Source organism: Xanthomonas sp. PPL134 (genome assembly GCF_040595915.1).
In the GTDB taxonomy this organism is placed as follows: Bacteria; Pseudomonadota; Gammaproteobacteria; order Xanthomonadales; family Xanthomonadaceae; genus Xanthomonas_A; species Xanthomonas_A indica.
Map to the genome: position 1 here is coordinate 56566 of NZ_JAMDLL010000005.1, position 111639 is coordinate 168204.

The window sequence follows — 111639 nt, forward strand, 5'->3', positions numbered from 1 at the left end:
CAGGTCGTCCGCGGGCACGTACACGGCCTGGATCGAGGTGATCGAGCCGGACTTGGTCGAGGTGATGCGCTCCTGCAGCACGCCCATTTCCTCGGCCAGGGTCGGCTGGTAGCCCACCGCCGACGGCATGCGGCCCAGCAGCGCCGATACTTCGGTGCCGGCCAGGGTGTAGCGGTAGATGTTGTCGACGAACAGCAGCACGTCCTTGCCCTTGCCCGAGGCGTCCTTCTCGTCGCGGAAGTACTCGGCCATGGTCAGGCCGGTCAGCGCGACGCGCAGGCGGTTGCCCGGCGGCTCGTTCATCTGGCCGTACACCATCGCCACCTTGTCCAGGACGTTGGAGTCCTTCATCTCGTGGTAGAAGTCGTTGCCCTCGCGGGTACGCTCGCCCACGCCGGCGAACACGGACAGACCCGAGTGCGCCTTGGCGATGTTGTTGATCAGTTCCATCATGTTGACGGTCTTGCCGACGCCAGCGCCGCCGAACAGGCCGACCTTGCCGCCCTTGGCGAACGGGCACATCAGGTCGATGACCTTGATGCCGGTCTCCAGCAGCTCGGTGGCCGAGGACTGGTCTTCGTAGGTCGGCGCCGCGCGGTGGATTTCCCAATGGTCGGTGGCCTGCACGTCGCCGGCCTCGTCGATCGGGCGGCCCAGCACGTCCATGATGCGGCCCAGCGTGCCGGCGCCGACCGGCACCGAGATCGCACGGCCGGTGTTGGTGGCGACCAGGTTGCGCTTGAGGCCGTCGGTGGAGCCGAGGGCGATCGTGCGCACGACGCCGTCGCCCAACTGCTGCTGCACTTCCAGCGTGATGGCGGTGCCGTCGACCTTCAGTGCGTCGTACACCTTCGGCACATCGGCACGCGCGAATTCGACGTCGACGACCGCGCCGATGATCTGAACGATCTTGCCCTGACTCATTTGGATAACTCCACTAATGTCTGTTCGAAACTGGTGTCGGGAATGGGGAACGGGGAATCGGGAATGGGAAGATCGAGCGATGTTGCGACCATTCCCGTTTCTCCATTCCCTATTCCCGGCTACACAGCGGCCGCGCCGCCGACGATTTCGGAAATTTCCTGGGTGATCGCGGCCTGGCGCGCCTTGTTGTAGACCAACTGCAAGGTGCTGATCAGCTTGCTGGCGTTGTCGCTGGCCGCCTTCATCGCAACCATGCGCGCCGCATGCTCGGAGGCCACATTCTCCAGTACCGCCTGGTACACCAGCGACTCGATGTAGCGCGTCATCACGTGCTCGAGCACGCTCGCGGCATCGGGTTCGTACAGGTAGTCCCAGTCGTGGTGCGCGACCTGGCCCTCGGCCGCCGGCAGCGGCAGCAGCTGGTCGAAGCTGGCCTTCTGCGTCATCGTGTTGACGAAGCGGTTGTAGACCAGGTACACGCGGTCCAGCTTGCCTTCGGTGAACGCATCCAGCATCACCTTGATCACGCCGATCAACTGCTCCACGCGCGGCTGGTCGCCCAGGTGGCTGACGCTGCCGACCATGTCCACCTTGAGCCGGCGGAAGAACACCGAGGCCTTCTGGCCGATGGTGACCACGTCCACGCCCGCGCCCTGGTCCTGCCACTGGCGCACTTCGCCCAGCATCTTGCGGAACAGGTTGTTGTTCAGGCCACCGGCCAGGCCGCGATCGGAGGAGATCACGATGTAGCCGACGCGCTTGACCGACTCGCGCTGCACCAGGAACGGATGGGTGTAGTCGGTGCTGGCCTGCGCCAGATGCCCGATCACCTGCTTCATCGCCTGCGCGTACGGACGCGAGGTCTTCATCCGATCCTGCGCCTTGCGGATCTTGGAGGCCGAGACCATCTCGAGCGCGCGCGTCACCTTGCGGGTGTTCTGCACGCTCTTGATCTTGGATTTGATTTCGCGTCCGCCTGCCATGCTCTCGCTCGCTTTGCTCGCTTCGTGGGAATGGGGAATGGAGAATCGGAAATGGGCAAGCCCGGATCCCGCTCCTACGATTCCCTATTCTCTATTCCCGATTCCCTGCAACTGATTTACCAGCTACCCGTGGTCTTGAACTCGCCGATGCCCTTCTTGAACGCGGCCTCGATGTCGCCGTTCCAGTCACCGGTGTCGTTGACCTTGGCGATCAGCTCGCCCTGGGTGTTGGCGAAGTGGGCGTGCAGGCCCTCTTCGAACGCCAGCAGCTTGTTGACCGGCACGTCGTCGAGGTAGCCCTCGTTGACCGCATAGATCGACAGCGCCTGGTTGGCGATGGACATCGGCATGTACTGCTTCTGCTTCATCAGCTCGGTGACGCGCTGACCGCGCTCGAGCTGCTTGCGGGTGGCTTCGTCCAGGTCCGAGGCGAACTGCGCGAACGCCGCCAGCTCGCGGTACTGCGCCAGCGAGATGCGGATGCCGCCGGAGAGCTTCTTGATGATCTTGGTCTGCGCGGCGCCGCCGACGCGCGACACCGAGATACCGGCGTTCACCGCCGGGCGGATGCCGGCGTTGAACAGGTCGGTTTCCAGGAAGATCTGGCCGTCGGTGATCGAGATCACGTTGGTCGGCACGAACGCGGAGACGTCGCCGGCCTGGGTCTCGATGATCGGCAGCGCGGTCAGCGAACCGGTCTTGCCCTTGACCTCGCCCTTGGTGAACTGCTCCACGTACTCCTCGGACACGCGCGCAGCGCGCTCCAGCAGGCGGCTGTGCAGGTAGAACACGTCGCCCGGGTAGGCTTCGCGGCCCGGCGGGCGCTTCAGCAGCAGCGAGATCTGGCGGTAGGCCACGGCCTGCTTGGACAGATCGTCGTACACGATCAGCGCGTCTTCGCCGCGGTCCATGAAGTACTCGCCCATGGTGCAGCCGGCGTAGGCGCTGATGTACTGCATCGCCGCCGATTCGGAGGCGGTCGCGGCGACCACGATGGTGTGCGCCAGCGCGCCGTTCTCTTCCAGCTTGCGCACGATGTTGGCGACGGTCGAGGCCTTCTGCCCGATCGCCACGTACACGCACTTGATGCCGGTGTTCTTCTGGTTGATCACCGCGTCGATGGCCAGCGCGGTCTTACCGGTCTGGCGGTCGCCGATGACCAGCTCGCGCTGGCCGCGGCCGATCGGGATCATCGCGTCGACCGACTTGTAGCCGGTCTGCACCGGCTGGTCGACCGACTTGCGCCAGATCACGCCCGGCGCCACGCGCTCCACCGGCGCGGTCTGGCTGGTGCCCAGCGGGCCCTTGCCGTCGATCGGCTCGCCCAGCGCGTTGACCACGCGGCCCAGCAGTTCCTTGCCGACCGGCACTTCGAGGATGCGGCCGGTGGTCTTGGCCACGTCGCCTTCGCGCAGGTTCTCGTAGTCGCCGAGCACCACGGCGCCGACCGAGTCGCGCTCCAGGTTCAGCGCCAGGGCGTAGGTGTCGTTCGGCAGTTCGATCATTTCGCCCTGCATCACGTCGGCCAGGCCGAAGATGCGCACGATGCCGTCGGACACGCTGGTGACCGTACCTTCGTTGCGCGACTCCGCGGCCAGCTTGACCTGCTCGATGCGGTTCTTGATCAGTTCGCTGATTTCGGAGGGGTTGAGCGTGGTTGCCATCTTGGTTTCCTTCGGATCGTCCATCGCGCAAGGGCGGATGGCGACGTGTGGTTAGCTTCTTTGAGAATCGGGAATGGGGAATCGGGAATCGCGGGTGGCGTCGCCGCCGGGCCGGGTTCTCTCCTCTCTATTCGCCATTCCCGTTTCTTAGTGGGCCAGTGCGGACTGCAGACGCGAGAGCTTGCCTTTCAACGAACCGTCGATGACCACGTCGCCGGCGTCGATCACCGCGCCGCCGATCAGCGAAGCGTCCACCGCCGTGGTGATCTCGACCTCGCGGCCGAAGCGCTGCTTCAGCGCCACCTTCAGCGAGGCCACCTCGGCATCGCTCAGCGCCGTCGCGGAGGTCACGTTGGCCTGCACCACGCGCTCGGCCTCGGCCCGCAGCTGGTCGTACAGACCGGCGATCTCCGGCAGCAGCGGCAGCCGCTGGCCTTCGGCCAGCAGGCTCAGGAAGCGCTGGTACTGCTCGTCGGCCGCTTCCGGCGCCAGCAGCGACACTGCCTGCTCCCGCTGCAGCAGCGGGTTGTGCAGCAACGCGGCCACGCGCGGGTCGGCCGCGACCTGGGCGGAGAACGCCAGCGCCTGCGACCAGGGCGCGAGCTTGCCGGCGTCGCTGGCCGCGGCGAACGCGGCGCGAGCGTAGGGGCGCGCCAGTGTGAGGGCCTGGCTCATCTCAGATCTCCGCCGCCAGCTCGTCGAGCAGCGCCTTGTGGGCGTTGGCGTCGATTTCGCGCTTGAGCAGCTTCTCGGCGCCGCTCACCGCCAGCAGCGACACCTGGCGACGCAGGTCCTCACGCGCGCGGTTGGCCGCGGCGTCGATCTCGGCCTGGGCCAGTTCCTTCTGCCGGTTGGCTTCGACGATCGCCTCGTGCTTGGCCGCCTCGACGATCTGGTTGGCGCGCGCATGCGCTTGGTCGATGATCTCGTTGGCCTTGATGCGGGCGTCCTTCAACGCTTCGTTGACCTTTTCCTGCGCCTGCGCCAGATCCTTCTGGCTGCGATCGGCAGCGGCCAGGCCTTCGGCGATCTTCTGTTGGCGCTCTTCGATGGCCTGCATCAGCGGCGGCCAGATCTTGGTCGCGACGATCCAGATCAGACCGGCGAACGCCAGCGCCTGGGCAAAGAGGGTGAGACCGATATTCATGGGGTACGCTCAGCCAATGGTGACGGGGTGGACGCGCCGCCAGCACGGCGACGCGTCCGAACCTTCATCCGTAGCGGCGGCCGCCTGCGGCGACCGCACGCCGGTACGACGGGATCAACCGCCCTGCGGCAGACGCGCGACGAACTCGCCGATCATCGGGTTGGCGAACGCGAACAGCAGGCCGACCGCGACGCTGATGATGAACGCGGCGTCGATCAGGCCGGCGGTGATGAACATGCGGACCTGCAGCACCGGGATCAGTTCCGGCTGGCGCGCGGCCGATTCCAGGAACTTGCCGGCCATGATGGCCAGACCGAGGCCGGCGCCCAGCGCGGCCAGGCCGATCATGATGCCGACGGCGAGGACGGTGGAGCTCTGGACTTGGGCGAGGTTGGTCAGGACGGCGAAGTACATGGTTTTCTCCAGGAACAAAGTTGCTTGAGGATGGTGAATCGAACGAAGGGTTGCTTAGAACGCGTGAAACAGAAACGTCAGTGGCTGTCTTCCGCCAGGCTCAGGTACACGATGGACAGCATCATGAAAATGAACGCCTGCAGCGGAATCACCAGCAGGTGGAACAGCATCCAGCCGAAGCCGAACGCGCCGCCGGCCAGCGCACCGAGGATGCCGGCACCGCCCAGCACCCAGATCAGCAGGAACACGATCTCGCCGCCGAACATGTTGCCGAACAGTCGCATCGCCAGCGACACCGGCTTGCTCAGCCATTCGACGATATTGAGGATCAGGTTGAACGGCAGCATCCACTTGCCGAACGGCGCGGTGAGGAATTCCTTGGTCATCCCGCCCACGCCCTTGGAGCGCAGCGAGAAGAACAGCATCAGGAAGAACACGCTGATCGACATGCCGAGGGTGGCATTGACGTCGGCGGTGGGCACCGGCTTCCAGTAGTGCACGCCGGCCCAGCTCAGCGGGATCGCGAGGAAGTCCGCCGGGATCATCTTGATGAGGTTCATCAACAGGATCCAGAAGAACAGGGTGATCGCGATCGGGGTCACCAGCTTGCTGGTGCCGTGGTAGGTGTCCTTGGCCTGGCGGTCGACGAACTCCAGCATGATTTCCACGAACGCCTGCCACTTGCCGGGCACGCCGGCGGTGGCCTTGCGCGTGGCCAGCCAGAAGCCGAACACCATCAGCAGGCCCATCAGCAGCGACATCACCAGCGTGTCGACGTGCAATTGCCAGAACCCGCCTTCCTGCACCTGGAAGGTGAGGTTGTGCAGATGGTGCTGGATGTAGGAGGTAGGGGTTTCTGCCTCGCCCGCCATGAGTCCTGAGCCTTTTCTTGATTCGATCAACGCCTGGCCAGAGCCAGAACCTGGAACATCAGCCCGACGGCGATACCCGCCAACAGGGCCAGAGGAGGCAACCGCCACCAGGCAAAGCCCAGCGCCAGCACCGCGAACACCAACACCCACTTCAGCACCATGGCCACGATCAACCGCGCCAGCGCCGAGCCTGCCGCCTGCACGCCGCCATTGAGCGCGGTGCGTGCGGCCAGCCATCCCCCTGCCACGGTCGCCAGCCCGGTTGCGGCGGCGCCCATCGCGTACTTCGGTCCCAGCAGCAGGAACAGCAGGGACACCACGGCCACCGCCACCAGCGGGTAAATCGCTGCGCGCAGCATCAGCCGCCGACCCGCATCAACGGAGTTCAGCACAGAAAATCCTGCAATTGGTGGTGGATTGAGGACGTCTTCGCGTCCGTCGAGCCGCGGAATTATAGCAATGGGACAATTTGCGAGACAACCGCCAAGGGTCCTGACGGCGTCCGCAGGCCCGTCCGCTCGTAGACGATAGCACGGCGGCCGTCCGCCACCGGCACCGAATGCGGCGTCGCAGCACGTCTTTGCGGGGGAACTTTCTGTCCACTGCCCTGTCTGATCGGACAGGGACTGCGCCCATCCTCGTCGGCCCACAGCGCAGACCCGCCGAGCCCCGGTCCTTGCCGGGGCTCTTTTGTTGCGCGTTCTGGGACGCGTGTGCCGGGTCGGGCCACCATACTTTCACGAATGGTGGACGCAGATTTAAGGATAGTGACGCCACGCGCTGGCATTGCCATCGACGCCCTATCCAAAAAATCCCAAGACGACGGAGCTTGTCCCCCATGAAACACCTGCTTGCCCTGGCGCTGCCGTGCGCGCTCGCCGCCGCTTATGCCCTGCCCGCCCACGCCGAAGACGGCGATGACCGTTTCACCCTGCGTGTGGGCGCGATGAACGTCGACAACGAGAACACCCTGCGCGGCAATGCCGTGATCAACGGCAATGCCATTTCCGGCTCGCAGGACTTCAACTTCGGCGGCAAGGAATGGGAGCCGCGCGTGGACGGCGTGTTCCGCCTCAGCACCCGCCAGCGCCTGATCTTCGACTACTTCAAGTTCGACAAGGACCGCCGCGAGGAACTGGGCGAGGACGTCAGCCTGGGCGGCGTGACCGTGCCGTCGGGCAGCTTCGTCAAGGGCGAACTGAAGTACCAGGTTGCGAGCCTAGTGTACGACTACTCGGTGATCGACAACCCGCAGTTCAGCATGGGCCTGCAGATCGGTGCCGAGTGGGCCAAGGTGGAGTCCAATGCCTACGCCGACCTGGGTCCGGTCTACACCGGCACCTTCCTGGACGAGAGCGAAGACGGCGCCGCGCCGGTGGTCGGCCTGCGCTTCACCGCACACCCGAGCGAGCACTGGCTGTTCAACATCCAGGGCCAGTACCTCAACACCAAGTGGGGCGATTTCGGCGACTACGACGGCGACCTGAGCCGCGCCAACGCCATCGTCGAGTACCGCTTCACCCGCAACTTCGGCATCTTCGCCGGCTACGACTGGTTCAAGCTGGACGTGGACCGCAAGCGCGACAACGCCAGCGTCGGCCTGAAGCAGGAGTTCAAGGGCCCGGTCGCGGGCGTGACCTTCGCGTTCTGATCGACGATCCACGCGCGTTACAAGCGAAAGGCCCGCCATGTGCGGGCCTTTTGCGTTTCTGCTGGCGTGCCATGTTGCCGACGCAGCGGACTCAGGGCGGCTTGGTCGCACCGGCCACCAGCAGGTGCCGGTGCGTCGTGCAGTAGCACTCGTCGTGCCAGCCGTAGTGCGGGTCGGTGCAGATCGCATGCTGCACCGACGCCGGCAGCGACGCCACGTCGCTGCGCAAGTCGCGCTTCAGCGACACGAAGACCGAGCCGGGATGCGGCCAGTCGGTCCGCCGCGGCGGCTCGGCGATGCGGTTGCCGCCGGCGAGTTCGCGCTGCAGCAGCGCCTGCAGTTCCGGACATAGCGTGCCCTGCCCCACCTCGACCTCCCCCTGCGTCGGTCCACCATGGCCGCGACCGCACCGCGCGCGGCGGCGCGGTCGCTCAGGACATCACTTCTTCTTGGGGATGTAGAGATCGGTGATGGTGCCGTCGTAGACCTCGGCGCTCATGCCCACCGACTCGCTCAGGGTCGGATGCGCGTGGATGGTGTGGCCGATGTCCTCGGCCTCGGCACCCATCTCGATCGCCAGGCCGATCTCGGCCAGCAGGTCGCCGGCGTGCACGCCGACGATCGCGCCGCCGATGATGCGGTGCGTCTCCTCGTCGAAGATCAGCTTGGTGAAGCCCTCGGTGCGGCCGATGCCGATGGCGCGGCCACTGGCCGCCCACGGGAACTTGGCCACGCCGACCTTCAGCCCCTTGGCCTTGGCCTCGGTTTCGGTGACGCCGACCCAGGCGATCTCCGGGTTGGTGTAGGCCACCGACGGGATCACTCGCGCCACCCACTCCTTCTTCTCGCCGGCAGCCACTTCCGCGGCCAGCTTGCCCTCGTGGGTGGCCTTGTGCGCCAGCATCGGGTTACCGACGATGTCGCCGATGGCGAAGATATGCGGCACGTTGGTGCGCATCTGCCGGTCGACCGGAATGAAGCCGCGCTCGGTGACGTTGATGCCGGCCTTGTCGGCGCCGATCTTCTTGCCGTTGGGCGCGCGGCCCACCGCGACCAGCACGCGGTCGTAGGTGGTGGCGGCCAGCGCCGGGGTCTCGCCCGCGGTGGCGGCCTCGAAGGTCACGGTGATGCCCTTCTTGTCGGCCTTGACCTCGGCCGCCTTGGTCTTGAGATGGACCTCCACGCCCTGCTTCTTCAAGCGGTCGGCCAGCGGCTTGACCAGGTCCTTGTCGGCGCCCGGCATCAACTGGTCCATGAACTCGACCACGGTGACCTTGCTGCCCAGCGCGCTGTACACGGTGGCCATTTCCAGGCCGATGATGCCGCCGCCGACCACCAGCAGGGTCTTGGGGATCTCCTGCAGTTCCAGCGCGTCGGTGGAGTCCATCACCCGCTTGTCGTCCCACGGGAAGTTCGGCAGCTTCACCGCCTGCGACCCGGCGGCGACGATGCAGTGCTCGAAGCGCAGCAGCTGGGTCTTGCCGTCGGCACCGACGATTTCCAACTCGTTCGGCGACACGAACGACGCCACACCGGTGACGGTGCGCACCTTGCGCTGCTTGGCCATGCTGGCCAGGCCGCCGGTGAGCTTGCCGACCACCTTCTCCTTGTACTCGCGCAGCTTGTCCAGGGTGATCTTGGGCTTGCCGAAGTCCACGCCGAAGTCGCCGGCATGGGCGACCTCGTCGATCACCGCGGCCGCGTGCAGCAGCGCCTTGGACGGAATGCAGCCGACGTTGAGGCAGACGCCGCCGAGGCTGGCGTAGCGCTCGATCAGCACCGTATCCAGGCCCAGGTCGGCGGCGCGGAACGCGGCGGTGTAGCCGCCGGGACCCGCACCGAGCACCACCATCTTGCATTCGATGTCGGCGGGCTTGCCGCTGGCCAGCGCCGGCTTGGGCGCCGGCGGCTCGGCCGGGGCGCGGTGCGACGGCGCCACCGGCGGCTTGCTGGCGGGCACCTCGGCCGGGGCCGCGGCGGGCGCGCCTGCGGCGGCGCCATCGGCGGTCTCCAGCAGCGCGATCACCGCACCCTCGGACAGGGTGTCGCCGAGCTTGACCTTCAGTTCCTTGATCACGCCGGCGGCCGCGGACGGCACTTCCAGCGTGGCCTTGTCCGACTCCAGCGTCACCAGGCCCTGATCCTTCTTCACCGTGTCGCCGACGGCGACCAGCACCTCGATGACCGGAACGTCGCTGTAGTCGCCGATATCCGGGACCTTGACCTCAATGACCGCCATGCAGCTTCTCCTGTGACCCCTCGCCGCGGCGAGAGGCATTTGCAGTTCGTCGGCGCGACCGCGCAAACAGGCGGCGCGCGCAGGTGGGGGAAAACCGGCGCCGCGACGGACGCGGCGCCGTGACGACAGGGCTTACAGCAGCACGCGACGCATGTCCGCCAGCACCTGGCTCAGGTAGGTGGTGAAACGCGCCGCGGCAGCGCCGTCGATGACCCGGTGGTCGTAGCTCAGCGACAGCGGCAGCATCAGCTTCGGGGCGAATTCCTTGCCGTTCCAGACCGGCTGGATCGAGGACTTGGACACGCCCAGGATCGCCACTTCCGGCGCATTGACGATCGGGGTGAAGGCGGTGCCGCCGATGCCGCCGAGCGAGCTGATCGAGAAGCAGCCGCCGCTCATGTCGGCCGGGCCGAGCTTGCCGTCGCGCGCCTTCTTGGCCAGTTCGCCGCTCTCGCGCGCCAGTTCGACCACGCCCTTCTTGTCCACGTCGCGGATCACTGGCACGACCAGCCCGTTCGGGGTGTCGGCGGCGAAGCCGATGTGGAAGTACTTCTTCAGGGTCAGGTTCTCGCCGCTGGCGTCGAGCGAGGCGTTGAACTCGGGGAACTGCTTCAGTGCCGCGGCGCTGGCCTTGAGCAGGAAGGCGAGCATGGTCAGCTTGATGCCGGCCTTCTCGTTCTCCTTGTTCAGCGCCACGCGCAGGGCTTCCAGGTCGGTGATGTCGGCCTGCTCGAACTGGGTGACGTGCGGGATCATCGCCCAGTTGCGCGCCAGGTTGGCGCCGGAGATCTTCTTGATCCGCGACAGCGGCTTGACCTCGACCTCGCCGAACTTGGCGAAGTCCACCTTCGGCCACGGCAGCAGGTTCAGGCCGTTGCCGCCCGCGGCAGGCGCGGCCCCGGTAGCGGCCGGCGCGGCGCCGGACAGCGCCGCCTTGACGTAGCGCTGCACGTCGTCCTTGGTGATGCGGCCGCCCTGCTCCGAGCCGCTGACCTGGAACAGGTCCACGCCGAGTTCGCGGGCGAACACGCGCACCGCCGGGCTGGCGTAGGGCACCTTCTGCGGCAGCACGCTGTCGGCGTCGAACGCCACCGGCGGGCTGCTCTGGGTGGCGGACGGCGCGGCCGCCTTGGCCGGCGCCGTGGCCTGGACCTGGGCGATCTCGCGCTGGGCCAGCTTGTCCGGCGCGGACGAGGCCGGCACCGGCTCCACGCCGCCGCCGGTCTCGGCGCTGGGCTGGACCGCGGACGCGGACGGCGCGTCGGCATCGCTGCCGGCCACTTCGATCAGCGCCACCACCTTGCCCTCGGACAGGCTGTCGCCGACCTTGACCTTGAGTTCCTTGACCACGCCGGCCACCGACGAGGGCACTTCCATCGTCGCCTTGTCCGACTCCAGGGTGACCAGGCCCTGGTCCTTCTTGACCGTGTCGCCGACCGCGACCAGCACCTCGATCACCGGCACGTCGCTGTAGTCGCCGATGTCCGGCACCCGCGCCTCGACCACGCCGGCGGGCGCGGCAGCGGCCGGGGCCGGCTTGACCGCATTCTGCGCGGGCGCGGCGGCCGGGGCGGCGGCCTGCTGGGCCGGCGCGGGCGTGGCCTTGGCGGCCGCAGGCGCGGCGGGTGCGGCACCGGCACCGCCCTCGGCCACTTCGATCAGCGCCACCACCTTGCCCTCGGACAGGCTGTCGCCGACCTTGACCTTGATCTCCTTGACCACGCCGGCGAACGGCGACGGCACTTCCATCGTCGCCTTGTCCGATTCCAGGGTGACCAGGCTCTGGTCCTTCTTCACCGTGTCGCCGACGGCCACCAGCACTTCGATTACCGGGACGTCGCTGTAGTCACCGATATCGGGGACAAGTGCTTCCTTGATTTCGGCCATGCGGGCAACTCCGGCAACTAATGAGGGGGAAACCCCTATTGTGGCGGCCCGCAGCCGCAGCGCCAACCTTTGCCGGGCAAAAAAGCCCGATCGCCTGCACCCGGCACCGCTGCCGGCGGACAGTACGCCTGCGCATGTTGCGCACCAGCGCCGGTGCGCCGCCTTCACGGCACCGCAGCTAGGCTCGCCGCAGATTTCCGGAGGGCAGGCATGCGGATCCTGGTGTTGTTGATGGCGTTGGCGATGCCGCTGGTCGCCTGGTTCGGGCAACGTGGCGCATTCGGCCCCACCAATGGCGCCATTTCCGACCGCTACCCGACCCTGATCGTCGCCGCCGGCTACGCCTTCGCAATCTGGGGCGTGATCTTCCTGCTCGACCTGGCCTTCGGCCTGTGGCAGTGCAGCGCGCGGCGCCGCCGCGGCAGCGCGCTGGCGCAGGTGCGGGCACCGGCGGCGCTGGGCTTCGCGCTGACCGCGGCGTGGATGCCGGTGTTCTCCCAGCAGCACTTCCTGCTGGCGCTGGCGGTGATCTGGACCGCGCTGGCGGCGATGCTGCTGGCCGCGCTGCGGCTGTCGCGCGATCCGGCGGCCGAACCCGGCCAGACCCTGTGGGCCTGGCTGCCACTGTCGCTGCACGCCGGCTGGCTGTCGCTGGCCGCATTCTTGAACACCGCGCAGGTGATCGTGGCCTACCGCTGGCTGCCGACCGAGCGGATGCTGCCATGGAGCCTGGTGCTGTTCGGGCTGGCGGCGGCGCTGCTGCTGGCCATGAACCGGGCGATGCGCGGCAATCTCGCCTATGCGGCGGCGGCGCTGTGGGCGCTGGCGGCGGTCTACGTCAAACAGGCCGAGAGCACGCTGGCCGGTGCGCAGACCGCGGCGTGGGTGGCCTTGCTGCTCGCCGCCGTGCTGGCGCTGCAGACGCTGTGGCTGCGCCTGCGCGCGCGGCGCTGATCCATCGGCGCGACGTCAGCGCAGTGCCAATCATCTGTTGTTGCCACACAGCGCGCCGTCTCGCGTAGGAGCGGCTTCAGCCGCGACAGCGCGTTGTCGAGACAGCGCCTCGTCGCGGCTGAAGCCGCCCCTACACAGGTGCCGCCTGTGGGGGCGCCCTTCAATCACCGACCATCGGCGCGCGCAGCCATTGCTGCAGCGGTGACCACGCCTGCAGCAGGCGCGGCCAGGCGAAGGCGGCATTGGCCGGGCTGCTGGATGGCAGCGACAACAGCACCAGCGGCGGATCGCGCAGCGGCAACTGCGGCTGCACGAAGCGCGCGAACGCCTGCGCCGCCGCCGCGCCGTTGCAGGCGATGGCGCGCAGCTGCGGCAACTGCGCGATGCGTTCGGGCAAGGCGTTGGGCACTTCGCTGCCGCGCACGATCGCCGCGTCCAGGCTGCCGCGGCGCCGGCACTGGCCGATCACGTCCCACAGGCCCACGCCGGCCGCATGCAGCGCCTGCACCCGCGCTGCAGCGTCCAGCGCCGGATCGAAGTCGCACAACGCCGCCATCAGTGGCCAGAACCGGTTGCGCGGATGCGCGTAGTAGCGCGCCTGCTGCAACGACGCCACGCCGGGCATGGAGCCGAGCACCAGCACCCGACAATCGTCGCGTATCTGCGCGGGCAGGCCCTGCAACAGCGGCTGCGTCGTCACATCGCGCGCATCAGGATGAACGGCCAAAAGTCTTAAAACCTCGTTATTTCAAGCCTCAGGCGCGGGTGCCTGAACGTCGCCTGCATTCGTCCGGCGAGGGTCGGCGACGATTCATCTTCTCATCGATACGGTGTGCGCGCCCACTCCCGTGGCCCCACAAGAAAAAGATGAGGAGATACCCCATGCGGTCCATTCAGATCCTGAGCCTGGCTGTCGTGTCCGCCCTTGCGTTTGCGCCCGCCGCATTCGCACAGGATGCCGATACCGCTTCCGGCAAGCACTTCTCCGTCGTCGGCAGCGCGACCCTGCTCGACCCGCATTCCAAGCCGGCCGCCGGCCTCGACGTCGATGGCGGCCCGGCGCCGACCATCAGCGCCAGCTGGCTGATCGACGACAACTGGGCGGTCGAACTGTGGGGCGCTGCCGACAAGTTCAACCACCGCGTCAAGGCCGATGGCATCGGCAAGGTCGGCACCGTCGAGCAGCAGCCGATCGCGCTGAGCGGCCAGTACCACTTCGGCCAGGCGGACAACGTGTTCCGTCCGTTCGTCGGCGTCGGTTACTACGAGTCCAACTTCAGCAACGAGAAGCTCGCCGGCCTCAACGCCGACCAGCACGTCAGCCTGGACACCGCCAAGGGCGCCATCGGCACCGTCGGCGTGGACATGAACATCAACTCCACCTGGTTTGCCCGTGCCGATGCGCGTTACATGCACTCGCGTCCGGAGCTGAAGGTGGCCGGCGAAGGCACCGGCGAAGACCTGAAGCTGGATCCGTGGCTGTTCAGCTTCGGCGTCGGCGCGCGCTTCTAAGCGTTCCGTCTCCAGTCGTAATGCAAACGGGCCCGCAAGGGCCCGTTTGTTTTTGTGCATGCGCTGGATCAAACGCGCGCCAGCGGAAACGGCATGGCGTGTGCCCGCAGGCGCGGCCGCTTTCAGCGCGGCGAGCGATCGAAACCGCGGTAGCGGGTGTAGCGGCGCAGGCGACGCCGCAACAGCCAGGCGTAGGCGCAGGCATAGCCGAGCAACAAGGCTGCGGCCGCCAGCAGGCTCGCATGACTCATCCAGCCCTCGGTCGGCCACGCGGCGCCATCGACCAGGCTACGCCAGCCCTGCCACACCCCGGCACCGATGCGGATCGCCACCAACGCGGTCATGCCCAGCACCAACCACAGGTTCGGCGTGTAATGCAGGCCGTGGGGCAGCGGTTCGAAGCGGGTGGCGACGCTGCCGAGCGCCCCCAGCAGCACGCCGATGCCCCAGCCCGCCAACGCGTACGTGGCAGCGTCCGGCCACCAGTGCCCGGCGATCGCCGCGAACACCAGTAACATCACGCTGGACAGCAGCGCCGACCACAGTTGCACCGCGACCAGCCAGCCGCGCGCCTGGCGTCGCGCCGTGCCCATGCGGAATCGCTGCAGCAGCGACAGCGGCAACAGCACCGCGGTCACCGCCAGGGCAATCACGATCGCCAGCGGAATGGCCAGCAGCAACGGCATGCGCGTGGGCCGATCAGAACGCCGGCAGTACCGCGCCCTGGTACTTGCGCTGGATGAAGGCCTTCACTTCCGGGCTGGTCAGCGCCTTGGCCAGCTTCTGCACGCGCGGATCGTCCTTGTTGTCGGGACGCGCGACCAGGAAGTTCACGTAGGGCGAATCCTTGCTCTCGATCGCCAGCGCGTCGCGGGTCGGATTGAGCCCGGCATCGAGCGCGTAGTTGGTGTTGATCAGCGCCAGGTCGACCTGGTCCAGCACCCGCGGCAGCATCGCCGAATCCAGCTCGCGGAACTTCAGCTGCTTGGGATTGGCGACGATGTCGCGCTGCGTGGACAGCGCGTTGCTCGGATCCTTGAGCTTGATGACCCCGGCCTTGTCCAGCAGGATCAGCGCGCGGCTGTTGTTGCTGGGATCGTTGGGGATCACCACGTCGGCGCCCTGCGGCAGCGCGTCCAGCGACGTGTAGCGGCGCGAATAGGCGCCGAACGGCTCGATGTGCACGCCGACCACGGTGACCAGGTTGCTCTTGCGGTCGCGGTTGTAGGCCTGCAGGTAGGGCTCGGTCTGGAAGTAGTTCACGTCGATCTGCTTCTGCACCACCTGGTCGTTGGGCTGCACGTAGTCGTTGAACACGCGCACGTCCAGGGTCACGCCCTGCTGCTCCAGCATCGGCTTGACCACCTCCAGGATCTCGGCGTGCGGCACCGCGGTGGCGGCGACGCTGAGGTGGTCGCTGGCGGCACCGGCATCGGGCTTGCCGCAGCCGCCGAGGACGAGCACGGCGCTGGCGAGCAGGAGGCGGAACGGGAATCGGGTCATGGCAGGTATCCGGGAAACGTGGGGAAGGAGAAGGGCAGCGGCCAGGTCTGTCAGCACGCTAGCAGACCTGGCCTCGCACTGCGGCGAAAGGCCGGGGAGTGCGTCCTGGCGCAGGCGCGGCGCTCGTCCCGGCGTGTGCGATCCGGCACCGCGCCCGCTCTGGCGCCAACGGTCGCGGCTGATCCCGCCGCGGGGACACGCGCCGCTCCTACGCCGGCGCGCGGGACATCAGCGCCGGCTGTAATGCGCGACCAGGCGATCGCCGAGCATCTGCAGCGCCTGCACCAGCAGCAGCAGGATCACCACCGTCACCAGGGCCACGTCGGCATGCGAGCGCTGGTAGCCGTCGCGGTAGGCCAGGTCGCCGAGGCCGCCGGAGCCGATCGCGCCGCCCATGGCGGTGAAGCCGATCAGGGCGATGGTGGTCACCGTGGCGCCGGCGATCAGCCCAGGCCGCGCTTCCGGCAGCAGTACCCGCGTCACCAGTTGCCAGGTGGTCGCACCCATCGCCAGGCTGGCCTCGACCACGCCGCGGTCCACTTCGCGCAGCGCGGTCTCCACCAGCCGGGCATAGAACGGCGCCGCGCCCACCACCAGCGGCAGGATCGCGCCGCGCACGCCCAGCGAGGTGCCCATCGCCCACAGGGTCAGCGGGATCATCGCGATCATCAAAATGATGAAGGGCACCGAGCGCAGCACGTTGATCACCAGCGCCAGGCTGCCGTACAGCAGCGGCTTCTGGTGGGTCTGGCGCGGGCCGGTGAGGAACAGCAGCACGCCCAGCGGCAGGCCGATCAGCAGGGTCAGCGGCAGCGAGCCGCCGAGCATCAGCAGCGTATCGACGGTGGCGCGGCCGATCTCGCTCCACTTGCCGGCATCGAGATTGCGGAAGAAGCCGGTGGCGGCGGTGGCGAACGGCATCATCGGCGCAACTCCTGCACGTGCACGCCGGCGGCGACGAACTCGGCCTGCGCCGCATCCATGTCGCCCCCGACCAAGGCCACGGTGAGCTGGCCGTAGGGGGTGTCCTTGATCCGGTCGATGCGCCCGGACAGGATGTTGTAGTCCACCGCGGTGGCGCGGGCGACGCGCCCGAGCAGCGGTGCGTAGGTGTCGGTGCCGAGGAAGGTCAGCCGCAGGATGCGCCCGTCCACCGCGGTGAAATCGCGGTACAGCTCGGCCTCGTCGACGTGTTCGGCCTCGGAGACGAAGCGCTTGGTGGTCGCATGCTGCGGATGCAGGAACACCTCGGTGACCGGCCCGCTCTCGACCAGGTGCCCGGCATCGAGCACCGCCACGCGGTCGCAGACCCGGCGGATCACTTCCATCTCGTGGGTGATCAGCACGATGGTCAGGCCCAGCTCGCGGTTGATCTGCGCCAGCAGCGCCAGCACCGAGGCGGTGGTCTGCGGATCCAGCGCGCTGGTGGCCTCGTCGCACAGCAGGATCCGCGGCCGCGTGGCCAGGGCGCGGGCGATGCCGACGCGCTGCTTCTGCCCGCCCGACAGCTGCGCCGGGTACTTGCCGGCATGCGCGGCCAGCCCGACCCGCTCCAGCAGCTCGGCCACCCGCGCGTCGATCTCGGCGCGCGGCGTACCGGCCAGTTCCAGCGGGAAGGCGACGTTGCCGGCGACCGTGCGCGAGGACAGCAGGTTGAAGTGCTGGAAGATCATGCCCACCCGCTGGCGCAGGGTCCGCAGCCCGGCGCGGTCCAGCGCGGTGACGTCCTCGCCGTCGATGAGCAGGCGCCCGCCGCTGGGCTCCTCGAGCCGGTTGATCAGCCGGATCAGGGTCGACTTGCCGGCGCCGGAATGGCCGATGATGCCGAACACCTCGCCGGCCTCGATGCGCAGGTCGAGCGGATGCAGCGCCACGACCGGATGGCCGGCGACGGAATAGGACTTGTGCAGGCGCTCGAACTGGATCAACGCGCGGGACCGGCAGCGACGGGGGGCGCAAAGCCTAGCAGGCCAAGGTGGCGTGCGTTATTCCATTCGATTCTAACGTAGGCGCGCATTGCGGTTGGCTAGGGTCGCGCCTGCGGCGGCGGATGCGCCGCCGCGCGGATCCGCTCCCGGTGCAGCAGGTACAGGCCGCTGGCGACGATGATCGCCCCGCCCACCCAGGTCCAGGCATCGGGCAGCTTGCGCCACAGCAGCCAGTCCCAGGGAATCACCCACAGCAGGCCGCTGTACTCCAGCGGCGCGACCAACGAGGCGTCGCCACGGCGGAACGCCTGGGTCAGCGCCACCTGGCCCAGCGCCCCGGCCAGGCCCATGCCGGCGATCCAGCCGGTATCGGCCGCGCGCAGCGGGGTCCAGTCCGGCAGCGCCAGGGCGCCGGCACCCAGCGCCATCAGCAGCAGGAACCACACCACCAGCGACTGCGGCGTGTCGGTGCGCGCCAGCAGGCTGACCAGCACCGAGGCCACTGCGTACGCGACGGCCGCCAGCAGCACCATCAGCCCCGGCAGCGAGACGAACCCGTCCATGCCGGGGCGCAGCACCACCAGCACGCCGACCAGGCCGACCCCGATCGCCGCCCAGCGCCGCGGCCCCACGTATTCGCCGAGCAGCGGCACCGACAGCGCGGCCACCAGCAGCGGCGCGACGAAGTAGATGGTGTAGGCGGTGGACAGCGGCAGGCTGCGCAAGGCCCAGGCGAAGCAGCCGATCATGGCGATGCCGAGCACGCCGCGCAGCAGATGCAAGCCCCAGCGCACCGGCCAGATCGCGCGCGGCCCGGCGCTGGCCAGCACCCACACCAGCACGAACGGCAGCGAGGCGCCGCCGCGCAGCGCCGCGACCTGCAGCGCCGGATAGTGCGCGCTGAGCTGCTTCATCGACGCATCCATCAGCGAAAAGAACGCGACCGCGGCGATCATCCACGCAGCGGCGACGGCATTGGAACGGGAATTGGGCATCGGCGCATTATCGCCGCGATCGGCGATGTGCGTGGTACCGGGGCTCATCGCGTCGGGACGGAAGTCCCTCCCACATGGCTCCAGCCGGCGCACCGGCCGATGCCGCTTCTTGTGGGAGCGACTTCAGTCGCGACGCGCGGCGCCCACCAACGCATGACATTGCGCAACGCCCCGGAACCGACATCCACCCCACCCTGCACGTGCCAGCCCCTGCGACACCTGCGCTGCCACTTCCCACCTGCCGCGCCCCACTCCTCGCCCGCACGTCTTACGATAGGCATCTTTGCCGAGGACCCACCCATGCCTTCCTTCGATATCGTGTCCGAAGTCGACAAGCACGAACTGACCAATGCCGTCGACCAGGCCAACCGCGAGCTGTCGACGCGCTTCGACTTCAAGGGCGTGGAAGCCAAGTTCGAACTGGACGACCAGGTCATCACGCAGTCGGCGCCCAGCGACTTCCAGGTCAAGCAGATGACCGACATCCTGCGCGCGCGCCTGCTGGCCCGCGGCATCGACGTGCGCTGCCTGGAGTTCGGCGACGTGGAGACCAACCTGGCCGGCGCGCGGCAGAAGATCACCGTCAAGCAAGGCATCGAGCAGAAGCTGGGCAAAAAGATCGTGGCCACGCTCAAGGAGGCCAAGCTCAAGGTGGAAGCGCAGATCAACGGCGACAAGCTGCGGGTCAGCGGCAAGAAGCGCGACGACCTGCAGGACGCGATCGCGCTGCTGAAGAAGAGCGATTTCGAGCTGCCGCTGCAGTTCGACAACTTCCGCGACTGAAGCCGGCCGAGCAGACGCTTCGCGCGCCACGCCTTTGCCAGGGTGCAAGACGACCACCGCATGCCGACGGGTCGTCTTGCGCGCGACCGCACGATGTCGTGGCCGGGGATGCGTGGATGCACGCAATTGCGCCTCGCCCAGCGACCTGATGCAGTACCTGCTCGCCTCGCCTTCGACAGCGTTGCAGAAGAACGGCCTGCACTCCATGCAGCGACCTGCGCATGCCATCCGGCCAGCGCAGGTGCGGGCGTCCCGGCATGGCGACCGGAACGCTTCCTGACCGTTGCGCCGCTTGCGAGATGGACGTCCGGGGCGTCGCAACAGGACGGCACAAGCCAGCCGCATCACCGTCTCCGCGCCGCGTGCGGCCGATGCCACCCGCCGCAGTCCCTGTCTAACCGCCCGCGGTGACGCCCGCGACCAGCATCCGCCGCCCCTGCGCGACCTCGGCCTCCAGGTCATGCGCCCAGATCCAGTCGAAGCGCTGCGCCAGGGTCTGTGCCAGCCGCGCGTCGTCGGCACCGGCCTGCGGATCGCGCAGTTCGTACAGTTCGCCAGCCTCGCGCGAGGTGCGCTGCACGCGGCAGGCGCGCGGCAGGCGCAGGCGCTCGTAGACCTGCAGCAGGCCCGGCAGATCGCCGCGCGTCAGGCCGGGCGTGGCCAGCAGTTGCGCCAGGAAATAGGCATCTTCCAGCCCCTGCCCGGCGCCAGCGCCCTGATGCGGCAGCATGGCGTGCGCGGCATCGCCGATCAGCGCCAGCCGCCCGTGCACGTAGCCGGGCAGCTCGGCCAGATCGTGCAGCGCCCAGTGGGTGGGCGTGTCGATGCACTCCAGCAGGGTGCGCGCCGCTTCGCCCCAGTGCGCGAACGCCTCCAGCATCTCGCGGCGGCTGGCTTCGCGTACCCAGGCCTGGCCGGCACGCCATTGCGGCGCCGGGTCGCTGCGGTCGGAGACGAAGGCCACCACGTTGATCAGCCGGCCCTGCTTCACCGGGAAGGTGAGGATGTGCGCGTCCAGGCCCAGCAGCATCTGCGGCACGTCGACCAGGTGCGCATCCACGCCACGCGCGGCGAAAGCGGCACGCAAGCGCGCGGCGTCGATCAGGCCGCGATAGGCGCAGGTGCCGGTGAAGCGCGGCGCCGCCGGCGCGTGGCCGAGCGCGTGCAGCACCTCGCCGCGCAAGGCCGACTTGATGCCGTCGGCGGCGATCAGCACGTCGCCTTCGTACTGGCTGCCGTCGGCGAAACGCACGCGCGCCGCATCGGCGTCCTGCTCCACGGCAACCGCGCGCTTGCCGAAGCGGGCCAGCCCGAACGGCAGACGCGTGGCCAGCGCATCGAGGAAATCGGCGCGATGCACCGACGACTGGCCAACCCCGGGCGCCAGGGTCTGCCCGAGCAGCCGCGCGTCCTCGCCGCGGCGCCATTCGAACCACACGTCCTGCCACGGCGCGGGGGTGCGGTCGGCGAGCTCGGCATAGGGCTCGCCCATGCCCAGCCCGGCCAGCGCGCGCACCGCGTTGGGGCCGAACGAGACGCCGGCACCGATCTCGCCGAAGGCCGGCGCCGATTCGAACAACTGCACGTCGAGATGGCGGTGGCGGCACAGGCCCAGGGCCAGGCCGACGCCGGCGATGCCACCGCCGACGATGCCGATGCGCAGGGGGGATGCAGGAGTCATCTGGCGTTCTCCGATGGGGATCGTCAATCGCGGCCGGCCAGCAGGATCTTGTCGGCCAGCAGCGCGGGCGCGCTGAAACACACTTCGTGGCTGCCCGGCAGGCTGACCAGCCGGTAGGCGCCCAGGCGCGCACTCAGCCGCGGATGCCAGCCGTACTCGCCTGGCGGCAGGGCCACGTCATCGGTGGCGTAGAGCCAACTGCGCGGGATCTGCAATTCGTGGAAGCGCTTGAGCGGCACCGCGTCGAAATGGCTGCGCGCCGGCGTCGGGCTCAATTGCGCGTAGGCCTGCTGCGCCTGCGCCAGATCGGCGTCGCCGATGAAGCCGTCGCGCCAGATCGGGAACGGCAGCATGATGCCGCCGTCGGCATCGACCGCGTTCTTCCACAGCGCCTGGTAGTGCGGCGGCAGCAGGTCGAACAGCGCCTCGCCGTCGCGCAGCACGAAGGCGTTGTGGAAGATCAGCCGCTTGCAGCGCTCCGGCTCCTCTTCGGCCAGGCGCTGCACGATGCTGCCGCCCCAGCTGTGGCCGAGCACGACCAGGTCGTGCAGATCGTGGCGGCGCACGTAGTCCACCACCGAGGCCACGCAGTCGGCATGGGAGACGCGCTTGTCGGCGCCGGCGCCATGCCCGGCGATGGTCGGCGCATGGACCTGCACGCCGTGCGCGCGCAGATGGGCGGCGACGCCGTCCCAGGCGTGGCCGTCGTGCCAGGAACCGTGCAGCAACAGATAGGTTTGCATGGGATCGTCTCCGTATGGCTCAGCGGAAGGTCCAGCCGAGGCCGAAGGTGAGATAGGTCAGATCGCGGGTGCCGGCTTGCACGCCGCCGCTGGCGACCGCGCCGCCCGGCGCGTGGGTGACGCTGCCGCTCAGCGACAGCTGCGGCGACAGCCGCCAGGTCGCACCCAGCGCGTAGTGGCGGTACTGCGCCAGCGGCGCCAGCACCGCGAGCTGCGCCTGGCTGTCGGAAATCAGCTGGCTGGCGCGCGAGTAGCCTAGCCGCAGCGACCAGGCATCGTTGAGGCGGTAGTCGGCGCCGAATCGGACGATGCGTTGGTTGCGCCAGCCGAAGCCGGGGCCGTCCGCATCGCCGAGCGCCCCGCCCTGGTCGATGCGGTTGCCATAGGCGCGCTCGCCGGACCAGTCGATCCACAGCCAGTCGGCGGCCAGGGTCAGCGCGTCGCTGGCCTGCCAGGCCAGGCCGGCACCGGCCTGCTGCGGCAGGTCCAGATGGCCTTCCGGCAACAGCCCGCGGTAGCGCTGCAGGCGGCCGAAGCGGATGCGGCTTGACCAAGTGACGCCTGCGTTCAACCCCGGCGCCAACTGGCCATACCAACCCAGCGCCACGCCATAGCCGTACGCGGCGTCGGCACCGGCCGACTGGAAGCCGATGCCTTCCAGGCCGGCGATGTGCAGGCGCTGGTAGGCCAGCCGCGGCGAGACGCCCAGGTACTGGTGCTCGCCTACGCGCCAGGCCAGGGTCGGCGCCAGCACCACCTGCTGCAGCTTGGACAGGGTGTCGTGGCTGCCGTAGACCGGGGTGCCATAGTCGAGCGCCACGCCATGGCCGAACACCGACACGCCCAGGCTCAGGTCGTCGTTGAGCTGGCGGTTGTAGCCGGCGGTTAGCACCGGGATCAGCGCATCGTCCTTGTAGCGCGCCGTGCCGACCTGGCTGCGCACCGGCGCCGAGATCAGGGTGAGGTCGGCATCGATGCGGTCGCCGACCGCGCCCATGCCGGCCGGGTTGTTGGCCGAGGCCGCCGCGTCCAGCGGCAAGGCGATCGAGGTGCCGGCCAAGCCCTGGGTCTGTGCGCCGTAGCCGGGCAAGGCCACACCGTTGTTGGCGGCGGCAACGCCGGACACCGCGGCCACGGTCCACAGCAGCGTGCTCCATCGCTGCTTGCCGTACCGCTGCGCCCCACGGCGCGATGCATCTTGGAACTGTTGCATGATCGGGCCCTCCCTCCGAGCCGATACGTGGATGCGGCCGCCGTGCGGCGGCACGCAGGGGTCCGTACCGCCACCGGAGATGTCGGCGGCAGCGGGTGCCAGAAACCGAAGACGGCGTTGGATGCTGCGCCGCGGCCGCGATGTGGCCGCGGTGCGCGGTCGGCTAGGCGGCCGCGCGGCGGCGCGCCGGATTGGCCTGGTTGTCGACGCCGTCGACCAGCGGGGTCAGGTGGAAATCGAAGGCGATCTCGGCGAACGGACCGTCCACGCTGTTGGCGGCGATGCTGGCCGGATCGCGGTGCTCCACGATCGCCGGCACCAGGCCGTCGCGGGTGGCATAGGCGAAGTCGTCGTCGACCAGCGGGTCGCCGGCGATGTTGATCTGCGTAGTCAGCTTACGGTGGCCGTCGGCGCCGACGAAGAAGTGGATGTGCGCCGGGCGCTGGCCATGCCGGCCGAGCGCGAACAGCAACCGTTCGGTCGGGCTGCCCGGCGGCACGCCGTAGCCCTTGGGCACGATGCTGCGGAAGCGGTACTGGCCGTTGTCGTCGGCAATGATGGTGCGGCGCATGTTGAACGGCGCCTGCTTGCCGGTGGGATCGAAGTGCGAATAGAAGCCGCGCGTGTCGCAGTGCCAGACCTCGACCGTCGCGCCGGGCAGCGGGCGGCCGTCGGCGCCGTACACGGTGCCGTGCATGATCAGGGTGTGGCCGTTCGCGTCGCTGCCGTCGTCGAGCCGGGCGAAGCCGTGCGCCACCGGCGCGCCGGCCACGTACAGCGGTCCTTCGATGGTGCGTGGGGTCGGATTGTCGATGCCCAGTGCCGCGTCGATGGCATCCAGGCGCAGGTCCAGGAAGTGGTCCAGGCCCAGCCCGGGCGAGATCAGGCCGGCCTGCCCGGCCGCGCCCAGGTCGTTGAGCCAGGCGATCGCCGCCCAGTACTCGTCCGGCGTGATCTCCAACTCGTCGATGCTGCGGAACAGATCCGACAGCACGCGGTGCACGATCTGCTTCACCCGTGGCGTGCCGCCCGGCATGTCCAGCCCGCTGACCTGGCGCAGGAACGCCTGCACATCGGGGGTGGCGAAGATCTTGACGCTCATGGTGATGCCCTTCCTTTCTCGTGGTGGCGATGGCGGCCGAGACACGTCCCCTCCCGAGGGAGCGTCCGCAGCGGAACTAGCGATCGTCCTCGTACAGCGACGAGGGGTGGCGGCACAGCGGGGTGACCGCGATGCGCATGTAGGGGAACAACGGCAGCGACAGCAGCAGCGCGTGCAGTTCGGCGTTGTCGGCCACGTCGAAGATGCTGACGTTGGCGTACTGCCCGACCACCCGCCAGATGTGCCGCCAACGGCCGTCGCGCTGCAGGTCCTGGAAGCGCGCCTTTTCGTCGCGCTTGAGCTGCTCGGCACGCTCGGGCGGCATGTCGGCGGGCAGTTGTACGTCCATGGTCACGTGGAACAGCATGGTCAGTCCTCCACGGTGGCACCGACCGCCACCACGCTGCGGCCGCGATCGCGGCGGAAGGCCTGCACTTGCGCCTCGTCCAGCGCGATGCCCAGGCCGGGGCCGGTGGGCAGCTGCAGGTGGAAGTCGGCGTAGCGCAGGGGCTCGGTCAGCAGGTGCTCGGTCAGCAGCAGTGGCCCGAACAGTTCGGTGCCCCACTGCAGCTGCGGGAAGGTGGCGAACACCTGCGCCGAGGCGATGGTGCCGATCGGCCCTTCCAGCATGGTGCCGCCGTACAGGCCGATGCCGGCCGCCTCGGCGATGGCGGCGACCTTCTGCGCGGCGATCGGCCCGCCGGACGGCTCGATCTTCACCGCGAACACGTCGGCCGCCGGCGCCCGCGCGGCCAGGAACGCGCTCTCCGGCCCGGCCAGGATCTCGTCGGCCATCAACGCCAGCGGGAAACGCTGCATCAACCGCTGCATCGCCTCGCGCGAGGCCACCGGCTGCTCGACCAGCTCGCAGCCGGCATCGGCCAGCGCCGGCAGCGCGCGCACCGCCTCGGCCTCGCTCCAGGCCATGTTGACGTCGACCCGCACCGCCGCGCGCGCGCCCAGCGCACGCTTGATCGCGGCCACGTGGGCGATGTCCTCGGCGGGTGGCCGCGCGCCGATCTTCAGCTTGAACACCTGATGCCGGCGCAGGTCCAGCAGGTGCTCGGCCTCGGCGATGTCGCGCGCGGTGTCGCCCGAGGCCAGGGTCCAGGCCACCGGCAGGCGCTCGCGCAGGCGCCCGCCCAGCAACTCGGACAGCGGCAGGCCGACGCGCTTGCCCTGGGCGTCCAGCAGCGCCGTCTCCACCGCACACTTGGCGAAATGATTGCCCCTGACCTGCTTGCCGATGCGCTGCATCAGCGCCTGCACGGCGGTCGCGTCCGCGTCGGCCAGCAGCGGCGCCAGGTAGCGGTCGATCGCCAGCTTCATGCCTTCCGGACTTTCCGCGCCGTAGGCCAGGCCGCCGATGGTGGTGCCTTCGCCCAGGCCGACCACGCCGTCGGAGCAGTGCAGGCGCACCAGCATCAGGGTCTGCCCCTGCATGGTCGCCACCGACAGGCGGTGCGGACGGATGGTCGGCAGGTCGAGCAGCAGGGTCTCGACGCGCTCGACGGTGGGGGCGGTGCGGCGGTTGGGGATCGGCGACGGGTCCATGCGGACCACACTGCGCCGGCCGCGCGACCACGTCCAAGACTCTGTTGGTCTCGCTCCATACCTTTTTGGTATTTTGTCCGTGCGAACCGCTTCATTCCTGCGTTTATTGCGGCGCAACATACCCGAACGAGCACCAACCTCCGATGGACCTGCGCCAACTCCGCTACTTCGTCGCCGTCGCCCGCGAGCGCAACTTCACCCGCGCCGCCGAGTTGCTGCACATCGCGCAGCCGCCATTGAGCCGGCAGATCCAGCAGTTGGAGGAGCAACTGGGTACGCGCCTGATCGTGCGCAGCAGCCGCCCGCTGCGGCTGACCGACGCCGGCAAGTTGTTCTACGAGGAAGCGCTGCAGGTGCTGGGCCGGGTCGAGCAGATGCAGGACGCCGCGCGCCGGATCGGCCGCAGCGAGCAGCGTGTGTTTGCGATCGGCTTCGTCGCCTCCGCGCTCTACGGCGGCCTGCCGATGCTGGTGCGGCGCCTGCGCCAACAGCGCCCGGAACTGGACATCCGTCTGCTGGAACTGATGTCCGGCGAGCAGATCGAGGCGCTGAAGACCGGCCGCATCGACCTGGGCATCGGCCGTATCCGCCACGACGACGACATGGTGGAGCGCTTCGTGCTGCGCGAGGAACGCCTGGTGGTCGCGCTGCCGATGGAGCATCCGCTGGCCGCGTCCGACGCCCCGCTGGCGCCGGACGCGCTCACCGCGCAGCGCCTGATCGTGTACCCCAGCCAGCCGCGGCCGAGCTTTGCCGACCAGGTGCTGTCGCTGCTGCGCGACCGCGGCATTCGCCCATTGGCAGTGCAGGAGGTGCGCGAACTGCAGACCGCACTGGGCCTGGTCGCCGCGGAGATGGGCCTGTGCGTCATCCCGGCCTCGGTGCGGGTGCTGCGCCGCGACCTGCACTACCGCCTGCTCGACGACGAACACGCCACCTCACCGATCATCCTCAGCCACCGCCGCAACGACAGTTCCGAACTGCTGCCGCTGATCAAGCAGCTGATCCGCGCGATGTACGCGGAAACGCCGGCGTGGCTGGACACCGCCTACAATCGCCTGCACCTCCCCTAGGCCACTGCAGCGACCGATGCACGACGAAATCCCCGGCGACGCGCCCGACTACCTGGGCGACACCCGCCGCTGGCTGGAACGCGCGGTGATCGGCCTGAACCTGTGCCCGTTCGCCAAGGCCGTGCACGTCAAGCAGCAGATCCGCTACGTGCTCAGCGATGCGAGCACGCCCGAGGCGCTGCTCGAACAGTTGGCCGAGGAACTGGTGCTGCTGCGCGACACGCCGGCCGAGCAGATCGACACCACCCTGATCGTGCACCCGGACGTGCTGCAGGACTTCCTGGACTACAACGACTTCCTCGACAACGCCGACGCCGCGGTCGAGGCGCTGGACCTGCAGGGCATCCTGCAGGTGGCCAGTTTCCATCCGCAGTACCAGTTCGCCGGCACCGCGCCGGACGACATCGGCAACTACACCAACCGCGCGCCCTACCCCACCCTGCACCTGCTGCGCGAGGACAGCGTGGAACGCGCCGTGGCCGCCTTCCCGGACGCGGACGTGATCGTCGAGCGCAATCTCCAGACCCTGGAGAAGCTGGGGCTGGAGGGCTGGAAGCGGGCGCTTGACGGCCGGGATTAGGCATTCGGGATTCGGGATTGGCAAAACCGCCATGCTCAAGCACGGCGGCGGATCCCGCTTTTACGAATCCCAAATCCCCAATCCCTAATCCCCGCCCTCGACCCCAATCCCTAATCCCGGCCCTCGAACAGCACCGCCACGTCCGCCGCCTCCAGCACCCGCCACTGCCCCGACGGCAGATCGCCCAGGCCGAAACCGCCGATGCGGCTGCGGTGCAGCGCCGCCACGTGGTTGCCGACGGCGGCGAACATGCGCCGCACCTGGTGGTAGCGGCCTTCGTGCAGGGCGACGCGCACCTGACGCGTCCCCAGCGTCTCCAGTTCCACCGGCAGCAACGGCGTGGTCTCGCCGTCGAGCATCAGCGTGCCGCTGGCGAATTGCGCCGCTTCGTCGCCGCGCAGGTCCTCGGCCAGGGTGGCCTCGTAGACCTTGGCCAGCCGCGCCTTCGGCGAGACGATGCGATGCAGCAGCGCGCCGTCGTCGGTCATCAGCAGCAGGCCACTGGTGTCGCGGTCCAGCCGCCCCACCGTGGACAGCAGCGGCGAGCGCAGGCGGAAGCGCGGCGGCAGCAGGTCGTAGACGATGCGTCCCGGATCCTTGGTCGAGCAGGTGTAGCCGACCGGCTTGTGCAGCGCCAGGATCAGCCCGGGCGGCGGATCCAGCGGTTCGCCGTCGACCCGGATCGCCGCGTGCGGCACCTGGTCGTCGGCGTACAGCACCTCGCCGTCGGCATCGGTGATGCGGCCTTCGCGGAACATCAGCGCCACCTGCTTGCGGCTGCCGTAGCCCAGGTTGGCCAGGTGCTTGACCAGTTTCATCGGCGCGCTCCGGCGCGGCTGCGCACCGCGTGGATCAGCTTGAAGCCGTCGCGGGTGGCGAGCACCTCGGTTTCGCCGAAACTGGCGTCGAGCACCGCCTCGTAGGGCAAATGCCGGTTGGCGACCAGGAACAGCCGCCCGCCCGGCACCAGCGCCTGCGCCGCCACCGCGATGAAGCGCCGGCCGATGTCCGGCCGTTCCATCCGCCCCGGCGCATGGAACGGCGGGTTGCTGACGATGACGTCGTACTGCCCGGGCAATCCGGTAGTCACATCGTGCCAGTGGAATCCCAGCGCCACCCCGGCCGGCGCCTGCGCCAGGTTGGCACGCGACAATGCCAGCGCGCGCGCGTCGGCCTCGAACAGGTCCAGCGCGGTCAGCTGCGGACAGCGCGCCAGCAACTCCGCGGATAGATAGCCGTAGCCGGCGCCGAGGTCGGCGGCACGGCCGCGCAGGTCGGCGGGCAGGTGCTCGGCCAGCAGCGCCGAGGCCGGGTCGATGCGGTCCCAGGCGAACACGCCGGGGCGACTGCGGAAGCGCCCGTCCAAAATCGGCCGCACCGCATCCAGCCGCGCCCAGCGCTGCTGCAGCGCGGCGTCGTGGCGGCCCTGCAACGGCGCGGTCCAGTACACCCGGCAGTGGTGCTTGGTCAGCTTGCCGCCGAGGCCGGCCAGGTGCTGCAGGTCGTCCTCGCCGGAACGTGCGCCCTCGTTGTTGGCCTGGCAGGCCACCACCACGCCGCCCGGCGCGGCCAGCGCCACGGCACGCGCCAGCAACGCCCGCGCCTCCTCGCGCTGGCGCGGCGGCAGCACCAGCACCAGCGCGTAGCCGCCGGCATCGGCATCCCCCTCTTGTTCGGCGCGCACCGTCCAGCCGCCCTGCTGCAGCGCGCTGGCGAACGGGCGGTAGTCCTGCTCGCAGACCAGGTGCGGCGGCTGCGCGTGCTGGCGCAGCGCCCAGCCGTCGCGGGCGCGCAGGAACAGCACCTTGCCGGCCGGCCAGCGCAGCACGCCTTGGGCGAACGGCAGGAACAGGGTCTCGAGAGGGGCGTCTTGCGCGGCCGGCATCGGGCGTTGTCTTCGGAACAGGGACGCGCATTCTACCGGCAGCGGGCGGCGAGCCCGGTTTTGCGCGAATCCAACGCATCATTGATGTTTCGGCAACATCGCCGCGCCTAGGCTGCAAGGCACCCAATGACCGGAGAGGCAGCATGCGCGCAGTGTTCATCGGCGGCGTCGTCGACAACAGCGAAGTGGACCTGGATGGCAGCCAGCCGCCGTTGCACTACCCGGAGAACACCGGCACCGGACGTCCGCGCTACCGGCTGCACCAGCGCGGCGCACGCGACGACGGCAGCGTGGTCTACGCCGTCTACGCGGCCCCGGAACTGGGCGATACCGAAGTGGAGCGCGTGTTCAACGAACGCGGCTACGCCCGCCGTTTCGGCGTGGAGCCGGCACCGGTGGAGCACTGATACCGGGCAGTAACCCAGTACACCCACACGCGATACGCAGGAGCGGCTTCAGCCGCGACCGGGCCTCCCCAGGAATGCCCAGGTCGCGGCTGAAGCCGTTCCTGCGACGGCCATGACAGGCTGTGTGATCGCGCGCCGGCATCGGCGCGATTCCGACGGCAGAAACGCCGAACAAGTCCAGTGCGGTAGCGGCGTCGGCCGCGACGGCATTTGCGTGCAACCGTCGCGGCTGAAGCCGCTCCTACGCCGGTGCATCCCGCAGGACACCGCTGCGCCTGCAGCCAGAGACGCGACGCGGGATCATGGACCCTGGGACGCGCCACCTCGACCCGGTCTTCTGTAGGAGCGGCTTCAGCCGCGAGCGCTCTTCATCAGCTAGCCCCGGTCGCAACCAAGACGCCGCTACGATCGGTGCGGATTGGCGCAGCGGACGTCACGCCCGCTGCCGCTCATTTGCCCGGCTTCGGCGTCACCCGCCACACCACGTTGCCGACGTCGTCGGCGACCAGCAGCGCGCCGGGCTTGTCCACCGCCACGCCGACCGGGCGGCCCTGCGCGCGGCCCTCGGCGTCGAGGAAGCCGGTCAGCACGTCCTGCGGCTTGCCGCTGGGCTTGCCGTTGGCGAAGGGCACATAGATCACCTTGTAGCCGGACGGCGGATCGCGGTTCCAGGAGCCGTGCTGGCCGATGAAGGCACCGCCGCGGTAGGTCGGCGGCAACAGCGCGCCCTCGTAGAAGGCCAGGCCCAGCGAGGCGGTGTGCGCGCCCAGCGCATAGTCGGGCTTGATCGCGCTGGCCACCATCTCCGCATTCTGCGGCTGCACGCGCTCGTCCACGTGTTGGCCGTAATAGCTGTACGGCCAGCCGTAGAAGCCGCCCTCGCGCACCGAGGTCAGGTAATCGGGCACCAGGTCGCTGCCGAGTTCGTCGCGTTCGTTGACCACGGTCCACAGCGTGTCGGTGCCCGGCAGCCAGGCCAGGCCGACCGGATTGCGCAGGCCGCTGGCGAACACGCGGGTGGCGCCGCTGGCCGCGTCCACCTCGAGGATCGCGGCGCGGTTGAGCTCCTGCTCCATGCCGTTCTCGGCGACGTTGCTGTTGGAGCCGACGCCCACATACAGCTTCTTGCCGTCGCGGCTGGCCAGCAGGCTCTTGGTCCAGTGGTGGTTGATGCCGCCGGGCAGGTTGGCGACGAAGCTGGGCGCGGCGGTGATCTGCGTATCGCCGTCCTTGTACGGGAAACTGACCAGGGCGTCGGCGTTGGCCACGTACAGGCGGTCGCCGACCAGGGCCATGCCGAATGGCGAATACAGGCCCTTGAGAAACTGGGTCCGTACCTCGGCGACGCCGTCGCCGTCGGCATCGCGCAGCAGGGTGATGCGGTTGGCGCTGGGCACGGTGGCGCCGGCCTTGGACATCATCGCGCCCTGGATCTTGTCGCGCAGGCCGCTGCTCTCCTTTTCCGGCGCCGGCGGCTCGGCGGTCTCGGCGACCAGCACGTCGCCGTTGGGCAGCACGTACAGCCAGCGCGGATGGTCGAGGTCGCGGGCGAAGGCCTGCACCGCCAGGTCGGCGGCGGGCACCGGCGCGGCGCCATCGGCCCAGCGCTTGACCTCGGCGATCTGGACCGTGGGGATCATGCGCTTGACCGGATCGGGCAGCACCGGATCCGGTCCCATGCCGTCCTCGATGGGGTGCTTGGCGGTGTCGCCGCAGGCGGCGAGCAGGGCGGCGCTGAGCGCACACAACACCCAACGGGCACGAATCGGCGAAGACATGGCCATGCGTCTTGGATATCCGGGAACACGGGGGAACCCCGATGATGCCCAGCCATGGCCCGGAAAAAGTGAAAGATGCGTCAAGAGGCGTCGCCGCGCGGATCGATGTCCCAGGGCCGCGCCGGCAGCTGGCGCACGCTGCGGATTTCGTCCAGCCACAGGTAGTGGTGCTCGGCGGGATCGTCCAGCCCGTCGATGCGCACCTGCGCATTGCTGCCTTCCTGCTCGTTGGCATCGCGGAACAGCTGGATGCTGGGACGGATCGTCACCGTACCGAGGAAGGTGCTGCCGTCTTCGAGTTCGATGCGCACGTTGGACTGCTCCGGCAGTTGCTTGGCCAGTTCTTCCAGTGCCTGGATCTGCGCCTGGTCGGTGTGGACACGCTTGGCGTACTTGGTCATCGGTGGACTCCGTGCGAGGGACGTTCCACCGTAGCGCCGCCGGCGTGAGCCGGCGGGCAAGAGCGCAGCTGCCCTAGCGCTGCCGCGCGAAGCGTACCGCCGAGACCAGTTGCGCCACGCTGTAGGGCTTGGCCAGGTGCTCCTGGAAGCCGGACTGCAGCGCGCGCTGGCGATCATCGGCACGCGCCAGCGCGGTCACTGCCACCGCCGGCAATTCGTCCGCGCCCAGACCCATGTTCTCGCGCACGGTGCGGATCAGGCCATAGCCGTCCATGCCCGGCATGCCGATGTCGGTGACCATCACATCGATCGCGGCATGGCCGCCGCCGTCGAGCACCTCCAGCGCCTCGCTGGCCGAGCCCACCGCGACCACGTCGGCGCCCTGCTCCTCGAGCAGGCGCCGCAGGTAATCGAGCATGTCCGGCTGGTCCTCCACCGCCAGCAGGCGCACGCCCTTGAGCGAATACGCCTCGACCACCTGCTCGGCCATCGCGAACGCGCGCACTTCGCGCAGCGGGCGCGAGCCCGGCGCGTCGCGGTGCAGCGGCAGGCGCACGGTGAACACCGAGCCGCAGCCACGGCCTTCGCTGGCCGCGCTGATCTGCCCGCCGTGCATCTCCACCAGTTGCTGCACGATCGCCAGGCCCAGGCCCAGGCCGCCGTGCAGGCGCGTGGTGGTGCTGTCGGCCTGGCGGAAGCGGCCGAACAGATGCGGCAGGAATTCCGGCGGGATGCCGTCGCCGGAATCGCGCACCGCCACGCTGACGTGCTCGCCATCGTCCTCGAGGTCGATCGCCAGCGCGATGCGCCCGTGCGCAGGCGTGAACTTGATCGCGTTGGACAACAGGTTCCAGAACACCTGCTGCAGGCGCGTGGCGTCGCCCAGCACCATGCACGGCTGCGAGGGCGCCTGCAGGGTCAGCGCTTGGTCCTTGCCTTCGGCCACCGGTTCCTGCGCACGCATCGCCTCGCGCACCTGCTCGGCCAGGTCCAGCGCCTCCACTTCCAGTTGCACCTTGCCCAGCAGCATGCTGCTGAGATCGAGCATGTCCGAGATCAGCCGCTGCTGCGCGCGCGCGCTGCTGGCGATCACCGACAGGCCCTTGCTGCTCGGGTCGCCCGGCGGCAGCCGCTGCAGCAGCAGATCGCTCCAGCCGAGGATGGTGGTCAGCGGCGTGCGCAGTTCGTGCGACAGCGTCGCCAGAAACTCGTCCTTCAGCCGCGCCATGCTCTCGGCGGCGTTGCGCGCACTGCGCTCGGATTCCAGCAGTTGCTCGCGCGCCAGTTCGATGTCGCGGCGCTCGGTGACGTCCGGGCTGCTGCCAGCCAGGCCGATGAACTGGCCCTCGGCGGAATAGCGCGGCATCGCGGTCATTTCCAACCAGCGCCATTCGCCATCGTGGCGGCGCGCGCGCACCAGGGCGCGCAGGTTGCGCTGGTCGTGCAGCGCGCTGCGCAGTTCGTAGGCGAACACGCCCACGTCCTCCGGATGCAGCACGTCGCCCCAGCCCGGGCGCGCCCCGTCGGCGTCCAGATCGATGCCGAAGAACTCGGCATAGGCGGTGTTGGTGAAGCGCAGTTCGCCCTGGGCGTCGAGCACCCATACCGGCATCGGCAGGCCCTCGGCCAGTGCGCTGAAGCGCGCCTCGCTCTCGGCGAGGTCGCGCTCCATCCGCTTGCGCTCGGTGATGTCGAGGAACTGCACCGCGACCTGGCGCAGTTCCGGCGCGCCGACGCGGAACGAATCCACCGCCCACCAGCGATCCAGCGCGGTGGCGAAGTTCTCGAACTTGGCCGAACGGCCGCTCAGCGCCACCTCGCCGTAGCGCTGGAACCAGTGCTCCTCGTGGGTGGGCGAGATGTCGCGCATGCGCCGACCCACCACGTCGCGCAGGCCAGTCTCGCGCTCGAAGGCCGGATTGACCTGCAGGAACACGTAATCGACCGCGCGCTCGCCCTCGAACAGCATCTGGATCACGCAGAAGCCGGAATCGATCTTGTCGAAGATTTCGCGGTACTGCAGGTCCGTCGCCTGCGCGAACGAAGACGAGGAGGAGTCTGGGCTTGCATGCATGACGGAGTAGCTCTGAAAGCGGCCTACGGCAACGGATGAAGTCGACGCCCGACATCCGCGGCGCAACAACCGCGCGTTAGGAACGGCAAGGCGGAACCCCCATCTTGTTAAGCCACTCCGCTGCCGTCAAGCCGCGGCGTCCGCTCCCGCCTGCCCCGACCTGGCTTACCAGAAGAAAGCGACCACCAACACGATGCCCAGCAGCGACAGGCCGATGCCGGCCAGGACCATCCACTGCGTCAGGCGCGCGCTGCGCAAGGCCTGCTCTTCCAGCCAGCGCTCGGCTTCCTCGCGCCACGGTGGCGGCGGCGAGGCCTCCAGCAACTGCTGCACGCGTGCCGCCCCCAGCTGTCGACATTGCCGGCGGCATTCCTCGGGGACCACGGGGCGCTCGGGCGCACTGACAACGGACATGACAACGTTCCTGAATTGCTCAGCCGAGCGTGAACCGCGGCGCGTCGCTGGCGAGCTCGTGTTCCACCGCCATCCGCGCCAATCGCGTGTAGTTGGCGCGCGGGCCGGCACCACGGCCGACGATCAGGCCGAGGTATTCCAGACCAGTCCACACCCGCGCCTTCCACTCCACGCCGTGCTCGGCCAGCACCAGCGTCAGCGTGTAGCGGAAGCTTTGCCCCTGCGGGCTGCGGTAGTGATAGCTGGGCGGGAACTGCACGGCCACGTCCCGCGCCTCGCCGAGCGAGACCAGGTAACGCCGCAACAGCTGGCGCACGTCATCGCCCGGGTTCAGGCGCAACTGCCGCGCCGCATCGTCCAGGTTCGCCTGGTGTTCGACGAAGGCGGCCGCGCCGCTGGCCGGGCTGTGCCCGTGGCGCTTGGCCCAGTCGATGAACTGCAGGCGCACATCGCTGCCGGTGTGGGCCTGGTGGAACAACGGCGTCTTCATGCGATCCCCGCGTCACTCGAGTGGCCTCCATCCTCGCGCGCGCACCGTGAAGCAGGCGGCGAGGCGATGTGAGCCGTCCGTCATGCCGCAGCGGATGAATCGGCGGCCAACGCTCGCCGCCGCGCGCCTCGCCGCGATTGCAGGCGCGCCGGCAGAGGCACACACTGGGCGTACGCCTCCTGGAGATCCGCCATGAAGATCCGCTATGCCTGGACGGCACTGGCTGCTGCCTGCCTGTGGGCGGGCGGCGCCTCCGCCGAGATCCGCAACGTCACCGACCCGCAGGCCCCGCGCAGCCTCGCCAGCGACGGCCCGGTCCAAGTCAGCTGGACCGATCCAGCCACCTTCAGCGAACTGCGGCAGAGCCGCAACCGCTGGGAAGCCGAACGCGGCGACTGGGTGCAGGACCTGGCCGCCTACCTGCAGAAGCAGGCCGCCAAGCAACTGCAGCCCGGCCAACGCCTGGACATCACCCTGACCGACATCAAGCGCGCCGGCGACTACGAGCCCTGGCACGGTCCGAACTGGAACGACGTGCGGGTGATGCGCGACCTGTACCCGCCGCGGATCAGCCTCGACTTCACCCTGTACGGCGCCGACGGCCAGGTGCTGGCGCAGGGCCAGCCGAAGCTGATGGACCCGAGCTATCTGTACAACAGCTCGGTCGGCCTGAGCACCGATCCGCTGCGCTACGAAAAGCGCATGCTCGACGACTGGCTGCGCCGCCAGTTCCGCAAGGACAGCGCGGTCGCCGAACGCTGAGCCGCACGCGCGGCGCCGGCAGCGCGCCGGCGCCGTCAGGCAGGGCTCACGCGCCGAGGTAGACCCGCGGCGCGCGCTTGAGGCCGCACAGCAGCCGGTAGGCGCTGGACGCGCAGCGCCCGGCCAGCGCATCGATGCGCGGCTGCGCGCCCCACAACTGCACCTCGCTGCCGAGCCCGGCCTGCGGGTGCTCGGTCAGGTCCACGGTCAGCATGTCCATCGACACGCGCCCGATCAGCTCGCCAGGGGCGCCGTCGATCAGCACCGGCGTGCCATTGGGCGCGAACTGCGGATAGCCGTCGGCATAGCCGATCGCCACCACGCCGACCCGGGTCGGCCGCGCCGCGACGAAGCGCGCGCCGTAGCCGACCGGCTCGCCCGGTGCGATGTCGCGCACGGAGATGATCCTGGACTGCAGGGTCATCACCGGACGCAGTTCGCCGGGCAGCGCGGCCGCCGCGGCGAAGGGGTCGGCGCCGTACAGCATCAGCCCCGGCCGTCCCCAGTCGTTGCGCAACTCCGGCCAGCCGAGCAGCGCCGGCGAGTTGCACAGGCTGGTCTCGCCGACCAGGCCGGCGGTGGCCTGGCGGAATACCTCCACCTGCTCGCGCGTGCGCGCGCTGTCCAGTTCGTCGGCACGGGCGAAGTGGCTCATCAGCACCAGCCGCTCGACCTGTGGCAGCGCGCTCAGCCGCGCATGCGCGGCGCGGAATTCGTCCGGCGCCAGGCCCAGCCGGTGCATGCCGCTGTCCAGCTTCAGCCACAGGCACAGCGGCTGCGGCGCGGCGAAGGCGGCGATCGCCTCCACCTGCCAGGGCGAGGCCACCGCGCACCACAGCCGGTGTTCGGCGACCAGCGGCAGTTCCTCGGCGTCGAAGATGCCTTCCAGCAACAGGATCGGCGCGGCGATGCCGGCTTGGCGCAGTTCCAGCGCCTCCTCGATGCAGGCCACCGCGAAGCCGTCGGCCTCGCCGTCCAGCGCGCGCGCGCAGGCCACCGCGCCGTGCCCGTAGGCATCGGCCTTGACCACCGCCAGTGCCTTGCCGCCGCTCAGCCGGCGGGCCAGGCGGTAGTTGTGGCGCAGCGCGTCGAGGTCGATCAATGCACGGGCTGGGCGCACGCGACGGCCTCGGCAACGGACGCGGCGGAACCGCGGGAGTAACGGAAGATGTCCAGGCCCTCGCCGCTGATCTGCGGCTGCCGCGAGACCATCAGGTCGGCCAGGTAGCGGCCGGAGCCGCAGGCCATGGTCCAGCCCAGCGTGCCGTGGCCGGTGTTGAGGAACAGGTTGCGGTAGCCGGTGGCGCCGACCACCGGCGTGCCGTCCGGGGTGGCCGGGCGCAGCCCGGTCCAGAACTCGGCCGCAGCCAGGTCGCCGCCGCGCGGGTACAGGTCGTTGACCACCTTCTCCAGGGTGGCGCGGCGCCGTGCCGGCCGCGACAGGTCGAAGCCGGCCAGTTCGGCCATGCCGCCGACGCGGATGCGCTCGTCGAAGCGGGTGATCGCCACCTTGTAGCTCTCGTCGAGGATGGTGGAGGTCGGCGCCAGCGCCGCGTCGCGGATCGGCAGGGTCAGCGAATAGCCCTTCAGCGGGTACACCGGCAGGCGGATGCCCAGCGGCGCCAGCAGGCCCGGCGAATAGCTGCCCAGCGCGACCACGTAGCGGTCGGCGCGCTCCAGCCGGCCGCCGATGCGCACGCCGTCGATGCGGTCGCCGTCGACCTGCAGGGCTTCGATGGTCTCGCCCTGGCGGAACTGCACGCCGGCCGCGGCGGCCATCGCCGCCAGGCGCTGGGTGAACAGGCGACAGTCGCCGGTCTGGTCGTTGGGCAGGCGCAGCGCGCCGACCAGGGTCGCCGGCGCGCTGGCCAGGGCCGGCTCGACCCGGGCGATGCCGGCACGGTCCAGCAGTTCGTAGGGCACGCCGTACTCGCGCAGCACCTCGATGTCCTTGGCCGCGCCGTCCAGTTGCTGCTGGGTACGGAACAACTGGGTGGTGCCGAGCTGGCGGCCTTCGTAGGCGATGCCGGTCTCGGCACGCAGCTGGTCCAGGCAGTCGCGGCTGTACTCGGACAGGCGCACCATCCGCGCCTTGTTGATCGCATAGCGCTCGGCGGTGCAGTTGCGCAGCATCTGCGCCAGCCACAGGTACTGCTGCAGGTCCGCGGTCGGCGTGATCGCCAGCGGCGCGTGGCGCTGGAACAGCCATTTCAGCGCCTTCAGCGGCACCCCGGGCGCCGCCCACGGCGACGCGTAGCCGGGCGAGACCTGCCCGGCATTGGCGTAGCTGGTCTCCAGCCCGGCCGCCGGCTGGCGGTCGACCACCGTCACCTCGCAGCCGTTGCGGGCCAGATACCACGCCGTGGCCGTGCCGATCACACCGCTGCCGAGAACCAGAACCCGCATGCGCCTACTCCGTTCGGATCAATTCCCTGGCTGGATGGCGCCAGGGCAGAAGTTCGGTGCAGTATAGGCAGCGCAACCCAGGATTTTCCCCTGATTTCTACCGGCCTGGCAGGCCAAACCCCTGAGACCCGCCCGCATGGCCACACGCCTCCGCGAACTGGACAAGATCGACCGCAAGATCCTGCGCATCCTGCAGCAGGAAGGGCGCATCTCCTTCACCGAACTGGGCGAGCGGGTCGGCCTGTCGACCACCCCGTGCACCGAGCGGGTGCGCCGGCTGGAACGTGACGGCGCCATCACCGGCTACTACGCGCGGCTGGACCCGCACTACCTCAAGGCCAGCCTGCTGGTGTTCGTGGAGATCAGCCTGGCCTACAAGTCCGGCGACATCTTCGAGGAATTCCGCCGCGCCGCGCTGAAGCTGCCCAACGTGCTCGAGTGCCACCTGGTCTCGGGCGACTTCGACTACCTGCTCAAGGCCCGCATCAGCGAGATGGCGTCCTACCGCAAGCTGCTGGGCAGCACCCTGCTGACCCTGCCGCACGTGCGCGAATCCAAGAGCTACATCGTGATGGAAGAAGTGAAGGAAACGCTCAGCCTGCCGATCGCCGACTGAGCGTTTCGCGCGGGGTGCAGGTCAGGAGACCAGCAGCTTCTCGAGGTCGTCGCGCGAGGAATTGGCGTGGTTCTTGGCCAGTTCGGCCACCACCCGCTTCTGGACCTCCTTGTGCAGCAGCGGCCGCAACTGCCCCAGCGTGTGCGGGTCGGCAACCAGCATCAAGTGTTCGACATCGCCGCGCAGGGCGTCCTGGTACAGGCGCTCGGCCACCTGGCGCACGAACCCGGCCTCATCCATGGTCATCGGCCGGTCGCCGTCCTCCACGCCTTCGATCGGCGTCGGGTTCAGCACTTCGGTCTGCTCCAGCAGCGCGGTCTCGCCCGCCAGGTTGACCCGGAACAGGCGTGCGCTGGTGCGGTCGGCGACGACGATCAGGGTGTTGTCGGGAAGCTTGCTCATCGGTTCTCCTGGCGAACATGGCGCCGCGCACATCGCGGCCGGTCCGCCAGTCTAGAAACCGATTTGTGAGGATGGCGGCCACGCGGCGTTCGCCACGCGTTCGCCGCCCGCGCGGCGGCGCCTCAGTCCTGGATGCGCATTCCGTCGCCGCTGGGCACGGTGTCGTAGTAACGGCCGGTGCGCGTGTCCAGCGCGCGGTTCGGCCCGACCTGCATCGCCCCGGGGATCACCTGGCCGCTGCGGTCGTAGAGGCGCACCGGGCGGCGCGCGGCCGGATCGGCGACTGCGGCCGGCACCGCCGGGCTAGCCGCGCGCTTGCGCTTGGCCTGCCCCTGCGGCCGGTCGTCCAGGTTGGAGGGGACTGGCGTCGCCTTGGGAGCGGAGGCCGACGCCGGCGGGCGCTCGTCGAGACGGCTGGCCATCGATGGCGGTGGCGGCGGCGCAGACTGCAGGGTATTGGCGTCGCGATTGCTGGCCGGTGCGCCGGGCACCGGTTGAAGCGCCTGCGCGGCGGCGAGCGCCGGCACGAGCAGGGCGATGGCAACGCAGGGCAGCAAGCGATTCACGATGGCTCCGTCGACGCGCCGGGAAGAGGCGTTCACGCTAGCGCATCGACCGCGCCGCGTCGACGCGGCCCCGGCGCGCTTGATCCGCCCCGTACAGCCCTCATGTTGTTTTCCCCTCTTCCAGCCCGGGCCCCGCCATGAGCCGATTCGACCTCACGCCTCCCACTGCTGCCGAGCGCGAGCAGCTGATCGGCGGACTGAACGCGGAGGAACGCCGGGTGCTGCTGCAGCACGGCACCGAAGCGCCGTTCTGCGGGGTGTTCCTGGACAACAAGCTGGAAGGCGTCTACACCTGCCGGCTGTGCGGACTGCCGCTGTTCCGCTCCAGCGCCAAGTTCGATTCCGGCACCGGCTGGCCGAGCTTCTTCGCGCCCTACCACCCCGACCATGTGCGCGAGCTGCGCGACACCAGCTACGGCATGATCCGCACCGAGATCGTCTGCGCCCGCTGCGACAGCCATCTCGGTCACGTGTTCCCGGACGGCCCGCCGCCGAGCGGGGAGCGCCACTGCCTGAATTCGGTCTCGCTGCAGTTCACCGAACAGGGCCAGGCGCTGCCCAACCCGCTGCACCGCGGCGGCGGCGAGACCGAACCGGCCTGATTCCGGCGCGGACGCGCCGCCACAGGGAGACCACCGGTATGCGAACCCCGTTGCTTCCCCTTCTGCTCCTGCCGCTCGCCGTGGGCGCCTGCCAGCGCAGTCCCGCCCCGGCGCCGGCACAGGCCGCGCCCGCAGCGGCCACGCCGTCGCCCACCGCCGCCCCCGGCCTGCAGGCCGATGCCCTGCCCATGCAGTGGCGCTGCGGCGAGGAACTGGTGCAGGCGGCGGCCGATCCGGCGCGCGAGCGCCTGGCCCTGCAGGTCCGCGGGACGCGCCTGGACATGCAGCGCACCGACGCCGGCGCCGCCACCGGCGCGCGCTACGCCGACGCGCTGGGCAATACCTTCTGGCAGTCACAGCCGGACCAGGCCACGTTGACCCTGGCGGGCCTGGGCGAGACGCTCAAATGCGTCCGCCACGACAGCGGCATCACCGGCTGAGCCCCCGGTCCGCCGCCTGCGCCGCCAAAAACCCGGCACGGTTCACACCTTCAGAATGGCGCCGCGGGGCCGACATCTAGAGCGTCCCCGTTCCGGCCCGCAGGCTGCTCCGCCATGCTCATCATCGTTGGCTTCATCGTCGTCATCATCAGCGTGGTCGGCGGCTATGTGCTGTCGCACGGCAAACTTGGCGCACTGTGGCAGCCCTACGAGCTGATGATCATCGGTGGCGCGGCGCTGGGCGCGTTCCTGGTCAGCACCCCGGGCAAGATCGTCAAGGCCACCATCGGCGGCGTGCTGGGCGTATTCAAGGGCCCGCAGTACAAGGCCGACGACTACCGCAGCACCCTGACCCTGATCTACGAACTGCTGAACAAGGCGCGCCGCGACGGCTTCATGGCTTTGGAAGACCACGTCGAGCGTCCGGCCGACAGCGCGATCTTCGGCAACTACCCCAAGGTGCTGGCCGACCACCACCTGCTCGACTTCATCACCGACTGCCTGCGCCTGATGATCGGCAGCAACATCGAGCCGCACGAATTGGAACCGTTGCTGGAACTGGAACTGGAGAAGCACCACCACGAAGCGATGGCGCCGGCGCATGCGCTGAGCAAGGTTTCCGACGGCCTGCCCGGGTTCGGCATCGTCGCCGCGGTGCTGGGCATCGTCATCACCATGGGCTCGATCGGCGGCCCGATCGAGGAAATCGGCCACCACGTCGGCGCGGCGCTGGTCGGTACCTTCCTCGGCATCCTGCTGGCCTACGGCTTCGTCGCGCCGCTGTCGGCGGCGATGGAAGCGCGCGCCGAGCAGGACAGCCGCATCTTCGAATCGGTGAAGACCGCACTGCTGGCCTGCCTGCGCGGCTACAACCCGAAGATCGCCCTCGAATTCGCGCGCAAGACCCTGCCGACCGACGTGCGGCCGAGCTTCGCCGACTTCGAAACGCACCTGAAGACGATCAAGTAACGCAGTCATGGCCGAGACCAAGCCCACCGTCGTCATCCGCCGGGTCAAGAAGGTCCAGGGCGGCGGCCACCACGGCGGCGCGTGGAAGGTGGCCTATGCCGACTTCGTGACCGCGATGATGGCGTTCTTCCTGGTGCTGTGGCTGGTCGCGGCCACCACCAAGGAACAGCGCGCGGCGATCGCCGAGTACTTCCGCAACCCCAGCCCGCTGGCCGGCAAGAGCCCGGCGCCGAGCCCCGGCATGGCCGGCCCCGGCGGCGCCAGCACCTCGATGATCAAGCTCGGCGGCGCCGGCGAGATGCAGCGCGGCAACAACAAGGATCCGTTCGGCAGCAAGAGCCTGAAGGGCGACGACAGCAAGAGCAGCCAGCGCGAGAAGGAAAAGGAGCGCCTGGAGACGCTGATGCAGGAGCTGAAGGAAGCCATCGACAAGAGCCAGGCGCTGGAGCCGTTCAAGGACCAGTTGCTGCTGGACCTGACCCCGGACGGCCTGCGCATCCAGATCGTGGACAAGGAGAACCGGCCGATGTTCGACCTCGGCAGTGCGGTGCTCAAGCCCTACACCCGCGGCATCCTCCACGAGCTGTCCGGCTTCATCAACCAGGTGCCCAACCACATCAGCATCACCGGCCACACCGACGTCACCCAGTACAGCACCAAGAACGGCTACAGCAACTGGGAGCTGAGCGCGGACCGCGCCAACGCCGCGCGCCGCGAACTGGTCGCCGGCGGCATGGGCGAGGACAAGGTCTCGCGCGTGGTCGGGCTGTCCTCGTCGGTGCTGTTCGACAAGCAGGTGCCGAACAATCCGATCAACCGCCGCATCAGCATCGTGGTGATGACCAAGGATGCCGAGGACGCGGCCACGGCCGATGGCGACCACAGCGTCGCCCTGGGCACCGTGCAGCCCGACGCCGACACCAAGGTGCCGGACCTCAGCGCGGCGGCGACGGAGGCGGCCGCGGCGCCGGCCGCCGGCAAGACAGCGCCCGCCGCCGCACCTGCCGCCACCACCGGCGCTGCGTCGGCAGCAGCGCCGGCGGCGACGCCGGCCAAGGTCTCGGTGCAGATCGCCGAACCGCGCACGACCTCGCCGGAGGCGGCGGCCGCCGCCGCACGCGACGCCTTGCGCAGCATCAACGGCGGGGCACCGGTGACGGCCGCCGCCGGCAGCGGCGGGACCGAGGCGGCCAGCGCACGCTGATCGCGGCACCCGGCGCAGCGCCGGCGGCCGCGCCGCGATGGCCCGGCGGGACCGCACACGGCGCGGCGCTTACAATGGCCGCCACTTCGCCAACGAGACCGCCGTGTCCACGCAATCCAAAGCCAAGCGCGACAAGCGCAAGAAGCAGCAGCCGTCGCGCCCCTTCGCCCGCCTGGGCCGCGAGCAGCCCATCGCCAACCACGCCGTGCTGCAGGACCAGAGCGGCCGCGTGCTGGCCGCGATCGGCCTGCAGGGCCGCCAGTGGCTGCTGGCGGTCGGCGGCCAGACCATGGGCAATGCCGACAATCCGGTGCCGATGCTGGCGATGCTCAAGCACCTGGCCAACCTGCAGGAGCAGGAAGGCAACACCATCACCCTCGAATACTCGACGCAGCTGCAGCAGATGATCGACGCGCTGGCGGCCGAGGCCGGCCAGACCCCGGCCGAGTACCTGGACGCACTGGTCGCCGAGTTCGCCACGGGCGATGGCGCGACAGAGGATGCGGCCGAGGACGAGACCGACGCGGACGCCGCGACGGAGACCGGCGATGCCGCGCCGGCGCAGGCCGACAGCAGCGCGGCGCCTGACACCGCGGCGGACGCCGACGGCACGCACAAGCCGGCCTGACCGGACCCGATGGCGGTCTACATCGACGATGCGGTGCATCCCTGGCGCGGCCAGCGCTGGGGCCACCTGCTCGCCGACACGCTGGACGAACTGCACGCCATGGCGGCGCGGCTGGGCATTCCCCGCCGCGCCTTCCAGAACAAGCTCAGCGGCGCGCACTACGACGTGCCGGCCGCCCTGCGCGACGAAGCGATCCGCCTGGGCGCGCTGCCGGTCTCGCGGCACAGCGACCGCGAACTGCTGAAGGCGCTGATCCGCAATGCGCGTGCGCAGGCGCGCGGCGAGGCCGATTGAAGCGTGATGGCGGCGGCGCGGGCGTGCGGGTGCACTGGGCCAGCGCTTCCGGCAGCGGCCGGCACGGCTACGTCTGACGGCTCTGCGCGTCGCGACTGAAGTCGCTCCCACAGGGAGCTGCGGATACGTTCTGGCGCACTGCAGGGGGCTTCAGCCCCAACATTCACCATGGGCGGTGCGATCGCGACTTCGTTCGTCGCGGCTGAAGCCGCTCCTACAGGGCGCTGGCGGCAAGCTGCTGGGTGCACTGTGGGAGGGACGTCAGTCCCGACTGCATCCGGCGCCAGAACCTCCAAACACTGCACGCATCGCCACTGAAATCGCGCCCACAGGACGCTGCGGTGCCTGACATGCAAGGCCGCAACACCAATCACCGATGCGCAGCGAGGGATGCCTAGAACGGATCGCTGCCCGGGCGCAGGTCGATGCCGAGGATTGCCGCCAGGCGCTGCATGTCCTGGTCGTCGCGGCTGAGCGCCATCCAGCCGGCGCGGATCTCGCTGCCGGCGTCCCAGCACCAGATGCTGTAGCCGTGCTCGCGCAGGCGGTCGTAGGCCACCGCCAGCAGCAAGGCGCTGTCGTGCTCCTCCAGGAAGTCGGCGTCGTCGATGTCGCCGCCCCAGTCGATGCGCAGGTTCCAGCGCGCGGCCAGTTCGTCGATCGCGCCGATCAGCGCCTCGCGGTCGTGGCCGTCGACGTAGAAGCCCGCCCGCCAGTCGATCGCGTCCTTCAGCGTCCACAGCCAGTCCGCGTCCTCGCGCTCGGCTTCGCCGGCGGCCTCGCGGTAGGCGTCGAACTGGCGCAGCGCGCTTTCCTCGTCGCCGGGATTGATCAGCAGCAGCAGATTCCAGATCAGGCCCTGCTGGGTATCCGGATCGTCGTCGTCGTCGAACAGGTCGTCGGGATCGTCGTAGTCGGCGCTGTTGTCGGGCATGGCGGCGCATCGGGCATCACGGGGAGCGCCAGTGTGCCGCGCCCGGCGCGACGACGGAAGCGCGGAACTCGGCAACGGCGCCGCGGGCGTTTATCCTTCGCAGCCCGGAAGACGGCGCTGTCCGCCGCCACGCGAAGCCACCACGATGTCCGACACGCCCCCCGACCGCCTGGCGGTCAGCCCGCAGAGCCCGTTCCACGATGCCGAGACGCTGTCGCGCGGCGTCGGCATCCGCTTCAACGGCGTGGAGCGCGACAACGTCGAGGAGTACTCGATCAGCGAAGGCTGGATCCGCGTGCAGGTCGGCAAGGCGCGCGACCGCCGCGGCAATCCCATGACCATGAAGGTCAAGGGCCAGGTCGAAGCCTTCTGGCTCGACGCCAAGTAAGCGCGATCGCCGGCAGGCACGGCGCCCGCCGGCACATCGCGGTGCCTGGCCGCACCTCGCGGCCCTCGGCGACCGACCGCCTCAGGGCTTGAGCCGGTAGCCGCTGCGGAAGATCGCCCAGATCACGCCCAGGCACAGCGCCAGGAACGCCAGGGTCATGCCCACGCTGACCGCGATGTGCACGTCGGCCTTGCCGTAGAACGCCCAGCGGAAGCCGCTGACCAGGTACACCACCGGGTTGAACAGGCTGATCTTCTGCCACAGCGGCGGCAGCATGTTGATCGAGTAGAAGCTGCCGCCGAGGAAGGTCAGCGGCGTGATCACCATCAACGGGATCACCTGCAGCTTCTCGAAGCCGTCGGCCCACACGCCGATGATGAAACCGAACAGGCTGAAGGTCAGCGCGGTCAGCACCAGGAAGCCGAACATCCACAGCGGATGGGCGATCTCGTACGGCACGAAGGCGCGCGCCGTGAGCAGGATCAGCAGGCCCAGCAGCACCGACTTGCTCGCCGCCGCGCCGACGTAGCCGATCACCACCTCCCACCACGCCACCGGCGCCGACAGCACCTCGTAGATGGTGCCGGCCCAGCGCGGCATGTAGATGCCGAAGGAGGCGTTGGAAATGCTTTCGCTGAGCAGCGACAGCATCACCAGCCCCGGGATGATGTAGGCGCCGTAGCTGATGCCGTCGATGGCGCCCATGCGCGAGCCGATCGCCGCGCCGAACACCACGAAGTACAGCGAGGTCGACAGCACCGGCGAGGCGATGGACTGGGTCAGCGTACGGAAAGTGCGCGCCATCTCGAAACGGTAGATCGCGGCGATCGCGTGCAGGTTCATGCGCGCACCTCCGCCGCGGCGGACGCCGGCCGCACCAGGTTGACGAAGATCTCCTCCAGCGAACTCTCGCTGGACTGCAGGTCCTTGATCTCCACGCCCTGCTCCTCCAGTTGCCGCAGCAGCGGGCCGATGCCGGTCTGCTCGGCCTGCGCGTCGTAGGTGTAGGTCAGCGTGGCGCCGTCGGCGGACAGTTCCAGCGGCTGCGTCGCCAGCGCCGGCGGCAACGCCGGCAGCGGCGCCTGCAGGGTCAGCGCCAGCTGCTTCTTGCCGAGCTTGCGCATCAGCGTGCGCTTGTCCTCCACCAGCACCAGTTCGCCGCGGTTGACCACGCCGACCCGGTCGGCCATGTCCTCGGCCTCCTCGATGTAGTGGGTGGTGAGGATGATGGTGGTGCCCTGCTCGCGCAGGCGCCGCACCATCTGCCACATGTCGTGGCGCAGCTCCACGTCGACGCCGGCGGTGGGTTCGTCCAGGAACAGGATGGACGGTTCGTGCGCGAGCGCCTTGGCGATCAGCACGCGCCGCTTCATGCCACCGGACAGGGTGGAGATGCGGCTGCCGCGCTTGTCCCACAGCGACAGCTCGCGCAGCACCCGCTCCAGGTGGGCGTCGTCGCGCGGCTTGCCGAACAGGCCGCGGCTGAAGCGCACCGTCGCCCATACCGTCTCGAACGCGTCGGTGGCCAGTTCCTGCGGCACCAGGCCGATCTTGGCGCGTGCGGCGCGGTAGTCGCGCACGATGTCGTGGCCATCGGCCAGCACCCGGCCGCTGCTGGGCGTGACCAGGCCGCAGACGATGCTGATCAGCGTGGTCTTGCCGGCGCCGTTGGGGCCGAGCAGGGCGAAGATCTCGCCGCGGCGGATCTCCAGGTCGATGCCCTTGAGCGCCTGGAAGCCCCCGGCGTAGGTCTTGGTGAGCTGTTGCACGGAAATGATCGGCGACACGGGAACTCCCTGGACACGCGGCGGGCGCGGAAACGGCCCCCAGGGTAGAAGCCGGATCGTGATGGATAAATCCCGATCCGGCGGAAGCACTCTCCCGGATACGGGACAGTGCGCCAGCAGTGCCCGCAAACGCAGGGCAGCGCCGCCGTTATGGCGGTGGCGAACGCCGGCTAGCGTTGTCCGGTGTCGACGTCGCCGATGGTCGGCCGCGCGGGGCGCGGCCACGGCAGCACGCGCCAGCCGAAGTTGACCCCGGCCGCCGCCAGCAGGATCAGCAGCGCCCCGAGCACCTGCGTCCACGCCAGCGACTGCCCGAAGGCGATGCGATCGACCGCGATCGCCACCACCGGATAGATGAACGACAGCGCCCCGATCATCGCCGTGGGCAGTTTCTGGATGGCGCCGTACAGCAGCACATACATCACCCCGGTGTTGACCACGCCGAGCACCACCAGATCCAGCCACTGGCCGGGGCGGGACGGCAAGGCATCGAAGTGCGCGAACGGCGCCAGCAACACGATGCCGATGCCGAGTTGCAGCAGCGCCAGCAGGTGCGGCGGCGTGCCTTTCAGGTGCTTGGTGACGATCGACGACACCGCGTACAGAAACGCCGCGCCCAGCGCCAGCGCGACGCCCTGCAGGTACTCGCCCGGCACCGCGAGCACGGCCGGCGCGATGCGCACCACGCCCACCAGGCCGACGAAGGCCACCGCCAGCCACGCCACGGTCGAGGCGGTGATGCGCTCGCGGAACACGATCGCGCCCAGCCCGACCAGCATGAACGGCTGCGTGTTGTAGACGGCGGTGGCCATCGAAATCGAGGCGCGGCCGTAGGCGGCGAACAGCAGCAGCCAGTTGCCCACGATCGCGACGCCGCCGAGCAGCACAAGCGCCAGCATCCGCGGCGAAAACGCCTTGCGTCGCAACAGGCCCAGCGCCGCGCAGACGATGAGCAGGGTGGCGGCGCCGAACAGGCAGCGGAAGAACACCACGTTGACCGGCGATTGCCGCGACGACACGACCAGCCAGCCGATCGTGCCGGACATGAGCATGGCCACGACCATCTCGGCCGCACCACGGCGAATCTCGTTGGACGCCATCCCGGTTCCTTTCAATGTGTCCGATGGCGTCATTGTAGAAACCGCGACTTTGCGAAAACATGCTTAAACTTAGGCCATCCAGGAACATCGCCTCAGAAATTAATCCCTTTATGCAGAATCGCCTTTCCGTACCCATCGTTGCCACACTCGACGCGATCGACCGCGCCATCCTCGGCGCGCTGGCGCAGGACGCGCGCATGGCAATCAGCGAACTGGCCCGGCAGATCGGCCTGTCGGCGCCGGCCACCGCCGACCGCGTGCGGCGGTTGCAGCACCAGGGCGTGATCGCCAGGTTCACGGTCGAGCTCGACCCGCGCGCGCTCGGCTACACCTTGCAGGCGATCGTGCGGGTAAAGCCGCTGCCGGGGCAGTTGCACCTAGTGGAGGAGCTGCTGCAGCGCATCCCGGAAGTCGTCGAATGCGACAAGGTGACCGGCGAAGACTGCTTCATCTGCCGGCTGTACCTGCGCACCATCCAGCATCTGGACAGCATCCTGGCGAAAGTCAGCGAACGTGCCGAAACCAACACCGCAATCGTGAAATCCATGCCGGTGCCCAGGCGGCTGCCGCCGCTGGTCGAGGATGCCTAGCGCGGGGCGCTAGCCGTGCGCCCTGCTAACGACCATGCAGCAGCACCCGCGGCGCAGGCCACCGTGCGCCGATGACGTACAGAGGGCGAAGAACCGTGAACCGGCGCGAGCCGGCACCGGCACCGCGAAAAATCCGCAACGGCGCCAGGAACCCGCTTCCACGAATCCCCATTCCCGATTCCCCATTCCCAGCCCTCAACTCTTGCGCCGCGCCTCCAGCAGATCCAGATTGCGGATCAGCCGGCGCGCGATCTCGTCGGAGATCTTGCGCTGGCGGGTCAGCTTGAACAGTTCCTGGCGCTCGGCCTGCAGGCCGGCGTTGCGCAGTTGGCGCAGCACATTGTCCAGGCGCCGCGCCTCCTCCGGGTCGCTCTCCATCGCATCGCCGTGGTCGAGATGGCGCTGGTACAGCGCGCTGACCCGGTTGGCCGCCTCGTTGTACAGGTCGGCGTGCTCGCTGTCCTGCACCAGCCGCTGGCGCAGCTTCTCCACCGCGGCCAATGCCGCACGCGAGGACTCGCGCCGCGCCAGGTCTTCCTCCAGCCGGTCGCTCGGCTCTTCCGGCAGCTCCAGGCCGCGCAGCAGGCGCGGCAGCGCGATGCTGGCGACCAGCAGCGAGGTGACGATCACCGCGCTGGCCAGGAAGATCGCCAGGTCGCGCGCCGGGAACGCGGCGCCATTGGGCAGGGCCAGCGGCAGGGTCAGCACGCCGGCCAGGGTGATCGCGCCGCGCACCCCGGCCAGCGAGGTGGCCACCACGATCCGCCACGGCGGGCTTTGCCGGTCTTCGCCGCGACGGCGCGCCTTGAGCAGGGTCCAGCGCAGCGACAGCCACACCCACAGGAAGCGCAGCAGCAGCAGGCCGACGTAGATGGCCAGCGCGTAGCCGAGCAGCCACCACGGGTCCAGGTGCCCGGCTTCGTCCATGTTGTGCATGGCGCCCTGCACGATGCCCGGCAACTGCTCGCCGAGCAGCACGAACATGATGCCGTTGAGGGTGAACTGCACCATGTCCCACACCGCCGAGCGCTGCACGCGCATGCTGCCCGGGGCGCGGCCGCTCAGTTCCACGTAGCTCATGGCGATGCCGGCGGCGACCGCGGCGAGGATGCCCGAGGCGTTGATCGCCTCGGCCAGCAGGTAGGCCGCGAACGGCAGCAACAGGTTGACCAGGATCGCCGCGCCCGGCTCCTCGCCGACCTGGCGCCACACCCAGCGCTGCGCCAGGCTAGTGCCGACCACCACCGCGATGCCGGCGGCCACGCCGACCAGCGCCACCCACAGGAAGGTCAGCGAGGCGTCGGCCAGCGAGAACGCGCCGGTGATCGCCGCGGCCACCGCGAACTGGAAGCAGACCAGGCCGGAGGCGTCGTTGAGCAGCGACTCGCCTTCCAGGATGTGCATCAGCCGCTTGGGGATCGGCGCGCGCGCCGCGATCGAGGACACCGCGATCGGATCGGTGGGCGACACCACTGCGGCCAACGCGAACGCCACCGCCAGCGGCATGGTCGGGATCATCCAGTGGATCAGGAAGCCGGCGCCGATCACCGTGAACACCACCAGGCCCAGCGCCAGCTCCAGGATCACGCCCTTGTCGCGGAACAGGCCCTGCTTGGGGATGCGCCAGCCGTCCAGGAACAGCAGCGGCGGCAGGAACAGCAGGAAGAACAGCTCCGGCTCCAGCGCATAGCCCTTCTTGAACACGCCGGCGATGATCGCGCCCAGGCCGATCTGCACCAGCGGCAACGGCAGCGAGAACGGCAGGACGCGCACGAGGTAGCCACTGGCCACCACCGCCAGCAACATCGCCAAGACCACTTCGATCGAATGCATGCTCGTCCGGACGGCGGCGCCACGCCGGCGGCGCCGCCCATGAATGGGGGGAGCCTGCAAGCAAAGCGCACCGCGGCGGCGATGTCCAGTGGCACGGCGCAGCCGGCCGCTGATGTCGCACCGTTGCCGCCCGGACGGCTGGCCCACAACTGGGGGGGCAAGATGGGCAGCGCTCGCCCTGGACCCAGCGGCGTCCATCAAGCCGGATCTGGACGCCCCGGTGCGTCACCGATGGATGACGGCGCGGCCGGCGTTGTCCGCTGGCTGCACTGCGTCGCGCGACGCTTGATCCGCCCCCCATGTTCCTGACTCGACAGGTGTGGAACGGCAACGCGTCGCTCCCTGCAATTCGCCAAGGGAGCGCACGAACGCACCATGCCCCGAGCATGCCACGCGGCAGGCACGTAACCGGATCGACTACGGCGTGTAGGGTTCGAACACCTTGTCTTTTCCCGTGGCGGTGCTAATGGTCCATATTTGCGTGCAATACGCGCGATTGATGTAGATGTAGTCGCTACGTGCATCCACGTCGTTATCGAGACTCGCGTCGTAGTCCTTTTGCTTGGTCAGAAACAGGGCGATTCCCTGTTTGCCTCTGTCCCCCTTGATGGGCGTGATCAGCACGGCAGCCCCTTTTTCCTCCCAGGCATCGGGCAAGTCCATCTCAAAGCACAGCCAGCGATCGCCCGGCGTCGCCTTCAGGCCCAGCACCCGTGCTACCGGGCTACTGTTGTCGGCAAGTTGCTCCGGCGAAAGGCGTGTGACGTAGCACGCTTTCGGCTTTCCTTCCGACTGATCCTGTGCGCTTTCGATGAACTCCCATCCCTTGCTGCCGCCCAGTCGCTTTACCTTGCTCAGAATCGACACAGGGCCGTAGTGGTAGTACTTCATGCCATCCTCTCTTTGCATGTGATCGTGCGGTTGATTGGCATGTCCCTGCATCCCGGTCGACGGCAGATGCCGATCGCGTTCCGCTGGCAACACCGGCGGCTTCCAGTTGATCGACAGGACCGGACCGTGATTGGCGAAGGGCCATGCACCCACAGAATCGGCCGACGGCGAAGCAAGAGATGCCGGGCAAAACCTGATTTGCGGCCAGTACCCGCCCTACTCTTCCCATCTGGCGTATTGCAGCGAGCGCGACGACATTGGGAACGCTCGTTCATCATTATCTGGGCCGCGTGATGCAACCGCGCCGGCGCTGGGCCCGTAAAAGCGTATGCACGGTCGACTGGCCGCGCATCCCTTTCAAGGAGCAAGCCCATGAAACTCCATTTGCTGGCCCTGGCCCTCGCCGGCCTCGTCTCCCTGCCCGCCATGGCCGACACCGGCCAGGCCGTGGCGCACGACCACGCAGCGATGAGCGAGGCCAAGCCGAATCCGATGGTCGGCGGCGCGCCGATGTATGCGACCAAGGACATCATCGACAACGCGGTCAACTCCAAGGATCACACCACCCTGGTCGCCGCGGTCAAGGCCGCCGGCCTGGTGGACACGCTGAAGGGCGCCGGCCCGTTCACCGTGTTCGCGCCGACCAATGCCGCCTTCGCCGCCCTGCCGGCCGGCACGGTCGACACGCTGCTCAAGCCGGAGAACAAGGAAAAGCTGACCCAGGTGCTGACCTACCACGTGGTCCCCGGCAAGCTCGATGCGGCGGCGCTGCTGGCGCAGATCAAGGCCGGCGGCGGCAGCGCCAAGCTGATCACGGTGCAGGGCGAAACGCTGATCGCCAAGACCCGCGGCGGCAAGGTCACCCTCACCGACAGCAAGGGCAATACCGCGCACGTCACCACCGCCGACGTGATGCAGCGCAATGGCGTGATCCATGTGGTGGACAAGGTTTTGATGCCGTAAGCACATCGGGGGTGCATTGGCATCGCGGGGACGGCTGCGGCCGTCCCCGTTTTGCGCCTCCCTGCGCTCGACGACGGCAGCACGCCCGACTGCGACGACCGCCGCGTGCGCAGGCCGTCAGTCGTCGGCACTGTCTCCGTGCAGCATCGGCACCTGCTCCACCAACATGCGCAAGTCGCGCACGAAGCCTTGATAGGCGGCCTCTCCCGCTTCGCCGCCGCGCTGGCGCAGCACCCACGACGGATGCACGGTGGCCAGGGCACGCGTGCCGTCGTCCAGCGCCTGCCACTGCCCACGCTGGGCCATCAGCGCAAACCGGTTCCCCAGCACCGCGCGCGCCGCGGTCGCGCCCAGGCACAGTACGATACGCGGGCGCACCCGCGCCAGTTCGCCGGCCAGCCACATCCGGCAGGCCTCGACATGGGCACGCTCGGGATTGCGGTGCAGCCGCGCCTTGCCGCGTTGCTCGAAGCGGAAATGCTTGACCGCGTTGGTGACGTACATGCCGGCACGTTCGACCCCCAACTCCTGCAACGCGCGGTCGAACAGGCGCCCGGCCGGGCCGACGAAGGGACGTCCGCTCAGGTCCTCCTCGTCGCCGGGCTGCTCGCCGACCACCATCACCGCGGCATCCTGCGGACCTTCGCCGAACACGGTCTGGGTGGCCGGCTGCCACAGCGGACATCGGCGGCAGTCGCGGGCCGACGCGCGCAGCGCCTCGAGGCTGTCGTCGGCGGCCACCGCCGGCGCCGGGGCCGGCGCGGGAATGCGCCGACGCACCGGCTCCGGCGCGCGCTCGGCCATCTCGCGCACACGCTGCCCGGCGTCGCGGATCAGCGTGGGCAGCAACTGTGCCTCCGGCAGGTGCTTCCAGTATTTCTGCGGCATCTCCTGGCGCATCATCGTCGGGTTGAGCCGCGCCGGATTGAAGATGTTGGCGTAGTAGGTACGCCACAGCGCGTCCTGCGCATCGTCGGCCGGCGCATCGGCGCGCTGCGCGCCGGCGCCGAACTGCAGCGTCTCGCCATCCCAGCGCACACTGCGGTACGGGGTGAGGATCGCCCAGCGCATGCCGGCAAAACGGCGTGCGAAGAACGGTGCCACGCGATCGACGATGTGGTGCTCCGGCTCGAACCAGGCGATGTAGGCCTCCTGCTCGCCCGGCACCTCACGGAAGCGCACGAACGCCTTCATCTTGTGGCTGTCGCGGCGCACCGCCTGCGCCCATTGCTGCGCGCGGTGCACGTCGGCATCGGTGACCCGCTGCAGCAGCGCGCGCTCGCCGCCGGCGATGCGCCACAGCAGGCGGTACAGCAGCGCATGCCGCTGCGGATCGCGATGGCACAGCACCGCGCCGGCCAGCGCCAGGAACTCGGCCGACACCCGCGGCGGCGGCACCTGCGCAGGCAGCGCCGCGACGTCGGTGCCGGCGAGCAGGCCGCCCTGCGCATCGCCATCCCAGGCCAGCGTCTCCGGCGCCACCTGCGCACACCATGCCGCCCGCGCCACGGCCCGCCACGCCTCCAGGCTCCACGGCGGCAGCACCTCAGCCTGAAACACGGCACGCCCCGCGCATCGCTCCTGCGCCTGAAACGCAACAGGCCGCGCCCATCGCGTCAATCAAACAGGCCACCCTGCCGCGGCGCCGGCGCCAGTTGCGCGCGCAGCCGCTGCGGATCGTCCAGCCGCTGCCGCGGATGGTGATCGAGCACGCTGACGAACGGCAGCAGCTTCTTCAGCGGCACCCGCAGCCGCGCCAGGTCCTCGACCCGCAACCGTGCGTGCCGCCGCGCCAGCAGCAGCCGCTCGACGTTGCGCGTGCCCAGCCCCGGCACCCGCAGCAGCAGTTCGCGCGCGGCGGTGTTGAGATCCACCGGGAACCGCTCGGGGTTGCGCAGCGCCCAGGCCAGCTTGGGGTCCACGTCCAGATCGAGCATGCCGCTGGCCGCGGGCGGGGCGATCTCCTCCACCGAGAAATCGTAGAACCGCAGCAGCCAGTCGGCCTGGTACAGGCGGTGCTCGCGCTGCAGCGGCGGCGCCAGCAGCGGCAGCTTGCTGGAGGCGTCGGGAATCGGACTGAACGCGGAGTAGTAGACCCGGCGCAGGCGATAGTTGCCGTAGAGATTGTGGCTGGTGTGCAGGATCGCGCGGTCGTCGGCGCCATCGGCACCGACGATCATCTGCGTGCTCTGCCCGGCCGGGGCGAAGCGCGGCGGCTTGGCGCGCACCCGCGTCTCGGCCTTGCGCGCCTCCTTGCTCTCCTCGATGCGCCAGCGCAACTCGCCCATCGCCGCACGGATGCCGCCGACGTTCTTCTCCGGCGCCAGTTGCGCCAGGCCGCCTTCGGTCGGCAACTCCACGTTGATGCTGAGCCGGTCGGCGTAGCGGCCGGCGGCGGCGAGCAGTTCCGGCGCCGCATCGGGAATGGTCTTGAGATGGATGTAGCCGGCGAAGCGATGCTCCTCGCGCAACTGCCGCGCCACCTCGACCAGTTGCTCCATGGTGTAGTCGCTGTTGCGGATGATGCCGCTGGAGAGGAACAACCCTTCGATGTAGTTGCGCTTGTAGAAATCCAGGGTCAGCTTGACCACTTCGGCCGGGGTGAAGCGCGCGCGGCGCACGTTGCTGGACACGCGGTTGACGCAGTATGCGCAGTCGAACACACAGAAGTTGGTCAGCAGGATCTTCAGCAGCGACACGCAACGCCCGTCGGGCGTGTACGAATGGCAGATGCCCATGCCCTCGGTGCTGCCGATGCCGCCGCTGCGCAGCGAATGGCGCTTGTCGGCACCGCTGGAAGCGCAGGAGGCGTCGTACTTGGCCGCGTCGGCGAGCACGGCGAGTTTTTCGAGGGTATTCACCGGCCGACGATGCCGGGTCCGCGTCTCAAACGGTGAGACGCGGATGCGCTGCGGCCTTCACCGCCATGAATCGCTCAGGTCGACGCGCCGACGTTCAGGCCGCGGCGCGTGCCGCGGCGCCATCGAAGCGATAAATGTCCATCGCCAGCAGGCCGGCGTCGATCCCGGCGTCGATGCGCTGCGCGCCCAACCCGTCCATGCCCGCCGCGCCCATCGCCACGTAGATCGGCAACCAGTGCTCGTCGGTGGGATGCGCACGCGCGGCGAACGGCGCCTGCCGCCGGTAGTCGAGCATCGCCGGCACGTCGTCGCGGCGCAACGCCTGCTCGGTCCACTCGATGAACGGACGCACGTAGGGCACTTCCTTGCCCTCGGCGTAGCGGCCGAAGTCGTGCAGGTTGTGGGTGATGCTGCCCGAGCCGATCACCAGCACGCCGTCCTCGCGCAGCGGCGCCAGCGCTCGGCCCAGCGCCAGATGGTGCTCCGGCCCCAGTTCCGGCTGGATCGACAGCGGCACCACCGGGATGTCGGCCTGCGGGTACAGCAGCGACAGCGGCACCCACACGCCGTGGTCCAGCCCGCGGCGCTCGTCCAGCACCGGCGCCAGCCCGGCCTGCGCCAGCAGCTCGGCGACCTGGTGGGCCAGCGCCGGCGCGCCCGGCGCCGGGTACTGCATCGCATACAGCGCCTGCGGGAAGCCGCCGAAGTCGTGGATGGTCGGCGGCTGCGCGGCGGCACCGACCAGCGGCCGCCGGCCCAGCCAGTGCGCCGAGGCCAGCACGATGGCGCGCGGCCGCGGCAGCGTCTTCGCCAGTTCGGCCAGGCGCGTGCCGACCAGGCCGGGCTGCAGCGCGGTCATCGGCGAACCGTGCGAGATGTACAGGGAGGGCAGACGGGACATGACAGGTCTCCAGAAGGGACAGGAAACACCGCGCTCAGCGCGTGCGCAACACGAAGCGGCCGTCGCCGATCAGGAACAGCACCGCCAGCGCCAGCGCCCAGAACGCCGGGTACTCCCAGCCGCCGCCGGGATTGGCAAAGCCGAAGCCGTTGGCGCCGTGCACGCTGACGATGGTGCCGAGCAGCAGCGGGATGCCGAGCAGCCCCACCCAGCGCGCGTACACGCCGAGCAGCAAGGCCGCGGCGAGGGTGAACTCCAGCGCCATCGCCACATAGCCCAGCGCGCCGGGCAACCCGAGCGACACGAAGTAGGCGGCGGTGCCGGCCGGGGTGAACACCAGCAGCTTGGTCAGTGCATGCACCAGGAACAGCGCGCCCAGGGCCAGGCGCAGCAGGGTGGCACCGTAGGGCGCCAGGCGGGAGACGGGAGCGGACATGGGAGACCTCACGACGGGGCAGGGAATGGGGAACGCTGTACAGGCTATTCCCGTCGCCGCCACGAATAAATTATCGTTATTTCGAGAATTCATTTCGGGATCCGCAACAATGGATACGCTTGATGCGATGCGGGTGTTCGTCGCCGTGGTCGACCGCAACGGCTTCAATGCCGCCGCCGAGGCGCTGGGCATGTCCACGGCCAGCGTCACCCGCCAGGTGGCGTGGCTGGAACAGCGCCTGGGCTCGCGCCTGCTCAACCGCACCACCCGCCGGGTCAGCCCGAGCAGCGTCGGCGCCGCCTACTACCAGCGCTGCCAGTTGCTGCTGGCCGAGTTCGACGACATGGAGGCGGCGGTCGGCGAGCAGGCGCTGACGCCCTCCGGCACGCTGCGGATCAACGCCCCCTTCAGTTTCAGCATCGCCCGGCTCGGGCCGCGCCTGGCCGGCTACAGCGCGCGCTATCCGCAGGTGGCACTGGACCTGACCCTGTCCGACCGCCTGGTGGACATCGTCGAGGAAGGCTACGACCTGGCGATCCGCATCACCCGGCAGGTGGCGCCGACCTTGATCGCGCGCAAGCTCGGCGAAGTGCAGGCCTTCCTGTGCGCGGCACCGGCCTACCTGGCGCGCGCCGGCACGCCGCAGCTGGCGGCCGACCTGGCCGGCCACGCCTTCCTCAGCTACAGCTACGTGCAGGACGACCTGACCCTGCACGGCCCCGAGGGCGCGACCCAGGTGCGGGTGGCCGGCACCCTGCGCGCCAATTGCGGCGACGTGCTGCGCGAGGCGGCCATCGCCGGCATGGGCATTACCATGCAGCCGGACTTCATGGCCGAGGCGGCACTGGAAGATGGCCGCCTGGTACGGGTGCTGCCCGAGCACGAGGTCGGCCCGATCGGTGTCTACGCGGTGTACGCCAGCCGCAGCCACCTGGCGCCAAAGGTGCGCAGCTTCATCGACTACCTGGTCGAGGTCGGCATCGACCGCAGCATGCGCTCCCCGGCCGAAGACTGAACCGAACCGCGGCGCGCGGTCGGACACAACATCCCGCCGGTGGCGCTGATCCGGGCGGCCGGGCGTGCGCACAATGCCCGCGCTTTCCCCCTTACCCTTCAGGAGTCCGCCTATGAGCAAGATCGTGATCGTCTACTTCAGCGGCTACGGCCACACCGTCAAGCAGGCCGAGGCCGTGCACGCCGGCGCCGCCAGCGTCGGCGAGGCCACGCTGTACCGCATCGACCAGGACGGCAACCTGCCCGACGGCGCCTGGGAGGCCATCGGCCAGGCCGACGCCATCATCTACGGCAGCCCGACCTACATGGGCGGCCCCGCTTGGCAGTTCAAGAAGTTCGCCGACGCCAGCTCCAAGCCGTGGTTCGCGCAGGCCTGGAAGGACAAGATCGCCGCCGGCTTCACCAACTCGGCCTCGGTCAACGGCGACAAGTTCGCCACCATCGAATACTTCTGGACCCTGGCCCAGCAGCACGGCCAGATCTGGGTCGGCACCGGCCTGCTGCCGTCCAACACCAAGGCGCACGGCCCCAACGACGTGAACTGGACCGCCGGCTCCGGCGGCGCGCTGGCGATCTCGCCGTCCGACGCCTCGCCGGACGAGGCGCCGCGCAGCGGCGACCTGGAGACCGCGCGCCTGCTCGGCAAGCGCGTGGCCGAGTTCGCGGCCAAGCTCAAGGGCTGAGCCGCTTCGGTGCCGCCCGCGCCGGGCGGCACCCTGCACCGCGATCGCCGCGGTGCATGGGGCGACACGATGCCCCCTTCAGCGCCCGGCCCCTGTCGGTCGGGTGCTTCGGCAGCACGACGCAATCGCGCGTGCGGCACTGCCGCCTGGTCTCGCCCTTCCCCTTTTCGCAACCGCCGGCCCCGAGCCAGCCCCGGCGATCTACGCCGTGCCGCCCGTCGCATGCGCCGCGCGCAGGTGATCGATGAACACGCGCAGCTTCGGCGGCAGGTGCTCACGCGCCGGGTAGTAGATGTGCCAGCCGGCAAACGGCGCATGCCAGTCGTCCAGCACCCGCTGCAGGCGGCCGGCGGCGACGTCGGCGGCGACCTGCCACTCGAACGCCTGGCCCAGCCCCAGACAGCGGCGCGCGGCGTCCAGGCCGACCGCGGTGTCGTTGACCACCAGCCGCCCGGTGACCTCGACCAGGAAATCGTGGCCGTCGCGGGTGAATTCCCAGGCCTGCAGGCGGCCGTCGGTGCGCCGCCAGCGGATGCAGTCGTGCTCGGCCAGCTCGGCCGGCGTGCGCGGCGTCCCATGCGCGGCGAAATATGCCGGCGCGGCCACCACCGTCTGCCGCTGCGGCGGCCCCAGCGGCACCGCGATCATGTCGCGCGCCAGGCTCTCGCCCAGGCGGATACCGGCGTCGAAGCCGCCGGCGACGATGTCGGCCAGGGTCCGGTCCGAATACAGCTCCACGCTGACCTCCGGATAGCGCGCCAGGAACGCCGGCAGCTGCGGGCACACCAACTGCTCGGCGGCCACCAGCGGCAGGTTGATGCGCAGCGTGCCGGCCGGGCGGTCGCGCAGGAAATCCAGGTCGGCGAAGGCCGCATCGATCTGCGCCAGGCCCGGCGCCACCCGCTGCAGGAAGCGCTCGCCGTGCTCGCTCAGGCCGACCCGGCGGGTGGTGCGGTTGAGCAGGCGCGCGCCCAGTTGCGCCTCCAGCGCGCGCAACGTCTGCGACAAGGCCGAGGGCGAGACGCCCAGTTCGGCGGCGGCGCGGGTGAAGCTGCCGTGGTGGGCCACGCGGACGAAGGCGACGACGGCGGACAGCGGCGGTGGACGGTGCATGGGGAACAGGCGGCAGCGGCAGGACGGACGCGCGGGGTGCGCCCGCCATTGTTTAGCACACCTTCAAGGCACATGCGGATTACCCGGATTTATCCATGGCGACGCGGCGCCTACAGTGCCCGCACCCCACCTGGAGACCGCTGCGATGGCCCTCGATCACTACCGCCTGCTCGGCCGTTCCGGCCTGCGCGTCAGCCCGCTGTGCCTGGGCACCATGACCTTCGGCGCCGACTGGGGCTGGGGCGCGGACGAGGCCGAGGCGCGCCGCCTGTTCGACCTGTACGTCGATGCCGGCGGCAACTTCCTCGATACCGCCAACATCTACACCAACGGCAGCGCCGAGACCCTGCTCGGCCGCTTCGTCGCCGGCCGCCGCGACCGCCTGGTGATCGCCAGCAAGTTCGCGCTCAATCCCTTCCCCGGCGACCCCAACGGCGGCGGCAACCACCGCAAGGCGCTGCTGCGCTCTGTCGACGCCAGCCTGGCGCGGCTGGGCACCGACTACCTGGACCTGCTGTACCTGCACGCCTGGGACGGCACCACCGGCATCGACGAGGTCATGCGCGGTTTCGACGACCTGGTGCGTGCCGGCAAGATCCTCTACGCCGGCATCTCCGACACCCCCGCCTGGCAGGTGGCGCGCATGCAGACCCTGGCCGATCTGCGCGGCTGGACGCCGTTCGTCGCCCTGCAGATCGAATACTCGCTGGCGCAGCGCACGGTCGAGCGCGAACTGGTGCCGATGGCCGAGGCGCTGGGCATGTCGGTGCTGGCCTGGTCGCCGCTGGCGATGGGCGTGCTCACCGGCAAGTACGGCGCCGCCGACCTGGCGCGGGTGCGCGCGGCCGCCTCCGGCGGCGCGCAGGTCGATGGCGTGGGCCGCGCCGAGGTCGCGCATTCGCAACGCACCTTCAATGAGCACGCGCTGGCGGTGGCCGAGGCGGTGGTGGCGCTGGCCGCGGACCTGCAGCGCTCGCCGGCCCAGGTGGCGCTGGCGTGGTTGCTGGCGCGCGGGGCGATGCCGATCGTCGGCGCGCGCAGCGTGGCGCAGTTGCAGGACAACCTGGGTGCCCTGACCTTGCACCTGGACGCCGAGGCGCTGCAGCGGCTGGACGCCGCCAGCGCGATCGAACTGGGCTTCCCGCACGACTTCCTGGCCTCGCCGAATCCGCAGGCGCTTCTGAGCGGCGGCACCCGCATCCAGCCGCGCTGAGCGCGGCGACCGTCCCTTCGCACACGAGGAGCGTTGCATGGCATCCACCACGACCACACTGCCGAGCAGCATGACCCTGGCCGAGGCCGAAGCGGCCGGCATCGCGCAGATCGCCGCACTGATGGGCCCGCAGCAGGGCGCAGCGATCCGCGCCCTGGCCGACGACGCGGACACCGCGCTGAGCGGCCGCGGCGCCGCCATCGCCTTCGGCGAGATCTACCGCGCCGACAGCGCGCTGGACCTTAGAACGCGCGAACTGGTCACGGTGGCGGTGCTGGCCAGCCTCGGCCACGCCGCACCGCAGTTGCGCCTGCATCTGCGCGCCGCGCAGGCGGCGGGCGCCAGCCGTGCAGAGATCTTCGCGGTGCTCGACCAGTTGTACGCCTACGTTGGCTTCCCCACCGCGCTCAACGCGCTCGCCATCGCGCGCGAGGTGCTGGACGCGCCCTCACCCTGAGCGAACCGGACACCGGCCACGCTTTCCCTCCCCTCCCCCTCAGGAGCAGTTCCATGCAAACCCGCACCCTCGGCCGCAACGGCCCCCGCGTCTCCGCCCTCGGCCTCGGCTGCATGGGCATGAGCGCGTTCTACGGCGGCCGCAGCGACGACGCCGCGTCGATCGCGGTCATCCATGCCGCGATCGAGCACGGCGTCAGCCTGATCGACACCGCCGACATGTACGGCCCGCATACCAACGAAGTGCTGGTCGGCAAGGCGCTGGCCGGGCGCCGCGACCAGGTCGTGCTGGCGACCAAGTTCGGCATCAAGCTCGACCCCAACGACCCGGCCGCGCGCGGCATCGACGGCCGCCCGGAATACGTGCAGTCCGCCTGCGAGGCCAGCCTGCGCCGGCTCGGCGTGGACCATATCGACCTGTACTACCAGCACCGCGTGGACCCGAACGTGCCGATCGAGGACACCGTCGGGGCGATGGCGCGGCTGGTGGAACAGGGCAAGGTGCGCTTCCTGGGCCTGTCCGAAGCCGCTGCCGGCACCATCCGCCGCGCGCACGCGGTGCATCCGATCACCGCGCTGCAGAGCGAGTACTCGCTGTGGTCGCGCGATCCGGAACACGACGGCGTGCTGGAGACGGTGCGCGAGCTGGGCATCGGCTTCGTGCCGTATTCGCCGCTGGGCCGCGGCTTCCTGACCGGGGCGATCCGCTCGCCGGAGGACTTCGAGGCCGACGACTACCGGCGCCATTCGCCGCGCTTCCAGGGCGAGAACTTCGCCCGCAACCTGCAATTGGTGGAGCGGGTGCGCGAACTGGCCCAGGCCAAGGGCGTGACCCCGGGCCAGCTGGCGCTGGCCTGGGTGCTGGCGCAGGGCGAGGACCTGGTGCCGATCCCCGGCACCAAGCGCCTGGCCTACCTGGAAGAGAACCTGGGCGCGCTGCAGGTGAAGCTGAGCGCCGAGGAGCTGGCGCAGATCGAGGCGATCTTCCCCGCCGATGCCGCCGCCGGCCATCGCTACCCCGCCGCCTCGCGCGGCGCGCTGCAGGGCTGAACCGCGTCCCCGGCCGCGGCGCGGGTCGATTGCCCGCGCCGCGCCGGCCCCGCATGATGCGGGGGTGATCTCCTTCATCGTCCCCGCGCACGACGAAGCCGCCCTGATCGGCGACACGCTGGCCTCGCTGCACGTCGCCGCCCAGGCGCTGCGGCTGGACTGCGAGACGCTGGTGGTGGCCGACGCCTGCAGCGATGCCACCGCCGAGATCGCGCGCCGGCATGGCGCGCAGGTGCTGGAGGTGGAACTGCGGCACATCGCCGCCGTGCGCAATGCCGGCGCCGCCGCCACCAGCGGCCGCCACCTGCTGTTCGTCGATGCCGACACCCGGGTCAACACGCCGCTGCTGGCCGCGGCGCTGCGCGCGCTGGGCACCGGCGCGGTCGGCGGCGGCGCGCAGGTGCGCCTGCTCGGCGACATCGCCTGGCACGAACGCCTGGCCCAGACGCTGTTCGGCTGGCTGTTCCGCTGCACCGGCATCGCCCCCGGCTGCTTCCTGTTCTGCACGCGCAGCGCCTTCGTCGCCGCCGGCGGCTTCGACGAGCGCTACTACGCCGGCGAGGACGTCGCCCTGAGCCGCGCGCTGGCGCGGCAGGGACGCTTCGTGATCCTGCGCGAGCCGGTGCACACCTCCGACCGCAAGCTGCGCAGCTTCAGCAAGCGCGAGCACCTGGGGCTGTTGCTGCAGTTGCTGCGCCGCGGCCGCGGCATGCTGCGCTCGCGCGACGCGCTCGGCTTCTGGTACGGGCAGCGCCGCGGGCGCTAGGGCGCGCCGCTGCGGTTGCCGGCGCCGAGGTGCTGGCAGTACGCTGCGCGCCCCTTGTGCGAGCTTTACGGATGAGCGTCCACACCAGCAGGCCCATTGCGCTGCGTCTCCTCGGCACGGGCGAGTATCTGCCCGCGCAGCAAGTGCCGGCGGAGACCTTCGACCGGCGCTGGGGCAAGCCCGCCGGCTGGACCCTGCGGCACACCGGGGTGGCCACGCGGCACTATGCGGGCGCCGACGAGCCGGCCACCTTGATGGGCGAGCGCGCCGCGCGCGCGGCGCTGGAGGCGGCGCAGTTGCAGGCACACGAGGTCGATTGCGTGATCAGCGCCTGCAGCCTGATGGAACAGGCGATCCCGTGCAGCGCGGCGCTGCTGCACGCGCGGCTGGGCCTGCAGGGCAGCGGCATCCCGGCCTTCGACATCAACGCCACCTGCCTGAGCTTCATCGCCGCACTCGACTTGGCCGCGGGCGCGATCGCCGCCGGCCGCTATCGCCGCGTGCTGATCGTCTCCAGCGAGATCGCCAGCGTCGGCCTCAACCCGGACGATGCGGACACCGCGCCGCTGTTCGGCGATGGCGCCGCGGCGGTGGTGCTCGGCGCCGACACCGGCGACAGCGGTTCGCAGTTGCTGACCGCGCGCCTGGAAACCTACTCCGAAGGCATCGACCACTGCCGCGTGCGCGCCGGTGGCACCCGCCTGCGCCTGGATCACGGCGTCGACGCGCTGCGCGCCGGCTCGCAGTTCGAAATGAACGGCCGCGCCACCTACCGCCTGGCCGCGGCGAAGCTGCCCGGCTTCCTGCAGCGGCTGCTGGCGCAGGCCGGGGTCGAGCTGGCGCAGTTGCGGCGGATCGTGCCGCACCAGGCCAGCGCCAAGGCGCTGCGCCACCTGCGCGTGGCGCTGGGGCTGGCGCCGGATGCGCTGATCGAGGTGATCGGCCACCGCGGCAACCAGATGGCCGCGTCGATTCCCGCCGCGTTGCACCAGGCGATCGCCAGCGGCCGCATCGTGCGCGGCGACCTGATCGGCCTGGTCGGCTCCGGCGCCGGGCTGGCGTTCGGCGGCGCGGTGTTGCGCTACTGACATGGCCCGCGTCCTGGTCACCGGCGCGTCCGGGTTCATCGGCGCCTACGTCGTGCGCGCACTGGCCGAGGCCGGCGTGCCGGTGCGCGCCAGCGGCCGCGACGCCGCCAAGCTGGCGGCCTTCGCTGGCGATCCGTGCATCGAGGTAGTGCCCGCCGAGCTGTGCCGCGACGACTTGGCGCCACTGCTGCATGGCTGCGATGCGGTGATCCACTGCGCCGCGCTGTCGGCGCCGTGGGCCAGCGCCGAGACCTTCCGCCTGGCCAACGTGGTCGCCACCGAGCGTTTGCTCGACGCCGCGCTGGCTGCGCGTGTGCGCCGCTTCGTGCACTTCAGTTCGCCGAGCATCTACTTCCGCTTCAACGATCAATACCAGATCACCGAAGACTTCACCCCGCCGGCGCGCTGGATCGGCGGCTACCCGCAGACCAAGTGGGAAGCCGAGGAGAAGGTGCGCGCGGCGGCGGCGGCCGGGCTGCCGGCGGTGGTGCTGCGCCCGCGCGCGGTGTTCGGCCATGGCGACAACGCGATCGTGCCGCGGCTGCTGGCGGTGGCGCAGCGCGGCTGGTTCCCGCTGGTCAACGGCGGCCGCGCGATGATCGACGTGTGCTGCGTGGAGAATGCCGTGGCCGCGGCGCTGGCCGCGCTGCGTGCCGAGCACATCGGCGACGGCCGCGCCTACAACATCAGCAACGGCACACCGATCGCCGTGCGCGACCTGGTGACCGAACTGTTCGCGGTGCTGCGCCTGCGCGTGCGGCTGCTGCCGGTACCGCGCGGGCCGGCGCTGGCCCTGGCCACGCTCGGCGAACAGATCGCGCTGCGCCGACGCGGCCAGCCCGAGCCGCGGCTCAGCCGCTACGGCATCGGCGTGCTCGGCTATTCGCAGACGCTGGACATCCGCCGCGCGCGCCGCGAACTCGGCTATGCGCCGGTGCTGTCGACCGAGGCCGGGCTGGCCGCGCTGGGGCAGTCATGAGCGCGCCCCGGCTGCGCTGGCGGCTGTACGAAGCCGGCCACTGCACGCACCCCGAACGCGCCACGCGCCGCGGCGCGCCGCTGGCGCCGTGTCCGTTCCCGGCGCTGGCGGCCCTGCTGCAGCATCCGCGGCACGGCGACCTGCTGTTCGACACCGGCTACGCGCGCCACTTCTTCGACGCCACCGCGCGCTTTCCCGAGCGCCTGTATCGCTGGCTGACCCCGGTGCAGCTGGCGCCCGGGCAATCGTTGCGCGAACAGCTCGTCCGCGACAACGTGGAGGTGGACCGCATCGGCTGGATCGTGCTGTCGCACTTCCACGGCGACCACGTCGGCGGTGTCGCCGATTTCCCGCAGGCACGCCTGGCCTGCGCACGACAGGCCTGGGACGACCTGCAGCGCCGCGGCCGCCTGGCCGCACTGCGCGAAGGCTTCCTGCCGGCGCTGCTGCATGGCGCGCGCCCGCGCATGCACTGGATCGAAGCGCTGCCCGCGGCCGCAACGCCCGCCGCGCTGCGCGACTTCGGCCCACCGCGCGACCTGTTCGGCGACGGCAGCGTGCTGCTGGTACCGCTGCCCGGGCATGCGCCGGGCCACTACGGCCTGTGGTTCGAGGACGCGCAGGGCCCGGTGTTCCTGATCGCCGATGCGGCCTGGTCCAGCGCCGCGCTCGCCGACGGCACGCCGCCGCCGGCGCTGGTCACCCGCCTGCTCGGCGAGCATCGCGTGTACCGCGACACCCTGGCGCGACTGCATGCGCTGCGCCAGGCCGAGCCGGGGTTGCGGCTGGTGCCCTCGCATTGCCGGCAATGGCGGCCAGCGCAGGCGGCGCACAGGCATGGCTGAGGCGCCCGGCGTGCTGATCACCGGCGCGCGCGCGCCGGTCGCGCTGGACCTGGCGCGCCGCTTCGCCGCGCAGGGCTGGCGGGTGCATCTGGCCGACAGCGTCGCCAGCCGCATTTCCGGCTGGTCGCGCGCGGTGGCCGCGCATCACCGTGTGGCGCCGGCGCGCGATGCGCCGCGCGCCTGGCTGGCCGATCTCAATGCCCTGCTCGCGCGCGAGCGCATCGACGTACTGGTGCCGACCTGCGAAGAGGTGTTCTACCTGGCCCGCTACCGCAGCGCGCTGCCGGCGCAGCTGCACCTGCCGCTGCACGACTTCGACACGTTGCGCACGCTGCACAGCAAGTACCACTTCATGGAACTGGCGCGCGGGCTCGGCAGCGACGACGTGGAGGTGCCTGCCGGCGTGCGCGTGCGCAACCTGGCGCAGGCGCGCGAGTGGGCCGGTTCCGAACCGCTGGTGCTCAAACCGGAGTTCTCGCGCTTCGGCGTGCATGTGCGACTGTACCCGGACGGTGTGCCCGCCGATGCCGCGCCGCTGCCCGCACAGGGCGACTGGGTCGCGCAGCGCTACTGTGCGGGCGAGGAGCGCTGCTCGTACGCGCTGGCGCGCGACGGCGCGTTGCTGGCGCATGCGGTGTACCGCCCGCGCTATCGGCTGCGGCGCAGTTCCAGCTATTACTTCGACGCGGCGCCGGATCCGCAGATCGAGCGCTTCACCGCGCAACTGGTACAGGCGCTGCGCTTCACCGGGCAGATCTCCTTCGACTGGATGGTGTCGTCGGAAGGGCGCTGCAGCGTGATCGAATGCAATCCGCGCGCGACCAGCGGCCTGCACCTGTTCGCCGCAGCCGACCCGCTGGTGGGCGTGCTGTGCGGCGACGCGGGTCCGACGGCGGCGCCGCTGCGCCCGGCCGACGACCGCGCGGCGATGCTGGGCATGCTGATGCTGGGCGTGGCGCTGCCCGCGGCGCTGGGCCATGGCCGCCTGCGGCAGTGGCGCCACGACTACGCGCGCGCCGAGGACGTGCTGGCGCCGCGCGGCGACCGCTGGCCGCTGGCCGGCACGCTGTGCGACCTGGGCAGCCATGCGCGGCTGGCGCTGGCGCAGCGCTGCAGCGTCCGCGAGGCCGCCACCCGCGACACCGAATGGGACGGCGAGGCGCTGCCGCCGCCATGACCGGCGCCGATGCCGAGGCCGCGGCGGCCGATTACGCCGCGCAGCTGCAGCGTTTCGCCGCACTGCATGCCGGCGGCGAGGCGCAGCAGCTGGCCGACAATGCGCATGCACGCATCGAGGTGCTGCGCGCCGGCGCACTGGCGCTGCCGGTGACGGTCGGCGAACGCCACCCGGGCAATGCCTGGGTCTGCTCGCCGCGCACCACGTATGCCGACTACGCCGCCGAGGAAGCCACGCGGCTGCTGCCGGGCGCGCTGGCCGCACCGGTGCGCGGGCTGTGCGGCGGCATCGGCGCGTGGCTGGACTGGGCGCGCATCGACCGCGCGGTCACCCTCAACAACTGGCTGCTGTCCACCAACCTCTATCCGCCGCTGCCGCCAAGCGGCCTGCGCACGCTGCTGGACGCCGCACGCACGCGCTGGCCCGACCACGCGCTGTGGTTCCGCTCGCTCAACGCGGTGGACACGCCGCAGTGGCTGCACGCGCTGCAGGCCGAGGGCTTCACCCTGATCGCCAGCCGCCAGGTCTACCTGTACGAGGACTGGCCGCAGCTGCTGCGCCATCGCGACCTGGCCCGCGACCTCAAGCTGGTCGACCGCCGCGACCTGCAGCGCTGCGGCAACGAGGCCATCGGCGAGGCCGATTACCCGCGCATCGCCGCGCTGTATGCGCAGCTGTATCTGGAAAAATATTCGCGTTGCAATCCGGCCTACCACGCCGGCTTCCTGCGCGCCTGGCACCGCGCCGGGCTGCTGCGCTTCGATGGCTTCCGCGACGCTACCGGGCAACTGGTGTGCATCACCGGCCTGTTCGGCATCGGCGGCACCGTCACCGCGCCGATCGTCGGCTACGACCTGCGCCTGCCGCAGCGGCTGGCGCTGTACCGCACCCTCACCGCCTGCGGCATCGACCATGCGCGACGGTACGGCCAGCGCCTCAACCAGAGCGCCGGCGCCGCCAGCTTCAAGCGCCAGCGCGGCGGCGTGCCGGTCATCGAATACAGCGCGGTCGATGCGCGGCACCTGCCGTTGCGGCGACGCCAGCCGATCGCCGCGCTCGGCGCGCTGACCCGGCACATTGGCGTGCCGCTGATGCGCCGGTATCGGCTGTGAGCGGAGCCGCACCGCGCGTTTTGCATTCCGTAACCGTTTTCAGCGCAAAACGCGCGCGTTTTGCCGAATGCCGGGCGCACCCGCTGCCTTATACTTTGCTGCACCTGCAACACCCCATCGCCGCTGCGGCCCGGGACATCTGTGGAATGGATTGCGCATCTGGCCCATGCCGGCACCCTGCTGATCGTCAATGCGTTGCTCGCGGCGGTGTCCTCGGCGATGTTCCTGGCCCTGTACGTCACCGGCCGCAAGGAACGGCATGCGCGCAGCCTGTTGCTGCTGGCGCTGAGCTACGCCGTCTTCGCCCTCGGCTTCGGCATCCTGCTGGCGCCGATCTGGCAGGTCACCACTCCCTGGGTCAACCACACCGGCAACGTCACCCTGGACGTGGCCACCGTGCTGGCGCTGGTGGCGGTCAACACCTACCTGCAGCGCCCGCTGCTGCAGTGGACGCTGCTGCTGCCGGTCGCGATGCTCTGTGTGCTGGAACTCTACAGCCTGCATTACGCCGGTCACGATCACCGGATCATGGTGATCTTCGGCGGCCTGGTGCGCGGCATCCTGACCGTGGCCACGGCGGTGGCGTTGTGGCGCCATACCAACAGCATGGTGCGCACCGCGGCGCGCTTCACCGCCATCTTCCACTTGCTGTGGGCCGGGATGATCGGTCTGCGCATCGCCTGGTGGGCCGTCCATTCCGATGTCGGTCTCAGCCAGGACCCGACCACGAACTTCGGCTTGCTGGCGCGCATCGTGCTGACCGCCAGCATCACCCCCGGCTTCCTGTGGATGCTGACCCGCGAAATGAACGCGGAACTGGTCCGGCATGCCTCGCAGGATCCGCTCACCGGCGTGACCAACCGCCGGGTGATGTGGGAGCGCGGCGAAGCGGCGACGCACGATGCGGCGCGCACGCAGGGCGCGATCGCCGTGCTGATGATCGACGTGGATCATTTCAAGGCGATCAACGACCGCTTCGGCCATGCCGTCGGCGACCAGGTGCTGGTCGCCATCGCGCAGACGCTGACGCAGCAGATCCGCCTGCCCGACCTGCTGGCGCGTATCGGCGGCGAGGAGTTCATGGTGCTGGTTCCGCAGGCCGACGAGGCCGGCGTGCGCGATCTCGCCGAGCGCCTGCGGCGACGCATCGAACAGCAACAGATCGGCGCCGCGCAGGAGGCGCCGCTGGCGTGCACGGTGAGCATCGGCTATTGCCTGTCGCCAGGCGCGCAGGCGTCCTGGCAGGCCCTGGTGCTGGCGGCGGACCAGTCGCTGTACGCGGCCAAGCGCGCCGGCCGCAACCGGATCGCCGGCACCGCCATCGCATGATCGCCTGCCGCGGACCACACACGATCGCGGCGCCGCGCGCGGCATGAGTACATGGCATCCGTCCCTGTACCGGCAGTGGTTCGCCGTCGCGCCCGCCACGGCGTTGCGACGACGGCCGCTGGCGGTATCGGTGATGGACCGGCATGCGGCGATCGCGCGCTGCGCCGACGGCCGCCTGCTGGCGCTGGAAGACCGCTGCCCGCACCGGCACGCGCCGCTGTCGGCCGGCTGCGTCACCGGCGACCGCCTGTCCTGCCCGTATCACGGCTGGCGCTTCGACCACACCGGCGCCCTGCGCGAGATCCCCGGCATGCCACCCGGGCAGACGCCGCCGGCCGTGCGGGTGCGCGCCTTCGCCGCGCGCGAGCACGACGGCCTGATCTGGCTGCGTCCCGATCCGGTAGGCGCGGACGCGCCGTCGCACCTGGTACAGGCGCTGCAGCCCTCGGCGCGGCGCTTCCTGTGGCGCACGCGCTGGGATGCGCACGTGGTCGATGCGCTGGAGAACTTCCTGGATCCGCTGCACACGCATCTGCTGCATCCGGGGCTGGTGCGACGCGGCGGCGCACGCACCGCCATGCGCGCCGAACTGCGCTACACCGAGGAAGGCTTCCACGTGGACTACCGCGGCGCCGCGGCGCAGAGCGGCTGGCTGTACCGCTTGTTCGAATCGCCGCGCACGCTGGAACGTGCGCACTTCGCCGCCCCTGGCAGCGCGCAGATCGAGTACCGCTACGCGCGCGGCGGCCGCGTGCGGATCAGCCTGCACTTCACCCCGCTCGGCGTGCGCAGCACCGAGGTCTTCGCCAGCCTGCACGTGGAGGGACGCTGGGCGCCGGCGTGGGCGGTGCGCCTGTTGGTGTGGCCGCTGCTGCGCCGGGTCGGCGAACAGGACCGGCGCATGCTTGCACTGCAGTCGCGCAACCTGCAGCGCTACCCGGGGGCGCGCGGTGCCTCCACCGCGCTGGACCTGGTGCGCGAACCGCTGCGCCGCTACTGGGCAGGCGAGGCGCTGCCGGCGCCGGGCAGCGGCCACGACGTGGAGATCATGCTGTGACCGCGCCGAGCCGCTGCAGCACCAGCGGCAACGGCGCCGGGCGTCCCAGCAGATAACCCTGCACGCCGCCGCAGCCGTGCGCGCGCAGCCAGCGCAACTGCGCGTCGGTTTCCACGCCCTCGGCGACCACGTCCAGCCCCAGGCAATGCCCCAGGGTCAGCAGCGCCTGGCAGATCGAGGCGTTGCGCGGGTCGCGGTCCACCTCGGCGACGAAGCTGCGGTCGATCTTCAGCGTGTCCAGCGGCAGGTCGCGCAGATACGCCATGCTGGAGAACCCGGTGCCGACGTCGTCCAGGGCCACGCGCACGCCCAGCGCGCGCAGTTGCCGCAGCACGTCGCCGGCCTGCTGCGGCTGCCGCATCAGGCTGCTCTCGGTCAGTTCCAGTTGCAGGCCGTCGGCGGCCAGCCCGGCATCGGTGCAGGCCTGCACCAGGTCGGCGACCAGATCGCCATCGAAGAACTGCAGCGCCGACACGTTCACCGCCACCGGCAGGTCCGGCCATCCGTGGTCGGCCAGTGCGCGGCGCGCGCGCGCCGCCGCGCGCAGCACCCACCGCCCCAGCGGCAGGATCAGCCCGGTGTCCTCGCACAACTGGATGAACGCATCCGGCGCAATGAAGCTGCCGTCGGCCTGCGGCCAGCGGATCAAGGCCTCGAGCTCGCGCGGCGCACCGCTGCCGGCGTGCATGATCGGCTGGAAGTGCAGTTCGAACTCCTGGCGCTCGATCGCCTGCTGGAGGCGTCCGGCCAGGCGCAGGCGTTCGCCGGTGCGTGCCGCCATGGCGCGGTCGAAGCGCACCAGGCTGCGGCCCTCGGCCTGTGCCGCGTGCGCGGCCTGCGCGGCGCTGCCGATCGCCTCGTCGGCGTCGGCGGCATCGTCCGGACACAGCGCCACGCCGATGTGCGCCTGCAGTTGCTGGGCGAACTCGCCACCCTGCACCGGCGCATACAGCGCCTCCTGCAGCGCCTGCAAGGCCTGCGGCAGGGCCTGCGGATCCAGGATCGCCAGCACGAAGTCCTGCGCCGGCTGGTGCGCGCTCAGGCCGAAACGCTCGCCGAGCGCGCGAATGCGCGCGGCCACCGCGCTGCGCACCGCGTCGCCGACGGCGCGGCCCAGGGTGTCGCCGATCAAGGCCAGGCCGCGCACCTGCACGTAGGCGATGGCGTAGCCACCGCGCTGGGCGCGCAAGGCGTCGGCGAGGGCGTGCGGCTTGAGCAGGCCGGTGCTGAACTCATGGCGCGCCAGATAGGCCAGTTCGCGCTCGTGGGCCACGCGCTCGGTGACGTCCTCGGCCAGGATCAGCCGCGCCGGCACGCCGCCGAATTCCAGGTCGGCGCTATGGATGCACACCGACAGCAGGCTGCCGTCCTTGCGCCGGTGCGTCCACATGCTCGGCGCATCGAACCCCTGCCGCGGTTTGCGCACGTCCTGCAGCAACCGCTCGGCATCCTCGGCCGGGCGCAGATCGCGCAGGTCCATCGTCAGGAATTCCTCGCGGCTGTAGCCGTACTGGCGCACTGCGGCCTGGTTCACTTCCAGGAAGCGCAGGCTGTCCACGGCGAACACCCAATACGGCAGCGGATTGCGATCGAACACCAGCCGGAACTGGCGCTCGGCATCGAGCAGACGCGCCTGCGCCTGCACCCGGTCGCTGACATCCTGCACCGCACCGGTCATGCACATGCCCGTGCGGGTACGCACCAGCGCGCCACGCGCGGCCAGCCAGCGCAGGCGTCCATCGGGCAGATGCATGCGGTAGACAGTGTTGTAGTCCGCGCGGCCCTGCGCAGCGTCCTCGTACAGCTGCGTCACCCGCGCGCGATCGGCGTCGTGGATCCGCTCCAGGAACGCCTCGATGGGCATCTGCATGCGTTGCAGGCCGAACATCGCCCCGGTCGGCTCGGACAGGCGCAGCACGCGCTCGGCGATGTCGATGCGCCATGTGCCGATGCCGCCCATGCCGTGCGCCAGGCGCAGGTCCTCGTCGCCGCGGCGCAGGCGCTGCAGCAGATGGCGCTGGCGCCGCTCGGCACGGCGCAGGCTGCCGAGCAGATAGCCCAGGCCGAGCAGGTACAGCACGTACACCAGCGCCGCCGCCGCGGCGAACCACCACCAGCCGGACAACGTCTCGCGCAGCCCCACGCCGGCCACCGCCAGCAAGGGATACGCGCCGCCACCGCTCAGCGCCAGGATCCGCGGCGTGCGGTCGAAGACATCGCGGTGCAGCCCCAGCGCGCCGCCGTGCGGCATCGGCTGCGCGAGTGCCAGCGGCAGCCGCGGCTGGCTGGCCGCAAGCAGGCGGCTGGCGGCCAGCAGCCTGCCCTGCGCGTCGGTCAGGGCGACGATGCCGTCGCGCCCGCTGTCGGTGCCTTGCACGATCCGCTGCAGCGCGGCCACCCGCCATTGCGCCTCCACCCAGCCGTCCGTTCCCCAGGGCACGGCCACCCGCACCACTGCCGTGCCATCGGCCAGGCGCAGCGGCGGGCTCACGCAGATCCGATCGCCGCAGCGCCCACGTTGCCGCCAGTCGCGCAGGCGCGCATCGCCGGCGCCACCGAAGCGGCGTTGGCCAGTCGCATCCAGCAAGGCCACATCGCGCAGTTCCGGATGCCGCGCCAGCAGGCCGCGCAACGAGGCGGCGATCAGGTCGGGCGCACGCACTGGCGTCTCCGCCAGCAATGCCTGCGCGCCCAGGCCTTCGCCATGCAGGGCCTGGCCGAGATTGTCCAGTTGCAGCTGCAGCAGCCGGTCGGCGCCGGTGGCCAGCGCCAGGCTCTGGCGCTGCGCCGCGGCCAGGCGGTTGTGGCGGTCCTGCGCCAGCACCAGCACCAGCCCCATGGCCAACAGCACCGCCAGCACCAGGCCCCAGGTCGCGATCGCCCGCAGCGGCGCGCGCGTGACGCGTCGCAGGCTGTGCCGAAAGCGATGGTCGCGCTTCCTGTCGGCGAGCGGCTTCTGCAGCATCGGGAGTGGGAACGGGCGGAAGGTGCTGGTTACAGCGGCCTGGGACCGGCGATCTTGACCGCGTGTGACGCGATGCTGCGTTCAGCGATGCGGATAAACCATTCAGTCCATTGCGGGCCACTGTGCCAGCTGCCGTGTCGGCAGGCCGACGCGGCGGCAGGCGCGCGCGGCGATGCCGTCGTGCAGCGCGACGCGGAACAGCGGCGCCACCTGCTGCAGCAACCAGGCCGGTACCGCCGGGCCGGTGCGCTGCAGCCGCGCCTGCCGCAGCATGGCGCTGGCCCACGGCGGCAACAACGCCGCACCGGCGCCCAGGAACAGTTCGCGCGACAGTCCGGGGGCCGGCACCGGCAGGCGCAGGCCGGCCAGCACCGCCAGCACCTCGCGCGACCGCGCATCCACCCGCAACTGCGGCCGCTGCCGGTCGAAATAGGCCAGCACCGCCGCCTCGCTGGCCGGGACCTCGCGTGCGCCCAGCGCCTCGGCGACGCGCCGCCCTTCGTCGTAGTAGCGGTCGGCGATCGCGCCGGGGACCGCGCGGCAGTAGCGGCGATACCCCTGCAGGAAGCCGTAGGCCTCGGTCACGTGTACCCAGGTCAGCAGCGCCGGATCGTCGGCGGCATAGGCGCGCCCGTCCGGCGTGTGGCCGCGCACGCGGGCATGGATGGCGCGGACCCGGGCGATCTGGCGCTGCGCCGCGTCGGTGGGCGCGTAGCTGGTGGCGGCGACGAACTGGGTGGTGCGGCGCAGGCGCCCGACCAGATCCTCGCGGAAGTTGGAATGGTCGTAGACCCCGGCCAGCGCCAACGGGTGCAGGGTCTGCAGCAACAACGCGCACAGCCCGCCGGCCAGCATCCCGGGAAACTCGGCATGGATGCGCCAGGTGACGCTGTCCGGACCGAACAGACCGAGGTCGCCGAGCGGCTGGTCGTAATCGATGGCATCGCGCTCGCGCGGGAACGCGCCCAGCACCCAGCGACGGATCTGGGTGGTGGCCGGAGCGGAGAGGGTACGCAGCAGCGAAGGCATGCGCCGATGCTAGCGGAGACGGCGCGAGCGCCGTGCGATGGCGTATGGCGCACAGCGGCCGCGCCGCATGTGCGACCGCAGCATGCACTTTGCAGCCGCTGTGCTAGAAAGAAGCTGCCTCAAGATCGCCCGCCGACGTTCCGCGTCCGTCACCGCATCTGCAAGGAGCCCGTCATGTTCGCATTGTTCAAAGGCTTGGGATTGCTGCTCGAGGACAACGCGCTGCACCAGCGCTCGTTTCCCGAACAGGTCGCGCACTGGCAGCACAAGAGCGAGGCGCAGATCCGCGACGAAGTGGCACTGCTGGCCAAGGCCAAGCAGCAGTGGCTGGTGGCCTCGATCATCGGCTGGCAGGCGATCTCGCTGATCCTGCTCGGCGTGATCACCGCGCAGCTGTGGCAACACGACTACCACCTGACCTTCTCGCGCATCGTCATCGTGGTCACCTCGTGGGTGGCGATCCTGTTCGTGATCTGGTTCATCGCCAACATGTTCGACCGCACCGCCGGCTTCGAGCGCTGGCTCACCGCGTTCAACAGCCGCGAACCGCTCTCCGCCGATGCCGACACCGTGGAATGCGTGGCCGACGCGCTGAACATGGCACGCAAGTACCCGGAGATCCTCGCCTACAAGCGCGAGGTGGTGGCCAACCGCGAACTGCGCCACGAGGACATCCGGATCATGCGCGAGATGGGCCGCATCCGCCTGCATGCCGAACTGGTCGCCTCGCTGATCCAGTTCGAAGGCACCCCGCCCGGCGGCCAGCCCGGCGTGTTCCGCGTCGCCGGCTGAGCCCGCGCCACACGCACGCCACGCGCGCCATCTGCACGATGGCGCGGCGAAGACCTGCAACCAACGCGACCGCGCCATGCGGTCGCCGTCGCGCACACGAGTGGCCAAGCCTCTGCGGCGCGCGCTGCTGCGCATCCCGCTGCGGGCCCGAGCGCCAAGCTGCACTGACGTGCAGCATCGCCGCGACGCCGGCCGCCTGCAGCGTCTCCACCCCACCAACGACGACCGTGTCGCCGCGGCGCCCGGTGCAGCCGGCGACGACCTGCGTTCGCGGCCACGGGCATTCCCAACCGGCGCTTCGCGAAATATAATCATTCTCGATTAGAACCTTCACCCCCGGTCTCGATGACACTGCACCCCCTCTCCTGCGCCTGCCTGCTGGGCATGGCGCTGTCCCTGCCTGCGCACGCAACCACCGCCGACACCGCCGCGGACGCCGACAGCGGCGCCGATGCCGCGCAGGCGACCGCCCTGCCCACGGTGCAGGTGCGCGCCGACGCGCAGCGCGGCTTCCGCGCCACCGGGCCGGTGCAGGCCGACAAGTCCGATGCGCCGCTGGCGCAGACGCCGTTCTCGATCACCGTGGTGCCACGCGCGCTGCTGGACAGCCAGCAGGCGCTGAGCCTGTCCGATGCCCTGCACAACGTTTCCGGGGTGGTCGCCAACACCTACGGCCGGCGCGGCTGGGACGACCTGATCATCCGTGGCCAGACCGCCTCCGACGCGCTGTTCGTCGACGGCCTGCGCACCGCCGACAGCAACCGCGTGGCCGAGCAACTGTTCGGCGTGCAGCAGGTGGAGGTGCTGAAGGGCCCGGCCTCGCTGCTGTACGGGCAGGTGCTGCCGGGCGGCCTGGTCAACCTGATCAGCAAGCGCCCCGGTGCCGAGCCAATGCGGCGTGTGGACCTGAGCGTGGGCAGCGACGGCCTGCGCCAGGGCAGCGTGGATCTCAACCAGCCGCTGTCGGCCGACGGCAAGGTGGCGCTGCGCCTCAACGGGCTGGCGATGAACAGCGACGATCCCACCGACCACGTATATTTCCGCAGCCGCTGGATCGCCCCGTCGCTGTCGCTGGACCTGGGCCCGCGCACCGACTTCGTGCTGCTGACCAGCTACCAGGAACGCGACTACATCCGCCAGCAGGGCCTGCCCTGGGAAGGCAGCGCCGAACCCAACCGCAACGGCCGGATCGACCGCGCGCTGTTCACCGGCGAACCCGGGCAGCGGCCGTACCACAGCCACCAGAGCCGGATCGGCTACGTGCTCGATCACCGCTTCGACAACGGCTGGGCCCTGCACCACGCCGCACGCTGGCAGAGTTTCGGCTTGAATGGGTTCCTGATCGCCAACAACGGCCTGGCCGCCGATCTGCGCACCCTGCGCCGTACCGCCACCCAGCAACAGTTCGACGGCCGTACCTGGGTGCAGGACACCTACCTGCAGGGCGGCTTCGCCACCGGCACCTGGCAGCACACGGTCACCGCCGGCCTGGACGCGTTCAAGACCTGGGAATGGAACGTGCAGTCGACCTGCCGCGTCGGCAACCTGGACGTGTATGCACCGGTCTACGGCAGCGCCGTGGTCTGCCCGGCCCGGCCCAACCGCGACAACCTCAGCGTGGTGACCTCGGGCGGCCTGTATCTGCGCGACCGCATCCAGTTCGCTCCCGATTGGCAATTGCTGCTGGGCCTGCGCCACGACCGCAGCCGCAACCGCAGCGAGGACCACCTGGCCGGCACCGACACGCGCAACGACAACAGTGCGACCACGGGCTCGGCAGCGCTGATGTTCGACGCCGGTGGCGGCCTGCGCCCGTATGTCAGCGTGGCCACCTCGTTCTATCCCAACGTCGGCACCGACGCGCAGGGCGCGCAGTTCGACCCCGAACGCGGGCGCCAGGTGGAACTGGGCGTCAAGATGGAAGTGAGCAGCAGCACCAGCCTGAGCATGGCGCTGTACGACCTGCGCCGACGCAATGTGCTGCAGACCGATCCGTTCAATGACGGCTACAGCATCGCCGTGGGCGAGCAACGCAGCCGCGGCCTGGAGCTCAACGCCGCCGCCGACCTGGGCAGCGGGCTGAGCCTGTTCGGCGGCTACGCCTATACCGATGCCGTAGTCACCGACGACGGCGGCCAACGCGTGAGCAGCGTCGGTAGCCGCCTGAACAACGTGCCGCGGCACAGCGGTTCGCTCTGGCTGCAGTACGCCGCCCACGGCGCGGCCGACGGCTGGAGCGTCAGCGGCGGCGTGCGCGCCGAAGGCGAGAAGACCGCCTACGGCCACCGCATCCCGGGTTATCTGGTGGTCGATACCGGCCTCGGCTACCGCCAGGGCCATTGGCGCTACGCGCTGAACCTGAAGAACGCCTTCGACCGCGACTACTACACCGGCGGCCTGCAACGCGCCGTGGCCCTGGGCGACCCGCGCACGCTGCTGTTCTCGGTGGGCGTGGATTACTGAGGGGGCGCGCGTCGTTGCGCACGACGCGACACCGGTCGCACCAGCGTGGTGCCGGATCGCGGGATAGCCTCCTGTGGGAGCGACGTCAGTCGCGGCGCGAGACGCCATCCGGCAACTCCGTTGCAGAGGTGTCGGGACTGAAGTCCCTCCCACGACAGCGGCGATCGGATGGCGACAGTCGCATGCGCGGGCGAATCCGGCGATGCGATGCGGCGCATCGGTCGCCCTCGCAGCCAGGTCGCGGCTGAAACCGCTCCTACGTTGTCCAGCGCCGGATCGCAGCGAGCCGTTCTGTAGGAGCGGCTTCAGCCGCGACGCATGACGTCATCCGGCAGCGCCGCGGGAATGCCTCCTGCGCACGCAGGTTCTTCAGGCCGATGCTGGTCCCGCTGGACTGGGTGTCGAAGCCCAGGCCATCGTCAGCCACGGTGAGGATGACGTGGTCGTCGACCGCACGCGCCAGGATCAGATGGTGCCGCCGCCGGGCTTGGATTGCAGGGCCTGCTTGGCCGCATTCTCCACCACCGAGCGAAATTGCGCTTATTAATGTCACTGATAGAAATTTAACCCCTGTTCCAGATGGCCCGCATCACGGGAGCAAGGTATTTAGACATTCCCATAGCAAACTTATCGGTAATTAAATTCGCAGACTAAGATGTAAGCAACACATATCATGGAAACACACCATTCGATCCACATGAACGACAGGATGTTTATGTTGAGCAATGATTACGATGCAGACAGCGTGCATCTCTGGATAGGCAGCAATCATGCTTCATGACAAAAAATATTTCAGGTATTTTTAACTTGATTACTCAACGAAAGTTGATTTCGAGAATACCTCCTATAAAATTTGCGATTTTTGTCAGCATCTTGGCATAAAGTGGTACGACGAGGACTTCATGGGCATAATGCCAAGAGAAGAAAAAGACACCCCCCCTTGACGAGATTCTTGAGGAAGCGGCAGTTGACGTCAGCGAAATGGACAACATAAGAAAGATATGCTCAAGCCTCGGGATTCATAAAGCAAACTCTATTCTGTTGCATTCAAACCCAGACATGGATAATCCCCCGCCATAGGCAGCGACTTCAAAGGATTGAAATATATCGGCAGCTTCAAAGGTGATTAACCCATCACTCCGGATGCGCTGAGCCCGCGCCACCTCAACGGCAACATCACCCGGGTGGCGGTGCGTAGCCAGGAACTGAACGGCACGCACGACGCGTTCTACGAGGTGATGTTGGAACCGGACCTGTGGCCGATGATCTGCAGCATCATCGACGGCAACGGCAGTGTCTTCATCGCGTCCTGCGCCCGCAGTTGCAAGCGCGCGCCCATGCGGATGCGCAGGGCACTGCAGGCGCCCGGCGATCCGCCAGATCTTGCGCAGGTGGGTGATGCAGGCGATCGCGCCGACAGCATCGCCGGCAGGCCGGACGGCCAGCTCGGCCGGGACTCCATGCCGTAGAACAACCCGGCCCGGACGAGGGCGGCGCGACCACAGCCCCTGCCCAGGCGCACGACAGGCGAACGCGGAAGAGCAGGCGGGCGAGCATGGCGGCCAGTACTGGGGGTTCCGGCGAGGAGAGCCGTGGTGTCGCGCAGCCCTAGCGGCGTGCGACGCGCCCCCCACTGGGGCGGACGGGACTTGGTCTTGACAGGACGCAACCGTGGCGCTGCCGCACGCAGGCGCGACTGCAGCATCCCGGGCGACAGCGCATGGGCCCTACAGCCGGCTCACGCTGCGGATGCGGATCTCGCTGCTGTCCACGCCGTGGCGTTGCGCGGCCTGCGCGCGCAGGCGGCACAGCAGCCGCTCCGGGTCCAGCGGCGCCGGCTCGGCCCAGGTGTGCGCCAGGGTGCCCCAGGCCACGCGCTGGCCGAAGCTGTAGGCCTCGTAGTCGGCCAGGTAGTGGCGCGCGCGCTCAGGTGCCGACGTGGACATCGCCTTCGTAGCCGTTGCAGCCCAGGTGTTCGAGCGCGATCGACAGCGCCAGCGCATAGCCCTGCGCGCAGTAGCCGCCAACCTGGCCCAGGCGCTGCCCCGAGGACGCGCACAGGCAGGCTTCGCGGCGATCGCTGGCGTCGTCGTGCACTTCCACGTAGGGCCGGCGCAGGTGCGCCACCGCGTCGGCGGTGACGGCGCTGTCCGAACACGCGCCCGGATCCAGCAGCAGCATCTCCACGCCGGCCTGGTCGGCCTGGGCCAGCGCCTGCAGCAGTTCGCGCTCGCTGGCGCAGCCGCGCACGGCCAGGGTCTTGCCGGCGCGCCCGGCATGGGCGAGCAATTGCCGCATCACCGGCGGGGCGATGCGCGCCGGGCGGCCGCGATGGCCGGCCACGCAGTCCGGGCCACGGAGCAACAGGATCGACATGGCGGCGCCCTCAGTTGGCCAGCGCCGCGCGCGCGCCGAGCCGGCGCTGCGCCACGCCCAGGGCGATGGCGTAGCTGTCGGCGAGCGCGCCGTTGGCGATCACCGTCAGCAGCGGCATGTGCCGCGGATGCAGCAGCGGCTCCAGCGCCTGCGCGCTGGCGTCGTGCACCTCGATGTACGGGTGGCCCAGCGCCTCCAGCGCCGCGCACAGCTGCGCGCCATGGTCGGCCAGCTCCGACGCCGGCAACTCGCCCGAATCCAGCAGCACCAGCTCGGTGTCGTCGCACGCGCCTTGCCGCAGCCGCGCCACGATCTGCGCGGCATCGGCGCAGGCCACCGGCACCACCTGCGCGGCATGGGAAGCGGCCAGACACTGCGCCGCGGCAATGGCCGACGCATCGCGATGCGGGCCCTGGATCAGCAGAATCGACATGGAACACATCCAACGGAAAGGACGTGGCGCAGTCTGCGCGCGCGCCGCGTAAGCGTTCCATGGCGGAAGTGGGCCTGGGGCGTAAAGCTTGCGTAAGGCGGGAATCGGGAATGGAGAATGGGGAATCGATGAGCACAAGCCGCGAACGTTCAGCCAACGACACGCCGCTTTTCCGATTCCCATTCCCCAATCCCGATTCCCGGCTTTATGCGATCATCCCCGGCTTCCCGCCGCCGCCCGGACTCGCCATGACCCACTCCGCCCTGCGCCGCGATGTCGGCCCGTTCGCCCTGATGCTGACCGGCCTGGGCTCGATCATCGGCTCCGGTTGGCTGTTCGGCGCCTGGCGCGCCGCCGGGCTGGCCGGCCCCGGTGCGATCTGGGCCTGGGTGCTGGGCGCGGCCATCGTCACCACCATCGCCCTGGCCTATGCCGAGCTGGGCGCGATGTTCCCCGAGTCCGGCGGCATGGTCCGCTACAGCCACTATTCGCACGGCTCGCTGGTCGGCTTCATCGCCGGCTGGGCCAACTGGATCGCGATCGTGTCGGTGATCCCGGTGGAGGCCGAGGCCTCGGTGCAGTACATGGCCTCGTGGCCGTGGCAGTGGGCGCAGGATCTGTATGTGCAGCAGCCCGGCGGCGCCGGCGAGCTGTCGGTGCCCGGCCTGTGCATCGCCGCGGTGCTGGTGCTGGTGTACTTCCTGCTGAACTTCTGGAGCGTCAAGCTGTTCGCGCGCTCCAACAGCCTGATCACCGTGTTCAAGCTGGTGGTGCCGGCGCTGACCGGCGTGGCGCTGATCGCCAGCGGCTTCCACAGCGAGAACTTCAGTGTCGGCCTGCACGGCGGCAGCCACACCATCGACTTCGCCGCGGTGCTCACCGCGGTGGCCACCGCCGGCATCGTGTTCAGCTTCAACGGCTTCCAGAGCCCGGTGAACCTGGCCGGCGAGGCGCGCAACCCGGGGCGCAGCATCCCGTTCGCGGTGCTCGGCTCGATCGCGCTGGCCACGGTGGTCTACGTGCTGCTGCAGGTCGCCTACCTGGGCGCAGTGCCGCCGGACCTGCTGGCCAAGGCCGGCTGGCACGGCATCGACTTCCGCTCGCCGTTCGCGCAGCTGGCGATCATCGTCAACCTGCACTGGCTGGCGATGCTGCTGTACGTGGACGCCTTCGTCAGCCCCAGCGGTACCGGCATCACCTACACCGCCACCACCGCGCGGATGATCTACGGCATGGAGCGCAACGGCACCATGCCCAAGGTGCTGGGCCGGGTCCACCCGACCTGGGGCGTGCCGCGTCCGGCGATGTTCTTCAACCTGCTGGTGTCCTACCTGTTCCTGTTCTTCTTCCGCGGCTGGGGCACGCTGGCGGCGGTGATCTCGGTGGCCACCATCATTTCCTACCTGACCGGCCCGATCAGCGCCATGGCGCTGCGCAAGCACGCGCCGGAGATGCACCGCCCGCTGCGCATCGCCGGCCTGCCGGTGCTGGCCGCCGCCGCCTTCGTGCTGGCCACCGAACTGCTGTACTGGGCGCGCTGGCCGCTGACCGGCGAGATCATCCTGCTGATGCTGGTCGCCCTGCCGGTGTACGCCTACTACCAGCAGCGCGACGGCTGGAAGGATTTCCGCCGGCACCTGCGCGGCGCCAGCTGGCTGATCGCCTACCTGCCGACCATCGCGCTGCTGTCGTGGGCCGGCAGCACCACCTTCGGCGGCCACGGCTACCTGTCCTACGGTCCCGACCTGGTGGTGGTCGGCGTGGTGGCGCTGGGCTTCTACTTCTGGGGCGTGCGCGCCGGCTGGCGCACCCCGTCGCTGCAGCAGGCCAGCGCCGGCTGAGCCGCGGCGGCGCTCAGCCGCCGCGCAGACATTGCAGCGCGCGCGACAGCAGCGCGGCGCCGACGAAACCGGCCAGGGCGCACAGGCCCACCGCGATGACGCCCTGGTGGTACGGGTCGTCGCGTCTGTCGAACAGGGCCAGCACCGCGGCGACGCAGACCGCCGAGGTACCCGCCCCGATCAGCCCGATGCGCAGATGCGCGCGCCAGCCACGCAGGCGCGGCCAGGCGCGGGCGGCGAACAGACCGGTCAGCAGCGCCGGCAAGGCGCCGAAGACATAGGAAAACAGCGCCATCAGCAGGAGCAGCAGCAGCGGAGCGCTGACGCCGCTGCCCTCCCCCCGGGTCATCGCGATCGCCACCGGCAGCCACACCACCATGGTGCCCAGCGGCGGGCCGACGAACAGGAAGGTCGTCACCACGCCAACGCCGACCAGCCAGCGCGGCAGCGGGTCGTTGCCCGCCTCCCTGTCCAGCCGATCGGCATCGCCGGCGAGCGCACCCGGCGGCGGCTCCGCGGCCGCCTGCGAGGCAGGCGGCAACGGGTCGTGGCTCACTTGGCGGGCGCGGCTGGGCGCTGCGCGGCGCTGGCGTCGCGGGCGGCGCGGAACTCGGAGTCGCGGCTCCAGTTCGGCCACTGCGGCGAATTGGCCAGTTCCTCGCCCAGGGTGTACAGCACCTGCATGTCGCGCGCGGCGCCGGCGAAGGTCCAGTTCGGCTGCCATTCGTCGCCGGGCTGGTGGTAGCGCTTGGCGGTGTAGTCGTCCGAGGCGGCCTTGCCGGCCGCCACGCCGCCGTCCACCCAGTCCTGGCCGGCGGCGAAGGACAGCGCCGGCACGCCGCGCTTGGCGAAGGAGAAGTGATCGGAGCGGAAGAAGTAACCGGCTTCCGGCTTGGGATCGGGCGTGTAGCGCAGGTCCCAACCCTTGGCCACGCGCTTGAGGTCGTCGAGCAGTTCCAGCTTGGCGGTGCCGTAGATGCCGAAATCACGCGAGGGCCCGAACGGGCTCATGCCGTCCATGTTGATCACCGCCACCGTGCGCGCCAGTGGATACAGCGGCTTGGAGGCGTAGTACTCCGAGCCGAGCAGGCCCTTCTCCTCGGCGGTGACCGCCATGAACACCACCGAGCGCTGCGGCGCCGGGCCTTTGGCGAAGGCGCGGGCCAGTTCCAGCAGCGCGGCGACGCCGCTGGCGTTGTCCAGCGCGCCGTTGAAGATGCGGTCGCCCTTGGCGTCGGGCGCGCCCACGCCCAGGTGATCCCAGTGCGCGGTGTAGATGAGGGTGTCGTCCGGCTGGGTCTTGCCGGGCAGCCGCGCGACCACGTTGTGCGAGGTGATCACCTCCGACTTCACCGCGTAGTCGGCGTACAGGCGCTCGCCCTTCAGCGGCACCGGCTTGAAGTCGCGCGATTGCGCCTGCTTCTTCAGCGCATCGAAATCCAGCCCGGCGCGCTTGAACAGCTCCACCGCCAGATCGCGCTGGATCCAGCCCTCCAGTTCCGGGTGCACCGCCTTGGGATCGTCGCGGACCACGTCGAACATGCTGTTGGTGTTGGAGTTGGCGACGGTGGCCCAACCGTAGGAGGCCGGTGCGGTCTCGTGCACGATCAGCACGCCGGCCGCGCCCTGCCGTGCGCCTTCCTCGAACTTGTAGGTCCAGCGGCCGTAGTAGGTCATGCCCTTGCCGTCGAACGCACCCTTGCCGGTCTCGAAGTCCGGATCGTTGATCAGCACCACCGCGATCTTGCCCTTCAGGTCCACGCCCTTGAAGTCGTCCCAGCCGCGCTCGGGCGCCTTCACCCCATAGCCGACGAACACCAGCGGCGCCCCGTCCAGGGTCACCTGGCTGCTGCCGTCCAGCGCCGCGCGCACGGCGATCTGCTGGCCCTGGGTCAGGGTTTGGCGCTGGTCGCCGCTGGCGATCGCCAGGCGCGGGGTGCCGACGATGTCGGCGCGGCGCAGCGGCACCGCCTGGGTCCACAGGCGCTTGCCGTCGCGCAGGTCGCCGCCGGGCTGCAGGCCGGCCGCCTGGAACTGCGCACTCAGATAGGCCACGGTCTTCTCCTCGCCCGCCGAGCCCGGGGCGCGGCCCTCGTAGGCGTCGGAGGCCAGCGTCTTGACGTCGGTGGACAGGCGCTGGGTGTCGAAGGTCGGTGCGGGCGGCGGCGCCGCCAGGCAGGCGCCGGACAGCGCCAGGGCCAGCAGGCTCACGATCAGTTGTTTCACGGGGTTCCCCTCGGCGGACACAAAGAAGATCGAGTGTAGCGGCGCCCACCCCGGGCCGGGGTGGGCCAGCTGACCGCCATACGTGCGCTGTCGCAAAAATTTATTGTGATAAACCGCTCAAATACGAAGCTGAACATGGTCTAATGCCGCGCTCGCGTATCGCGCGGCCACGGGGATCGGTGGCCGCGCCGATCCGCGCACCCGCCCCCGGCATCCACCCAGCCGGGGCGGAGCCCGTCACTCCCCACCATCACCTGGGCCGCTCCGACTGCGGGGCCGGCTCGCTTCCGGAGACCTGCCGAGATGTCGATGTCCCCCCTCCCCCGCATCACCCGCTGCGTGCTGGCCGCCGCGCTGCTGGCCGCCAGCGGTTCGGCCTGGAGCTACGCGATCAGCAAAGGCACGGTGGTGGACGACCGCGGCAACGCGGTGCAACTGCGCGGCGTCAACTGGTTCGGCTTCGAAGGCAGCGCGCACACCGTGCACGGCCTGTGGGCGCGCAACTGGAAGGACATGATCACGCAGATGCAGGGCCTGGGCTTCAACGCCGTGCGCCTGCCGTTCTGCCCGCAGATCCTGCGCGGCGTCGCGCCCACCAGCATCGACTACGGCCGCAACCCGGACCTGCAGGGCCTGAACTCGTTGCAGGTGCTGGACAAGGTGATCAACGAATTCAGCAGCCGCGGCATGTACGTGCTGCTGGACCATCACTCGCCCGATTGCCAGGGCATCTCCGAGCTCTGGTACACCGACTCCTACAGCGAGCAGCAGTGGCTCAGCGACCTGAGCTTCGTGGCCAAGCGCTACGCGTCGGTGCCGGGCGTGATCGGCATCGACCTGAAGAACGAGCCGAACGGCCGCAACACCTGGGGCACCGGCAACCTCAAGACCGACTGGAACAAGGCGGTCGAGCGCGCCTCGGCGGCGGTGCTGAAGGTGGCGCCGAAGTGGCTGATCGTGGTCGAGGGCATCACCGATAACCCGACCTGTTCCAGCAGCTACGGCTACTGGTGGGGCGGCAACCTGGAACCGCTGACCTGCACCAAGCTCAACGTGCCGGCCAACCGCCTGCTGCTGTCGCCGCACGTGTACGGCCCGGACGTGAACTGGCAGCCCTACTTCGGCGACGGCAACTTCCCGGCCAACATGCCGGCGATCTGGGAGCGCCAGTTCGGCCAGCTGACCCAGCGCGGCTACGCCATGATGATCGGCGAGTTCGGCGGCAACGAAGGCCGCAACCAGGCGCAGGATCCGATCCTGCAGAAGGCGCTGATCGACTACCTGATCAAGAAGAACATCCGCAGCGGCTTCTACTGGGCCTGGAACCCCAACAGCCGCGACACCGGCGGCGTGCTCGACGACGACTGGACCACCGTGCGCACCGAGAAGATGGCCGGGCTCAAGCGGCTGTGGGGCGACACCAGCGGCACCACGCCAACGCCCACCCCGACGCCGACCCCAACCCCCACGCCGACCCCGACCCCGGCACCGGGCAGCGCCAGCTTCAGCACCAAGATCATCGTCGACAGCGACTGGAACGCCGGCTACTGCGAACGCGTGCAGGTGACCAACAGCGGCAGCGCCACCGGCAACTGGGCGGTCACCCTGTCCATCAGCGGCACCATCAACAACCTGTGGAACGCCACATGGACGCAATCGGGCACCACGCTCAGCGCCAGCGGCGTGGACTGGAACAAGACCCTGGCCCCCGGCGCCACCGCCGAGTTCGGGTTCTGCGCCGCCCGCTGAAGGCAGCGCCATCGCCTCGCGCCCCACGTGGGGTAACACGCCAACGGCAGCGTCCCTCGACGCTGCCGTTGACGTTTGCAGCGGGCGACTGCGCGCCCGTGGACACCACCACGGCACCTGCGCGCAATCGGTGGACAAGCCCGTCTTCTGCAACGGCAGTCACGGCCGTCGCGGCGGACACTGCCGATCATCGCCGCCAAGCATCCGCCCCCCCCTTTGGCTGGCGCACTCCGCACCGGCCGCCATCGGAGCCATCGCGATGAATCGGTCCCTGCACTCCCGTATCACCCGCTGCCTGCTCGCCGCGGCGCTCGTGGCGGCCAGCGGCTCGGCCTGGAGCTACGCCATCCAGCAAGGCAAGGTGGTGGACGACGGCGGCAACGCCGTGCAGTTGCGCGGCGTCAACTGGTTCGGTTTCGAGACCGCGCAGCACACCGTGCACGGCCTGTGGGCGCGCAACTGGAAGGACATGATCACGCAGATGCAGGGCCTGGGCTTCAACGCCGTGCGCCTGCCGTTCTGCCCGCAGACGCTGCAGGCGGTGTCGCCCGGCAGCATCGACTACAGCCGCAATGCGGACCTGCAAGGCCTGAACTCGCTGCAGATCCTGGACAAGGTGATCAACGAACTCAGCAGCCGCGGCATGTACGTGCTGCTCGACCACCACACGCCGGACTGCAACGCCATCTCCGAACTCTGGTACACCGGCAGCTACAGCGAGCAGCAATGGCTGGACGACCTGAGCTTCGTCGCCAAGCGCTACGCATCGGTGCCGGGCGTGATCGGCCTGGACCTGAAGAACGAGCCGCACGGCGCCGCCACCTGGGGCAGCGGCAATGCCGCCACCGACTGGAACAAGGCGGCCGAGCGCGCGGCGGCGGCGGTGCTGAAGGCGGCGCCGAACTGGCTGATCGTGGTCGAGGGCATCGCCGACACCCCGACCTGTTCGAGCAGCACCGCGCACTTCTGGGGCGAGAACCTGGAACCGCTGGCCTGCACGCCGCTGTCCATTCCGGCCAACCGCCTGCTGCTCGCCCCGCACGTGTACGGGCCGGACGTGTCCATGCAGTCCTACTTCAACGCCTCCAATTTCCCGGCCAACATGCCGGCGATCTGGGAGCAGCATTTCGGCCGGTTCGTCCAGGCCGGCCACGCGCTGCTGCTGGGCGAGTTCGGCGGCAAGTACGGCCAGGGCAACCCGCTGGACGTGCAGTGGCAGAACGCGCTGGTCGACTACCTGATCGGCAAGGGCATCCACAGCGGCTTCTACTGGTCGTGGAACCCGAACAGCGGCGACACCGGCGGCATCCTCAACGACGACTGGAGCACGGTGCGCACCGACAAGGTGACCCTGCTGAAGAAGCTGTGGGACGGCGACGGCAGCAGCACTGGCGGTGGCGGTGGCAACGGCGGTGGCGGAACGCCCACGCCGCCGCCGTCCGGCAGCAGCTTCAGCACCAAGGTGCTGGTGGACAGCGACTGGAACGCCGGCTACTGCAATCGCGTGCAGGTGACCAACACCGGCGGCAGCAGCGGCGACTGGACCGCCACCCTGTCGATCAGCGGCACCATCAGCAACCTGTGGAACGCCACCTGGACGCAGTCCGGCACCACGCTCAGCGCCAGCGGCGTGGACTGGAACAAGACCCTGGCCCCGGGCGCGACCGCCGAATTCGGTTTCTGCGCCGCACGCTGAGCGCGGCGCTGCGCCCCTGACGCCACGCGCGCGGCCCCTCTGCGAAGATGGCAGCGCGCCATGCCGGCGCGCTGCCCGGCATGCCGCGGTGTGCCATCAGTCACGTTCCCGCGGCCGCCGCCACCCCTCTATGCTGGCGCATTGTCCACACTCAGGCCCGGCCCATGCTCCGACCCTTGTCGCTGTTGATCTCCAGCATCCTCACCCTCGGCACCGGCGCCGCCCTGGTGGCCGCGCCGTCGGCCCTGGCCGCGGCCACGCCGGGCCAGGCGACCGCGCCGGAGATCGCCTACACCCGCTTCACCCTGCCCAACGGCCTGACCGTGGTCGTGCACGAGGACCACAAGGCGCCGGTGGTGGCGGTGAGCATCTGGTACCACATCGGCTCGGGCGACGAGCCGGCCGGCAAGACCGGCTTCGCGCACCTGTTCGAGCACCTGATGTTCTCCGGCTCGGAGAACCACAAGGGCACCTACTTCCAGCCGTTCGAGAAAGTCGGCGCCACCGACATGAACGGCACCACCTGGTTCGACCGCACCAACTACTTCGAGACCGTGCCGACCACCGCGCTGGACACCGCGCTGTGGATGGAATCGGACCGCATGGGCCACCTGCTCGGCGCGATCGGCCAGAAGGAACTGGACACCCAGCGCGGCGTGGTCCAGAACGAGAAGCGCCAGGGCCAGAACCGCCCCTACGGCCGCGTCGACGAGAACATCCTGGCCAACATCTTCCCGGCCAACCATCCCTACCAGCACGACACCATCGGCTCGATGGCCGACCTCGACGCGGCCTCGCTGGACGACGTCAAGCAGTGGTTCCACGACAACTATGGCGCTGCCAACACCACCCTGGTGCTGGCCGGCGACATCACCGTGGCGCAGGCCAAGGCCAAGGCCGAGCGGTACTTCGGCGACATCCCCGCCGGCCGCCCGGTGCCGCGCCAACAGCCGTGGATCACCCCGCTGGCCAAGCAGACCCGCGGCGTGCAGCACGACCACGTCGCGCAGCCGCGCATCTACCGCACCTGGGTGGCGCCGCAGCTGGGCACCGACGACGCGGTGCTGCTGGACCTGGCCACCACCGTGCTCGGCGGCGGCAAGACCAGCCGCCTGTACCAGCGCCTGGTCTATCGCGACAAGCTGGCCGACGACGTCTCCGCCGGCCTGCAGTCGTTCGCGCTGGCCAGCCAGTTGCAGATCACCGCCGACGTGAAGGAAGGCGTGGACCCGGCCAAGGTCGAGGCCGCCATCGCCGACGAACTGCAGAAGTTCCTGGCCGAAGGCCCCACCGCCGACGAACTGCAGCGCGCCCAGGTCGGCTACCGCGCCGGCTTCGTGCGCGGCCTGGAGAAGGTCGGCGGCTTCGGCGGCAAGGCCACCGTGCTGGCCGAGGGCCAGGTCTACCGCAACGATCCGGGCGCCTACAAGAAGGACCTGCAGCGCGCGCAGGACGCCACCGTCGCCAGCGTGCGCAAGGCCGCCGACACCTGGTTCGGCAAGGGCGACTACCTGCTGACCGTGCTGCCGGCGCCGGAGGGCTTCGATCCGGCGGCCGAGGACAAGGCGGTCAAGCCGCTGCCGGCGGCCCCGGGCAAGCCCGCGCCGAAGGTGCCGGCCAAGGCCGACTACAGCGTCGGCAAGTCGCAGGTGGACCGCGCCGCCGGCGTGCCGGAGACCACCCAGTTCCCGAGCCTGAGCTTCCCGCAGCTGCAGCGCGGCAAGCTCAAGAACGGCATCGAGGTGGTGCTGGCCGAGCGCCACACCATCCCGGTCACGCAGATCCAGCTGCTGTTCGATGCCGGCTACGCGACCGACCGTGGCAGCAAGCTCGGCACCGCCAACTTCACCGCGGCGCTGATGAACGAGAGCACCCGCAACCTGGATTCGGTGGACGTGGCGCAGCGCCGCCAGCGCCTGGGCGCGATGACCAGCGTGTCCTGCGAGCTGGACAGCTGCGACGCCTCGCTCAACGCGCTCAACGACCAGTTGGCGCCGTCGCTGGAACTGTTCGCCGACATCGTGCGCAACCCGGCGTTCAAGGCCGACGACATCGAGCGCATCCGCGGCCAGTGGCTGGCCTCGATCGCGCAGGAGAAGACCCAGCCGCAGGGCCTGGCGCTGCGCACCCTGCCGCCGCTGCTGTACGGCCCGACCCATCCGTACGGCGTGCCGCTCACCGGCACCGGCACCGAGGCGGCGATCAAGAGCCTGACCGCGGGCGACCTGAGCGCGTTCCAGAACAACTGGCTGCGTCCGGACAACGTGCGCATCCTGGTCGCCGGCGATACCACCCTGGACAAGATCATCCCGCAGCTGGATGCCGCGTTCGGCGACTGGCAGGCCCCGGCCGGCAAGCGCCCGACCAAGAGCCTGCCGCAGGTGGCCGCGCAGCCCAAGCCGCGCGTGTTCCTGATCAACCGCGACGACGCCCCGCAGTCGCTGATCCTGGCCGGCCTGCTGGCGCCCTCGACCAAGGCGCCGAACAACCTGGCGATCGGCGTGGCCAACGGCGCCTTCGGCGGCACCTTCACCTCGCGCCTGAACATGAACCTGCGCGAGGACAAGCGCTGGGCCTACGGCGCCAACAGCTTCATGATCGACGCGATCGGCCAGCGCCCGTTCCTGTTCTTCGCCCCGGTGCAGACCGACAAGACCGCCGAATCGGCCGCCGAGATCCTCAAGGAAGCCAAGGCCGTGGTCGGCGACAAGCCGCTGACCGCCGCCGAGATCGCCAAGATCAAGGAACAGCGCGTGCGCGCCCTGCCGGGCAGCTTCGAGACCACCGGCGCGGTGCTCAGCGCGATGGAAGGCATCGTCCAGTACGGCCGCCCGGACGACTACGTGCAGACGCTGAAGACGCGCCTGGAAGCGGTCGACCAGCCGGCGGCGGAAGCGGCGATCAAGGAGATCGTGGCGCCGCAGGCGATGACCTGGGTCATCGTCGGCGACCTCAAGCAGATCGAAGCGCCGGTGCGCGCGCTGAAGCTGGGCGAGGTGCAGGTGCTGGACAGCGACGGCCAGCCGGTCAAGGCGAAGGCCAAGCCGTAACGCCGCACACGCATGGCGGGGTTGCCCCGCCATGCGCCACGCGCCGACGCCAGCATCGGGCGTCGGCGCCATCGCAACGCAGCGCCATCGCGCGATGCGACATGCGACATGCGACGACAGGAAACGTGCAGACTGCGCTCCGGCGCAACCTGCAGGCACCGGCCGCCCTGGCGCGCGGGTGGCGGATGAGTCGCCAAGGCGGCGCGCGGTGCCTGTCCTTCACGGCTCCTGGCCGCAGCACTTGGTATCCGGAAGGCCTGTTCTCGCCCGCTGCCGCCGATGCCGACCGCTTCTCCCCGCCGCGCCGACGCCGCGCCGAACATCCGCGTCGGCTGCGCCGGCTGGTCGATCGCCAGCACGCAGCGCACCTTGGTCGGCGACGGCGCCAGCCAGCTGGCGCGCTATGCCACCCGCTTCGACGCGGTCGAGATCAATTCCACGTTCTACCGCGCCCACCGCGCGAGCACCTACCAGCGCTGGGCCGACAGCGTGCCGGCGGCGTTCCGCTTCTCCGCCAAAGTGCCACGCACGATTACCCACGACGCGCGGCTGTACCGCGTCGCGCCCCTGCTGCAGACCTTCCTTGGCGAGGTCGGCCATCTCGGCGACAAGCTCGGCTGCCTGCTGGTGCAACTGCCGCCCAGCCTGGCCTTCGATGCGCGCACCGCCGCCACCTTCTTCGCGATGCTGCGGCGCCGCTGGCACGGCGGCATCGCCTGCGAACCACGCCATGCCAGCTGGTTCAGCGCGCGCGCCGAGGCGCTGTGGCAGCGCCACCGCATCGCACGCGTGGCCGCCGACCCGGCCCTCAACGCAACCGCCGCGCAGCCGGCCGGCACGGCGACGCCGGCTTACTGGCGCTGGCACGGCGCGCCGCGCATCTACTACAGCGACTACGCCGACGCCACGCTGCGCAACCTGGCCGAGCGCGTCGTCGCCGCCACGCCGCACCCGGGCGACACCTGGGTGATCTTCGACAACACCGCACTCGGCCACGCCCTCGACAACGCCGCCACCCTGCAGGCGCAGTTGCGCGCGCTCGGCGCCGGTGCCGCCGGCTGACCGCCAGCGCGCGCCGCGCGGCGCGGCGATCGCAGCACGGAGAGGTCGTACGCGGCAGATGGGTGCATGGCGTGCACTGCATCACGCTTGCGCGCTTGTCCACGCGACATCTCGGCGCCCTGCGGTATCGTGCTGCGCCCTGCGATCCGCGCCAGACCCGACGCCGCCCATGACCGATGAAGCCCAGCGCCAGCGCGTCCTCGACAGCTACCGCATCGTCGACAGCCTGCCCGAAGACGCTTACCAGGACATCGTGCAGATCGCCGCCGCGCTGTGCGACACGCCGATCGCATTGCTCTCGCTGGTGGACCGCGACCGGCAGTGGTTCAAGGCCAGGATGGGCCTGGAGGTGTCGCAGACCGAGCGCAGCCAGGCGGTGTGCGGCCACGCGATCCGCGAGCCCCAGCAACTGCTGGAAGTGCCCGACCTCGCCGCCGACCCGCGTTTTGCCGACATCGCGGTGGTCCGGGGTGATACCGGGGCGCGTTTCTACGCCGGCATGCCGCTGGTGACCGATGAGGGCATCGCCTTGGGCACGGTGTGCGTGCTGGACACCACGCCGCGCGAACTCCAGGACGCCCAACGCGATGGCCTGCGCGCGCTGGCGCGCACCGCCATGCGCCTGCTCGACGCGCGCCGCGATGCGCTGCAGCGCGAACGCGAGGCGCTCCTGCAAGCGCACCCGGTTGCCGACAGCGCGGACGCCGAGGGCCGCTACTGGGTGGTGATGCTGGAAGTGCAGGAACTGGCCGCGCTGGCCGAGCGGCAGAGCGAACGCCTGCTCGGCAGCAGCCTGCAGCAGCTCGACCGCGCCCTGGGCAGCTACGTGCAGGATGGCGGCGCCGACAGCGTGGACCGGGCAACCGACAGCGCGGAATTCATCGTCATGCTGCATGGCGCCGACGCCGAGCGGAAGCTGCGCGGCCTGCGCGAAATCGCCGCGCGGCAGCAGGCGCTCGGGCTGACCGTCCTGGTCGGCGCCGCCCAGGCCACGCGGGCGGACGAGCAGATCGGGCTGGTGTTCCTGCGCGCCGAAGCCGCGCTCAGCGCCGAGAAGGACCGCCTGCGGCCGCAGACGCCCTGACCGGCGGATCGCCGACCGGCGCGCGTGGCGCGCTGACAGCGCCACCTCCCTGCTCCGCGCAGCGGGCGAGCGCCTACGCATCGGCCTTGGCCGCGCGTTGGACGCCCAGCCGCCCCGCTCTGGGCGCGAGGCGCCAACCATTCTGCAGGTGACGTGCCCCGGCTGACCCGGCGACGGGCAGCCGCGCCGCGGCAGCGGCCCCGTTCTTGCATCACCCGGGACGTTGCGGTCCCTCACCGGTACGAGCCGGGCGGCGCGCGGCCGCCAGGGCAGGATCGGCAGCCGCGTCTCCAGAGCCGGCCGCGCGCCCCGTCTCCGCTTCGGTCGTTTACCATGCCGCACGCATCCTGCTCTGGACCCGACATGAGCCATGCCGCTCCTCCCTGTTGCACCCCGCTGCTGAGCCTGTCGCTCGGCCTGTTGCTGGGCAACGTCGACACCGCCATGGCCGAGGCCGCGCCCGCGACGACGCTGACCGCACCGGTGCCGCCGCCGCAGACGCCCGACCTGGCCTACCCGGAACTGTTCCAGGCGGTGCAGCAGCAGGAGCTGTTCGACGATCAGAAGCACTTCGTCGATGCGCTGCCGCTGCGCGACCCGGCGCTGATCAACGCCGACTATCTGGCGCAGCGCCAGCAACCCGGCTTCGACCTGCGCCGCTTCGTCGCCGCCAACTTCGAGGAATCCGGCCCGGTACAGACCGAGGCGATCCGCCAGGACACCGGCCTGCGCGAGCACATCGACGCGCTGTGGCCGCTGCTGGTGCGCCGCCAGGTCGACGTGCCGCCCTACAGCAGCCTGCTGTCGCTGCCGCACCCCTACGTGGTACCGGGCGGGCGCTTCCGCGAGGTCTACTACTGGGATTCCTACTTCACCATGCTCGGCCTGGTGGAGAGCGGCGAGCACGAACGCAGCCGGCAGATGCTGGACAACTTCGCCTACCTGATCGACACCTACGGGCACATTCCCAACGGCAACCGCACCTACTACCTGAGCCGTTCGCAGCCGCCGTTCTTCTCGCACATGGTGCAGTTGCAGGCCAAGGTGGAAGGCGATGCCGCCTACGCGCGCTACCTGCCGCAGTTGCAGAAGGAGTACGCGTACTGGATGGAAGGCGCGCAGAGCCTGGCCCCAGGCCATGCACATGCGCACGTGGTGCGCCTGGCCGACGGCAGCCTGCTCAACCGCTACTGGGACGCCCGCGACACGCCGCGCCCGGAAGCCTGGCTGCACGACGTGCGCACCGCGGCCGAGGCCAAGGACCGCCCCGCCGCCGAGGTCTACCGCGACCTGCGCGCCGGCGCCGAGAGCGGCTGGGACTATTCCAGCCGCTGGCTCGGCGACCGCAAGACCCTGGCCAGCATCCGCACCACCGCCATCGTCCCGGTCGACCTCAACAGCCTGCTCTACCACCTGGAGAGCACCCTGGCCCTGGCCTGCGCCAAGAACCCGGGCGCGGCCGGCTGCGACACCGACTACGCCGCCCTGGCCAGCGCGCGCAAGACCGCGATCGACAAGCACCTGTGGAGCGATGCCGGCTACTACACCGACTACGACTGGCAGCAGCGCCGGCTGCGCGAGCAGGTCACCGCCGCGGCGCTGTACCCGCTGTTCGTCGGGGTCGCCTCGCCGGCGCGGGCCAAGCGCAGCGCCGACACCGTGCAGGCGCAGTTGCTGCGCCCGGGCGGCGTGGCGACCACGCGCCTGCACACCGGCCAGCAGTGGGACGAGCCCAACGGCTGGGCGCCGCTGCAATGGATCGCCGTGGACGGCCTGCGCCGCTACGGCCAGGACGCGCTGGCCCAGCGCATTGGCAGCCGTTTCCTGGCGCGGGTGCAGGCGCTGTTCGCGCAACAGCACAAGCTGGTGGAGAAGTACGGCGTGGACGCACAGGCCAAGGGCGGCGGTGGCGGCGAGTACGCGCTGCAGGACGGCTTCGGCTGGACCAACGGCGTGACCCTGCTGCTGATGGACCTGTACGCGGCGCCGGCTGCCACGCCGGCTGCGCCGCACGCGGAAGCGCAGGCGGACGCCGAGGCGGAGACGGAAGCCGTCGCGCTTTGAGCCGTGGCAGGCGCCGCGGCCACGCCGCGTCGGCCTGCGCACGCGGCATGGCCGGCGGTCGGCGCCGCCGCTACTGCGCCGGCGTCTCCACCGCGATGCCCATCGCCGTACGGTAGCGCTGGTACAGCGCCATCACCTTGTCGATGTACTCGCGGGTCTCCGCGTACGGCGGCACGCCGCCGTAGCGCGCCACCGTGCCGATGCCGGCGTTGTAGGCCGCCGCGGCCAGCACCCGGTCGCCGTCGTAGCGGCGCAACAGCGCGCGCATGTAGCGGGCACCGCCGGCGATCGACTGGTCGGCCGCGAACGGGTCGCGCACGCCATATTCCTTCGCCACCTCCGGCAACAGCTGCATCACCCCTTGCGCGCCCTTGGGCGAGACCGCGGCGGCGTCGAAGCCGCTCTCGGCATGCGCGATCGCGCGCAGCCACGGCTCGTCCACCCCGGTGGCCCGGGCCGCGGCACGGAACGGCCGGGCATGCACCTGCAGCTGCGGCGCCCCCACCTTGCCCAGGCCGGGATGCGCGCTCTCGCCGGGCGGGGTCACCGCGGTGAAGCGCAGGTAGGGCCGCGAACCCGGCAGGTTGCGCGTGGAGTAGACCAGCCGGCCGTCCTGCTCGCGCTCGTACAACGTGCCGCTGAACACGCCCAGGTTGCCCCACAGGTTGGGCATGGCGATCGCGGCATCGTCCAGTTCCTTCGGCGTGCAGCGCGAGCCCGGTTCCGGCGCCGTGGCCAGGCTGACCGTGCCGTCGCGCACGCAGCGGTACACGGTGCGCGCGGAAGCGCCGGCGACGACGCCGCAGCACAGCAACAGGCACAGCGCGGCACGGGCAAGCGGCATCGGGCAACTGATCGGACGGGACGGGCGCGCATCATCGCGCAGCGCGCGTCGACACGAGTGATGGCGGAGTTCGGCACGCTGTCCGACAGCGCCTCCCTCGTAGGAGCGGCTTCAGCCGCGACCACGGCGTCCCTGCAATGCCATCGCGGCTGAAGCCGCTCCTCCAGGAATCCGCAGCAAGCTGGCTGGTGCACTGTGGGAGGGACTTCAGTCCCGACGCTTCCAAGGTCGAATCACCGCCTACGGTGCGCACGCCGCCAGCTTCTGGTCGGCGTACCACAGCGCGCGCCGCGCCAGGTCGTAGGCGCTGTCGGCCTCGCGCGGCAGCAGTTGCTGCGCGCGGATCGGGTCGGCGCCCTTGGCCATGGCGGTTTCCACCTGCAGCAGCGCGTCCAGGTGCTGCTGCACCGGCGCCAGCAGGCGCGCGCGCTGCGCTGCCGGACAGGCGCCACGGCGTTGCTGCAGGTCGGCCAGGGCCTGGCGAATCCGCCGGCTGGCTTCACCCTCCAATCCGGGCGCCTTTTCGAAGGCGATCGGTGCGGCCTTGTAGGCATCGCCGGTGGCCTCGCTGCCGAGGTCGCTGGCGCGCTCGTGCAGCGCCGGGTTGAACCGCACGTCCGGCGGCGGCCGCGCTACCGCCGACTGATGGGTGTTCTTGGGCAATAGCTGCTTGATCGCCCGGTCGATGCCCTGCACGGCGACATCGCCGAGGGTGCCGTCGCTGGCCCAGTCCTTGTCGAAACGGGTCGATCGGTAGTCGATCGGGTTTGGCCGTTCGAGCAGGCGCTTGGACTTGGCGACGTCGCGCGGATTGAGCGTCCCCGGCGGCGTGCCCTGCGCCTGCGCGAACGGATCCACCGCCACCCCGTCCGGCAGGCGCGGACGGCCATCGCCGGTATAGAGCGTCGCCGCCATCCGCGTGCCGGCCGCGGTGGTCGGTGTCGGTGTCGGTGTCGGTGTCGGTGTCGGTGTCGGTGTCGGCGACGACGTGGACGTGGACGTGGACGGCGGCACCTCGGCGCCGCGTGGCTGCCGCATGGTCGCCGGCGTGCGCGCGGCCGCCGACGGCACCTGCGTGGCGGCCTGTGGCGGGACCGCAGCGCGCTGCGCGGGTTGCCGCGGCAGGAACACCAGGCGCAGCGCATCCTCGGCCGCCGGGCGCAGCGGCGCCGACGGCGCGCCCCACAGCAGCCGTCCCAATAAGGCCAGGATCATCACGGTCGCCAGTGCCGCCCATAGCTGCTGCCAACGGTCTTGCGCAGGGAGGGCGGTCACGACGGTCGGGAATCCATAGGCAGGCGACGATAGCGAATGTGGGGGGACGGACCTGTACAGCGTGCCGTGAGTTCCGTTGCCGGCGCGTGCCGCCGCGCGCGGCCGGCAGCGACGCGACGCCATCTGCGGCCGCGCCGCGCACGCAAAGCCTTGTCCTGCCAGGGATTGCGCCGGCGCATGCGGAAACCGGCTAAGGTGGCGCGCGCCGGCACTGCGACAGCCGGCGTACAGCCAGCGGGCGCCGATGCCCACCCTGCCGCAGGAGCACCGCATGACCCGACGCCTCGCCGCCGCCCTGCTCGGCGCCACACTCACGCTGCTGGCGCACGCCGCCCCGTCGCATCTGGACAGCGTCCTGCAACGCGGCGTGCTGCGCGTCTGCACCACCGGCGACTACGCGCCCTACAGCCGCCTGCGCGCCGACGGCGGCTACGAAGGCATCGACATCGCCCTGGCGCAGTCGCTGGCCGACAGCCTGGAGGTCAAGCTGCACTGGGTGCCGACGCGCTGGCCGAGCCTGCTGCCGGACCTGCACGCCGATCGATGCGACATCGCCGTCGGCGGCATCTCGGTGTCGCTGCCGCGGCAGCGCCAGGCCTGGTTCAGCGCGGTGCTGGAGGTCGACGGCAAGATCCCGCTGGTGCGCTGCGCCGACCAGGCGCGCTACCGCGACATCGCCCGAATCGACCGCCCCGAGGTGCGGGTCATCGAACCGCGCGGCGGCACCAACGAGGCCTTCGCCCGCCGCGAACTGCCGCATGCGCACCTGATCCTGTCCGACGACAACCCCGCCATCTTCCGCGACCTGCGCGAGGGCCGCGCCGACGTCATGATCACCGACGCCTCCGAAGCACGCTTCCAGCAGCGCCAGGTGCCGGGCCTGTGCGCGGTGGCGCCGCAGCAGCCGCTGCAGTACAGCGAAAAGGCCTTCCTGCTGCCGCGCGACGACATGGCCTGGAAGGCCTACGTGGACCAGTGGCTGCACCTGAGCAAGGCCAGCGGCGCCTATGCGCGGATCGTGGCGGCGTGGCTGGGCGATCCGGAGACAACGCGCTAGGCCTCCCGCCTGCCCACGCCCAGCCGCTATGCTGCCGCGGCCGGCGGCGTTCGCCCCGGCATGGGGACCCAACAAGGAGAGAGCATGAAACTGCAATGGAGAACGCTCGCGCTGCTGGGCGTGATGCTGCTGGCCGCCGGCTGCGCGACCAACAGCGTGGTGCACCAGAGCTACAAGGCGACCACCGCGGAAACCTACTGGTACCAGCTCACCGGCAACGACGACACCGATGCCGAGAGCCTGGCCATGTTCCGCCGCCAGCTCGACGCGCAACTGGACGCGGCGCACCTGCACGGCACGCAGGGCCAGGCCAATGCGCGCAAGATGACCATCGTCATCGACCACTACTACATGCGCAGCAATGGCGCGCGCTTCTAGGCCGGCATCATGGCCGGGCGCGACAAGATCAAGAGCCGCGTCAGCGTCGCCGATGCCAACGGCAAGACCGCCGCGCAGTTCGACGTCGAATCGACCAACAGCACCGCCTGGGGCACCTCCGAAGGCCTGATCGAGCGCCACGCCGAAGAGATCGTCGCGCGGCTCAAGCAACTGCAGTAACCCGTGGCGCCCGTGCAGGACTGCACCGGTCCTGCACGGCGCAGATGCAAGATGCCGCGCTGTCTGCAACGCACCTCGCATCATCTGATCCCACGACACTCAAGCCGGAGGCGGCTCCGCGTCTTGTAGGAGCGGCTTCAGCCGCGACCGGCTTTAGCGGGAACGCCCGTCGCGGCTGAAGCCGCTCCTACGGGACGCGCCTCGACGTGATGGGAGATGTCCTGTCGTCGATCAAGCAGCAGCACGTCAGCTGCGCACGGCGTCCCGCGCAGTGCCAGCACGGCTCAACCTGCCAAGCCGAGCTGTTCGGCCAGGTCGCTGCGCGGCGAACGCCCGTACAGCCGGCTGTATTCGCGACTGAACTGCGACGGGCTCTGATAGCCGACGCGGTAGCCGGCCGCGCCCACGTCCATGCGTTCGACCACCATCAGCCGCCGCGCCTCGCGCAGGCGCAATTGCTTCTGGTACTGCAGCGGCGTCATCGCCGCCACCGCGCTGAAATGGTGATGCAGCGAGGACACGCTCATGTTGACCTGGCGCGCCAGGTCCTCGATCCGCAGCGGCTCGGCGTAGTGCTGGCGCAACCAGGCGATGGCCTTGGCGATGCGGTTGCTGGGGCTGTCCTCCTGGGCGATGCGCAGCAGGTTCGGCCCGCACGGCCCGACCAGCAGGCGGTACAGGATCTCCTGCTCGATCAGCGGCGCCATCGCGGCGATGTCGGCCGGGCGTTCCAGCAGCCGCAGCATGCGCAGCGTGGCATCCAGCAGGTCCGGACAGGCGGTGTTGACCGAGACCCCGCGCGGGCGCTCGGCGCCGACCTGCGGCGGCAAGGGAATGCGCTCGAGCAGTTCGCGCAGCCGGTCCGGCCGGATCGACATGCCCACGCCCAGCAGCGGCTGTTCCGGGCTGGCCTGGGTGATGCGCGAGACCACCGGCAGATCCAGCGTCACCAGCAGAAAGGTGCCGACCCCGTAGCGATACTCCTCGTTGCCCAGGGTGAGGCATTTCTCGCCCTGCAGCACCAGCGCGAAGACCGGCCACTGCGCGGTGTGCGTCTTCGGCGACGGCGCGGAGCGGTAGGAACAGAAGAAGCCCTCGATGGCGGTGTCGTGGTCGCCATCGGGCGTGGCCAATCGGGCAACCAGGGCGGCCATTTCCTGGTAGCGGTGGGCGAGCGCGGTCATCGGCAAGGGCGCCGTAGCGTGCGGAGGAGGAAGGCAAGCTTGCACGATGCTGCGCCGGCACGGACCACGGCGCGACGCGGCTTGCAGGATCGTACAAGAATTCCGTTGGATCGCGCTAACGCGCCGGCGGCGCGGGCCAGCATCCTGTGTCGGCCGGTTCCCCTACCGGCGCCGTCCCGGAACGCCCGCCCCCGCCCGCCTGTTCCGGCCGTTCGGCCCTGTCCCTTCCCCCATGCCCGCCGTCGCGCTGCCGCGTCGCCACCAGCGCGCCGTGCGGGCGATGCAGACCGCAGGAGAGACCGATGCATCCCCATACCGAAGCCCTGGAAATCGCCACCTTCCGCCTGCTGGACTGCACCTGGCGCACCTTCCTGCGCGCCAACGCCGAGGTCGATGCGTGGCTGCAGCGCCAGCCCGGCTTCCGCTCGCGGCGCATCGCCCGCCGCCGCGACGGCAGCGTGGTCGACATGGTGCTGTGGGACAGCGTGGCGCACGGCACCGCGTCGGCGCGGCGGCTGATGCGCGAACTGCAGGGTGCGGCGATTCACGCCCTGATCGATCCGGACACGGTGTCGTGGGACATCGCCCCGGTGCAGCACGTCAGCGGCGAAGAGCACGACGCGGCGGACGCCGCAGCACAGGCCGACAGCCTCGCGGCGTGATCCTGCGCGGCCGGCGCCGCGCGCAGTGGCTCAGACCCAGCCGCGCCGGCGGAACCACGCCAGCGGCAACAGCATGCTCAGCGCGATCACGCCCAGCGCCCAGTAGTAGGCGTCGTGCCATTTCAGCTCGGGCATGTGCGCGAAGTTCATGCCCCAGATGCCGACCAGCACCGTCGGCGGGATGCCCACCACCGAGGCCACCGCCATCACCTTCATCACGTTGTTCTGGTCGACGTTGATCATGCCCAGCACGCTGTCGAGCAGGAACTCGATGCGATCGTCCAGGTGCTGCTCGAATTCGATGAGCGTGGACAGATCCTTGTGCAACAGGCCGATGCGCTTGGCCGCGTCCTCGCCGAACCAGTCCGGCGCCGCATCGCCCAGGTAGGTGGCCAGGCGCAGCAGGCCGTGGCCGGCGTTGTGCATGCCGCCCAGGCGCCGGCCCATGTCGCCGACGTCGTGCAGCATCCGCTCCAGGTGCCGCGACTTGTGCCGCGCATGCGGCTTGGCGAACGCGGCGCGCGTGGTCTCGGTGATCTGCGCCTCCAGCGCTTCCAGGCGGTCGGCCAGGCGCCCGACCAGTTCGTCGAGCAGGCGCAGCAGCAGGTCGTCGGTGCTGCGGCAGGGGCTGTGCTGCAACTGCGCGGCCACCGCGTCCAGCGAGGCCATCGGCTGCTCGCGCTGGGTCACCAGCACCCGCGGCGACACCGCGAAACCGAGCGGCGCGGTCGGGCCGTCCTCGTCCTGGAAGCGCGGCACGTTGAGGAACAGCACCTCGCCTTCCACCCGCACCCGGCTGCTGAACTCGATCTCGCCGATGGCCGCGCGCGTCGGCACGGCGAAGCCGACCTTGCGGTCGACCTCGGCCAGGTCCGCCTCGCTCGGCTGGCACAGGTCCACCCAGCACACCGGTGTGTCGGAGGTGCCGCCAAGGCGATGGAGAGTGATCATCGGGACGGGCTCGCGCAGGAAAGGCCGCGAGCATCCGTCAGCGCGCGCAGAGCGTCAACGACCGCCGCGCGCACCGGTTCAGGCGCTGCGGCGCTTCAACGCGTAGCCCACGCCCAGCAGCAGGAACCACACCGGGCTGGCGAACAGCGCCTGGCGGGTATCGGCCTGCAGGGTCAGCAGCGCCAGCACGAAGGCGAAGAACGCCAGGCACACGTAGCACATGACCACGCCGCCGGGCATCTTGAACGCGGACGCCGCATGCAACTGCGGGCGCTTGCGCCGGTAGGCGATGTAGGCGCACAGGATCAGCGACCAGACGAACATGAACAGCACCGCGGCCAGCGTGGTGACCAGGGTGAACGCGGTGACCAGGTTCGGGATCAGGTACATCAGCACGGTGCCGCCGAGCAGGCAGGCGCAGGAAAATAGCAGCCCGCGCGCCGGCACCGCCGCACGCGAAAGCCGGGCGAAGCCGCGCGGCGCGTGGCGCTCCTCGGCCAGGCCGTAGAGCATGCGGCTGGTGGAGAAGATGCCGCTGTTGGCCGAGGACGTGGCCGAGGTCAGCACCACGAAGTTGATCAGGCTGGCCGCGGCCGGCACGCCGGCCAGCACGAACAGCTCCACGAACGGACTCTTGCCCGGCACCACTTCGCGCCACGGCGTCACCGCCATGATCGCCACCAGCGCCAGCACGTAGAACACCAGGATGCGCACCGGGATCGAGTTGATCGCCTTGGGCAGGTTGCGGCGCGGGTCGGCGGTCTCGGCGGCGGTGGTGCCGACCAGCTCGATGCCGACGAAGGCGAACACCGCGATCTGGAAGCCGGCGAAGAACCCGCCCAGCCCCATCGGGAACATGCCGCCGTCGTTCCACAGGTTGGCCAGCGAGGCCACGTGCCCGGACGGCGACTGAAAGCCCCAGGCGACCAGGCCGGCGCCGGTGAGGATCAGCGCGCAGATCGCGATGATCTTGATGAGCGCGAACCAGAATTCCATCTCGCCGAACAGCTTCACCGTCACCAGGTTCAGCCCCAGCAGCAACAGCACGCACAGCATCGCCGGGATCCACGGCGCCAGCGTCGGGAACCAGAACTGCGCGTAGGCGGCGATCGCGATCACGTCGGCGATGGCGGTGATGATCCAGCAAAACCAGTAGGTCCAGCCGCAGAAGAACCCGGCCCAGGGCCCCAGCAGGTCGGTGGAGAAGTCGATGAACGACTTGTACTCCAGGTTCGACAGCAGCAGCTCGCCCATCGCGCGCATCACGAAGAACAGCATCACGCCGATGATCAGGTACACGAACAGGATCGACGGCCCGGCCAGGCTGATGGTCTTGCCCGAGCCCATGAACAGGCCGGTGCCGATCGCTCCGCCGATCGCGATCAACTGCAGGTGGCGGTTGGACAGGCTGCGCTGCAGGTGGTCGGGCTGGGCGGACGGATCGGTCATGAGCGCAGGCCATCGCGAGGGATTAGCCTGCAAACATAGAAGATGGCGGCAGCGCGCGCCAGCCGCGCGTGCGCCGGGTGGCCCCCGCAGCGGCGCGGACGGCGCCGCATGCCGCCCGGGACGCCGCGGGGGCCGTCGCTCAGGCCAGCGCGCCGCCCTGCCCGATCGCCACGAAGCTGAAATCGCGGTCGGACTGGTTGCCGCCGCCATCGCCGGTCTTCAGCAGGACCTGGCCCGCATCCAGGCGGATGATCACCGCGTTGTCGCAGGTGCTGCCGTCGCCGGGATAGATCTGGGTCACCGACACCCCGTCCAGCGCCTGGAACGGCGGCTGGAAGCTCACCAGGTAATGCCCGGTGCTGACATGCGCCACCGTGTACCCCGCGCCGTTGCGGACCGCACCGTCCGCGCCGACCACGCCTGCCACCACCCGCACGCCGGACGCACCGACCGCGCCCGCATGGGCCGCGGCGTCGAGCAACTGCCCCATCGCATTGTTCGTCATGCCGTTCTCCGATCTTGATAAGGAAAGTCCGATGACGTGGCGACCGCAGCGGTCCCTTGCAGCCACACGCGCCGCTGTCCTGCCTCGTCCGTGAGTCGGCAGCATCGCCGCGCTGCGCGCGCGGCCGTATCGGCGATTTCCTGATCGGCGCCGGGGCGGCGACCGAGATCGGCTCAGGCGGCGACACTCACACCAATTTGGTGCGCCGCCACCACCGCGTGACCTTCTCCTCGCGCACCAGGGTGAACAGCCCGGCGCCCAGGATCAGCGCGATGCCCACCGCCATCGGCCAGTCCAGGTGGTCGTGGAACAGCCAGTAGCCGAAGCCGATCGCCCACAGCATCTGGCTGTACTGGGTCGGCGCCACCGCGCTGATCGGCGCCGCGCGCGAGGCGTACATCATGAAGATCGCAGCCAGGCCGGCGAGCAGGCCATAGCCGGCCAGCAGGATCCACTGCTGCCAGCTCGGCCAGACGAAGGTCGGCAGCATCAGCAGCCCGCCCATCAGCAGCGGGCCGAGCACGCCGGCGCCGTACAGGGTCAGGCGCTTCTCGCCCGGCCCGGCCATGCGCAGGCTGATCACCGACACCGCCCCCACCAGCCCGCAGACGATCGCCGCGACATGGCCCTGGCCCAGGTGCCGGAACCCCGGCCGCAACACCACCAGCACGCCGATGAAGCCGACGATCACCGCCAGCCAGCGCCGCCAGCGCACTTCTTCCTTGAGCAGCAGCACCGACAGCACGGTGACGAAGATCGGCATCAGGAAGATCAGCGCGAACGCCTCGGCCATCGGCAGCAGGGTGAACGCGGTGACCGCGGACAGATTGCCGGCCGCGCCGGTGAACGCGCGCAGCAGCCAGATGCTCGGCCGCTGCGCCACCACCACCTCGCGCCAGCGATCGCCCGGCTTCTTCAGAAACGGCAGCGCCGACAGCATCAGCAGCGCCCCGAAGAACACCACCTCGTAGGCCGGAAGCGACCCCTCCAGCCCCTTCACGAAGGCATCGCTGATCGAATAGGCGGCATAACAGGCGAAACCGAGCAGCACACCCTTGAGCATGGAGGATCCTGGCCGGCAGCGGCGCTGCGACGGCGTACGTGGGGGGATAGTCAGTATCCCTCTTTTGCCGTGGGTGTGGCGCCGCGGCCGGCCCCATCGCCAATCCGCAAGGCTCGCTGCGGTGCGGCCTGGACCCGCCGCGGATCGCCGCCTGCAGTCCTTCGAGATCAATGCGCAGCCTGGCAGGCCATCGGCGACCTGCGTGCCCCTGCGAGGCGCACACGGTGGTCCTACACTGCATCCTCCGATTGGCAAGCACGGCACAGGGAACCGACGATGCCCAAGCTCGACCTCAGCGCCATCCCCGAACGCCTGGGCACCGGCTATCCGCCGCCCTTCGACGCACCATGCGCACAGCGCATGCGCCAGCGCCTCGGCGACGCCGGCGGGCTGCGCGACTTCGGCGTCAACCTGACGCGCCTGCCGCCTGGCGGATGGTCGGCCCAGCGCCATTGGCATTGCGAGGAAGACGAGTTCGTCTACGTGATCGAGGGGGAACTGGTGCTGATCGAGGACGACGGCGAGATTCTGTTGCGCGCAGGCGAATGCGCGGCATTCCCGAAGAATTCGGGCAACGGCCATCACCTGGTCAACCGATCCGATGCGGACGCCGTGTATCTCGAAGTCGGTTCGCGTTCGCCGGACGATGTGATCACCTGTTCGGACATCGACATGATGAGCCCGAGCCGCGACGGGCGGTTCCTGCACAAGGACGGCACGCCGTATCCGGAGCGGTGACGCAGGCGAGCCGGTCGGCTCAAGGTGATGCGCAACGACGGGCGCCGCCGGCGCGACCAGACGCCGCCGATGTTGCTACGATGCGCTCCCGCATCCGAGCCCCATGCCGCGCCGTGGCGCCGGCAGATCCCACGTGACCCGCTATTCCGGCCCCCTGCTCACCCGTCCGCTCGCCGCCGCGCTGCTCGCCGCGCGCGATGCCGGCGCCACCATTTGGTCCGGTTCGTTCGACCTGGAGCGCAGTCAGGGTCAGGCACTGCTTGGCGCCGAACGCTGGCAGTGGCAGGGACGCGACTACCCCTATCCGGGCAAGCTCAAGGACCGCACGCTCTATTACTGGGATGGCGAGGATTTCGAAGCGGTGTCGCGCTTCGGCGGCGCGCTGATCAAGCTGGTGCCCACCGAATGGGGTGCGCCGACCTTCGAGATCGACGGCATCAAGATGTTGCCCAGCGCGCAGCTGTCGCCGTTCGAGGACGCGCGGCGCAAGGTGGCGCTGGTGGAACCACGCGGCAAGCAGGTACTCGACACCTGCGGCGGCCTCGGCTATTTCGCCGCCTGCGCGCTGGAGGCCGGCGTCGCGCAGCTGCACTCGTTCGAGAAGAACGCCGACGTGCTGTGGTTGCGCACGCTCAATCCGTGGTCGCCGGATCCGGCCGCCAGCGAGGGTCGCCTGCAGCTGACCCATTGCGATGTCGGCGCCGCCATCGGCAACATCGCCGACGCATCGATGGACGCGATCCTGCACGACCCGCCGCGCTTCGGCATCGCCGGGGAGCTCTACGCGCAAACCTTCTACGACCAGCTCGCGCGGGTGCTGCGCCGCGGCGGCCGGCTGTTCCACTACACCGGCACGCCGAACAAGCTCACCAGCGGCCGCGACGTGCCGCGCGAGGTGGCCAAGCGCCTGGAGAAGGCCGGCTTCGCCGCGCAACTGGCGCTGGACGGGGTGCTGGCCACGCGCCGCTGAGGCGGTCGCGCGCCCAACGCGGCATCAGATCGACGCGAGGAGGTGCTCGCGCAACCAGCGATGCGCCGGATCGCGGTGCACACGCTCGTGCCAGAGCATGGCCATTTCGTAGCCCGGCAATTCCAGCGGCGGTGCGCACACCTGCAGGCCGGACTGCCCACGCACCAGGCGCTCGGGGAGCATCGCCACCAGGTCGCTGCGCTGGAGCGCCGCGACGACGAACAGGAAGTGCGGCACCGACAGCACCACGCGGCGCTGCAGGCCGCGCGCACGCAATGCCGCATCGGTCACGCCGCTGAAGCCGCCGCCATCGGGCGAGACGATGACATGCTCGAGCGCGCAGAACTGCGCCAGGCTCGGCCGCCGGCGTAACCGCGGATGGCCGGTACGGCCGACCAGCGCATAACGCTCGGCGAACAGCGTGCGGCGGTGCAGGCCGGGCGGCGCGTCGGCGACGGTATGCAGGGCCAGATCGATCTGGCCCTGTTCGGCCTGTTGCGCGATCGCTGGCGGCGCCAGTTGCAGCACCGCCAGTTGGGTCCCCGGCGCCACCCGGCGCAAGGCGGCGATCGCCGGCAGCAGCACGGTGGAGGCACCGTAGTCGCTGGCCGCCACTCGCCACAGCGTCTGCGCGCGCGCCGGATCGAACGGCGCTTCCGGCGCCACCGCCTGCTGCAGCGCCTGCAAGGCCTCGCGCAACGGGGCGCGCAGCGCCTCGGCGCGGACGGTGGGGCGCATCCCGCGCGGCCCCGGCAGCAGCAGCGGATCGTCCAGCGCCTCGCGCAGCTTGGCCAAGTGCACGCTGACCGACGGCTGAGACAGATGCAGACGCGCCGCGGCGCGGGTCACGTTGTGCGTGTCCAGCAACGTGTCCAGCGTCAGCAACAGATTGAGATCCAGGCGCCGTAGATCAACCATGGCAATAGCGGGAATTAAAGTAATTCATTTCCACTATAGCGAACGACGGCCTAGCGTGCAGACCTTCCCTCACCGAGCACCCGCATGAACGTATTGCTGGTCTACGCCCATCCCGAACCCACCTCGCTCAATGGCGCCCTCAAGCAGGTGGCGGTGCAACGCCTGCAGGACGCCGGCCATCGCGTGCAGGTGTCGGACCTGTATGCGATGGACTGGAAGTCCACGGTCGACGCACAGGACAGCCTGGACGGCGCGGCGGACGCGCGCTTCGATCCCTCGCGCGACTCGCAACGCGCCTTCGCCAGCGGCCGCCAGCGCGCGGACATCGCCGCCGAGCAGGACAAACTGCGCTGGGCCGATGCGCTGCTGCTGCAGTTCCCGCTGTGGTGGTTCTCGATGCCGGCCATCCTCAAGGGCTGGGTGGATCGGGTATATGCCTGCGGCTTCGCCTACGGCGTCGGCGAACACTCCGACACGCACTGGGGCGATCGCTACGGCGAAGGCATGCTGGCCGGCAAGCGCGCGATGCTGATCGTCACCGCCGGCGGCTGGGAATCGCACTACGCGCCGCGCGGCATCAACGGCCCCATCGACGCCCTGCTGTTCCCGATCCAGCACGGCATCCTGCACTACCCGGGCTTCGACGTACTGCCGCCGTTCGTGGTCTACCGCAGCGGCCGCATGGATGCGGCGCGTTTCGCGCAGACCAGCGCGGCGCTAGGCGAGCGCCTGGATGCATTGTTCAGTGCCGCGCCGATCGCCTTCCGCAAGCAGAACGGCGGCGACTACGCGATTCCGGCGCTGACGCTGCGGGAGGATCTCGCCCCCGGCCGCAGCGGCTTCGGCATCCACGTGGCCGATACTGAAGCGCACGCGGCAGCGGCCTCCGATCGCGTAGCGTCGACCCCGGCGGCGTAGGCGCGGTGCCGACGCCGCGCCTGTAGGATGCAGACGATCGCCATCCCGCAGAACCGCCTCGCCGATGCCCGCCGCCGTCTTCGTTCGCCTGCTCGCCGCGTGCACCCTCGCCTTGCTCGGCGCCTGCGCCACGCAGGCGCCGCGCGTGCCCGAGCGCACGCCCAGCGAGGTCAAGGCGGACATCACCCGGCGCATCCCGGCGACGGTGCCCGACCGCCGCGGCTGGGCCGACGACGTCTACGTGGCCCTGGCTTCGCAGAACCTGCCTACCAGCGCCGACACCATCTGCGCCGTACTGGCGGTGATCGAACAGGAATCGACCTACCAGACCACCCCCCCGGTGCCGGGACTGGGCAAGATCGCGCGGGCGGAACTGCAGCGGCGCGCGGCCGCGCTGCATGTGCCGGCGTTCGCGCTGGATGCTGCACTGCAGTTGCGCGGGCCCGATGGGCGCAGCTATGCCGAGCGGCTGGCCGCCGCGCGCAACGAGCAGGACCTCAGCGCCCTCTTCGAGGACATCGCCGGCAGCGTGCCGCTGGGCCAGCGCCTGTTCGGCGATCTCAACCCGGTGCACACCGCCGGGCCGATGCAGGTGAGCATCGCCTTTGCCGAAGCGCATACCGACGGCTACCCGTACCCGCTGACCGACAGCGTGCGCCACGCGGTGTTCAGCCGCCGCGGCGGCATCTGGTTCGGCACCCGCCACCTGCTCGGCTACCCGAACGAGGCGGCGATGCTATACCGCTTCGCCGACTTCAATGCCGGCTGGTACGCCAGCCGCAATGCCGCGTTCCAGGCCGCGCTGGCGCGCGCCAGCGGCATCGCCCTGGCGCTGGACGGCGACCTGCTGACGCCGGGTGCCGATCTCGACGCTCCCGGCGCCACCGAGCGCGCCGCACGCAGCCTGGGCACGCCGTTAGGCATGGATACGCGCAGGATCCGCCGCGAGCTGCAGCGCGGTGGCGACGCCGACTTCGCCGACAGCGCCCTGTATCGCCAGGTGTTCGCGCTGGCCGAACGCGATGCCGGCAAGCCGCTGCCACGCGCGGTGCTGCCAGGCATCGCCCTGGAAAGCCCGAAGATCACCCGCAAGCTGACCACGGCCTGGTTCGCGCAGCGCGTGGCCGAGCGCTGGCAACGCTGCCTGGCCAAGTGATGGCCGCGACACACCGATGGCGGCGCACTACTTCGGCTTGCGCAGCGCCATCAGCGACCAGCCAAGGGCGACGGCCAGCGCCAGCAGCACGAGGCTGAGCACGCCGTCCCACGCGATCGAGAACCAATAGTGGTCAGGATCGGTCTGCAGCAGATAGACCCGTGCCGGGCCGATTCTCGATGCGCCAATGTACACGCCGCTCGACAGCGCCTTCGCCAGCAGGTACAGCTTCACCACAGCGCTCGCGCCGATGGCCGCGGCCATCAGCAGCAACACCGGCCGTTGCAGACGCGCGAGCAGCCGCTGCAGGCGCGTGGGTACCGGCATTGGCGGGGGCGGTCGTCGTTGGCGTTTGCCCATGGCGTCCTCGCCTGCGCTAGGCGCTGCAGTTTAGAGCGACGCCGAACAACGCCGGCCCAATGCACCACCGACGCAGCGCATCCGCACGCAACAACCTGCGTCGCCGCGGACGCAGCGGCGCCTGCGTTATCGCACTGTGCGCTGCCGCGGCGCGCCGAGCAGACCGATCCTGCGGAACCACAGTTCCAGCGGCACCGTGACCAGCGGCGGCAACGCCGCCAACAGGCTCAACGCCCAGGCCCACCAGGGCCAGCGCAGACGCAGCGCCGCGACCAGGCTGGCGACCACGTACAGCAGGAACGCCACGCCGTGCAGGCGGCCGAACAGCCACACGCCCAGCTCGGTGGTCTGGGTGCCGTACTTGAGCAGCATGCCGAGCAACAGGCCGGCCCAGGTCAGGCCTTCGAACACGGCGGCAGCGGCGAACAGCCGGCCCACCGGCGACAACGGAGCAGAAGAAGACAAGGACACGCGCGACTCCAGTGAGGGAACGAGGCCGCGACGCGATGGCGGCGGCGACGCCCGCTGGCAGTGGCATTGTAGAGCGTGCCGTCGCGCTTGGCGCATCGGTGCGGACCGGGCGCACCAAGTGCACCGATCCGTCACCTGTTAGCCGGCAGTGCGCCGCAGCGCACCGCGGCAGCGCTCAGCGGCGCTGTTCGAGCACCGCCACGCCGTCGGGCGCCAGTTGCACCGTGTCGCCGCTCGGCGCCGGGCCCAGCAGCGAACGCATCGCCGCCGGCAACTGCACGACGTGCGTGGCGGTGCCGTGGTTGATCAGCACCACGATGCGGCGCGCGCCGTCGCTGCGTACGCCCACTTCCACGTCATCCGGCACGTCGGCCAGCGGCGCGTGCACGTCGGCCTCGCGTAACCAGTCGCCGGTGAGGCGATTCAGGGTGGCGTCGTCGAACCAGCCACCGACATAGCTGATGCGGCCCTTGCCGACGCGACGGGTCAGCAGCGCCGGCGCACCGTCCAGCCACCCATTGGCGGTGCCGTACTGCAGCGGTGCGGTGGTGTCGGCGGCAGTGGCCTGCAACTGTTCGGCCCAGATCTTGGCGCTGCCGTCGGCGCCCGCGCCGACCAGCGGGATGGGCTTGTCCAGCGCATAGAACTGTTCCACACGACCGCCAAGCAAGGCCGCCAGCGGGCCGGGCTGGCGCTGCGGGTGCAGGCCGTTGTCGATGTTCTTCATGCCGCTGCGCGGCCCCAGCACCAGGTGACCGCCGTGTTCGACGTACGCCTTCAACCGCTGCGCCTGCGCCTCGGTCAGCACGTTCAGCGCCGGCGCCACCACCAGCTTGTAGCGCTCCAGCGGCGCCATCGCCGAGACCACGTCGACCACCTGCGCCTGCTGCCGCAGCGGGCGGTAGAAACTCTTCATCTGCACGACCGGATCGAAGTCGGCCGCGTGCTTCTGGAAACCGATCGCCCAGCGGCTGTCGAAGTCGTTGATCAGCGCCACCTGCGCCTGCGGCGTGGTGCCGGCCAGCGCCGGCCCGGCCCTGGCGAACTCCGCGCCGACCTGCTGGATCTCCGCATACACCGGCACCGGCTCGCCATCGGCGCCAACCAGGGTGCCGTGGTACTCCTCCTGTCCATTGGGCGCGGCACGCCACTGCCAGTACGACACCGCATCGGCGCCATGTGCCACCGCCTGCCACGCCATCGCCCGCACCTGGCCCTTGCGCAGCGCCACGTTGGTCGCGCGCCAGTTGACGAAGCCCGGCTGGGTCTCCATCACCCAGTAGTTGCGCTGCTTGTAGCCGCGGGTCAGATCGTGGCGCGCCGCGTTGTCCACCCAGTCGTAGCGTTCGCCGGCGACGTAGTCGTCCCAGGCGGCGATGTCGAGCACGCCGTGCACGGTGTAGGCGTCGAAGCCGGCGAACCAG

At 70.0% G+C, this 111639-nt stretch carries 112 protein-coding genes and 1 pseudogene (2 of these 113 cut by a window edge); 49 read left to right on the forward strand and 64 right to left on the reverse strand.

Going from position 1 to position 111639, the window contains the following annotated elements:
* The 8 genes from atpD to M3U25_RS11755 all read right to left on the reverse strand — a co-directional run.
* Positions 1-924 carry the 5' portion of a F0F1 ATP synthase subunit beta gene (gene atpD / locus M3U25_RS11720; protein WP_017910295.1) on the reverse strand. The gene continues 483 nt to the left of window position 1, outside the view, so only the first 924 of its 1407 coding nucleotides appear in the window; it begins with the start codon at positions 922-924; its stop codon lies beyond the left edge, outside the window.
* A 119-nt stretch (positions 925-1043) separates the two neighbouring features.
* Positions 1044-1907, reverse strand: coding sequence for a F0F1 ATP synthase subunit gamma (gene atpG / locus M3U25_RS11725; RefSeq protein ID WP_355501302.1), 864 nt, complete (start codon positions 1905-1907; stop codon positions 1044-1046).
* A gap of 116 nt (positions 1908-2023) precedes the next feature.
* Positions 2024-3571, reverse strand: a complete 1548-nt coding sequence (gene atpA, locus M3U25_RS11730; RefSeq protein ID WP_026143773.1) for a F0F1 ATP synthase subunit alpha — start codon at positions 3569-3571, stop codon at positions 2024-2026.
* A gap of 147 nt (positions 3572-3718) precedes the next feature.
* Positions 3719-4246 (reverse strand): F0F1 ATP synthase subunit delta, encoded by a 528-nt coding sequence (locus M3U25_RS11735; RefSeq protein ID WP_017910292.1) that lies wholly within the window; start codon positions 4244-4246, stop codon positions 3719-3721.
* 1 nt (position 4247) lies between these two features.
* Positions 4248-4718: a F0F1 ATP synthase subunit B gene (locus tag M3U25_RS11740; protein ID WP_017910291.1), complete on the reverse strand. Its 471-nt coding sequence runs from the start codon at positions 4716-4718 to the stop codon at positions 4248-4250.
* Between the two features lie 114 nt (positions 4719-4832).
* Complete coding sequence (gene atpE, locus M3U25_RS11745; RefSeq protein ID WP_010340497.1) at positions 4833-5132, reverse strand: F0F1 ATP synthase subunit C; 300 nt, start codon at positions 5130-5132, stop codon at positions 4833-4835.
* A gap of 77 nt (positions 5133-5209) precedes the next feature.
* Positions 5210-6004, reverse strand: a complete 795-nt coding sequence (atpB, locus tag M3U25_RS11750; protein WP_242159672.1) for a F0F1 ATP synthase subunit A — start codon at positions 6002-6004, stop codon at positions 5210-5212.
* Positions 6005-6030: 26 nt separating this feature from the next.
* Positions 6031-6396, reverse strand: coding sequence for an ATP synthase subunit I (locus M3U25_RS11755; protein WP_026143249.1), 366 nt, complete (start codon positions 6394-6396; stop codon positions 6031-6033).
* A gap of 446 nt (positions 6397-6842) precedes the next feature.
* Here M3U25_RS11755 and M3U25_RS11760 point away from each other — a divergent pair, with 446 nt between their 5' ends.
* A complete protein-coding gene (locus M3U25_RS11760) occupies positions 6843-7655 on the forward strand; it encodes a hypothetical protein (RefSeq protein ID WP_242159671.1) in 813 nt (270 codons plus the stop codon).
* 91 nt (positions 7656-7746) lie between these two features.
* Here M3U25_RS11760 and M3U25_RS11765 read toward each other — a convergent pair whose 3' ends face one another.
* The 3 genes from M3U25_RS11765 to aceF all read right to left on the reverse strand — a co-directional run bounded on the left by M3U25_RS11765 (position 7747) and on the right by aceF (position 11781).
* Positions 7747-8022: a hypothetical protein gene (locus M3U25_RS11765; RefSeq protein WP_355501294.1), complete on the reverse strand. Its 276-nt coding sequence runs from the start codon at positions 8020-8022 to the stop codon at positions 7747-7749.
* Positions 8023-8094: 72 nt separating this feature from the next.
* Positions 8095-9894 carry a dihydrolipoyl dehydrogenase gene (gene lpdA / locus M3U25_RS11770; protein WP_152236502.1) on the reverse strand — a complete coding sequence of 600 codons (1800 nt, stop codon included), beginning with the start codon at positions 9892-9894 and terminating at the stop codon, positions 8095-8097.
* 132 nt (positions 9895-10026) lie between these two features.
* Positions 10027-11781: a dihydrolipoyllysine-residue acetyltransferase gene (gene aceF, locus M3U25_RS11775; protein WP_355501290.1), complete on the reverse strand. Its 1755-nt coding sequence runs from the start codon at positions 11779-11781 to the stop codon at positions 10027-10029.
* 210 nt (positions 11782-11991) lie between these two features.
* On the opposite strand from aceF, the gene M3U25_RS11780 reads away from it, so the two are divergent.
* The gene (locus tag M3U25_RS11780) at positions 11992-12735 is read left to right on the forward strand and encodes a hypothetical protein (protein WP_355501287.1); all 744 of its coding nucleotides are present in this window, start codon (positions 11992-11994) and stop codon (positions 12733-12735) included.
* A 160-nt stretch (positions 12736-12895) separates the two neighbouring features.
* Here the strand turns inward: M3U25_RS11780 and M3U25_RS11785 are convergent, their stop codons facing one another.
* Positions 12896-13435 carry a DNA-deoxyinosine glycosylase gene (locus tag M3U25_RS11785; protein ID WP_355501284.1) on the reverse strand — a complete coding sequence of 180 codons (540 nt, stop codon included), beginning with the start codon at positions 13433-13435 and terminating at the stop codon, positions 12896-12898.
* A 182-nt stretch (positions 13436-13617) separates the two neighbouring features.
* Between M3U25_RS11785 and M3U25_RS11790 the strand changes: the two genes are divergently transcribed.
* Positions 13618-14247, forward strand: a complete 630-nt coding sequence (locus tag M3U25_RS11790) for an OmpW family outer membrane protein (RefSeq protein ID WP_242159666.1) — start codon at positions 13618-13620, stop codon at positions 14245-14247.
* A gap of 122 nt (positions 14248-14369) precedes the next feature.
* Here M3U25_RS11790 and M3U25_RS11795 read toward each other — a convergent pair whose 3' ends face one another.
* From M3U25_RS11795 to M3U25_RS11815, 5 genes are all read right to left on the reverse strand, one after another.
* Positions 14370-14933 (reverse strand): DUF1453 domain-containing protein, encoded by a 564-nt coding sequence (locus M3U25_RS11795; RefSeq protein WP_355501281.1) that lies wholly within the window; start codon positions 14931-14933, stop codon positions 14370-14372.
* Between the two features lie 13 nt (positions 14934-14946).
* Positions 14947-15750 (reverse strand): MetQ/NlpA family ABC transporter substrate-binding protein, encoded by an 804-nt coding sequence (locus M3U25_RS11800; RefSeq protein WP_242159664.1) that lies wholly within the window; start codon positions 15748-15750, stop codon positions 14947-14949.
* Between the two features lie 228 nt (positions 15751-15978).
* Positions 15979-16674 carry a methionine ABC transporter permease gene (locus tag M3U25_RS11805; RefSeq protein ID WP_355501277.1) on the reverse strand — a complete coding sequence of 232 codons (696 nt, stop codon included), beginning with the start codon at positions 16672-16674 and terminating at the stop codon, positions 15979-15981.
* The gene (locus M3U25_RS11810) at positions 16671-17678 is read right to left on the reverse strand and encodes a methionine ABC transporter ATP-binding protein (protein WP_355501274.1); all 1008 of its coding nucleotides are present in this window, start codon (positions 17676-17678) and stop codon (positions 16671-16673) included. The genes M3U25_RS11805 and M3U25_RS11810 overlap by 4 nt, the downstream gene beginning before the upstream one ends.
* Positions 17679-17776: 98 nt before the next feature.
* Positions 17777-18673 (reverse strand): DMT family transporter, encoded by an 897-nt coding sequence (locus M3U25_RS11815; RefSeq protein ID WP_355501272.1) that lies wholly within the window; start codon positions 18671-18673, stop codon positions 17777-17779.
* 300 nt (positions 18674-18973) lie between these two features.
* Here M3U25_RS11815 and M3U25_RS11820 point away from each other — a divergent pair, with 300 nt between their 5' ends.
* Entirely contained in the window at positions 18974-19456 is a 483-nt protein-coding gene (locus M3U25_RS11820) for a YajQ family cyclic di-GMP-binding protein (RefSeq protein WP_019798247.1), read from the forward strand.
* Positions 19457-19850: 394 nt separating this feature from the next.
* Here the strand turns inward: M3U25_RS11820 and salA are convergent, their stop codons facing one another.
* The 6 genes from salA to M3U25_RS11850 all read right to left on the reverse strand — a co-directional run bounded on the left by salA (position 19851) and on the right by M3U25_RS11850 (position 25749).
* Entirely contained in the window at positions 19851-21137 is a 1287-nt protein-coding gene (gene salA / locus M3U25_RS11825; protein ID WP_355501268.1) for a salicylate 1-monooxygenase, read from the reverse strand.
* A 23-nt stretch (positions 21138-21160) separates the two neighbouring features.
* On the reverse strand, positions 21161-21880 hold the full coding sequence (locus tag M3U25_RS11830) for an alpha/beta hydrolase (RefSeq protein WP_242159658.1): 720 nt from the start codon (positions 21878-21880) through the stop codon (positions 21161-21163).
* A 19-nt stretch (positions 21881-21899) separates the two neighbouring features.
* On the reverse strand, positions 21900-23093 hold the full coding sequence (locus M3U25_RS11835) for an outer membrane protein transport protein (RefSeq protein WP_355501265.1): 1194 nt from the start codon (positions 23091-23093) through the stop codon (positions 21900-21902).
* Between the two features lie 163 nt (positions 23094-23256).
* Positions 23257-24195: a catechol 1,2-dioxygenase gene (gene catA / locus M3U25_RS11840; RefSeq protein ID WP_355501262.1), complete on the reverse strand. Its 939-nt coding sequence runs from the start codon at positions 24193-24195 to the stop codon at positions 23257-23259.
* Positions 24196-24271: 76 nt separating this feature from the next.
* Positions 24272-24562, reverse strand: coding sequence for a muconolactone Delta-isomerase (catC, locus tag M3U25_RS11845; protein ID WP_242159655.1), 291 nt, complete (start codon positions 24560-24562; stop codon positions 24272-24274).
* 2 nt (positions 24563-24564) lie between these two features.
* The gene (locus M3U25_RS11850; RefSeq protein WP_355501258.1) at positions 24565-25749 is read right to left on the reverse strand and encodes a muconate/chloromuconate family cycloisomerase; all 1185 of its coding nucleotides are present in this window, start codon (positions 25747-25749) and stop codon (positions 24565-24567) included.
* A 143-nt stretch (positions 25750-25892) separates the two neighbouring features.
* Between M3U25_RS11850 and M3U25_RS11855 the strand changes: the two genes are divergently transcribed.
* Positions 25893-26822: a LysR substrate-binding domain-containing protein gene (locus M3U25_RS11855; RefSeq protein WP_355501255.1), complete on the forward strand. Its 930-nt coding sequence runs from the start codon at positions 25893-25895 to the stop codon at positions 26820-26822.
* A 16-nt stretch (positions 26823-26838) separates the two neighbouring features.
* Complete coding sequence (locus M3U25_RS11860; RefSeq protein ID WP_242159650.1) at positions 26839-27402, forward strand: DUF1415 domain-containing protein; 564 nt, start codon at positions 26839-26841, stop codon at positions 27400-27402.
* Positions 27403-27512: 110 nt separating this feature from the next.
* On the opposite strand, the gene M3U25_RS11865 is transcribed toward M3U25_RS11860, so the two are convergent.
* Positions 27513-28220 carry a pseudouridine synthase gene (locus tag M3U25_RS11865; protein ID WP_242159648.1) on the reverse strand — a complete coding sequence of 236 codons (708 nt, stop codon included), beginning with the start codon at positions 28218-28220 and terminating at the stop codon, positions 27513-27515.
* The gene (locus M3U25_RS11870) at positions 28217-29287 is read right to left on the reverse strand and encodes a class I SAM-dependent methyltransferase (RefSeq protein WP_355501250.1); all 1071 of its coding nucleotides are present in this window, start codon (positions 29285-29287) and stop codon (positions 28217-28219) included. Before M3U25_RS11870 ends, M3U25_RS11865 begins: the two co-directional genes overlap by 4 nt.
* Before the next feature lie 143 nt (positions 29288-29430).
* On the opposite strand from M3U25_RS11870, the gene M3U25_RS11875 reads away from it, so the two are divergent.
* Positions 29431-29694, forward strand: a complete 264-nt coding sequence (locus M3U25_RS11875) for a hypothetical protein (RefSeq protein ID WP_017908770.1) — start codon at positions 29431-29433, stop codon at positions 29692-29694.
* A gap of 449 nt (positions 29695-30143) precedes the next feature.
* Here the strand turns inward: M3U25_RS11875 and M3U25_RS11880 are convergent, their stop codons facing one another.
* The 5 genes from M3U25_RS11880 to M3U25_RS11900 form a co-directional block, all read right to left on the reverse strand.
* Positions 30144-31478, reverse strand: coding sequence for a sorbosone dehydrogenase family protein (locus M3U25_RS11880; protein WP_355501245.1), 1335 nt, complete (start codon positions 31476-31478; stop codon positions 30144-30146).
* A 74-nt stretch (positions 31479-31552) separates the two neighbouring features.
* The gene (locus M3U25_RS11885; RefSeq protein ID WP_160946272.1) at positions 31553-31873 is read right to left on the reverse strand and encodes a DUF3247 family protein; all 321 of its coding nucleotides are present in this window, start codon (positions 31871-31873) and stop codon (positions 31553-31555) included.
* A gap of 73 nt (positions 31874-31946) precedes the next feature.
* Positions 31947-33947: an ATP-binding protein gene (locus tag M3U25_RS11890; protein WP_355501240.1), complete on the reverse strand. Its 2001-nt coding sequence runs from the start codon at positions 33945-33947 to the stop codon at positions 31947-31949.
* Between the two features lie 165 nt (positions 33948-34112).
* Complete coding sequence (locus M3U25_RS11895; RefSeq protein WP_242159643.1) at positions 34113-34361, reverse strand: hypothetical protein; 249 nt, start codon at positions 34359-34361, stop codon at positions 34113-34115.
* 19 nt (positions 34362-34380) lie between these two features.
* Positions 34381-34851: a hypothetical protein gene (locus tag M3U25_RS11900; protein WP_160946270.1), complete on the reverse strand. Its 471-nt coding sequence runs from the start codon at positions 34849-34851 to the stop codon at positions 34381-34383.
* 192 nt (positions 34852-35043) lie between these two features.
* Between M3U25_RS11900 and M3U25_RS11905 the strand changes: the two genes are divergently transcribed.
* Complete coding sequence (locus M3U25_RS11905; protein ID WP_355501236.1) at positions 35044-35613, forward strand: DUF3016 domain-containing protein; 570 nt, start codon at positions 35044-35046, stop codon at positions 35611-35613.
* A 46-nt stretch (positions 35614-35659) separates the two neighbouring features.
* Here the strand turns inward: M3U25_RS11905 and alr are convergent, their stop codons facing one another.
* Together alr and M3U25_RS11915 are read right to left on the reverse strand one after the other, a co-directional pair.
* Positions 35660-36733 (reverse strand): alanine racemase, encoded by a 1074-nt coding sequence (alr, locus tag M3U25_RS11910; protein WP_355501233.1) that lies wholly within the window; start codon positions 36731-36733, stop codon positions 35660-35662.
* Entirely contained in the window at positions 36712-38019 is a 1308-nt protein-coding gene (locus M3U25_RS11915; RefSeq protein WP_355501230.1) for a D-amino acid dehydrogenase, read from the reverse strand. The genes alr and M3U25_RS11915 overlap by 22 nt, the downstream gene beginning before the upstream one ends.
* A gap of 136 nt (positions 38020-38155) precedes the next feature.
* Between M3U25_RS11915 and M3U25_RS11920 the strand changes: the two genes are divergently transcribed.
* Positions 38156-38635, forward strand: coding sequence for an Lrp/AsnC ligand binding domain-containing protein (locus tag M3U25_RS11920; RefSeq protein WP_242159638.1), 480 nt, complete (start codon positions 38156-38158; stop codon positions 38633-38635).
* A 21-nt stretch (positions 38636-38656) separates the two neighbouring features.
* Here the strand turns inward: M3U25_RS11920 and M3U25_RS11925 are convergent, their stop codons facing one another.
* On the reverse strand, positions 38657-39037 hold the full coding sequence (locus M3U25_RS11925; protein WP_242159637.1) for a host attachment protein: 381 nt from the start codon (positions 39035-39037) through the stop codon (positions 38657-38659).
* A 122-nt stretch (positions 39038-39159) separates the two neighbouring features.
* Positions 39160-39603, reverse strand: coding sequence for a hypothetical protein (locus tag M3U25_RS11930; RefSeq protein WP_263391592.1), 444 nt, complete (start codon positions 39601-39603; stop codon positions 39160-39162).
* 137 nt (positions 39604-39740) lie between these two features.
* Here M3U25_RS11930 and msrB point away from each other — a divergent pair, with 137 nt between their 5' ends.
* From msrB to M3U25_RS11960, 6 genes are all read left to right on the forward strand, one after another.
* On the forward strand, positions 39741-40205 hold the full coding sequence (gene msrB / locus M3U25_RS11935) for a peptide-methionine (R)-S-oxide reductase MsrB (RefSeq protein WP_242159634.1): 465 nt from the start codon (positions 39741-39743) through the stop codon (positions 40203-40205).
* 38 nt (positions 40206-40243) lie between these two features.
* Positions 40244-40645 (forward strand): MliC family protein, encoded by a 402-nt coding sequence (locus M3U25_RS11940; protein WP_355501224.1) that lies wholly within the window; start codon positions 40244-40246, stop codon positions 40643-40645.
* 114 nt (positions 40646-40759) lie between these two features.
* Entirely contained in the window at positions 40760-41614 is an 855-nt protein-coding gene (motA, locus tag M3U25_RS11945; protein WP_160946263.1) for a flagellar motor stator protein MotA, read from the forward strand.
* Between the two features lie 7 nt (positions 41615-41621).
* The gene (gene motB, locus M3U25_RS11950; protein ID WP_355501220.1) at positions 41622-42818 is read left to right on the forward strand and encodes a flagellar motor protein MotB; all 1197 of its coding nucleotides are present in this window, start codon (positions 41622-41624) and stop codon (positions 42816-42818) included.
* Between the two features lie 103 nt (positions 42819-42921).
* A complete protein-coding gene (locus M3U25_RS11955; protein ID WP_355501217.1) occupies positions 42922-43446 on the forward strand; it encodes a hypothetical protein in 525 nt (174 codons plus the stop codon).
* A gap of 9 nt (positions 43447-43455) precedes the next feature.
* Positions 43456-43740 (forward strand): DUF4031 domain-containing protein, encoded by a 285-nt coding sequence (locus M3U25_RS11960; RefSeq protein ID WP_355501204.1) that lies wholly within the window; start codon positions 43456-43458, stop codon positions 43738-43740.
* 394 nt (positions 43741-44134) lie between these two features.
* On the opposite strand, the gene M3U25_RS11965 is transcribed toward M3U25_RS11960, so the two are convergent.
* Positions 44135-44674, reverse strand: coding sequence for a hypothetical protein (locus tag M3U25_RS11965; RefSeq protein ID WP_355501201.1), 540 nt, complete (start codon positions 44672-44674; stop codon positions 44135-44137).
* Between the two features lie 145 nt (positions 44675-44819).
* On the opposite strand from M3U25_RS11965, the gene M3U25_RS11970 reads away from it, so the two are divergent.
* Positions 44820-45062, forward strand: coding sequence for a DUF3297 family protein (locus tag M3U25_RS11970; protein WP_048492240.1), 243 nt, complete (start codon positions 44820-44822; stop codon positions 45060-45062).
* Between the two features lie 81 nt (positions 45063-45143).
* On the opposite strand, the gene M3U25_RS11975 is transcribed toward M3U25_RS11970, so the two are convergent.
* The 3 genes from M3U25_RS11975 to M3U25_RS11985 form a co-directional block, all read right to left on the reverse strand.
* Positions 45144-45905, reverse strand: a complete 762-nt coding sequence (locus M3U25_RS11975) for an ABC transporter permease (protein WP_355501197.1) — start codon at positions 45903-45905, stop codon at positions 45144-45146.
* A complete protein-coding gene (locus M3U25_RS11980) occupies positions 45902-46849 on the reverse strand; it encodes an ABC transporter ATP-binding protein (protein ID WP_355501194.1) in 948 nt (315 codons plus the stop codon). Before M3U25_RS11980 ends, M3U25_RS11975 begins: the two co-directional genes overlap by 4 nt.
* 170 nt (positions 46850-47019) lie before the next feature.
* On the reverse strand, positions 47020-47949 hold the full coding sequence (locus M3U25_RS11985; protein ID WP_355501191.1) for a DMT family transporter: 930 nt from the start codon (positions 47947-47949) through the stop codon (positions 47020-47022).
* Between the two features lie 110 nt (positions 47950-48059).
* Here M3U25_RS11985 and M3U25_RS11990 point away from each other — a divergent pair, with 110 nt between their 5' ends.
* Positions 48060-48539 (forward strand): Lrp/AsnC family transcriptional regulator, encoded by a 480-nt coding sequence (locus M3U25_RS11990; RefSeq protein WP_355501435.1) that lies wholly within the window; start codon positions 48060-48062, stop codon positions 48537-48539.
* 195 nt (positions 48540-48734) lie between these two features.
* Here M3U25_RS11990 and M3U25_RS11995 read toward each other — a convergent pair whose 3' ends face one another.
* Both M3U25_RS11995 and M3U25_RS12000 read right to left on the reverse strand, forming a co-directional pair.
* Entirely contained in the window at positions 48735-50372 is a 1638-nt protein-coding gene (locus M3U25_RS11995) for a Na+/H+ antiporter (RefSeq protein WP_160946256.1), read from the reverse strand.
* 417 nt (positions 50373-50789) lie between these two features.
* Entirely contained in the window at positions 50790-51263 is a 474-nt protein-coding gene (locus M3U25_RS12000) for a hypothetical protein (protein WP_242159623.1), read from the reverse strand.
* Positions 51264-51635: 372 nt separating this feature from the next.
* Between M3U25_RS12000 and M3U25_RS12005 the strand changes: the two genes are divergently transcribed.
* The gene (locus M3U25_RS12005; protein ID WP_355501187.1) at positions 51636-52226 is read left to right on the forward strand and encodes a fasciclin domain-containing protein; all 591 of its coding nucleotides are present in this window, start codon (positions 51636-51638) and stop codon (positions 52224-52226) included.
* Between the two features lie 117 nt (positions 52227-52343).
* On the opposite strand, the gene M3U25_RS12010 is transcribed toward M3U25_RS12005, so the two are convergent.
* From M3U25_RS12010 to M3U25_RS12025, 4 genes are all read right to left on the reverse strand, one after another.
* A complete protein-coding gene (locus M3U25_RS12010) occupies positions 52344-53786 on the reverse strand; it encodes a UdgX family uracil-DNA binding protein (protein ID WP_355501184.1) in 1443 nt (480 codons plus the stop codon).
* A gap of 56 nt (positions 53787-53842) precedes the next feature.
* Entirely contained in the window at positions 53843-55087 is a 1245-nt protein-coding gene (locus M3U25_RS12015) for a putative DNA modification/repair radical SAM protein (RefSeq protein WP_242159619.1), read from the reverse strand.
* A gap of 94 nt (positions 55088-55181) precedes the next feature.
* On the reverse strand, positions 55182-55988 hold the full coding sequence (locus tag M3U25_RS12020; RefSeq protein ID WP_355501180.1) for a class III extradiol ring-cleavage dioxygenase: 807 nt from the start codon (positions 55986-55988) through the stop codon (positions 55182-55184).
* 34 nt (positions 55989-56022) lie between these two features.
* A complete protein-coding gene (locus M3U25_RS12025) occupies positions 56023-56424 on the reverse strand; it encodes a DoxX family protein (protein ID WP_242159617.1) in 402 nt (133 codons plus the stop codon).
* A 109-nt stretch (positions 56425-56533) separates the two neighbouring features.
* Here M3U25_RS12025 and M3U25_RS12030 point away from each other — a divergent pair, with 109 nt between their 5' ends.
* Together M3U25_RS12030 and M3U25_RS12035 are read left to right on the forward strand one after the other, a co-directional pair.
* The gene (locus tag M3U25_RS12030; protein WP_242159616.1) at positions 56534-57439 is read left to right on the forward strand and encodes a LysR family transcriptional regulator; all 906 of its coding nucleotides are present in this window, start codon (positions 56534-56536) and stop codon (positions 57437-57439) included.
* A 112-nt stretch (positions 57440-57551) separates the two neighbouring features.
* Entirely contained in the window at positions 57552-58121 is a 570-nt protein-coding gene (locus M3U25_RS12035) for a flavodoxin family protein (protein ID WP_242159615.1), read from the forward strand.
* 201 nt (positions 58122-58322) lie between these two features.
* Here M3U25_RS12035 and M3U25_RS12040 read toward each other — a convergent pair whose 3' ends face one another.
* On the reverse strand, positions 58323-59234 hold the full coding sequence (locus tag M3U25_RS12040; protein WP_355501175.1) for a LysR family transcriptional regulator: 912 nt from the start codon (positions 59232-59234) through the stop codon (positions 58323-58325).
* A gap of 145 nt (positions 59235-59379) precedes the next feature.
* Here M3U25_RS12040 and M3U25_RS12045 point away from each other — a divergent pair, with 145 nt between their 5' ends.
* From M3U25_RS12045 to M3U25_RS12095, 11 genes are all read left to right on the forward strand, one after another.
* On the forward strand, positions 59380-60447 hold the full coding sequence (locus tag M3U25_RS12045; RefSeq protein WP_355501172.1) for an aldo/keto reductase: 1068 nt from the start codon (positions 59380-59382) through the stop codon (positions 60445-60447).
* Between the two features lie 37 nt (positions 60448-60484).
* A complete protein-coding gene (locus tag M3U25_RS12050) occupies positions 60485-60904 on the forward strand; it encodes a carboxymuconolactone decarboxylase family protein (RefSeq protein WP_355501170.1) in 420 nt (139 codons plus the stop codon).
* A 53-nt stretch (positions 60905-60957) separates the two neighbouring features.
* Positions 60958-61953, forward strand: a complete 996-nt coding sequence (locus M3U25_RS12055) for an aldo/keto reductase (protein ID WP_355501167.1) — start codon at positions 60958-60960, stop codon at positions 61951-61953.
* Between the two features lie 64 nt (positions 61954-62017).
* Entirely contained in the window at positions 62018-62719 is a 702-nt protein-coding gene (locus tag M3U25_RS12060; protein ID WP_355501164.1) for a glycosyltransferase, read from the forward strand.
* A gap of 71 nt (positions 62720-62790) precedes the next feature.
* Positions 62791-63807, forward strand: coding sequence for a 3-oxoacyl-[acyl-carrier-protein] synthase III C-terminal domain-containing protein (locus M3U25_RS12065; RefSeq protein ID WP_355501161.1), 1017 nt, complete (start codon positions 62791-62793; stop codon positions 63805-63807).
* Position 63808: 1 nt separating this feature from the next.
* Positions 63809-64786, forward strand: coding sequence for an NAD-dependent epimerase/dehydratase family protein (locus M3U25_RS12070; protein WP_355501158.1), 978 nt, complete (start codon positions 63809-63811; stop codon positions 64784-64786).
* On the forward strand, positions 64783-65631 hold the full coding sequence (locus tag M3U25_RS12075; protein ID WP_355501155.1) for an MBL fold metallo-hydrolase: 849 nt from the start codon (positions 64783-64785) through the stop codon (positions 65629-65631). Before M3U25_RS12070 ends, M3U25_RS12075 begins: the two co-directional genes overlap by 4 nt.
* Complete coding sequence (locus tag M3U25_RS12080) at positions 65624-66808, forward strand: ATP-grasp domain-containing protein (protein ID WP_355501153.1); 1185 nt, start codon at positions 65624-65626, stop codon at positions 66806-66808. Before M3U25_RS12075 ends, M3U25_RS12080 begins: the two co-directional genes overlap by 8 nt.
* Positions 66805-67920: a hypothetical protein gene (locus M3U25_RS12085; protein ID WP_355501150.1), complete on the forward strand. Its 1116-nt coding sequence runs from the start codon at positions 66805-66807 to the stop codon at positions 67918-67920. Before M3U25_RS12080 ends, M3U25_RS12085 begins: the two co-directional genes overlap by 4 nt.
* 141 nt (positions 67921-68061) lie before the next feature.
* Positions 68062-69249, forward strand: coding sequence for a GGDEF domain-containing protein (locus M3U25_RS12090; protein ID WP_355501147.1), 1188 nt, complete (start codon positions 68062-68064; stop codon positions 69247-69249).
* A 43-nt stretch (positions 69250-69292) separates the two neighbouring features.
* Complete coding sequence (locus M3U25_RS12095) at positions 69293-70306, forward strand: Rieske 2Fe-2S domain-containing protein (RefSeq protein ID WP_355501144.1); 1014 nt, start codon at positions 69293-69295, stop codon at positions 70304-70306.
* Here M3U25_RS12095 and M3U25_RS12100 read toward each other — a convergent pair.
* Positions 70296-73271 (reverse strand): EAL domain-containing protein, encoded by a 2976-nt coding sequence (locus M3U25_RS12100; protein WP_355501141.1) that lies wholly within the window; start codon positions 73269-73271, stop codon positions 70296-70298. The genes M3U25_RS12095 and M3U25_RS12100 overlap by 11 nt on opposite strands.
* A gap of 102 nt (positions 73272-73373) precedes the next feature.
* Positions 73374-74300 (reverse strand): oxygenase MpaB family protein, encoded by a 927-nt coding sequence (locus M3U25_RS12105; protein ID WP_355501138.1) that lies wholly within the window; start codon positions 74298-74300, stop codon positions 73374-73376.
* A gap of 174 nt (positions 74301-74474) precedes the next feature.
* Between M3U25_RS12105 and M3U25_RS12110 the strand changes: the two genes are divergently transcribed.
* Positions 74475-75092, forward strand: coding sequence for a hypothetical protein (locus M3U25_RS12110; RefSeq protein WP_160946235.1), 618 nt, complete (start codon positions 74475-74477; stop codon positions 75090-75092).
* A 345-nt stretch (positions 75093-75437) separates the two neighbouring features.
* The gene (locus tag M3U25_RS12115) at positions 75438-77555 is read left to right on the forward strand and encodes a TonB-dependent siderophore receptor (protein WP_355501134.1); all 2118 of its coding nucleotides are present in this window, start codon (positions 75438-75440) and stop codon (positions 77553-77555) included.
* A 358-nt stretch (positions 77556-77913) separates the two neighbouring features.
* Here the strand turns inward: M3U25_RS12115 and M3U25_RS12120 are convergent.
* Positions 77914-78086 (reverse strand): annotated as a pseudogene (locus M3U25_RS12120) (sensor histidine kinase); the annotation flags it as partial.
* A 653-nt stretch (positions 78087-78739) separates the two neighbouring features.
* Between M3U25_RS12120 and M3U25_RS12125 the strand changes: the two are divergent.
* Positions 78740-79024: a hypothetical protein gene (locus tag M3U25_RS12125; RefSeq protein ID WP_355501131.1), complete on the forward strand. Its 285-nt coding sequence runs from the start codon at positions 78740-78742 to the stop codon at positions 79022-79024.
* A gap of 258 nt (positions 79025-79282) precedes the next feature.
* On the opposite strand, the gene M3U25_RS12130 is transcribed toward M3U25_RS12125, so the two are convergent.
* From M3U25_RS12130 to M3U25_RS12140, 3 genes are read right to left on the reverse strand one after another with little or no spacing between them, the layout of a single operon-like run.
* Entirely contained in the window at positions 79283-79501 is a 219-nt protein-coding gene (locus M3U25_RS12130) for a hypothetical protein (RefSeq protein WP_152235729.1), read from the reverse strand.
* A complete protein-coding gene (locus M3U25_RS12135) occupies positions 79482-79931 on the reverse strand; it encodes a type II 3-dehydroquinate dehydratase (RefSeq protein ID WP_242159568.1) in 450 nt (149 codons plus the stop codon). Before M3U25_RS12135 ends, M3U25_RS12130 begins: the two co-directional genes overlap by 20 nt.
* A 10-nt stretch (positions 79932-79941) precedes the next feature.
* Positions 79942-80364, reverse strand: a complete 423-nt coding sequence (locus M3U25_RS12140; protein WP_355501126.1) for a hypothetical protein — start codon at positions 80362-80364, stop codon at positions 79942-79944.
* A gap of 248 nt (positions 80365-80612) precedes the next feature.
* Here M3U25_RS12140 and M3U25_RS12145 point away from each other — a divergent pair, with 248 nt between their 5' ends.
* The gene (locus tag M3U25_RS12145; RefSeq protein ID WP_355501123.1) at positions 80613-82205 is read left to right on the forward strand and encodes an APC family permease; all 1593 of its coding nucleotides are present in this window, start codon (positions 80613-80615) and stop codon (positions 82203-82205) included.
* A gap of 13 nt (positions 82206-82218) precedes the next feature.
* On the opposite strand, the gene M3U25_RS12150 is transcribed toward M3U25_RS12145, so the two are convergent.
* Entirely contained in the window at positions 82219-82761 is a 543-nt protein-coding gene (locus tag M3U25_RS12150) for a hypothetical protein (RefSeq protein WP_355501120.1), read from the reverse strand.
* Positions 82758-84431, reverse strand: coding sequence for a M28 family metallopeptidase (locus tag M3U25_RS12155; RefSeq protein ID WP_355501117.1), 1674 nt, complete (start codon positions 84429-84431; stop codon positions 82758-82760). Before M3U25_RS12155 ends, M3U25_RS12150 begins: the two co-directional genes overlap by 4 nt.
* 309 nt (positions 84432-84740) lie before the next feature.
* On the opposite strand from M3U25_RS12155, the gene M3U25_RS12160 reads away from it, so the two are divergent.
* The 6 genes from M3U25_RS12160 (at position 84741) to treA (ending at position 95136) form a co-directional block, all read left to right on the forward strand.
* Positions 84741-86180 carry a cellulase family glycosylhydrolase gene (locus M3U25_RS12160; RefSeq protein WP_355501114.1) on the forward strand — a complete coding sequence of 480 codons (1440 nt, stop codon included), beginning with the start codon at positions 84741-84743 and terminating at the stop codon, positions 86178-86180.
* Between the two features lie 259 nt (positions 86181-86439).
* On the forward strand, positions 86440-87876 hold the full coding sequence (locus M3U25_RS12165; protein WP_355501112.1) for a cellulase family glycosylhydrolase: 1437 nt from the start codon (positions 86440-86442) through the stop codon (positions 87874-87876).
* 164 nt (positions 87877-88040) lie between these two features.
* Positions 88041-90926, forward strand: a complete 2886-nt coding sequence (locus M3U25_RS12170) for a pitrilysin family protein (RefSeq protein ID WP_355501109.1) — start codon at positions 88041-88043, stop codon at positions 90924-90926.
* 279 nt (positions 90927-91205) lie between these two features.
* On the forward strand, positions 91206-91988 hold the full coding sequence (locus M3U25_RS12175) for a DUF72 domain-containing protein (RefSeq protein WP_355501106.1): 783 nt from the start codon (positions 91206-91208) through the stop codon (positions 91986-91988).
* Between the two features lie 169 nt (positions 91989-92157).
* Positions 92158-93072 carry a GAF domain-containing protein gene (locus tag M3U25_RS12180; protein WP_242159557.1) on the forward strand — a complete coding sequence of 305 codons (915 nt, stop codon included), beginning with the start codon at positions 92158-92160 and terminating at the stop codon, positions 93070-93072.
* Between the two features lie 363 nt (positions 93073-93435).
* Positions 93436-95136, forward strand: coding sequence for an alpha,alpha-trehalase TreA (gene treA, locus M3U25_RS12185; protein WP_355501102.1), 1701 nt, complete (start codon positions 93436-93438; stop codon positions 95134-95136).
* 70 nt (positions 95137-95206) lie between these two features.
* Here treA and M3U25_RS12190 read toward each other — a convergent pair whose 3' ends face one another.
* Together M3U25_RS12190 and M3U25_RS12195 are read right to left on the reverse strand one after the other, a co-directional pair.
* Positions 95207-95980, reverse strand: a complete 774-nt coding sequence (locus M3U25_RS12190; protein WP_355501099.1) for a lytic transglycosylase domain-containing protein — start codon at positions 95978-95980, stop codon at positions 95207-95209.
* A gap of 240 nt (positions 95981-96220) precedes the next feature.
* Complete coding sequence (locus M3U25_RS12195; RefSeq protein ID WP_355501097.1) at positions 96221-97255, reverse strand: hypothetical protein; 1035 nt, start codon at positions 97253-97255, stop codon at positions 96221-96223.
* Positions 97256-97526: 271 nt separating this feature from the next.
* On the opposite strand from M3U25_RS12195, the gene M3U25_RS12200 reads away from it, so the two are divergent.
* From M3U25_RS12200 to M3U25_RS12210, 3 genes are all read left to right on the forward strand, one after another.
* Complete coding sequence (locus tag M3U25_RS12200; protein WP_355501094.1) at positions 97527-98312, forward strand: transporter substrate-binding domain-containing protein; 786 nt, start codon at positions 97527-97529, stop codon at positions 98310-98312.
* Positions 98313-98396: 84 nt separating this feature from the next.
* Positions 98397-98690 (forward strand): hypothetical protein, encoded by a 294-nt coding sequence (locus tag M3U25_RS12205; protein ID WP_355501092.1) that lies wholly within the window; start codon positions 98397-98399, stop codon positions 98688-98690.
* A 9-nt stretch (positions 98691-98699) separates the two neighbouring features.
* Positions 98700-98870, forward strand: a complete 171-nt coding sequence (locus tag M3U25_RS12210) for a hypothetical protein (RefSeq protein ID WP_355501089.1) — start codon at positions 98700-98702, stop codon at positions 98868-98870.
* Between the two features lie 284 nt (positions 98871-99154).
* On the opposite strand, the gene M3U25_RS12215 is transcribed toward M3U25_RS12210, so the two are convergent.
* Positions 99155-100054: an AraC family transcriptional regulator gene (locus M3U25_RS12215; RefSeq protein WP_019797847.1), complete on the reverse strand. Its 900-nt coding sequence runs from the start codon at positions 100052-100054 to the stop codon at positions 99155-99157.
* Between the two features lie 302 nt (positions 100055-100356).
* On the opposite strand from M3U25_RS12215, the gene M3U25_RS12220 reads away from it, so the two are divergent.
* Positions 100357-100716 (forward strand): hypothetical protein, encoded by a 360-nt coding sequence (locus tag M3U25_RS12220; RefSeq protein WP_242084164.1) that lies wholly within the window; start codon positions 100357-100359, stop codon positions 100714-100716.
* Positions 100717-100746: 30 nt separating this feature from the next.
* Here the strand turns inward: M3U25_RS12220 and M3U25_RS12225 are convergent, their stop codons facing one another.
* From M3U25_RS12225 to M3U25_RS12240, 4 genes are all read right to left on the reverse strand, one after another.
* Positions 100747-101667: a CorA family divalent cation transporter gene (locus tag M3U25_RS12225; RefSeq protein ID WP_355501084.1), complete on the reverse strand. Its 921-nt coding sequence runs from the start codon at positions 101665-101667 to the stop codon at positions 100747-100749.
* Between the two features lie 78 nt (positions 101668-101745).
* Complete coding sequence (gene cycA / locus M3U25_RS12230) at positions 101746-103116, reverse strand: D-serine/D-alanine/glycine transporter (protein ID WP_048490601.1); 1371 nt, start codon at positions 103114-103116, stop codon at positions 101746-101748.
* A 139-nt stretch (positions 103117-103255) separates the two neighbouring features.
* Positions 103256-103621 (reverse strand): hypothetical protein, encoded by a 366-nt coding sequence (locus M3U25_RS12235; protein WP_355501081.1) that lies wholly within the window; start codon positions 103619-103621, stop codon positions 103256-103258.
* 187 nt (positions 103622-103808) lie between these two features.
* Positions 103809-104684 (reverse strand): DMT family transporter, encoded by an 876-nt coding sequence (locus M3U25_RS12240; protein WP_355501078.1) that lies wholly within the window; start codon positions 104682-104684, stop codon positions 103809-103811.
* 276 nt (positions 104685-104960) lie between these two features.
* Here M3U25_RS12240 and M3U25_RS12245 point away from each other — a divergent pair, with 276 nt between their 5' ends.
* Both M3U25_RS12245 and M3U25_RS12250 read left to right on the forward strand, forming a co-directional pair.
* Complete coding sequence (locus M3U25_RS12245; protein WP_355501075.1) at positions 104961-105422, forward strand: cupin domain-containing protein; 462 nt, start codon at positions 104961-104963, stop codon at positions 105420-105422.
* A 103-nt stretch (positions 105423-105525) separates the two neighbouring features.
* Positions 105526-106392, forward strand: coding sequence for an SAM-dependent methyltransferase (locus M3U25_RS12250; RefSeq protein WP_355501072.1), 867 nt, complete (start codon positions 105526-105528; stop codon positions 106390-106392).
* 24 nt (positions 106393-106416) lie between these two features.
* Here M3U25_RS12250 and M3U25_RS12255 read toward each other — a convergent pair whose 3' ends face one another.
* The gene (locus M3U25_RS12255; protein ID WP_355501069.1) at positions 106417-107310 is read right to left on the reverse strand and encodes a LysR family transcriptional regulator; all 894 of its coding nucleotides are present in this window, start codon (positions 107308-107310) and stop codon (positions 106417-106419) included.
* Between the two features lie 84 nt (positions 107311-107394).
* Between M3U25_RS12255 and M3U25_RS12260 the strand changes: the two genes are divergently transcribed.
* Together M3U25_RS12260 and M3U25_RS12265 are read left to right on the forward strand one after the other, a co-directional pair.
* Entirely contained in the window at positions 107395-108228 is an 834-nt protein-coding gene (locus tag M3U25_RS12260; RefSeq protein ID WP_355501066.1) for an NAD(P)H-dependent oxidoreductase, read from the forward strand.
* A 64-nt stretch (positions 108229-108292) separates the two neighbouring features.
* The gene (locus tag M3U25_RS12265; protein ID WP_355501063.1) at positions 108293-109384 is read left to right on the forward strand and encodes a DUF1615 domain-containing protein; all 1092 of its coding nucleotides are present in this window, start codon (positions 108293-108295) and stop codon (positions 109382-109384) included.
* 27 nt (positions 109385-109411) lie between these two features.
* Here M3U25_RS12265 and M3U25_RS12270 read toward each other — a convergent pair whose 3' ends face one another.
* From M3U25_RS12270 to M3U25_RS12280, 3 genes are all read right to left on the reverse strand, one after another.
* Positions 109412-109744 carry a hypothetical protein gene (locus M3U25_RS12270; protein WP_355501060.1) on the reverse strand — a complete coding sequence of 111 codons (333 nt, stop codon included), beginning with the start codon at positions 109742-109744 and terminating at the stop codon, positions 109412-109414.
* A 126-nt stretch (positions 109745-109870) separates the two neighbouring features.
* Positions 109871-110209 carry a DUF3817 domain-containing protein gene (locus tag M3U25_RS12275; RefSeq protein ID WP_355501057.1) on the reverse strand — a complete coding sequence of 113 codons (339 nt, stop codon included), beginning with the start codon at positions 110207-110209 and terminating at the stop codon, positions 109871-109873.
* A 181-nt stretch (positions 110210-110390) separates the two neighbouring features.
* Positions 110391-111639, reverse strand: the 3' portion of a protein-coding gene (locus M3U25_RS12280) for a beta-galactosidase (RefSeq protein WP_355501054.1). 839 nt of this gene lie beyond the right edge of the window; only the last 1249 of its 2088 coding nucleotides appear in the window; its start codon lies off the right edge, out of view; its stop codon occupies positions 110391-110393.

Coding starts and splice junctions, on each gene's coding strand:
- M3U25_RS11795 (WP_355501281.1), bottom strand. CDS start 14,933: ATGCCGTTGCTGCTGGCCATTCCGCTGGCGATCGTGATTGCCCTGGCG.
- M3U25_RS12260 (WP_355501066.1), top strand. CDS start 107,395: ATGAACGTATTGCTGGTCTACGCCCATCCCGAACCCACCTCGCTCAAT.
- M3U25_RS11940 (WP_355501224.1), top strand. CDS start 40,244: ATGCGAACCCCGTTGCTTCCCCTTCTGCTCCTGCCGCTCGCCGTGGGC.
- M3U25_RS11960 (WP_355501204.1), top strand. CDS start 43,456: ATGGCGGTCTACATCGACGATGCGGTGCATCCCTGGCGCGGCCAGCGC.
- M3U25_RS12130 (WP_152235729.1), bottom strand. CDS start 79,501: ATGTCCACGTCGGCACCTGAGCGCGCGCGCCACTACCTGGCCGACTAC.
- M3U25_RS12050 (WP_355501170.1), top strand. CDS start 60,485: ATGGCATCCACCACGACCACACTGCCGAGCAGCATGACCCTGGCCGAG.
- M3U25_RS11800 (WP_242159664.1), bottom strand. CDS start 15,750: ATGACCCGATTCCCGTTCCGCCTCCTGCTCGCCAGCGCCGTGCTCGTC.
- M3U25_RS11885 (WP_160946272.1), bottom strand. CDS start 31,873: ATGACCAAGTACGCCAAGCGTGTCCACACCGACCAGGCGCAGATCCAG.
- M3U25_RS11815 (WP_355501272.1), bottom strand. CDS start 18,673: ATGCCCAATTCCCGTTCCAATGCCGTCGCCGCTGCGTGGATGATCGCC.
- M3U25_RS12030 (WP_242159616.1), top strand. CDS start 56,534: ATGGATACGCTTGATGCGATGCGGGTGTTCGTCGCCGTGGTCGACCGC.
- M3U25_RS12095 (WP_355501144.1), top strand. CDS start 69,293: ATGAGTACATGGCATCCGTCCCTGTACCGGCAGTGGTTCGCCGTCGCG.
- M3U25_RS11975 (WP_355501197.1), bottom strand. CDS start 45,905: ATGAACCTGCACGCGATCGCCGCGATCTACCGTTTCGAGATGGCGCGC.
- M3U25_RS12160 (WP_355501114.1), top strand. CDS start 84,741: ATGTCCCCCCTCCCCCGCATCACCCGCTGCGTGCTGGCCGCCGCGCTG.
- M3U25_RS12240 (WP_355501078.1), bottom strand. CDS start 104,684: ATGCTCAAGGGTGTGCTGCTCGGTTTCGCCTGTTATGCCGCCTATTCG.
- M3U25_RS11835 (WP_355501265.1), bottom strand. CDS start 23,093: ATGCAACAGTTCCAAGATGCATCGCGCCGTGGGGCGCAGCGGTACGGC.
- M3U25_RS11990 (WP_355501435.1), top strand. CDS start 48,060: ATGCAGAATCGCCTTTCCGTACCCATCGTTGCCACACTCGACGCGATC.
- M3U25_RS12270 (WP_355501060.1), bottom strand. CDS start 109,744: ATGGGCAAACGCCAACGACGACCGCCCCCGCCAATGCCGGTACCCACG.
- M3U25_RS11970 (WP_048492240.1), top strand. CDS start 44,820: ATGTCCGACACGCCCCCCGACCGCCTGGCGGTCAGCCCGCAGAGCCCG.
- M3U25_RS11740 (WP_017910291.1), bottom strand. CDS start 4,718: ATGAATATCGGTCTCACCCTCTTTGCCCAGGCGCTGGCGTTCGCCGGT.
- M3U25_RS12140 (WP_355501126.1), bottom strand. CDS start 80,364: ATGTCGATTCTGCTGATCCAGGGCCCGCATCGCGATGCGTCGGCCATT.
- treA (WP_355501102.1), top strand. CDS start 93,436: ATGAGCCATGCCGCTCCTCCCTGTTGCACCCCGCTGCTGAGCCTGTCG.
- atpB (WP_242159672.1), bottom strand. CDS start 6,004: ATGGCGGGCGAGGCAGAAACCCCTACCTCCTACATCCAGCACCATCTG.
- M3U25_RS11830 (WP_242159658.1), bottom strand. CDS start 21,880: ATGCAAACCTATCTGTTGCTGCACGGTTCCTGGCACGACGGCCACGCC.
- M3U25_RS11865 (WP_242159648.1), bottom strand. CDS start 28,220: ATGAAACTGGTCAAGCACCTGGCCAACCTGGGCTACGGCAGCCGCAAG.
- M3U25_RS12055 (WP_355501167.1), top strand. CDS start 60,958: ATGCAAACCCGCACCCTCGGCCGCAACGGCCCCCGCGTCTCCGCCCTC.
- M3U25_RS12175 (WP_355501106.1), top strand. CDS start 91,206: ATGCCGACCGCTTCTCCCCGCCGCGCCGACGCCGCGCCGAACATCCGC.
- M3U25_RS12065 (WP_355501161.1), top strand. CDS start 62,791: ATGAGCGTCCACACCAGCAGGCCCATTGCGCTGCGTCTCCTCGGCACG.
- M3U25_RS12210 (WP_355501089.1), top strand. CDS start 98,700: ATGGCCGGGCGCGACAAGATCAAGAGCCGCGTCAGCGTCGCCGATGCC.
- M3U25_RS11900 (WP_160946270.1), bottom strand. CDS start 34,851: ATGAAGACGCCGTTGTTCCACCAGGCCCACACCGGCAGCGATGTGCGC.
- M3U25_RS11895 (WP_242159643.1), bottom strand. CDS start 34,361: ATGTCCGTTGTCAGTGCGCCCGAGCGCCCCGTGGTCCCCGAGGAATGC.
- M3U25_RS11965 (WP_355501201.1), bottom strand. CDS start 44,674: ATGCCCGACAACAGCGCCGACTACGACGATCCCGACGACCTGTTCGAC.
- M3U25_RS11985 (WP_355501191.1), bottom strand. CDS start 47,949: ATGGCGTCCAACGAGATTCGCCGTGGTGCGGCCGAGATGGTCGTGGCC.
- M3U25_RS11780 (WP_355501287.1), top strand. CDS start 11,992: ATGCGGATCCTGGTGTTGTTGATGGCGTTGGCGATGCCGCTGGTCGCC.
- M3U25_RS12035 (WP_242159615.1), top strand. CDS start 57,552: ATGAGCAAGATCGTGATCGTCTACTTCAGCGGCTACGGCCACACCGTC.
- M3U25_RS12255 (WP_355501069.1), bottom strand. CDS start 107,310: ATGGTTGATCTACGGCGCCTGGATCTCAATCTGTTGCTGACGCTGGAC.
- M3U25_RS11790 (WP_242159666.1), top strand. CDS start 13,618: ATGCGGTCCATTCAGATCCTGAGCCTGGCTGTCGTGTCCGCCCTTGCG.
- M3U25_RS11735 (WP_017910292.1), bottom strand. CDS start 4,246: ATGAGCCAGGCCCTCACACTGGCGCGCCCCTACGCTCGCGCCGCGTTC.
- M3U25_RS11920 (WP_242159638.1), top strand. CDS start 38,156: ATGGCCACACGCCTCCGCGAACTGGACAAGATCGACCGCAAGATCCTG.
- M3U25_RS12045 (WP_355501172.1), top strand. CDS start 59,380: ATGGCCCTCGATCACTACCGCCTGCTCGGCCGTTCCGGCCTGCGCGTC.
- M3U25_RS11760 (WP_242159671.1), top strand. CDS start 6,843: ATGAAACACCTGCTTGCCCTGGCGCTGCCGTGCGCGCTCGCCGCCGCT.
- M3U25_RS12000 (WP_242159623.1), bottom strand. CDS start 51,263: ATGAAGTACTACCACTACGGCCCTGTGTCGATTCTGAGCAAGGTAAAG.
- M3U25_RS11880 (WP_355501245.1), bottom strand. CDS start 31,478: ATGGCCATGTCTTCGCCGATTCGTGCCCGTTGGGTGTTGTGTGCGCTC.
- motA (WP_160946263.1), top strand. CDS start 40,760: ATGCTCATCATCGTTGGCTTCATCGTCGTCATCATCAGCGTGGTCGGC.
- M3U25_RS12040 (WP_355501175.1), bottom strand. CDS start 59,234: ATGCACCGTCCACCGCCGCTGTCCGCCGTCGTCGCCTTCGTCCGCGTG.
- M3U25_RS12220 (WP_242084164.1), top strand. CDS start 100,357: ATGCATCCCCATACCGAAGCCCTGGAAATCGCCACCTTCCGCCTGCTG.
- M3U25_RS12070 (WP_355501158.1), top strand. CDS start 63,809: ATGGCCCGCGTCCTGGTCACCGGCGCGTCCGGGTTCATCGGCGCCTAC.
- M3U25_RS12100 (WP_355501141.1), bottom strand. CDS start 73,271: ATGCTGCAGAAGCCGCTCGCCGACAGGAAGCGCGACCATCGCTTTCGG.
- motB (WP_355501220.1), top strand. CDS start 41,622: ATGGCCGAGACCAAGCCCACCGTCGTCATCCGCCGGGTCAAGAAGGTC.
- M3U25_RS11925 (WP_242159637.1), bottom strand. CDS start 39,037: ATGAGCAAGCTTCCCGACAACACCCTGATCGTCGTCGCCGACCGCACC.
- M3U25_RS12165 (WP_355501112.1), top strand. CDS start 86,440: ATGAATCGGTCCCTGCACTCCCGTATCACCCGCTGCCTGCTCGCCGCG.
- M3U25_RS11875 (WP_017908770.1), top strand. CDS start 29,431: ATGCGCGCAGTGTTCATCGGCGGCGTCGTCGACAACAGCGAAGTGGAC.
- M3U25_RS12200 (WP_355501094.1), top strand. CDS start 97,527: ATGACCCGACGCCTCGCCGCCGCCCTGCTCGGCGCCACACTCACGCTG.
- M3U25_RS12215 (WP_019797847.1), bottom strand. CDS start 100,054: ATGACCGCGCTCGCCCACCGCTACCAGGAAATGGCCGCCCTGGTTGCC.
- M3U25_RS11905 (WP_355501236.1), top strand. CDS start 35,044: ATGAAGATCCGCTATGCCTGGACGGCACTGGCTGCTGCCTGCCTGTGG.
- catA (WP_355501262.1), bottom strand. CDS start 24,195: ATGAGCGTCAAGATCTTCGCCACCCCCGATGTGCAGGCGTTCCTGCGC.
- salA (WP_355501268.1), bottom strand. CDS start 21,137: ATGACTCCTGCATCCCCCCTGCGCATCGGCATCGTCGGCGGTGGCATC.
- M3U25_RS11915 (WP_355501230.1), bottom strand. CDS start 38,019: ATGCGGGTTCTGGTTCTCGGCAGCGGTGTGATCGGCACGGCCACGGCG.
- aceF (WP_355501290.1), bottom strand. CDS start 11,781: ATGGCCGAAATCAAGGAAGCACTTGTCCCCGATATCGGTGACTACAGC.
- M3U25_RS11850 (WP_355501258.1), bottom strand. CDS start 25,749: ATGGACCCGTCGCCGATCCCCAACCGCCGCACCGCCCCCACCGTCGAG.
- M3U25_RS11855 (WP_355501255.1), top strand. CDS start 25,893: ATGGACCTGCGCCAACTCCGCTACTTCGTCGCCGTCGCCCGCGAGCGC.
- cycA (WP_048490601.1), bottom strand. CDS start 103,116: ATGACCGATCCGTCCGCCCAGCCCGACCACCTGCAGCGCAGCCTGTCC.
- M3U25_RS12205 (WP_355501092.1), top strand. CDS start 98,397: ATGAAACTGCAATGGAGAACGCTCGCGCTGCTGGGCGTGATGCTGCTG.
- M3U25_RS12085 (WP_355501150.1), top strand. CDS start 66,805: ATGACCGGCGCCGATGCCGAGGCCGCGGCGGCCGATTACGCCGCGCAG.
- M3U25_RS12110 (WP_160946235.1), top strand. CDS start 74,475: ATGTTCGCATTGTTCAAAGGCTTGGGATTGCTGCTCGAGGACAACGCG.
- M3U25_RS12250 (WP_355501072.1), top strand. CDS start 105,526: ATGCCGCGCCGTGGCGCCGGCAGATCCCACGTGACCCGCTATTCCGGC.
- M3U25_RS12225 (WP_355501084.1), bottom strand. CDS start 101,667: ATGATCACTCTCCATCGCCTTGGCGGCACCTCCGACACACCGGTGTGC.
- M3U25_RS12135 (WP_242159568.1), bottom strand. CDS start 79,931: ATGTCGATCCTGTTGCTCCGTGGCCCGGACTGCGTGGCCGGCCATCGC.
- msrB (WP_242159634.1), top strand. CDS start 39,741: ATGAGCCGATTCGACCTCACGCCTCCCACTGCTGCCGAGCGCGAGCAG.
- M3U25_RS11820 (WP_019798247.1), top strand. CDS start 18,974: ATGCCTTCCTTCGATATCGTGTCCGAAGTCGACAAGCACGAACTGACC.
- M3U25_RS12235 (WP_355501081.1), bottom strand. CDS start 103,621: ATGACGAACAATGCGATGGGGCAGTTGCTCGACGCCGCGGCCCATGCG.
- M3U25_RS12005 (WP_355501187.1), top strand. CDS start 51,636: ATGAAACTCCATTTGCTGGCCCTGGCCCTCGCCGGCCTCGTCTCCCTG.
- catC (WP_242159655.1), bottom strand. CDS start 24,562: ATGCTGTTCCACGTGACCATGGACGTACAACTGCCCGCCGACATGCCG.
- M3U25_RS12170 (WP_355501109.1), top strand. CDS start 88,041: ATGCTCCGACCCTTGTCGCTGTTGATCTCCAGCATCCTCACCCTCGGC.
- atpE (WP_010340497.1), bottom strand. CDS start 5,132: ATGTACTTCGCCGTCCTGACCAACCTCGCCCAAGTCCAGAGCTCCACC.
- M3U25_RS12115 (WP_355501134.1), top strand. CDS start 75,438: ATGACACTGCACCCCCTCTCCTGCGCCTGCCTGCTGGGCATGGCGCTG.
- M3U25_RS12190 (WP_355501099.1), bottom strand. CDS start 95,980: ATGCCGCTTGCCCGTGCCGCGCTGTGCCTGTTGCTGTGCTGCGGCGTC.
- atpG (WP_355501302.1), bottom strand. CDS start 1,907: ATGGCAGGCGGACGCGAAATCAAATCCAAGATCAAGAGCGTGCAGAAC.
- M3U25_RS11805 (WP_355501277.1), bottom strand. CDS start 16,674: ATGATGCCGTTCGCCACCGCCGCCACCGGCTTCTTCCGCAATCTCGAT.
- M3U25_RS12245 (WP_355501075.1), top strand. CDS start 104,961: ATGCCCAAGCTCGACCTCAGCGCCATCCCCGAACGCCTGGGCACCGGC.
- M3U25_RS12145 (WP_355501123.1), top strand. CDS start 80,613: ATGACCCACTCCGCCCTGCGCCGCGATGTCGGCCCGTTCGCCCTGATG.
- M3U25_RS11995 (WP_160946256.1), bottom strand. CDS start 50,372: ATGCATTCGATCGAAGTGGTCTTGGCGATGTTGCTGGCGGTGGTGGCC.
- M3U25_RS12180 (WP_242159557.1), top strand. CDS start 92,158: ATGACCGATGAAGCCCAGCGCCAGCGCGTCCTCGACAGCTACCGCATC.
- M3U25_RS12105 (WP_355501138.1), bottom strand. CDS start 74,300: ATGCCTTCGCTGCTGCGTACCCTCTCCGCTCCGGCCACCACCCAGATC.
- M3U25_RS12025 (WP_242159617.1), bottom strand. CDS start 56,424: ATGTCCGCTCCCGTCTCCCGCCTGGCGCCCTACGGTGCCACCCTGCTG.
- lpdA (WP_152236502.1), bottom strand. CDS start 9,894: ATGGCGGTCATTGAGGTCAAGGTCCCGGATATCGGCGACTACAGCGAC.
- M3U25_RS12075 (WP_355501155.1), top strand. CDS start 64,783: ATGAGCGCGCCCCGGCTGCGCTGGCGGCTGTACGAAGCCGGCCACTGC.
- M3U25_RS12080 (WP_355501153.1), top strand. CDS start 65,624: ATGGCTGAGGCGCCCGGCGTGCTGATCACCGGCGCGCGCGCGCCGGTC.
- M3U25_RS11860 (WP_242159650.1), top strand. CDS start 26,839: ATGCACGACGAAATCCCCGGCGACGCGCCCGACTACCTGGGCGACACC.
- M3U25_RS12265 (WP_355501063.1), top strand. CDS start 108,293: ATGCCCGCCGCCGTCTTCGTTCGCCTGCTCGCCGCGTGCACCCTCGCC.
- M3U25_RS11870 (WP_355501250.1), bottom strand. CDS start 29,287: ATGCCGGCCGCGCAAGACGCCCCTCTCGAGACCCTGTTCCTGCCGTTC.
- atpA (WP_026143773.1), bottom strand. CDS start 3,571: ATGGCAACCACGCTCAACCCCTCCGAAATCAGCGAACTGATCAAGAAC.
- M3U25_RS11890 (WP_355501240.1), bottom strand. CDS start 33,947: ATGCATGCAAGCCCAGACTCCTCCTCGTCTTCGTTCGCGCAGGCGACG.
- M3U25_RS12020 (WP_355501180.1), bottom strand. CDS start 55,988: ATGTCCCGTCTGCCCTCCCTGTACATCTCGCACGGTTCGCCGATGACC.